This window comes from Leptothoe kymatousa TAU-MAC 1615 (assembly GCF_018739865.1).
GTDB lineage: Bacteria > Cyanobacteriota > Cyanobacteriia > Phormidesmidales > Phormidesmidaceae > Leptothoe > Leptothoe kymatousa.
Map to the genome: position 1 here is coordinate 1108843 of NZ_JADOER010000004.1, position 115343 is coordinate 1224185.

70 protein-coding genes and 1 pseudogene (2 of these 71 only partly in view) are annotated in these 115343 nt (G+C 50.8%); 35 read left to right on the forward strand and 36 right to left on the reverse strand.

Features of this window, described 5'->3' with window-relative positions; genetic code table 11:
* From IXB28_RS07065 to IXB28_RS16745, 4 genes and pseudogenes are all read left to right on the forward strand, one after another.
* Nucleotides 1–688: the 3' portion of a response regulator gene (locus IXB28_RS07065; RefSeq protein ID WP_246559645.1), read on the forward strand. The gene continues 2000 nt to the left of window position 1, outside the view; only the last 688 of its 2688 coding nucleotides appear in the window; its start codon lies off the left edge, out of view; the stop codon is at nucleotides 686–688.
* 648 nt (nucleotides 689–1336) lie between these two features.
* Complete coding sequence (locus tag IXB28_RS07070; protein WP_216862958.1) at nucleotides 1337–4216, forward strand: response regulator; 2880 nt, start codon at nucleotides 1337–1339, stop codon at nucleotides 4214–4216.
* A gap of 39 nt (nucleotides 4217–4255) precedes the next feature.
* Nucleotides 4256–4618: pseudogene (locus IXB28_RS17015) on the forward strand (response regulator); the annotation flags it as partial.
* A 6-nt stretch (nucleotides 4619–4624) separates the two neighbouring features.
* Nucleotides 4625–6418 (forward strand): response regulator, encoded by a 1794-nt coding sequence (locus IXB28_RS16745; RefSeq protein WP_407659179.1) that lies wholly within the window; start codon nucleotides 4625–4627, stop codon nucleotides 6416–6418.
* A gap of 13 nt (nucleotides 6419–6431) precedes the next feature.
* Here the strand turns inward: IXB28_RS16745 and IXB28_RS07080 are convergent, their stop codons facing one another.
* Nucleotides 6432–9080, reverse strand: a complete 2649-nt coding sequence (locus tag IXB28_RS07080; RefSeq protein WP_215617820.1) for a CHAT domain-containing protein — start codon at nucleotides 9078–9080, stop codon at nucleotides 6432–6434.
* 823 nt (nucleotides 9081–9903) lie between these two features.
* Between IXB28_RS07080 and IXB28_RS07085 the strand changes: the two genes are divergently transcribed.
* The 5 genes from IXB28_RS07085 (at nucleotide 9904) to IXB28_RS07105 (ending at nucleotide 15532) form a co-directional block, all read left to right on the forward strand.
* A complete protein-coding gene (locus IXB28_RS07085) occupies nucleotides 9904–10587 on the forward strand; it encodes a sigma-70 family RNA polymerase sigma factor (RefSeq protein WP_215617821.1) in 684 nt (227 codons plus the stop codon).
* A 54-nt stretch (nucleotides 10588–10641) separates the two neighbouring features.
* Complete coding sequence (locus IXB28_RS07090) at nucleotides 10642–11610, forward strand: DUF1822 family protein (RefSeq protein WP_215617822.1); 969 nt, start codon at nucleotides 10642–10644, stop codon at nucleotides 11608–11610.
* A gap of 43 nt (nucleotides 11611–11653) precedes the next feature.
* Complete coding sequence (locus IXB28_RS07095; protein ID WP_215617823.1) at nucleotides 11654–14059, forward strand: CHASE2 domain-containing protein; 2406 nt, start codon at nucleotides 11654–11656, stop codon at nucleotides 14057–14059.
* 24 nt (nucleotides 14060–14083) lie between these two features.
* The gene (locus tag IXB28_RS07100) at nucleotides 14084–14851 is read left to right on the forward strand and encodes a DUF928 domain-containing protein (RefSeq protein WP_215617824.1); all 768 of its coding nucleotides are present in this window, start codon (nucleotides 14084–14086) and stop codon (nucleotides 14849–14851) included.
* Nucleotides 14852–14950: 99 nt separating this feature from the next.
* The gene (locus IXB28_RS07105) at nucleotides 14951–15532 is read left to right on the forward strand and encodes a helix-turn-helix transcriptional regulator (RefSeq protein ID WP_215617825.1); all 582 of its coding nucleotides are present in this window, start codon (nucleotides 14951–14953) and stop codon (nucleotides 15530–15532) included.
* Nucleotides 15533–15730: 198 nt separating this feature from the next.
* Here the strand turns inward: IXB28_RS07105 and IXB28_RS07110 are convergent, their stop codons facing one another.
* The 6 genes from IXB28_RS07110 to trpB form a co-directional block, all read right to left on the reverse strand.
* Nucleotides 15731–17023 (reverse strand): NAD(P)H-dependent oxidoreductase, encoded by a 1293-nt coding sequence (locus tag IXB28_RS07110; protein ID WP_215617826.1) that lies wholly within the window; start codon nucleotides 17021–17023, stop codon nucleotides 15731–15733.
* Entirely contained in the window at nucleotides 17020–17604 is a 585-nt protein-coding gene (rfbC, locus tag IXB28_RS07115; RefSeq protein WP_215617827.1) for a dTDP-4-dehydrorhamnose 3,5-epimerase, read from the reverse strand. The genes IXB28_RS07110 and rfbC overlap by 4 nt, the downstream gene beginning before the upstream one ends.
* Before the next feature lie 180 nt (nucleotides 17605–17784).
* Nucleotides 17785–18861, reverse strand: coding sequence for a CDP-glucose 4,6-dehydratase (rfbG, locus tag IXB28_RS07120; RefSeq protein WP_215617828.1), 1077 nt, complete (start codon nucleotides 18859–18861; stop codon nucleotides 17785–17787).
* 321 nt (nucleotides 18862–19182) lie between these two features.
* The gene (rfbF, locus tag IXB28_RS07125) at nucleotides 19183–19956 is read right to left on the reverse strand and encodes a glucose-1-phosphate cytidylyltransferase (RefSeq protein WP_215617829.1); all 774 of its coding nucleotides are present in this window, start codon (nucleotides 19954–19956) and stop codon (nucleotides 19183–19185) included.
* 430 nt (nucleotides 19957–20386) lie between these two features.
* On the reverse strand, nucleotides 20387–21010 hold the full coding sequence (locus tag IXB28_RS07130; RefSeq protein WP_215617830.1) for a ribonuclease H-like domain-containing protein: 624 nt from the start codon (nucleotides 21008–21010) through the stop codon (nucleotides 20387–20389).
* Between the two features lie 96 nt (nucleotides 21011–21106).
* On the reverse strand, nucleotides 21107–22363 hold the full coding sequence (trpB, locus tag IXB28_RS07135) for a tryptophan synthase subunit beta (protein WP_215617831.1): 1257 nt from the start codon (nucleotides 22361–22363) through the stop codon (nucleotides 21107–21109).
* Nucleotides 22364–22546: 183 nt separating this feature from the next.
* On the opposite strand from trpB, the gene IXB28_RS07140 reads away from it, so the two are divergent.
* The gene (locus tag IXB28_RS07140; RefSeq protein ID WP_215617832.1) at nucleotides 22547–23413 is read left to right on the forward strand and encodes a shikimate dehydrogenase; all 867 of its coding nucleotides are present in this window, start codon (nucleotides 22547–22549) and stop codon (nucleotides 23411–23413) included.
* A gap of 9 nt (nucleotides 23414–23422) precedes the next feature.
* On the opposite strand, the gene IXB28_RS07145 is transcribed toward IXB28_RS07140, so the two are convergent.
* Entirely contained in the window at nucleotides 23423–24532 is a 1110-nt protein-coding gene (locus tag IXB28_RS07145; protein WP_215617833.1) for an ABC transporter ATP-binding protein, read from the reverse strand.
* A gap of 280 nt (nucleotides 24533–24812) precedes the next feature.
* Here IXB28_RS07145 and IXB28_RS07150 point away from each other — a divergent pair, with 280 nt between their 5' ends.
* A complete protein-coding gene (locus IXB28_RS07150; RefSeq protein ID WP_215617834.1) occupies nucleotides 24813–25205 on the forward strand; it encodes a hypothetical protein in 393 nt (130 codons plus the stop codon).
* A 418-nt stretch (nucleotides 25206–25623) separates the two neighbouring features.
* The gene (gene carB, locus IXB28_RS07155) at nucleotides 25624–28875 is read left to right on the forward strand and encodes a carbamoyl-phosphate synthase large subunit (protein WP_215617835.1); all 3252 of its coding nucleotides are present in this window, start codon (nucleotides 25624–25626) and stop codon (nucleotides 28873–28875) included.
* Nucleotides 28876–28979: 104 nt separating this feature from the next.
* On the opposite strand, the gene rpsU is transcribed toward carB, so the two are convergent.
* The gene (gene rpsU, locus IXB28_RS07160) at nucleotides 28980–29192 is read right to left on the reverse strand and encodes a 30S ribosomal protein S21 (protein ID WP_215617836.1); all 213 of its coding nucleotides are present in this window, start codon (nucleotides 29190–29192) and stop codon (nucleotides 28980–28982) included.
* A 130-nt stretch (nucleotides 29193–29322) separates the two neighbouring features.
* Entirely contained in the window at nucleotides 29323–29598 is a 276-nt protein-coding gene (locus IXB28_RS07165; protein WP_215617837.1) for an RNA recognition motif domain-containing protein, read from the reverse strand.
* 207 nt (nucleotides 29599–29805) lie between these two features.
* On the opposite strand from IXB28_RS07165, the gene IXB28_RS16750 reads away from it, so the two are divergent.
* A complete protein-coding gene (locus tag IXB28_RS16750) occupies nucleotides 29806–29928 on the forward strand; it encodes a hypothetical protein (RefSeq protein ID WP_274609662.1) in 123 nt (40 codons plus the stop codon).
* Between the two features lie 36 nt (nucleotides 29929–29964).
* Here IXB28_RS16750 and IXB28_RS07170 read toward each other — a convergent pair whose 3' ends face one another.
* A complete protein-coding gene (locus tag IXB28_RS07170; protein ID WP_215617838.1) occupies nucleotides 29965–30756 on the reverse strand; it encodes a hypothetical protein in 792 nt (263 codons plus the stop codon).
* 430 nt (nucleotides 30757–31186) lie between these two features.
* On the reverse strand, nucleotides 31187–32719 hold the full coding sequence (locus IXB28_RS07175; RefSeq protein ID WP_215617839.1) for a DUF4231 domain-containing protein: 1533 nt from the start codon (nucleotides 32717–32719) through the stop codon (nucleotides 31187–31189).
* 554 nt (nucleotides 32720–33273) lie between these two features.
* On the opposite strand from IXB28_RS07175, the gene IXB28_RS07180 reads away from it, so the two are divergent.
* The 10 genes from IXB28_RS07180 (at nucleotide 33274) to IXB28_RS07225 (ending at nucleotide 56365) form a co-directional block, all read left to right on the forward strand.
* Nucleotides 33274–34458 carry a D-Ala-D-Ala carboxypeptidase family metallohydrolase gene (locus IXB28_RS07180; protein WP_215617840.1) on the forward strand — a complete coding sequence of 395 codons (1185 nt, stop codon included), beginning with the start codon at nucleotides 33274–33276 and terminating at the stop codon, nucleotides 34456–34458.
* Nucleotides 34459–34596: 138 nt separating this feature from the next.
* Nucleotides 34597–39069: a TIR domain-containing protein gene (locus IXB28_RS07185; RefSeq protein WP_215617841.1), complete on the forward strand. Its 4473-nt coding sequence runs from the start codon at nucleotides 34597–34599 to the stop codon at nucleotides 39067–39069.
* Between the two features lie 6 nt (nucleotides 39070–39075).
* Entirely contained in the window at nucleotides 39076–40125 is a 1050-nt protein-coding gene (locus tag IXB28_RS07190) for a tetratricopeptide repeat protein (protein WP_215617842.1), read from the forward strand.
* Between the two features lie 1093 nt (nucleotides 40126–41218).
* A complete protein-coding gene (locus IXB28_RS07195; protein ID WP_215617843.1) occupies nucleotides 41219–46327 on the forward strand; it encodes a PA14 domain-containing protein in 5109 nt (1702 codons plus the stop codon).
* A gap of 1523 nt (nucleotides 46328–47850) precedes the next feature.
* Nucleotides 47851–48768 (forward strand): response regulator, encoded by a 918-nt coding sequence (locus tag IXB28_RS07200; protein WP_215617844.1) that lies wholly within the window; start codon nucleotides 47851–47853, stop codon nucleotides 48766–48768.
* A gap of 77 nt (nucleotides 48769–48845) precedes the next feature.
* Complete coding sequence (locus tag IXB28_RS07205; protein WP_215617845.1) at nucleotides 48846–49217, forward strand: response regulator; 372 nt, start codon at nucleotides 48846–48848, stop codon at nucleotides 49215–49217.
* On the forward strand, nucleotides 49214–49765 hold the full coding sequence (locus IXB28_RS07210) for a chemotaxis protein CheW (RefSeq protein ID WP_215617846.1): 552 nt from the start codon (nucleotides 49214–49216) through the stop codon (nucleotides 49763–49765). Before IXB28_RS07205 ends, IXB28_RS07210 begins: the two co-directional genes overlap by 4 nt.
* Nucleotides 49766–49839: 74 nt before the next feature.
* Nucleotides 49840–52626 carry a GAF domain-containing protein gene (locus tag IXB28_RS07215; protein WP_246559646.1) on the forward strand — a complete coding sequence of 929 codons (2787 nt, stop codon included), beginning with the start codon at nucleotides 49840–49842 and terminating at the stop codon, nucleotides 52624–52626.
* Nucleotides 52627–52701: 75 nt separating this feature from the next.
* Nucleotides 52702–55830: a hybrid sensor histidine kinase/response regulator gene (locus IXB28_RS07220; protein ID WP_215617848.1), complete on the forward strand. Its 3129-nt coding sequence runs from the start codon at nucleotides 52702–52704 to the stop codon at nucleotides 55828–55830.
* The gene (locus IXB28_RS07225; RefSeq protein ID WP_215617849.1) at nucleotides 55820–56365 is read left to right on the forward strand and encodes a chemotaxis protein CheW; all 546 of its coding nucleotides are present in this window, start codon (nucleotides 55820–55822) and stop codon (nucleotides 56363–56365) included. The genes IXB28_RS07220 and IXB28_RS07225 overlap by 11 nt, the downstream gene beginning before the upstream one ends.
* Nucleotides 56366–56429: 64 nt before the next feature.
* Here IXB28_RS07225 and IXB28_RS07230 read toward each other — a convergent pair whose 3' ends face one another.
* Nucleotides 56430–58451, reverse strand: a complete 2022-nt coding sequence (locus IXB28_RS07230; RefSeq protein ID WP_215617850.1) for a dynamin family protein — start codon at nucleotides 58449–58451, stop codon at nucleotides 56430–56432.
* 466 nt (nucleotides 58452–58917) lie between these two features.
* Between IXB28_RS07230 and IXB28_RS07235 the strand changes: the two genes are divergently transcribed.
* Complete coding sequence (locus IXB28_RS07235) at nucleotides 58918–60222, forward strand: DnaJ domain-containing protein (protein ID WP_215617851.1); 1305 nt, start codon at nucleotides 58918–58920, stop codon at nucleotides 60220–60222.
* 7 nt (nucleotides 60223–60229) lie between these two features.
* Here IXB28_RS07235 and IXB28_RS07240 read toward each other — a convergent pair whose 3' ends face one another.
* The 6 genes from IXB28_RS07240 to IXB28_RS07265 form a co-directional block, all read right to left on the reverse strand.
* Entirely contained in the window at nucleotides 60230–61486 is a 1257-nt protein-coding gene (locus IXB28_RS07240; RefSeq protein WP_215617852.1) for a hypothetical protein, read from the reverse strand.
* A gap of 144 nt (nucleotides 61487–61630) precedes the next feature.
* A complete protein-coding gene (locus tag IXB28_RS07245; RefSeq protein WP_215617853.1) occupies nucleotides 61631–62938 on the reverse strand; it encodes a hybrid sensor histidine kinase/response regulator in 1308 nt (435 codons plus the stop codon).
* A gap of 228 nt (nucleotides 62939–63166) precedes the next feature.
* The gene (locus IXB28_RS07250; RefSeq protein ID WP_215617854.1) at nucleotides 63167–65251 is read right to left on the reverse strand and encodes a GAF domain-containing hybrid sensor histidine kinase/response regulator; all 2085 of its coding nucleotides are present in this window, start codon (nucleotides 65249–65251) and stop codon (nucleotides 63167–63169) included.
* A gap of 284 nt (nucleotides 65252–65535) precedes the next feature.
* Nucleotides 65536–66723, reverse strand: a complete 1188-nt coding sequence (locus tag IXB28_RS07255; protein ID WP_215617855.1) for an alpha/beta fold hydrolase — start codon at nucleotides 66721–66723, stop codon at nucleotides 65536–65538.
* Between the two features lie 101 nt (nucleotides 66724–66824).
* Nucleotides 66825–68435 carry a pyridoxal phosphate-dependent decarboxylase family protein gene (locus IXB28_RS07260; protein ID WP_215617856.1) on the reverse strand — a complete coding sequence of 537 codons (1611 nt, stop codon included), beginning with the start codon at nucleotides 68433–68435 and terminating at the stop codon, nucleotides 66825–66827.
* Nucleotides 68436–70083: 1648 nt separating this feature from the next.
* Nucleotides 70084–71535 (reverse strand): alpha-amylase family glycosyl hydrolase, encoded by a 1452-nt coding sequence (locus tag IXB28_RS07265; protein ID WP_215617857.1) that lies wholly within the window; start codon nucleotides 71533–71535, stop codon nucleotides 70084–70086.
* Between the two features lie 227 nt (nucleotides 71536–71762).
* Here IXB28_RS07265 and IXB28_RS07270 point away from each other — a divergent pair, with 227 nt between their 5' ends.
* Nucleotides 71763–73868 carry a serine/threonine-protein kinase gene (locus tag IXB28_RS07270; RefSeq protein ID WP_215617858.1) on the forward strand — a complete coding sequence of 702 codons (2106 nt, stop codon included), beginning with the start codon at nucleotides 71763–71765 and terminating at the stop codon, nucleotides 73866–73868.
* 84 nt (nucleotides 73869–73952) lie between these two features.
* On the opposite strand, the gene IXB28_RS07275 is transcribed toward IXB28_RS07270, so the two are convergent.
* The 5 genes from IXB28_RS07275 to IXB28_RS07295 form a co-directional block, all read right to left on the reverse strand.
* On the reverse strand, nucleotides 73953–74492 hold the full coding sequence (locus IXB28_RS07275; RefSeq protein WP_215617859.1) for a GAF domain-containing protein: 540 nt from the start codon (nucleotides 74490–74492) through the stop codon (nucleotides 73953–73955).
* A 261-nt stretch (nucleotides 74493–74753) separates the two neighbouring features.
* Nucleotides 74754–77063, reverse strand: a complete 2310-nt coding sequence (locus IXB28_RS07280) for a WD40/YVTN/BNR-like repeat-containing protein (RefSeq protein WP_215617860.1) — start codon at nucleotides 77061–77063, stop codon at nucleotides 74754–74756.
* A gap of 508 nt (nucleotides 77064–77571) precedes the next feature.
* Nucleotides 77572–80451: an ATP-binding protein gene (locus IXB28_RS07285; protein WP_215617861.1), complete on the reverse strand. Its 2880-nt coding sequence runs from the start codon at nucleotides 80449–80451 to the stop codon at nucleotides 77572–77574.
* 22 nt (nucleotides 80452–80473) lie between these two features.
* Nucleotides 80474–81562, reverse strand: coding sequence for a sugar ABC transporter substrate-binding protein (locus tag IXB28_RS07290; protein WP_215617862.1), 1089 nt, complete (start codon nucleotides 81560–81562; stop codon nucleotides 80474–80476).
* A 161-nt stretch (nucleotides 81563–81723) separates the two neighbouring features.
* A complete protein-coding gene (locus tag IXB28_RS07295) occupies nucleotides 81724–83634 on the reverse strand; it encodes an EAL domain-containing response regulator (protein ID WP_215617863.1) in 1911 nt (636 codons plus the stop codon).
* Between the two features lie 271 nt (nucleotides 83635–83905).
* Between IXB28_RS07295 and IXB28_RS07300 the strand changes: the two genes are divergently transcribed.
* A complete protein-coding gene (locus tag IXB28_RS07300) occupies nucleotides 83906–85867 on the forward strand; it encodes a glycosyltransferase family 39 protein (RefSeq protein ID WP_215617864.1) in 1962 nt (653 codons plus the stop codon).
* 155 nt (nucleotides 85868–86022) lie between these two features.
* Complete coding sequence (locus IXB28_RS07305) at nucleotides 86023–86811, forward strand: hypothetical protein (RefSeq protein ID WP_215617865.1); 789 nt, start codon at nucleotides 86023–86025, stop codon at nucleotides 86809–86811.
* Between the two features lie 338 nt (nucleotides 86812–87149).
* Here the strand turns inward: IXB28_RS07305 and IXB28_RS07310 are convergent, their stop codons facing one another.
* On the reverse strand, nucleotides 87150–87719 hold the full coding sequence (locus IXB28_RS07310; RefSeq protein WP_215617866.1) for a TetR/AcrR family transcriptional regulator: 570 nt from the start codon (nucleotides 87717–87719) through the stop codon (nucleotides 87150–87152).
* Between the two features lie 109 nt (nucleotides 87720–87828).
* On the opposite strand from IXB28_RS07310, the gene IXB28_RS07315 reads away from it, so the two are divergent.
* Entirely contained in the window at nucleotides 87829–88860 is a 1032-nt protein-coding gene (locus tag IXB28_RS07315; protein WP_215617867.1) for an alpha/beta hydrolase, read from the forward strand.
* A gap of 465 nt (nucleotides 88861–89325) precedes the next feature.
* Here IXB28_RS07315 and IXB28_RS07320 read toward each other — a convergent pair whose 3' ends face one another.
* Nucleotides 89326–90417 (reverse strand): hypothetical protein, encoded by a 1092-nt coding sequence (locus tag IXB28_RS07320; RefSeq protein ID WP_215617868.1) that lies wholly within the window; start codon nucleotides 90415–90417, stop codon nucleotides 89326–89328.
* A gap of 157 nt (nucleotides 90418–90574) precedes the next feature.
* Nucleotides 90575–91504 carry a GxxExxY protein gene (locus tag IXB28_RS07325; protein WP_215617869.1) on the reverse strand — a complete coding sequence of 310 codons (930 nt, stop codon included), beginning with the start codon at nucleotides 91502–91504 and terminating at the stop codon, nucleotides 90575–90577.
* Nucleotides 91505–91991: 487 nt separating this feature from the next.
* Here IXB28_RS07325 and IXB28_RS07330 point away from each other — a divergent pair, with 487 nt between their 5' ends.
* Genes IXB28_RS07330 through IXB28_RS07340 form a run of 3 tightly spaced genes read left to right on the forward strand, consistent with a single transcriptional unit; the run spans nucleotide 91992 to nucleotide 95626 of the window.
* On the forward strand, nucleotides 91992–92975 hold the full coding sequence (locus IXB28_RS07330; protein ID WP_215617870.1) for an ABC transporter ATP-binding protein: 984 nt from the start codon (nucleotides 91992–91994) through the stop codon (nucleotides 92973–92975).
* A gap of 60 nt (nucleotides 92976–93035) precedes the next feature.
* Nucleotides 93036–95174, forward strand: coding sequence for an ABC transporter permease (locus IXB28_RS07335; RefSeq protein ID WP_215617871.1), 2139 nt, complete (start codon nucleotides 93036–93038; stop codon nucleotides 95172–95174).
* 23 nt (nucleotides 95175–95197) lie between these two features.
* Complete coding sequence (locus IXB28_RS07340) at nucleotides 95198–95626, forward strand: hypothetical protein (protein WP_215617872.1); 429 nt, start codon at nucleotides 95198–95200, stop codon at nucleotides 95624–95626.
* 4 nt (nucleotides 95627–95630) lie between these two features.
* On the opposite strand, the gene IXB28_RS07345 is transcribed toward IXB28_RS07340, so the two are convergent.
* The 7 genes from IXB28_RS07345 to IXB28_RS07375 form a co-directional block, all read right to left on the reverse strand.
* On the reverse strand, nucleotides 95631–96482 hold the full coding sequence (locus tag IXB28_RS07345) for a sulfotransferase family protein (RefSeq protein WP_215617873.1): 852 nt from the start codon (nucleotides 96480–96482) through the stop codon (nucleotides 95631–95633).
* Between the two features lie 212 nt (nucleotides 96483–96694).
* Complete coding sequence (locus tag IXB28_RS07350; RefSeq protein WP_215617874.1) at nucleotides 96695–98575, reverse strand: GTPase family protein; 1881 nt, start codon at nucleotides 98573–98575, stop codon at nucleotides 96695–96697.
* Between the two features lie 86 nt (nucleotides 98576–98661).
* A complete protein-coding gene (locus tag IXB28_RS07355) occupies nucleotides 98662–101670 on the reverse strand; it encodes a hybrid sensor histidine kinase/response regulator (RefSeq protein WP_215617875.1) in 3009 nt (1002 codons plus the stop codon).
* A 3-nt stretch (nucleotides 101671–101673) separates the two neighbouring features.
* Nucleotides 101674–104076, reverse strand: coding sequence for a methyl-accepting chemotaxis protein (locus tag IXB28_RS07360; protein WP_215617876.1), 2403 nt, complete (start codon nucleotides 104074–104076; stop codon nucleotides 101674–101676).
* Nucleotides 104077–104218: 142 nt separating this feature from the next.
* A complete protein-coding gene (locus IXB28_RS07365; protein ID WP_215617877.1) occupies nucleotides 104219–104794 on the reverse strand; it encodes a chemotaxis protein CheW in 576 nt (191 codons plus the stop codon).
* A 15-nt stretch (nucleotides 104795–104809) separates the two neighbouring features.
* A complete protein-coding gene (locus IXB28_RS07370) occupies nucleotides 104810–105175 on the reverse strand; it encodes a response regulator (RefSeq protein ID WP_215617878.1) in 366 nt (121 codons plus the stop codon).
* 75 nt (nucleotides 105176–105250) lie between these two features.
* A complete protein-coding gene (locus IXB28_RS07375; protein ID WP_215617879.1) occupies nucleotides 105251–106690 on the reverse strand; it encodes a response regulator in 1440 nt (479 codons plus the stop codon).
* 817 nt (nucleotides 106691–107507) lie between these two features.
* On the opposite strand from IXB28_RS07375, the gene IXB28_RS16915 reads away from it, so the two are divergent.
* The gene (locus tag IXB28_RS16915; protein ID WP_215617880.1) at nucleotides 107508–108542 is read left to right on the forward strand and encodes a GGDEF domain-containing protein; all 1035 of its coding nucleotides are present in this window, start codon (nucleotides 107508–107510) and stop codon (nucleotides 108540–108542) included.
* A 105-nt stretch (nucleotides 108543–108647) separates the two neighbouring features.
* The gene (locus tag IXB28_RS07385) at nucleotides 108648–108872 is read left to right on the forward strand and encodes a hypothetical protein (RefSeq protein ID WP_215617881.1); all 225 of its coding nucleotides are present in this window, start codon (nucleotides 108648–108650) and stop codon (nucleotides 108870–108872) included.
* Between the two features lie 366 nt (nucleotides 108873–109238).
* Here IXB28_RS07385 and IXB28_RS07390 read toward each other — a convergent pair whose 3' ends face one another.
* The gene (locus tag IXB28_RS07390; RefSeq protein WP_215617882.1) at nucleotides 109239–110927 is read right to left on the reverse strand and encodes an ABC-ATPase domain-containing protein; all 1689 of its coding nucleotides are present in this window, start codon (nucleotides 110925–110927) and stop codon (nucleotides 109239–109241) included.
* A 230-nt stretch (nucleotides 110928–111157) separates the two neighbouring features.
* Between IXB28_RS07390 and IXB28_RS07395 the strand changes: the two genes are divergently transcribed.
* Both IXB28_RS07395 and IXB28_RS07400 read left to right on the forward strand, forming a co-directional pair.
* Nucleotides 111158–111640 carry a hypothetical protein gene (locus tag IXB28_RS07395; protein WP_215617883.1) on the forward strand — a complete coding sequence of 161 codons (483 nt, stop codon included), beginning with the start codon at nucleotides 111158–111160 and terminating at the stop codon, nucleotides 111638–111640.
* A gap of 434 nt (nucleotides 111641–112074) precedes the next feature.
* Nucleotides 112075–114537 (forward strand): ATP-dependent Clp protease ATP-binding subunit, encoded by a 2463-nt coding sequence (locus IXB28_RS07400; protein ID WP_215617884.1) that lies wholly within the window; start codon nucleotides 112075–112077, stop codon nucleotides 114535–114537.
* A gap of 210 nt (nucleotides 114538–114747) precedes the next feature.
* Here the strand turns inward: IXB28_RS07400 and IXB28_RS07405 are convergent, their stop codons facing one another.
* Nucleotides 114748–115343: the 3' portion of a GGDEF domain-containing response regulator gene (locus tag IXB28_RS07405; RefSeq protein ID WP_215617885.1), read on the reverse strand. 520 nt of this gene lie beyond the right edge of the window; 596 of the gene's 1116 nt are visible here — the last part of the coding sequence; its start codon lies off the right edge, out of view — the gene reads right to left on this strand; the stop codon is at nucleotides 114748–114750.

Sequence of the window (115343 nt, forward strand, 5' to 3'; positions counted from 1 at the left end):
CGATGCCGGGTATAAAGTCGTCTGCGCTATGGATAAAAAGCAGGCGATTGCCCTTGCCCAAGAACTACTGCCCGACGCCATTTTGCTGGATGGCATGATTCCACAAAAGTCTAGAAACTTGCTGGTGGAGAGATTCAGAGCCAAAGCGCCCCTAGCTCAGATCCCGATAATTTTGCTGTCAACAGCGGAAACGTCGGCTCAAGAGGAGCATTTTGGCATTGATGATTCTCTGGATCGACCGCTTAAGCCCATGGAGGTACTAAATGTACTAGGTGCCCATTTACCCAAACCAGCAGGGCCTAAGGTGCTAGTGGTGGAAGATGATTTGAATGCGCGGGAGATTTTAGGACGATTGTTGCAACAGGCGGACTGGACCGTGGTTCTCGCCGCCAGTGGACCCCAAGCATTTGACTATCTTCAGCACACCATGCCCGATGTGATTGTGCTGGATTTGATGATGCCTGGCATGGATGGATTTGAATTTGTGCGGCTTTTACATCAATCGCCTAGGTGGAGCACTATTCCGATCATTGTTGTAACTGCAAAAACCTTAACGGCCAAAGACCAGCAACGTTTGAAGGGGGTTGTCCGGGTCTATCAGAAGGCTGATTTCAACCGCCAAGAATTACTCAGCGAAGTGAGGTCGATGATAGCTTCTCGGGTAAATAGTACGCCCATGGCTAGCTGAGTTTGGCCTGTGGCCGCCCTTTACTGAGGGTACCGGTGAACGGCTTGGTCAACGGGCCATGACGGTGAAAAAACTCAGGGACCGCGGGCACGCCTGAAATCGTTAATGGCTTGGTAGCATGCTGCGCCTTGTTTGGTGGCCGCAAAAGCACGATATTTATGACCACTATTGACGAATAACAGTCCTATGAATGTATTTAACTATGAACGATTACCTTCCGGAACTAATCCCCCTAGGCGAGCATCTTTATAAAGAAGTTTTGCTGTTTCTGAAATTTAGCAATGGCAAAAATACGATGGCACAACCTTTAAATATCACTAGCTGTTTAAAGGTGTCATTAATTTATGAATATCTCAATATTTTATACCGTTAGCCAGCCAATAGGTTGAATCTTTATTGTAAGGGACAGGATAAGACTTCAGTGTTTGTTTATCAGTATGGCGCTACCACAGTATCTTTTTACTGCGTCTCATGTCGATGGTTTATAGATCAATTCATTTCTCTTTTTGAGGGTGAAGCATCAATGGGGCAGAGGTGGATGTATGGTGACCGCAACTTTACCCATGTGGTTAATCATCAACGCGTTGCCGATAGCTTGTCAGTCAAGTTAATGACCACTCTCCTTATATAGATAAGAATTTAGGAGGAATGTTAGTGAATCGAGACTCTCTACTTCAAGGGACAGGGGTAGCCGTTGCTTTTCTACTTCTAACTGTCTTAGGGATTAAGGGCAAATCCGTTAATGTTAGCCAGTATCAACGGTACGCAGATTTAATATCGAGCCAAGTTGAAAGTGATACTGAAGTTGAGCTGGCCTTGCTCAAAGAGCGCTACACGATTTTGAGAAATGATGAACCGCTTGAGGAAGCTCTGGCGGAAGAGCTAGCTATCCAGGAAGAGCTAGCTAGGGATGTACCTGCTTTTGTTCCTAAAGACGACCAGGTTAAATTGAAAAATTTGATCAGTCGTGATGCCCAATTTCTCCAGGAAAAAACGGAATTGGTAAACCAATTTCAGGAGACCAATGGGGAACTACAAAATGCTCTGGTACAGTTGCCTAGCTTAGTCAATGAATTAAAAAATACCAGTGACGCGGATCTGGAGAAGCTGATTGATGATGTTTTGATTTACATCATGGCCACCGACGAGCAGCTGGTGTCCAGCATTGAAAACGAGCTAAAAGTTGTTAAAGCCAAGCTCAACGCTGGGGAGTTCTCCAGCGCTAAGGATGTCGCTCAGGTGGTTCAGCTCTCCCAGATGGTGCTGGATAATAAACCGGTTACTGATGCGTTAGTCGATCAGGTGCTTAATTTGCCCCTAACTCAAAACATTCGTGAGTTAGAGAATGTTTTTGACCAATCTAGTCGAGCCGCATTTAGGCAAGCTGCCCTATACCGCAACCTTGCCTATTTAGTGGCCTTGTCCCTGATTGGTGTGATTGCCTATACCCTCGTGGCTCGACTGCGGCAGTCCACACAGCGTACCACCAGCGTCCTGGAAAATATTACCGATGCGTTTGTGGCGGTGGATCGTGGCTGGAAGGTCACTTACGTTAATGCCCAGGCGGCTGAAGTTTTGAAGCGTAATATTCAAGGGCTGCTAGAGCAAGACTTTTGGAAGATTTTTCCAGAGTCATTGGGTCTGCGCTATCAGCAGCAATATCGTCGGGCCATGGCTGAGCAGACGGTGGTGAGTTTTGAGACTTACTATGCGCCGACCCAACGGTGGTTGCAAGTGCGAGGCTATCCGGGGCGTGATGGTCTATCTCTGTTTTTGCAGGACGTGACAGAGCGTAAGCAGGCAGAAGAGCAGCTAATGGAATTAAACCGTGACTTGGATAGCCGAGTGCAGGACCGCACCACCAAGTTAATGAAGGCGATGGAGGAGGCCGAGGAAGCCCGGGTTAAGGCGGAAGATGCTAACCGTTCTAAGAGTGAGTTCTTGGCTAATATGAGCCACGAGCTGCGCACGCCCCTAAATGCCATTATTGGTTACAGCGAAATGCTGGAGGAAGAGGCGACGGATGTGGGTGAGGAAGATTTTGTTCCGGATTTGCAAAAAATCCAAGGGGCTGGCAAACACCTGTTAGGGCTGATTAATTCGGTGCTAGATCTCTCCAAGATTGAAGCGGGACGGATGGAGCTATTCCTCGAAGAGTTCTCGATTAAAGGGTTGGTGGATGATATTGCCGGGACGATTACGCCGGTGGCCCATAAAAATAATAATCACCTGTCGGTCTTTTGTCCTGCAGACATTGGTAGTTTGCATGCGGATCAAACGAAGCTGCGCCAAAGCTTGTTTAATCTATTGAGCAATGCCTGTAAGTTCACTGAGAATGGTGACATTACGTTGACTGTGGAAGAGGTCTCTACGGTCGATGAGGAGATCTACGATGGTCCTTGGCTCCGTTTTATTGTCAGTGACACTGGCATTGGCATGAAGGACGATCAGATCGAAAAGATTTTCGATGCGTTTACCCAGGCGGATGCATCGACGACTCGAAAATATGGTGGCACTGGATTGGGGCTAGCGATTACCAAACAGTTTATCAATATGATGGGCGGTGATATTTCGGTCGAAAGTGTTAAGGGGCAGGGAACTACATTTTCTCTGTTGATTCCGCAGACGGTGAAATCGTTGAATCCTAAGGGCAAGACATTTTTTGCCCCTGCGCTTGCGACTGAAGGGGACGCGCCGATAGTGTCCAGTGGTTTGGTGAACCAGTCGAGCCAAAAAACGATTTTGGTGATTGATGATGACCAGGATGCGCGCGAGATTTTGCGTCGTTCCCTTGATGAAGCGGGGTATAACGTAGTCTGCGCCTCTAATGGGGAACAGGGATTGGCCCTGGCGGAAGAATTATTGCCAGATGCGATCACGTTGGATGTGATGATGCCGCAAATGGATGGCTGGTCAGTGCTAAGACAGCTCAAAGAAAAGCCGACTGTTGCGGATATTCCTGTGATTCTGTTGTCGATTGTAGATGATCGGCCCATGGGGCATAGTCTAGGTGCTGCAGACTATTTAACCAAGCCTATCGATCGTCGACGTTTACTGGGGGTATTGGAGGCCCACCTTTCGGATCAGCCATCACCTACGATTTTGGTGGTGGAGGATGATGTTAATGCCCGTGAAATTATGGGGCGGTTTTTGCAACGTCAGGATTGGACAGTGGACTTGGCGTCTAATGGACGCGAAGCCCTGCAATATCTAGATGGAACGACGCCGGATTTGATTGTGTTGGATCTGATGATGCCTGAAATAGATGGGTTTGAATTTATTCAGATGTTGCGGCAAAATCCTGACTGGCAAGATATTCCTGTGATTGTGGTGACAGCCAAGGCTTTAACAGCTACTGATCAGCAGCAATTGGAAGGTGTGGCAAGGGTGTATCAAAAGGCCGATCTCAATCGCCAAGAGTTGCTAAGCGAGCTGCAGGCGGTGGTGTCGGGGAAGACGGTTTCGATTCCTAATAGTGCGACAGATACAGTTTCTAGTACGGATAGGGTGTCCAGTGCATCTGATTAACCCGGTAGTAATTGGAGGCTGAGGTTAATTAAGGGGATTATGGCAAAAATTTTATTGGTTGAAGATAACGAGCTTAATCGGGACATGCTGAGCCGACGCCTTCGTCGCCGTGGCTATGAGCTGTCGATTGCGGTGGATGGTGCTGAAGCAATTGCGATCGCGGCCGCCCAATCCTTTGATCTCATCCTGATGGACATGAGTTTACCAGTGATGGATGGATGGGAGGCGACACGTCGTCTAAAGGCTCAACCCCATACCCAAAAAATTCCCATTATTGCGTTAACCGCCCATGCCATGCGGGGCGATCGCGATCAGGCCCTCGCGGCAGGCTGTGATGACTATGACACCAAGCCCATTGATCTAAAGCGATTACTGGGTAAGATCAAATCATTCTTATCATCAGAGCAGCTGGCGGATGCTTCCGATACGCCAAAGCCCATCGTCAAAGCGCCCCCAGCGTCTACGGCGCCAGTGGTTCCCATCAAACCAGTGACCACAACTCCAGCCGTGGTGCAGCCGGTGAGGTATCCAGAACAACCCATTGCCGCCGAAGCCTGGTTGCCGTTGGATCAACGTTCTCCTGAACCACCCGCTGCCCCAATTCAGGATGACCCCTGGGGGACGCCCGGTCTTTCCGATCAGAACTCTTGGGGACCCCCGGTTCAATCCACCATTGTTGTTTCTGATAATGAATCGGCTACCCCGCTGGCGACGGACGGCGTACAGCGATTGGATCAGCCTGCGGCTAACTCCGTAACCTCGGAAGCAACTACCGCTGATAACCAAGAACCCTTGATCCCAGCTGCGGTTGAAAAAGCAAACAACATTTTCAGCGGTTTGCCTATTCTGGTGGTGGACGACAACGAAGACAACCGCGATATGTTGAGTCGTCGCCTCACGCGTCGGGGCTATGAATCCGTGGTGGTAGACAGCGGTGAAGCGGCCCTGGCTTACATTGCCAGACATCCTGAAGTGGCCCTGGTGCTGCTCGACATTATGATGCCGGGGATTGATGGCATTGAAACCCTTAAGCGTCTGCGTAAGACCTACTCTAGAAACGAGCTGCCGGTGCTGATGGTGACGGCCAAAGCCCAAAGTGATGATATGGTGAGGGCCTTTGAACTAGGGGCCAATGACTACATCACCAAGCCCATCGATTTTGCCGTTACCCTGGCCCGAGTTGAAACCCAGCTAGCGATTGTCAAAGCCACAAAAATACAACAGCCTACCCCAGAGGCTGCTGCGCCCCTGCGTCCTGTGGCGTCTTCTCCCCCCACGGCGCTCAAGCCTCCCTCTTCGTCTTCAGTGGTTGCGCCAGCGGAGCCAGCGGCGGCGGCCAACATTAGCCTGGTGCCTAAAAACAGCTTCTCTCGGTTTGCGGCCGATCGCTATCAGGTCCAGTATTTCCTAAGGCAAGAGCCCCTGGGGCCCCTGTCCATTGCCCTGGATAAACACACGGACTCCTTGGTGCTGTTGCAAACCCTGAAGGCCTATTCCCAAGACACCGCCGATCTCTTACGGCGGGTGATGGAAAAAGAAACAGAAGCTTTTCAGCCCCTCCGTTCTTTGTTCCCAGGGTATACCTATGGCCAGGTAGACAATACGTTTTATATTGTCCATGGGTTGGGTAAAAACTTTAGCCAAGACCAGTTGCTGCAAGCAAAGCTGCAAAAGCCTTGGTCGTTGGAGTCTGTTTTATTGTTGATGGACCGCCTGCTAGAGCAGGTGAGTGTTTTCCATCGCCATAACCAGGTCCATACCGGGCTGCGGGATGATTGTTTTATCCAAACCCAAAACTGGGAAACCATGGGCCAGTCTATGGTGCTGGTGGATAGCGGTTTGGGTAAGCGGGTCATGATTGGCGTCAGTCAGCAGTCCGCTGAATATCGTAAGCAATTGCTGATGCAGCGAGACTATCAGCCCCTAGAGCAGCGCATTGCCCGCCCCGTTATGAGCAGCGACATCTATGCCCTGGGGTTGATTGGTCTCCAGGCGTTGACAGGGCAATCCATTGATCAGTTGACGTTGCCCAGCGTGAGTGGCGAGCTGCAGTGGCGTGGGTTTGCCGCAATTCCAGACCCCATTGCTGACTGGTTTGAACAACTGATTCATCAAAGTCAGAATAAGCGATTTGGCCATGCGATGGCGGCGCGGAACGCCCTCACCCCTCATTTGCAAGCCTATTTGGCAGAGCCCGGCTAAACATCTTTGGGACTCACAACCCATTGCCGATTAACACAAAGGGCGCCCAGTAATAGGGCTCTTCCTGGCCCTGGTCAATTAGCTGACGTTGGGCATTTTGTAGGGCTTCAGCCTTTGTTTTTCCTTGGGTGAGGGCGTCATAAAACAGTGCCATCAGTTGGGATGTGGTGCGATCGTCCACCCACCATAGGGAGGCCAACGCCGCTCGGGCCTCGGTGCGCTGCACTTGAAATCCCATGCCTAAAATTTCCACCCCGTCTGCAATGTAGCTGATCCCCGTTTGGCAGGCGCTGAGCACCACCAGGTCTACGCTGGGTAAGGATAGATGGCGTAGTTCCTTGAGGGTAATGGTGTCCCCGTCTCCCAATAAGATAAAAGAATTTTCTGGCTGTCCTGGAATGAATGCGGCATGGGTGGCTAGATGGAGAATATTTTGTTCTTTTAGCTGGGTTTCCAGGTTATTACGATTAAAGTCTGCATTGAGCAAAATCTGAGTGTCGGGCAACTTGTCTTTTAGGAAAGAGACTTCGCGATCGGCATAGAAAAGGCCGTTAAAGTTAGTGGTTGTTTGGTCAACAAATTTTTCAAAGGTTTGCTCGGTGTCGGTAAACGCGGCTGCCAGAGCATTGAAGGGGCGCTGTGGTGGATTCACCAGATCACTCATCTCGCTGGTGGTGAGATTATAGGAAGAGTACGTTTCCGCTAACCATTGCCCGTCCGCCTGGTTATACAAAACAGACAGGGGAATATAGTGGAGCACTCCGTCGGGAATGTAGATGATATTGTCGATTTTTAGTTTTTGCAGCTCCGTTTGTAGGGGGGCAATAATTGCTTCGTGTAGCGAACCGGCTGTCGCCCTAATGTCTTCGCTGGGGTCTGAGATATTTTTGCGCAGGCGGGTGACCTGTTCTTCTAGCTGATGTTTGGCTAACCAGGTGGTTTTGTGAATGGGATCACCGGTTTTGGGTATCAGCAGCAGTTCCAAACGATCGTTCAAAATTAAAGGGTAGAGAACGGCGGACTCGTGGGGTAAGGTTTTCAGGTCTTTTTGCAGCTGTTTGAGCGAGTCTGGTTTGAGGGTGGCCCCTTCTTGGAGCTGGTCTAGTGCCCTGGCGACGTCGGGATTTTGTAGAAAGTCTGCCAAACTGAGCGCAGTCTCGATGTCTGATGGCCCTTGCAGGAGTAACGCCCGGTGCTGTGTCAGTAAGGTCCGCTCGGGCTCCAGGTAGGGCAGCTTTTCTGAAACAGTTGGCTGGTCTGCGCGCACATCGTGGAAGTAGTCTTCGAGTTCTTGGATTTTGAGCAGGTCTAATACTTGTTGTGCTTCAAATACCCGTTCTTGCTCTAATAGCAGGGCGGCGAGTTCTCGGTAGCTATCGGCGACGGTGTCGGTATAGCGCCGTTGGGTTTCTAGGGGGAGCGATCGCACATTGGCTCGGATTTGTTCAATGTCATTAATGGCCCGCTTGTAGAATGCGATCGCTACAGCAGGTTGTTTCTGCTGAGTTAGCAAATCAGCCAAATTTATCCAGGTGAGAATTTGGCCAATGCGGTCTCCAATATCATGGCTGAGCCGCAGTGATAATGTATAGCTCTCCCATGCCGGTTCATATGTCTGTTCGGCCACATAGAGATCACCGAAGGTATCTAAAATATTGACGTGATAAGCTTTAGCTTGAGGATGATCACTGCGTACTACCTGTGTAAGAGCCTGATCTAAAGTAGCGCGGGCCTGGGCTAGATCTTCAACTTGTAGGTAGGTATAGCCTAAATTGTTTAAAATCAGTGCAGTATCATTGCCAGCCATTTTATTTTCTAGGCTCAGTGCTTGTTCGTAATAATTGATGGCATTGTCATAACGTTGTCGCAATCCCTGGATAAATCCAAGCAACGTTAAGAGGTCAATCTCTTCATCGAGTTCTTGGGCAGTTCGACTTATGACCAGTGCTGTTTTTGCACTTTGATAGGCTTGGTCATAGTTGCCTAAATCGGTGTGTATACCACTGAGTACAGTAGCCGTACGTAGCCTGTTACTTGTGTCATTTAATGTTAAAAAAATATCATAGGCTTCTTGATATAATCCTAGTGCTTTAGCTAAATTGCCGTCACTATCGTTGATACGTCCTAGGGTGTATAACGCATGGCCCAATCTTTGTCTGGATGGCGTATCGTTCTGTGGTTGTTTTCTATATAGGGTGATACTTCTTAATAAAGAAGCTCGTGCCTGATCAAAATTTTCTAAGTTTCGAAAGGTCCAGCCCAGCTGAAACCATAGTTCGGCCTTTCGAGCACTAGATTCAGGAAATGATAGGTTTTCAATGGTTTGAAGAGATTGTTGATATGCCTCTAGTGCTGCCTCAAATTCGTTCTGAGAATCATGCAAATAACCGATTTGAAATAAAATGTCGGCTTTAACAAGTGTCGGTTCACTGGAAGATAGCCCAAGCACTTGCTGATAATGGCGCAGGGCTTGGGCATATCCTTTTTGTTCTAATAAGCCATCAACATCGTCTAGTAGAGCATAAGGCCATGGTAAGATTTCTTGAGCCCAAACCCCCTGGTAGTCGACTATTTCCGGAATAAAGCTCCCGAGTGAAGCACCAACAAGAGACAAACCCAGAATGGGTAAAAAACGCCAGGGTGGGTCTGATATGTTTGCCATACAACTGCCATAGAATCGGTTGGAGAAAGCGATGGTGTAACCATCACTTTCCCAATTCTAGGTGTTAAATAATTTTCCACTCTTGGCTGAGTAAGCTTTTTTAACGGTAGTTTAAAAGACTCACCTGACTGTTCGATTTGACCATTTGCATGTTTCGGGCAATTCAGGTCAGCCTGGGAATCAGGGATTCTAGATTACCTTACTTAATGCCTTTCTGCTGTCGAATTTGCTTGGAAATAGGTCTCCAGCGTTCAATTTCTGGGGTAGGTTTACGAGCTGCTTTAGGTTTAGACATAGCCTGATGAAGAAGTAATGCGAAACAACAAAAGATTTCTTTGAGATTGCCATGGTGGCTTACCAACTGACATCACCCTTCGGGGTACCGTTGGTATCAATTTTGCTGTGTATGTGGATTACTTCATGCAGCCATGATGAATTCCGGATAAGGTTTCAGCCAATTGGCGCTTGTTAGGTTGCCATGACTAATTGAAATAAGTTAAAGAATCGGATTTTGTATTCAGCCATGGGGCTTTAACCTTGGCCATGGGTTGGGTGCCGCTAGTTTTGAGACAGTAGATGGGGCGTGTTTACAGCAAGGCGCCTGAATTAAGCCAGCACATTGCCGTAGCTGGCTTTGTAGCCTAGTGTCTGGTTGACTCACCCAGTTCTGGGCCTGAGGGGCTCAAAACTGTAGTTTTGTAAATATTCCGGATCCTTGCAGAATTTGTAGCGGTTGCCCTGATGAGTGACTAGCCGTATAAATTTGATAGATGGGAAGACGTTAATGCGGACAATTCTCGGACGGAGTAACCCAGGGCAATCAATGAATCAACCCCCAGATGAATTACCTCCAGATGAATTACCCCCAGATGAATTATCTCCAGATGAATTACGTCAGTTAGCTTGTGAAGCCTGTCGTCACTCTTTTGGAAGTCCGGAGCGACAGCGGTCTCTAACCCAGTTAATTCGAGTGGTGAAGCCCCGTCTTTGGTGGGACAACAGCCCTTACTACCAAGATGCGTTACAGCTAACCTGGATTTATTTCTGTCAAAACCTTTGCGAAGGAAAAACAGCCGCGAGTCCCTATAACCCAGACGTTGCTAGCGTTGTGACCTGGTTAAATGCGTACCTCAAATTTCGGTTGTTAGATTTTGCCAAGGCAGCTCAGAAAGATCGTCAACGTTGCGTTTCTACCTATAACGATGAAGGGGAGACTACCCCGGTTGTCGAAACCCTGGCGGCTAAGCCTGACATTCCTCCCATTTTGGAACGAGTTCAGGATTGGCTAGAGCAAAACGCCAACGAACTGCGCCAGATTTATATGGCTGGTCATCCAGAGATTAACTGTTATGAGATGCTGCTCAGACGACTACCGCCGGAAACCCCCTGGCATATTCTCGAAAAAGAGTTTGGAGTGTCTTATAAAACCTTAGAGAGTTTTTATCGTCGCAAATGTAAGCCTCGCCTGAGAGAGTTTGGCCGGACGGAGGGGCATTTAAATTCCTAGTTGATTTATTTTGTTTAGTTTCATTACTGTCACAGCCTTTTGGAGCATTTATTCATGTCTTACTTACAACAGGGGGCCAGTACCATGTTGACCTGGCCGATTACTCAACAAGGAAAACTCATCGCTCAAAAGTTTTCGGAGGATCATTCCCATCCTGCTTTAGCGGAGCGTGTGCGGCGGAATACTTTGGCTGTGTGGGTAATGCATGACTTTTTTGGGGCTTTGGGGATTCCTACGGATTTGTCCGCCAGCGATAGTTGGAACCCGGCCATGCAAGCGTTGGAAGATGTGGCGGATTTGGTTGTTCCTGGGGTGGGACGGCTGGAATGTCGACCGATGTTAGTGGGGACCCAAGGCTACGCTGTGCCAACGGAGGCGGTGGAAGAACGGATTGGTTATATTGCAGTGGTTTTAGATGAAGCCTCAGGGGAGGCTACGTTGTCGGGGTTTGTGGCCGCAGTATCCCCGGCGCATCCCCAGCTACAGCTGTCCCAGTTGCAGCCTATGGAAGCGTTCCCCGCTTATCTCCAGCGGCTGCGCCAGCGTGAGGTTGCCCCAGAATCTTCCCAGTTAACTCAGCTGAGTCAGTGGCTAGCGGGCCAGGTGGAAGGTAGTTGGCAGCTAGCCGAAGATTTGTTGGCTCAATATATGTGGACTCCGGCCTTTCGCCAGGGCGCCCAGGTGCTAGAACAGGAGGCGCCCCGCCAAATTAGGCGGGCCAAACAACTGGATTTGGGGCTGAAGCTGGGGACGGAACAGGTGGCCCTGGTGCTGGAAGTGGGCCAAGATAATGATTCATTTATTAATGTGGGGGTGCGGCTATATCCCCTCGGTGGCGTGATGTATTTACCGGAGGGGCTGTCGGTCAAGATTTTGGATGAGACTGGTAAGGTCTATTTGACGGCCCAGGCGCGCAGTGTGGATAATTATTTGCAGCTTTATTTTCGTGGAAAACCTGGAGAACCCTTTAGTGCCGAGGTTTCTTTGGAAGATACCTGTCTGGTCGAGAATTTTATGATCTGATGCGGTCGATGGGTGACGCGGTCGATCTGTGATAAAAGCAAGTATGGCTAAGCAGTTTGGTAATTCCCTAGACAATATGCGAGAGCTAGGGAAACTGGTGGTGTTGAAGATTGGCCCTGGGAATTTCCAGCAGGGGTTTTCGGTGACCTTGCAGATTGGGGGGGAGACGCAGCGACCGACGGTGGAACTGGTGGGGGCATTGCCCACAGCACCGGATTTGCCGCTGCTATATCAGCAGTGGCAGACGGCCTATCGGCAGTTGCAAGTGCCCCACCGATTGGAATCTGAGCCCAATATGGTCACTAATGTGTCCTGGGTGGGGGACTGTCAGGAAATGGCTGATGCGTTGTGCGATCTCATGAACCATTGGCTGACTCAAGCCGACTTTCAGGCTATCCACAACAAACTGCTCGAGCAGCTTAGCCCCAGCGATAACATTCGGATGGTGGTGCAAACTGAAGACCCCCTATTAAAACGGTTGCCGTGGCATCAGTGGGTGCTGCTACAGCGCTATCCTCGCCTAGAACTGGCTTTGAGTGCTCCGGTGTATGAACAGGTTGAGGCCCCCCATACCCGGAGTAAAACCGTTAGAATTTTGGCGATATTGGGGGAGGCGACCGGGTTAGATTTAGCCACCGATCGGTCGCTTTTACAAAATTTACCCGGCGTAGACCTGCATTTTTTGCCTGCCCCCGATCGGGCCGTGCTCAACCAATATCTATGGCAGCCCCAGGGCTGGGATATTTTGTTTTTTGCCGGCCATAGCAACAGTACGGGCAGCAACGGCCAAATTAGCTTAAATGCCCAGGAGAGTTTGACCATTCCTGAGCTAAAATATGCCTTGTCTAAGGCGGTGCAGCGGGGATTAGCGATCGCGATTTTTAATTCCTGCGATGGCTTGGGGTTGGCCCAGGATTTAGCCGATCTCCATATTCCTCAAATTCTCGTAATGCGTGAGCCCGTGCCCGATCGGGTGGCCCACGAATTTCTCAAGGGGTTTCTCGAGAGTTTTTCCCGTGATACGTCCCTCTATCTCTCCGTGCGAGAAGCACGAGAACGACTGCAGGGGTTAGAAAACGAATTTCCCTGCGCCACCTGGTTACCCATATTGTGCCAAAATCTGGCTCAGCAGCCCCCCACTTGGCAGAGCCTACAGGGGCAGGTGCCATCGCCTAACCTCGGTGCTCCTTGGATGGCTGGGGCCTTGGCCACAGCCGTGACGGCAGCGACCCTGGCCATGCGATTGTTGGGGGGGCTACAGTCTTTGGAACTAGCGGCCTACGATCGGTTTTTGCGCTGGTGGCCGCTTTGGGAAACCCCCGATCATCGCATTGTGGTGATTGAAAATACTGCCACGGATCTGAAGCAGCAGGGCCTGGATAAAACATCCGATGCGTCCATCACCGATGAGACTTTGCTCAAGCTGTTGCAAAAACTAGAAACCTTTGCGCCCAGGGTGATTGGTGTGGACATTTATCACGCCCATCCCATTGCCGATGATTTGCCAGAATTAAAACAGCGCTTAGAGTCTGCGTCCAATGTGGTGTCGTTGTGTAAGCACCCGTCCATGTCGGCGGAAACCGGAGGCATTGGCCCCCCGCCCAATGCGACGTTACCCCACGAATCATTGGGTTTTAGCGATTTATTGGAGGACCGTGACAGTAGAGCACGGCGTATTTTACTGGCGATGGAACCATTGCCGGGATCGGTGTGTACGGCCCATAAGAGTTTTGCCGCCATTGTGGCCGCCCAGTATCTGGCCCCTGGGGCGTTGGACAATAGCCAAAACCCTTGGTTAGAGCATGTGTTTTGGCCAGAAGAGCACGAACAGTTTCAACTTCAGCAGGTTAAGGTTCCCCGGTTAACCCCCAGTTCTGGGGGCTATCGGCTGCCGGCAGAAGCCTTTGGGGGCTATCAACAACTGCTGCGCTATCGGCATTTGCCGGATTTGGAGCACATTGCCCAGTCCTATAGCCTTGGCCAGGTGCTACAGGCGGATTTTAATGGTCAGGATTTGCGCGATCGCATTGTCCTGATTGGGACTACGGCCCTGGAATTTGGCGGTGGAGATATTGAAGAAAGAGACTTTTGGAAAACCCCCTATACCACCAGCGAACGCCCTGAAGATATGATTCCAGGGGTCTTTATCCAGGCCCATATCATCAGTCAGCTAGTGAGCGCAGTGGACGATGACCGGCCCTTCCTCAGCACCTGGAATGACGGGGTGGAAATCGCCTGGATTATGCTATGGGCGTTTGCCGGGGCCGGGCTGGCATGGTACCTGGTGAAGAATCGGTTTTGGCTGATGTTTCTCACCCTAGAAGTCAGTTTGTTTCTCATGTGTTGGAGTTTGCTGGCGGTCCCTGCCATCTGGGTGCCCTATGTTCCTGCTGCTATCGTCTTCACAGGATCGGTTGTCGCCGTTAGTCGCTATCGGTCCTACCAATGAAGTGCATCTACTTGTTCCAAATCTATGTCTGTTTACCTTGTGCCATTGCTCACCGTCAGCCTGGGCCTGAATGCCCCTAGCTTGGCTGATATGCCCACGGACCTAAGGTCTGCCGCATTCTCCTCCCATAGCCTATGGGCAGGTCGCCCCAGTAACTTGGGCTATCCCAGGGATGGGACCCGCCGTGGTGGTGGTAGCCGTGGTGGGGTGTGTGATCTATCGCCAGGCACCTCGCCGTTAACGGCCCTGATGCCAGATACGGCCACCTGGACCGATGAGGTGCAACCCACACTGCCAGATATTGTGTATAGTTTGACCCAGCAACCGGCGCCAGATCTTTGGATTTATCTTCCCTACCGGCTAGAAGAAGCGAGTCAGCTCCGGTTTACCTTGAAAGATGACGCTGGCAATCAGCTCGTGCGGGGCCAGTTAGATCCGGCGGAGCCACTGCCGGCTGCCACCCACATCATGGAGGTGGCCTTGGGGGATTTAGGGGTGAATCTATCCCCCGATCGCGACTACCACTGGTATGTAACCGTGACCTGTGGCCAAGGGCCGCCGGTGGTGGTCGATGGCTGGCTAAAACATCAGCCAGAACGCTCAGACGAGGACCCGAGCCATGGCTTTTTCGTTGACGATCTGTCGTCGTTGGCCCAATCCCAGCAAACCAATCCAGACGACGGGGTGGCTCAATCAGCGTGGCAAGAACTGTTGAATGCTGTTGGGTTGGAGGATATTGCTGCGGCCCCCATTGCCGATTGTTGTCGCTTTATTAAGCTGCCGCAAAACTAATGCAGAATTCCATGGGGCATACCCGATAGATAATTAGAGCCTGAAAATGGGAGATGGCCTTCCCATGGGTTCTGGTTACTTGAGTTTAGGATGCCCCTAATGAATAGCTCTTTTAGTGTTCAGCCCTTCGAGCATGAATCTGTTCTTAGTTCTCTTTTAAAAACAGCCCTGGATAATTTAGTCGATGGTTTATTGATTGTGGCGGCCAGTGGTCGAGTGCTCCAGGCCAATGCCACCGCTGCTCGGGTTTGTGGGTCACTGACCATGTCGGAGATGTCCCTGCCGGAACTCTCCCAAATGCCCGCAGTGCTCTGGCGGCTATGCTCCCCTATTTTTAAGAATATTGCCGGTGGCCTGGAGGCCCATTTGGGCGGTGAGTTTGATATCACTAACGTGCACCATCAGCCGATTCGGGTGCGGATTCAGCCCCTAAATCTTAAGGTGCAAGAAGAAGACTGTTTGATGCTGATTTTAGAGGATCGCCATCAGGCCTATCGCCGTCGTGCGGTGGCAGATGGTCAACGCTATGGCCTCACACCTCGGGAGGTAGATGTGTGGGAACTACGTCTCCAAGAACAGTCCTATGAGACCATTGCCAGCACCCTATTTATCACCGAAAATACGGTCAAAAAGCATGTGAAAAGCATTCTGGCAAAGAAACGACAGCTGGACAGATTTTGAAGATATCCCGACCGCTGAAAAGTCAGCTTAAAGGGCTTTTTCATCCTCCTGAGTCGTTGGGGTTGCCAAGCCAAGAGGTCTAAGGGGGCAGATTCCGCAGTTTATACACTGAGGGCCGGATCAAAAACTTGATCCGGCCCTCAGCATTTGTTGCTAATTTTCCAGTCGTGTCGTGTGATATATTTACACGACGATGACTTAAGCCTCTACAAAGTGAGTATCTTGCTCAGCACGTAGCTGATCACAGATTCGGCCTTCGGGCAAGATCACATCGTCGTAGGTCAATACGGTATCCTTTGCCACTGGGCGCTTTAGCTTACAGCCTTCAGCGAGGCCCATGGGCAGCAGATTGTCCTTGAGTACTACATCAGCATTTTCACATTGACCGTAGGTCATGTAATAGCCGATGCCGTCCAGGGTTTCACCTTCTTTCAGGTCGATTTTGGCAGTCGCGACCACATCCACCATGGGTTTACCCATGGGAGCCATGACGGCATCGTTAAACAGTGCCGCCCGGGCGATGGATAGGGGCACCTCAAAATGGCAAATGTGATAGGGCGTATAGAAGCTATACAGAGGGCCGGCACCCATTTTGTAGTAGCTCAGGTAGTGCTGGTGCTTAGGATCGTCGTTGGTGGCATAGACGAACACACCTGCCGCTGGCTTAGCGCCCACCACATAATCTACGATGCCGCCTAGGGATTTGAGCTGGTCCACGTCATAGAGGTGGGTCATGTCATCCACGTGGCCCTGGAAGTCGTAGCCCAACATGCCGCGCTGGGCTACTTTCATGCCAGTGGCGTTGGCGACAACCGCTTGCTCAAAGGAGATTTTGGTACCGTCGGCAAAGCTGGTTACCATGTAGGCCGCCTGCTTCCACTTGGCGGCAAAACTGGCCTGGGTGGTTGGGTTGCGGTTGCGATCTTGTAGACCTTTGATGTTGCCGCACAGCAGTGGAGTAAAGCCAATACTCTTGACGTAGCGGTAGAGATTCATCTCCACACCAGGCTGGTCGCCGTCGCAGTTAGAGAGCACAACGCCCGCTTTGTCGGCATACACCTTGAGCATGGGGCCAACGGTGCCGTCTAGCTCTGCATTCATCATCACCACATGCTTTTTGTGGTTGATGGCCTGTAGTACGATCTGGGCGCCAAACTCAATGGTGCCAGTTACTTCTACGAGGGCATCGATGTTTTCTGCTTTACACAGCAAAGAGGCATCTTCGGTGACGGCAGGGGTGCCCCGGTTGACGGCATCTTCTAGCTCGGCGACGGTGACCACTTCTTGGATGTGTTCTACCCCCGCTTCCTGGTAAGCGCGTTTAGCACCGTCCAAACTACGGTTGAAAACGGCCACTAGCTTCATGCCGGGGACCGAGTTGATAATTTGGTTAGCAATGCCACGCCCCATAAAGCCAGCACCGATCATGCCAACGCGGACGGGATTGCCCGCTTCTTCACGGGCTTGGAGGGCGGTATCAACGATAATCATGCGGGCGCTCCTGTAGAGATGGGCTGGATAGTGTCTAGTTCGTTAGCTGGATCGCCAATTAGAGGCCAGTTGGCATCTTTGTTGGAAATCACGGCTGCGGTTTCCATGGGCCACTCGATGGCTAGCTTGGGATCGTTGTAACGTAGTCCCCGTTCATAGCCAGGGGTGTAAAATTCCGTTACCTGATAGGCCACTTCCGCACCGTCCGTTAGGGTTTGGTAGCCGTGGGCAAACATTTCGGGTACATAGATGGCCCGTCTATTGTCGGCGGTGAGTTCTACGCCAACGTGGGAAAGGTAAGTGGGAGAGTCTTTCCGCAGGTCAACAATAACGTCATAAACGGCTCCCTGGGTGCAGCGGACCAATTTGGTTTCGGTGGCCGGGGGAATTTGAAAGTGCATGCCCCGCTGGGTTCCTTTTTTGTGGTTAAAGGAGAGATTGCACTGGGCAACAACGGGCTTTAGGCCTCGTTCTTCAAATTCTTGGGCACAGAATGTGCGGGCAAAGAAACCACGATCGTCTTTTAGCAGTTCCAGGTCAACAATATAGACCCCCTGAATGGAGGTTTCATTAAAAATCATAGGTGTTAATGTTTGGTAACAGATCCTAGAAACAACAGAGTGTTACTGTCTATTTTGTCAATAACGGTTAAATGGTAGTGACGTTTCAGGTTGTTATTACCTCTGTCCAAGGTGCAGGGCCATTTTGTCGGACACAGGAGGAGGACAAAATGGCCCGATTGTGGACATATGGTTTAGGCCTTAATTTGCTTTGAGCGACGCGTAGCGTTGAATTTGCGCTAGGGTCATTCCATGCATATCGTCTTCCCTGATGTATCCGCGATACCATTCCACAATCCAATCAAGGGTTGTGGCTAGATCGAGTTTTGGAGACCACTTCAGGCGGCTTTTTGCTTTGGAGCAGTCGAGCTTCAGATAGGTGGCTTCGTGGGGGTTGACCTTGGTGTCTAGCTGCCAGCTGGCGCCGTCTCCCCAAAGTTGGGTAAGCTGCTCTGTGATCCAGGAGACAGGGCGGGCATCGCTGTCGTTGGGGCCAAAGTTCCAGCCTTCGGCTAGATCAGTGCCGGAATCCCACATTTGTTCTGCCAGGGTCATGTAGCCGCCTAGGGGTTCTAGGACGTGCTGCCAGGGGCGGATGGCATTTGGGCTGCGAATCAACACCGACTCTCCGGCGATAATGGCCCGAATAATATCTGGAATTAGACGGTCACCGGCCCAGTCACCACCGCCGATTACATTACCGGCCCGTACGCTGGAAAGGCCTATGCCGTGGTCCTGGTAGCTTTCTTCGTTGAAGTAAGACTTGCGATAGGCCGAGGCAACAAGTTCGGCACAGCCCTTACTGTTGGAGTAGGGGTCGTGGCCACCCATGGCTTCGTTCTCTCGATAGCCCCAGGGCCATTCTCGGTTTTCGTAGCACTTGTCGCTGGTGATATTGACCACTACGCGGGCGCTGCCAGTCTGGCGCACGGCCTCTAGCAGGTGCACCGTACCCATGACGTTGGTGGCGTAGGTCTCTACGGGGTTAGCGTAGGAATAGCGTACCAATGGCTGGGCGGCCATGTGAAAAATAATTTCTGGTTTGTGGGTCGCGATCGCATCTTGCATACTTACCAAGTCGCGCACATCGCCTTCGATGGACATCATGCCATCACCCACTCGAGCCACCTTAAATAGGCTAGGGTCTGTGGGAGGGTTGAGGGCATAGCCAACCACCTCGGCTCCCATGTGCTGTAGCCACAGCGATAGCCAACTGCCCTTAAACCCCGTGTGACCAGTTACAAAAACCCGTTTACCGCGCCAAAACTCCGCGTTCATAAGATCCTTCAATACGATAAAAAACTAAGCGTTACCTAGGTGGCAACTGCAGAATTTGGCAGGTACTGCTGATCGTTAGGATGATGTTCTTCAATGGATACTGATAAATAGCATCGTGTTTCGATCAACCCATTCCCTAAACCAGCACCAGCATTCTGCAAAGGGTCTAAATCTGTGATGGATTTAGACCCTCATATTTTTAAATAGACGTTGCTGATCTGGGGTATGGTTCTATCCAATCTGAACTATGGCAAAGTTTTACAGACTGTGGCACATGCTCTAGATCAGCAACAATATAATGCCTTAGAGTTGTTTTTGGGGTTACCAAACCTTCCAAGGAGCTTCGTTAGCTTGCCACATTTTTTCTAAGTGACGCTTATCTCGCAGGGTGTCCATGGGCTGCCAGAAACCATTGTGCTTATAAGCAGATAGCTCTTCCATATGAGCCAGCTTTTGCAGCGGTTCCTTCTCCCAAGAGACGGAATCGTCGTCGATGTAGTCGATGACCTGGGGATTCAGGACAAAGAAACCACCGTTAATCCAAGCGCCGTCACCTTCGGGCTTTTCTTGGAACTGCTTGATTTTAGTCTGTTCGTTGCCCAAGGCAATCGCACCAAATCGACCGGGAGGCTGTACCGCGGTCAGGGTGGCTAATGTGCCCTGCTGCTTATGGAACTCAAGCAGCTCAGTAACATTTACACTCGCTACGCCATCACCGTAGGTGAAGCAAAAATCTTCGTTGCCCAGGTGTTCTTTCACTCGCTTGAGGCGACCACCTGTCATTGTATTATCTCCGGTGTCCACCAGGGTGACACGCCAGGGCTCTGCTTTACCCGCGTGCACGTTCATCTGGTTAAACCGCATGTCAAAGGTAACATCTGACATGTGGAGGAAATAATTTGCAAAATATTCCTTGATGACGTAGCCCTTGTATCCACAGCAGACGACAAAATCATTAATACCGTGGTGGGAATAAATTTTCATGATGTGCCACAGAATGGGCTTACCACCAATTTCCACCATGGGCTTGGGCTTAATGGAAGTTTCTTCACTCAGGCGAGTGCCTAAACCACCAGCTAGTATGACAGCTTTCATATAGTTAAAAGATTAACGAACACCTTTGATGCCATTAATGGCGTAGGAATATAACAAACACCATCGATGGAAGAGCTTCTTTAAAGAAACTCTATATGGAACCATGCTCCATAAAGGAGCTTTAGAAATATTGCCTGGATACTGTATTATTTAACCCCTTCTTCCATAAGAAGTCCGGAACGTTAGAAAAATCTAGTAGCCTCGGCCGTTGCCAATGGGGGGAGACTTTGTTAATCCACCCATGACAGGCAGATTAATCCATAATTGAACGTTCCTCAATTAGCATGCCCGGAAAATTAAAAGACTCGTCGGGTTTATGAAATTAGGGTGATGTTATTTCCTAAGGACTGGCATTACCTGAGCGACGTGCTAGCCGTGTTGTTGTTGGTTATGATGCTGGGCTTTAGTAGGGGAGCGGCATCCTGTTTAATTAATGCTCAAAAATATTTGAATATTGCAGCAGATCCAAGGTGATGAAGGTGGGCAGACATTGAAAACAGTCTTCGGCTACATGCCAACGACCTTCTCTCTGTAGCATCAAAGTTAGTCTTTTGGATAGGTCGTGCAGGTAGCGTACATCATTGGCGGCATAGGCCAATTGCTCATCGGTTAAATCACGCACGTTGCCCCAATCGGAACTTTGGGCGCTTTTGTCTAGTTCAAGGCCAACAATTTCTTTGACCAGTTCTTTCAGGCCGTGTCTGGGGCTGTAGGTGCGGGCCAGTTTGCTAGCGATTTTGGTACAGAAGACCGGGTTGACCTCAATGGCTAGATGATGGCGCAGGGTGGCTAGATCAAACCGGGCGAAGTGAAAAATTTTGAGGATGCTGACGGTTTCTAATAGTTGTTTTAGGTTAGGGGCGCTGGTCTGTCCCCGTTCAATGCGTACAGCAGAGCTGTAGCCTTCGTTGTCGCATAGCTGGACGAGGCATAGGCGATCTCTGAGGGGATTCAGTCCCATGGTCTCGGTATCCACAGCGATAGCGTCGGATGCTAGATAGCGTTCTAGCAGAGATTGGGAAATGTCGCGATCGCAAACCTCAAAGTTTTCCAAGGTAAAAAGGTTCCTATAGTAAGTCAACAGTGTATAAGACCAAGAGCGGGGAGTGGGGGATGGAGCTCTATCTAATATTCCCTACTCCCCTTGTCCTCAACTATCGAACTTGAGTACCTTTGCAACGGTTTGCACGTCCTTGTCGCCGCGTCCCGAGCAGTTGATCACAAGTTTAGGACTGCCTTCTAGCTGGGGGCAAAGCTTTTCTAAGTAGGCAAAAGCATGGGCCGTTTCCAGGGCAGGAATAATGCCTTCTCGTTGGGATAGCAGCTGGAAGGCATCCAGGGCTTCTTGGTCGGTGACGCCATAATATTCGGCCCGGCCAATCTCCTTTAGGTAGCTGTGCTCTGGACCCACCCCAGGGTAGTCTAAACCGGCACTAATGGAGTGGGGTTCAATCACCTGGCCATCGGCATCCTGGAGCAAAAAGCTCATGGCTCCGTGGAGTACCCCCACTCGACCTGCGGTCAGGGTGGCGGCATGTTTGCCGGTGCTCACCCCTTCCCCAGAAGCTTCCACCCCGATCATTCGCACGGTTGCGTCGTTGATAAACTCATGGAATAGGCCCATGGCATTGGACCCACCCCCCACGCAGGCGACTAAAATATCCGGCAGGCCGCCCCACTTTTCCTGGCACTGGGCCCGAGTTTCCTGACCAATGATGGCGTGGAACTCGCGCACAATCATGGGATAGGGATGGGGACCCGCCACGGAACCCAAAATATAGTGGGTGCTTTCCACATTGGTGACCCAGTCGCGAATGGCTTCGGAGGTGGCGTCCTTGAGGGTGCCGGTGCCTGAGCTAACGGGCTGCACCGTGGCCCCCATCAGCCGCATGCGAAATACGTTTAGGGCCTGGCGCTCCATGTCGTGAACGCCCATGTAGATGACGCAGTCAATGCCAAAGCGGGCACACACCGTGGCCGTGGCCACCCCGTGTTGGCCCGCACCCGTTTCTGCAATTACGCGCTTTTTGCCCATGCGTTTGGCTAGGAGTACCTGGCCCAGGGCGTTGTTGATTTTGTGGGCCCCGGTGTGGTTGAGGTCTTCTCGCTTGAGATAAATTTGAGGACCGCTGCCGTCGGGGCGGGCGTAATATTCGGTCAACCGCTCAGCAAAATATAATGGATTGGCGCGACCCACATAGTCCTTGAGTAATCCATTTAATTCGGCTTTGAACCCAGCTTCTTCTCGATACTGGTAGAACGCGTCCTCTAGCTCTGTGAGCGCAGGCATTAGCGTTTCGGGCACATACTTACCGCCAAAGCGGCCAAAACGACCCAGCTTATCGGGGCGTACTTCGGGGGCTGTGAGATCGGGGGAAACGGAGGAAGAAAGCGGAGTGACAGTCACGGTGGTTTAGATGTGGTGGTTCAGAGGTGGTGGTTGCGGACAATCTTAATGAAAACCTGCTATGGGCGTTCTTGCCAGGCAGCAGGTTTCATTATAGGTAATTAGGAGATATCTAATGTGGGGTATCCCATGGTTGCGGTGCAACTTGTTTCGCAGCTTGCAAACTTTAGCTACTAACCATCGATGATCAAGGGCACAACGCAACTGCTGGGGGTAATTGGCCACCCGGTGAAACATTCTATGTCGCCGGTGATGCACAATGCTGCGATCGCAAACCTGGGATTGGACTATGTGTATCTGCCATTTCCCATTGCCCCAGACCAGCTAAAAACGGCCATTGATGGCTTTGCGGCGGTGGGGGTGCAAGGGTTTAGCATCACCATTCCCCACAAGCAGACCATTATGCCCTTGCTCGCTGGGGTGTCGGATGTTGCCCAGGCGATTGGGGCGGTGAATACCGTGTGGCGTAACGATCGTGGCTGGTGTGGCACCAACACCGATGCCCTGGGGTTTATGGCTCCGCTAAAAGCCATGGATCAAGATTGGCGCCAGGTGCCGGCGCTGGTTTTGGGCAATGGGGGGGCGGCGCGGGCCGTGGTGGCGGCCTGTCACCAACTGGGCTGTCCCGAAATTTGGGTGGTGGGTCGCAGTCCAGAAAAGCTGGCGGCGTTTGCCGATAGCTGGGACGCCTCCCCCCTGCAGCCCAACCTATCGGTCCATGGTTGGGATAGCCTAGACCAGCTGTTGCCCCAGGTGGGCCTGGTGGTCAATTCAACCCCCGTGGGCATGGCCCCCAATGTGGATGCGTCTCCCTTAAGCCCATCGCAAATAGACCATTTACCCCCCCAGGCCATTGCCTACGATCTGATTTATACCCCCCGTCCCACGGTATTTTTGCAACGGGCCAAAGCCTTGGGGCTGGAGACCATTGATGGCTTAGAAATGTTAGTGCAGCAGGGGGCGGCGGCCCTGGAAATATGGACCCAGCAAACGCCCCCTGTGGACGTGATGCGTCAGGCCCTGGAGCATGAGCTGCAGCAGCGGGGGTGATGGGGCCACCTATTGGGCAAATAGGGGCAGGCCGATGGGATTGGGCTGAATCGAAATTTGTACGGTGTCGCCAATGGCAAACCGGGCTCGGGTGCGGGCTTGCAAATTGCCCTGGGTGGGATGGGTCAGAGTGTATTTGTACTCTCGACCGAGAAATTCGCGATCGCAAATAACCAGGGCCGCGTCATCCGAGGCCACCGGCTTCAGGTGGAGCTCCTCCTGGCGCAGCATCAGGGTGCCTGCGCTGGCGGTTGTAGGTTGCACCAGGGCCCCATCCACCAGGCCCAATTCCGTTTGCCAACCCTGTTCTGAGCGATGGGCCTCAATAAAATTTGCCTGGGTGACAAAGTCTGCAATAAATCGGGACGCGGGCTGTTCATAAATCTCCTCTGGGCTGGCCAGTTGTTCAATTTGGCCAGCGCGCATCACGGCTACCCGGTCAGCAATGGCAAGGGCTTCCTGCTGATCGTGGGTGACAAAAATCCCCGATGCCCCCACCCCCTTGAGGATGCTGCGCACTTCCTGACGCAGATATAGACGCACCTGCACATCTAAATTACTAAACGGTTCATCCAGTAAAACCAGAGATGGCCGGGGCGCCAGGGCCCGTGCCAGGGCCACCCGCTGTTGCTGCCCCCCCGATAGGGCATGGGGATAGCGCTGTTCAAATCCCTCCAAGCCCACCAGGCAAATGGCCTCCTGCGCTAAGGTGCGGATTTGCTTTGGGCTGAGACGACGGTGGCGACTGAGGTGCTTTAACCCAAAGCCCACATTGTCAATTACCGATAAATGGGGAAACAGGGCATAGTCCTGAAACACAATGCCCACATCCCGACGTTCCGGTGGGATGGCCGCACCTTGACCACATACGGGCTGTTGCGCCAGGGCGATCCATCCACTTTCTGGGGTTTCAAAGCCCGCAATGGTTCGCAATAGGGTAGTTTTGCCACAGCCCGACGGTCCCAATAACGCTAGCAGTTCTCCCTCGCCGAGCCTTAAACTCACCCGATCAATGGCCGGTACTTTTTGCTGTGGATATTGCTTTGTAACCTGATGAAGCTCAAGAACTGTAGATAAGGATGTGGATTTCGAATCTGAAACCTGGGAAGCCGTCGGCATAGATATTGATGTCAAGGGTGGAGGGAGCGCCTGCAAGATAGCTATTGAGATTAAAGTGCAATAGTGCCTATAGCAATCATATCGTTATACCTGGCAACCCTGGGTGAAAGTTTGGGCCATGCCTAAAAGTGTTCGTAAGTCTGATGCGTAGGTCACACCTAGCTTATTCAAATGCCAGATAACCACAGTTTTTTTTATCAAAGAAATTAAATGCTGAGTTTGTAGGCAGAATAATCAATTGATGGTGAAAACCATTCAATATAAAACGGAGATAATCAAAATGAAGCGCGCAATTCAACTATTTCTAGGTTTAGGTGTAGCGGCGACCGTAGCTGCCTGCGGTGGTGCTCAGGATGCTGTTAAAGATGCTGGCGATGCTGCCGGTGGTGCTGTAGATGCCGCTGGTGAAGCTGCTGGTGGCGCTGTGGATGCCGCTGGCGATGCTGCCGGTGGTGCTGTGGATGCCGCTGGTGACGCTGCTGGTAAAGCTGTAGATGCTGCTGGTGATGCTGTGGAAGCTACTGGCGAAGCCGCTGGTGATGCTGTAGATGCTGCTGGCGAATTGGCTGGTGATGTAAAGGACTCCGCTGAAGGTGCTGTGAAAGACGCGGCGGATGCTGTCACTGGCGAAGGTGGCGAAGGTGGCGAAGGTGGCGAAGGCGGTGAAGGCTAAGGCCTTGGCCACCCTAGTTTAGTAGTTTCCTTTTCATGACATGGAGGCTGTTTGACCTGGTTGGTTGAACAGCCTCCATCTTGTTTGAGGGGCCGGGTCGGGGACAATCATAGAAGACCTGCCGCCCCTGTTTTTATGTGGTTGCCGACCGTTGTGGGGGTTGGCCATGCCATGGCAAAGAGCGCCACGATTACCTAGGGCATGGCTGGGAAAATCCTGACTGGTTGTTGAAAATGAGGGATTGACGCCCTAGGAAAGGGGCATTTGCCGGGGCGGCTGGATGGGCTGGTGTGGAAAACTCCTAAAAAATCTCCGTTCTGTCGGTGAAAGAAAGCCCTACAATAATTTGGATTTATTGATCTGGGCTCCTACTGTAAGAGTTTCAGATTTTGACCTTGTTATTCCCCCTCTGCCGCCTATGCCTCGCCGCAATGACCTCAGCAAAATTCTATTGATTGGATCCGGTCCAATTGTGATTGGTCAGGCTTGTGAGTTTGACTATTCCGGTACGCAGGCATGTAAGGCTTTGCGGGAAGAAGGTTACGAAGTGGTGCTGATCAACTCGAATCCGGCCACCATTATGACCGATCCAGAAACGGCGGATCGGACATACATTGAACCCCTCACCCCAGAGCTGGTGGCCCGGGTGATCGAGCAGGAAAAACCCGATGCCCTATTGCCCACTATGGGGGGCCAAACCGCCCTTAATTTGGCCGTTAGCCTGGCTAAGGACGGCGTGCTAGCCAAGCACAATGTGGAACTGATTGGGGCCAAGTTAGATGCCATTGAAATGGCTGAGGACCGTCGCCTGTTTAAGGAGGCTATGGAGCGCATTGGAGTGGGGGTGTGTCCGTCGGGGTTGGCGGAAACCATGGCCCAAGCTGAGGCCATCGCCAATGAAATTGGCACCTATCCTTTGATTATTCGACCGGCATTTACCTTGGGCGGTACGGGGGGGGGCATTGCCTATAACCAGGAAGAGTTTGAAGTGATTGCTAAATCTGGTATCGATGCCAGTCCGGTGTCCCAGATTTTGATTGAGAAATCCCTGCTGGGCTGGAAAGAGTATGAGCTCGAAGTGATGCGGGATTTAGCAGATAACGTGGTGATTATCTGCTCCATTGAAAACCTGGATCCCATGGGCATCCACACCGGGGATTCGATTACGGTGGCCCCGGCCCAAACCCTAACCGACAAGGAATATCAGCGGCTGCGGGATGCGTCCATCAAGATTATTCGTGAGATTGGGGTGGAAACCGGGGGCTCCAATATTCAGTTTGCGGTGAGCCCAGATACGGGGGATGTGATTGTCATTGAGATGAATCCCCGGGTGTCCCGTAGTTCTGCCCTGGCATCTAAGGCGACGGGGTTCCCCATTGCGAAGTTTGCGGCTAAGTTGGCGGTGGGCTACACCCTGAGCGAAATTTCTAACGATATTACCCAGAAGACCCCGGCAAGTTTTGAGCCCACCATTGACTATGTGGTGACTAAAATCCCTCGGTTTGCGTTTGAAAAGTTTCCTGGCAGCGCGCCGTTGCTGACCACTCAGATGAAGTCGGTGGGGGAGGCCATGGCCATTGGCCGCACCTTCCAAGAGTCGTTTCAAAAGGCGCTGCGTTCTTTGGAGACGGGGCGATCTGGCTGGGGCTGCGATCGCAGCGAAAACCTACCCAACATTTCCAAGGTTCGAGCTAGCCTGCGGTCCCCCAATCCCAACCGGATTTTTTCCCTGCGCCATGCCCTGCAGCTGGGGTTAAGCACCGACGATATTTACGAACTCACTGGCATTGATCCCTGGTTTTTAGACAAGCTCCAGGATCTGCTAGTGACCGAAAAATGGCTAAAACGCACCGCCCTAGATGCCATTACGGTTGAACAAATGATGGCGGTAAAGCAGCAGGGCTTTAGCGATCGCCAAATTGCCTTTGCCACTAAAACCGATGAAGACCAGGTGCGCTCTACGCGCAAAGCGTTGGGGGTGATCCCGGTCTATAAGACCGTTGATACCTGCGCGGCGGAGTTTGAGGCCTACACCCCCTACTACTATTCCACCTACGAAGAGGAAACCGAGGTGAAGCCCTCTGACCGACGTAAGGTGATGATTTTGGGCGGCGGACCCAACCGCATTGGCCAGGGGATTGAGTTTGATTATTGTTGTTGCCATGCGTCCTATGCCTTGCAGGCTAAGGATTTTGAGACGATTATGGTCAACTCCAATCCAGAAACTGTGTCCACCGACTACGACACGAGCGATCGTCTGTATTTTGAGCCCCTCACCAAGGAAGACGTGCTCAATATTATTGAGGCGGAAAATCCAGAGGGCGTGATCATTCAGTTTGGGGGGCAAACGCCGCTGAAGCTGGCGGTGCCACTACAGGCCTATTTGTCCAGTGCGCCTGAGGTCAATGGCCAGCCCATCAAAACCAAAATTTGGGGTACGTCGCCGGATTCCATTGATACGGCTGAAGATCGAGAGCGATTTGAAAAAATTCTGTGGGACCTGGAGATTAAGCAGCCCCCCAATGGCATTGCCCGCAGCTGTCAAGAAGCGCTGGAGGTGGCGCAGAAAATTAACTATCCAGTGGTGGTGCGCCCCAGCTATGTGCTGGGGGGACGGGCCATGGAGGTGGTCTATTCAGACCAGGATCTAGAGCGCTATATGACCACAGCCGTACAGGTGGAGCCCGACCATCCGATTTTGATTGATGGCTTTTTGGAGAACGCCATTGAAGTGGATGTGGATGCCATTTGCGATCGCAACGGCCAGGTGGTGATTGGCGGCATCATGGAGCATATCGAACAGGCCGGGATCCACTCCGGAGATTCCGCTTGTTCACTGCCCACCATCACCCTAAGCGATCAGGCCCTGGGCGTGATTCGCGATTGGACCGTCAAGCTGGCCAAATCCCTCCAGGTGATTGGGCTCATGAATATCCAGTTTGCCGTTAAAGACGACCAGGTATACATCCTAGAAGCCAATCCCCGGGCATCGCGCACAGTGCCCTTTGTCTCAAAAGCCACCGGCGTTCCCCTGGCAAAAACCGCTGTTTTGGTCATGTCTGGGCAGACGCTAGGGGAGGTGGGGGTAACTCAAGAGGTTATTCCCAAGCATATTGCCGTTAAAGAGGCCGTGCTGCCCTTTAGCAAGTTTCCAGGCACCGACACCCTCTTAGGTCCCGAAATGCGGTCCACCGGCGAAGTCATGGGCATAGACATGGACTTTGGCCGTTCGTTTGCCAAGGCAGAACTTGCGGCTAGCCAAACACTGCCGTTGAAAGGGACCACATTCATTTCCATGAACGATCGCGAAAAAGAAGCGGTGGTGTCGATTGCTAAAGAATTAACCGAGTTAGGGTTTCAGCTAATCGCAACCGCAGGCACTCGGAAAGTGCTACAGAGCCATGGCCTAGTGGTGGATTTAGTTTATAAAGTCCATGAGGGCCGCCCCCATGTGATTGATGCCATTAAAAATGAAGAGATTCAGTTGATCATCAACACACCGGTGGGGGCGACCGCCCAGGAAGACGATCGCATGATTCGGCGGACGGCCCTAGATTATAAGATTCCTACAATTACCACCCTGGCTGGGGCCAATGCCACCATTAAAGCGATTCGCTCCATGCAAAAGCAAACGCTGGAGGTGAAGGCTTTACAGGATTATTTGGCCTAGGGGCTGTCGAACTGTAGACAGAAAATTCCACTAAATAAAAAGCCGCGGCCTGTATACAGACCGCGGCTTTTTATTTAAAAATCAAAAGCGATAAAGGTAGACCCTTAATCCTTGTTGTTGTTACGGTTGCTGCGATTACGGCTCCAACGCTTCTGACGATGCTTTGCGATCGCCTTGCGCTTTAATTTTTCAGCCGGTGTTTCAAAGTAGCGGTGCTTTTTCATATCTGAAAAAATACCCGCTTGAACAACCTTACGCTTAAATCGCCGTAGCGCTGATTCAATTCCTTCATCATCCCCAAGGATAACCTGGGCCATAGTAATCTCCTTTAACGACAAAAATGGGGCAGGACGACTGCCCCATGATAAAACAGGCTTAGGTGTAAAACACTAAACCACAACAGACTCCATTTGCAAAGCAGACTGCATCTGCAAAGCAGACTGTATCTTAGAAACGGCCACCGCCGCCGCCGCCACGTTGCTCACGGGGACGGGCCTTGTTGACCCGAAGGTCTCTGCCCATCCATTCTGCTCCATCTAATGCTTCAATGGCAGCAGTTTCTTCGTCTTCTGAAGACATTTCTACAAAGGCAAATCCTCTAGGACGACCAGTTTCCCGATCGGTGGGTAGATGTACACGTTGAACTTTGCCATAATCAGTGAAGACAGCTTCGATGTCATCACGACTAGCATCGTAGGACAAATTGCCAACATAAATAGACATAGAGAGTCTCCTAGGTGTAATTTGCAACGAGTTATACGGAGATCCCTCTAGAATCAAGTCGAAATTAAACTAGTCGAGTTGAACTGTGAGCGTATCGTACCGAAAACTGGACGCTACCGTACTAGATAGCATATTGCTATAAAACTCTAGCATACCTCGCCAACCGCTAAGTTCAATTCTTAAGAATTGCTTTTTTTGCATTTTTAGATGCCCAAATCCCTATTCGACCAAAGTCTAACGGCGGGCATTTTGTTTCTATTTATGGCGCTCAAAGCGTTGCTGATAGGCGATTCCTCCCACAGTGTGCGGCGTCAATTCCCCAAAATTTAAAGCATTGCTAACTAATGTTTCAGTTGGGGGCACTCGTTATTCAACATTGAAATGATGTTTGAGTTGAGTTTGCAGATCATCCAATGAACTGTTCAGCAAATCAAACACAGAAATTTGCTTAGGGTAGTACATCGAAACTAGCTGTTGGATTTGTTCATCCTCGGGGGGCATGGCCCCGCTAATTGTATTCGCTACCTTGTCTGCCAAGCGCCCACTGCCAGCAACAACAGTGACCTTTCTGCCCAACTCCAGGTTGACTCGCATGTCCTTCAGCGATATTTGGCCACCATTAATCAGTAAGGTCATGGTGGGGCTGGATCCCGCCAATGTCTCAGATAGGCCCGCAAGCCACCGGGACTCACTCCCCCAGGTTTTACCAGGAACTAGAAAAAAGTGAGTGTGGTGAGGTTCAAGTTCAGCCGGGGGATCGTCTGGATCTTCTATGGGTTGGGGGAGATCATCGCCGGGAAAAATAACCATATTAAGAGGCGCAACGCCTACCAAGTTAAACCGTCCCTGCACGTGGTTACGCGCGTGCCCCATCATATGAATGACCCCAGCATCAGTACCCCCGTCTAATACTGTGATGTTTTGCCGCTGGGAAAATGCAGCCAGGGGACCATTAAAAAACTGGATTAGCTTAGCTTGGCTTTCAGGGGACATGAGACTGGCACCACCGATCACCAGCAAAGTGGGCGTAGGGCCATTGAGACCTATGCTTGATAGGGCATGGCCATAGGCCGTGTCAGTGTTAACCTTCAGAATTTTAGCCAGTTGCCCATTGGAAAACGTGTGTTCAGTAAGTCCATAGGCGGAAGTTTTGGGCATTGCTGATCCCTCTTGAACAAAGGCGGCTAAGCGACATTTATTTTGTGGTTAACCCTTTGACATCCTTAAAATACCCTTATCATGTCAACCTTGCGTAAGGGTATCGCTGAAATGGCCTATTTTATGTATGAGCTTCCCCTATAAAGGCGCCATGCATTTAAAAACATGCCGGGTTTCAATTCTCTTTATAGCCGCTGCTTTGATGAATGTTTGATGTTAGCACCACTCATCCAAAGACAATAACTTTTACTAGGAGAAAACTCAGGGGTTAACAGGGCCTATGCCAAGTTTGTGCGCAAGCTCGGCATATTTAAGGAACTAACAGAGCCTATGCCAAATTTGTGCGCGCACGCTCGACATATTTAAGGAACTAACAGAGCCTATGCCAAGTTTGTGCGCAAGCTCGACATATTTAAGGAATTAACAGAGCCTATGCCAAATTTGTGCGCGCACGCTCGACATATTTAGAGAACACATCCCAACCATGGTAACCACCATTCACTAGTTTGCGTACCCGTCGCCAATCGCCAGCACGGGCTGCCTCAGCCACCCCCCGCTCCTTAAAATAGCAAGTCAGAACCTGGGCAGAAATTTCTGGATCCATGGCTAGGTCTGGATTGTTTTCTAAATCTACCCCCAGCTTCTTACCGTAGGTTTTGTAGTTAGCTCGGCCAGTGAGTTGAATATATCCGCGACCGTGGTACTTGATGCCATCGCCAGGATTTACGTTGCCCAAGTCGGCCCTGTCTTCATAGCGTTTCCAATAGCTTTCACCGCCCCATTCATGGACAGGTTTAAATCCACCCGTTTCAATGCGAATGGTGGCCAGCAATCCGATCAGTACCGCATTGTCTAAAATGTCGTATTTTTGCATGGCCGCCAAGATGCCAGGTAGATAGACCTTACAGTCATCTAGGGAGCATTCTAGGATGCTGGCAACTTCGTCTGGGGTAATGAGTTGCTTTACCTGGGTGGTGGTGGAAACACTGCTTTTTGCGGTGGCGGCGGTGCTTTTTTGCGCGCTCAAAAGGGTTTTGAGTGCTTTGAAGTCAACTGTTTCTTCCCATTCCAGGGCATGTTGCCCCAAGGGTGGCAGGGAACTGCTGGATGAAATCGTACGACTTGATGTAGCGCGAGATCGGCCAGCCGCTCCTCTGGACGATGGCATTAGGGGTTGGATTTCAGGGACGGGATCAGCTGCAACCCCATCACTAACCGTTGTGGCCCCAGCGTTGACGCCGGTGCCCCCAGGCATGGATATATCGAGTAAAGAGCCGGAATATTCCACATCTTCTGTTTGGGGCTGATAGGTTGCTTGTTGTGCCGCGGCTAGTTCGGCCCTTTCTAACTCCAGACGCTGAGCCCTTGCTTCCAATTCGCTATTGAGGCGCATTAATGCTTTTTCAGCGTTGTCCTTGGCCTCTTCAGCATCTTCCTTACTTTCGTCTTGTTTCTCTTCTAGGCGGGAGACGAAGCCTTCTACGTCTTTTTGGATGTAGGCTTCCACCCGCTGGGCAAATATCTTATACGCGTCGGAGTGTACCTTAAATTTGCGGTAGGGACCTGCCAGCTGCATAAACTGCCAGCCCTCGATCTTCATACTCTCTGCTGTGCTGCGATAGTTGCGATACTTATCTCCATGGCCAAAGAACTCTTCGACGGCGGCAGAAATTGCTACGGCCTGACTAATGCCTAGGGCAATCCAACGAACTCTTGCATCCAGGGTGATGTTTTCACTTTTAAAGCCCACCATGGCGGGCACCAGCACACCGCCAATAATGGTGACCATCCGTAACCGAAAATGTTGGTTGCGTTCCCGCGTGGCCCGTCCCTCTAGCCACATCACCTGATCTAACCAACGATTCTTAAGGAACTCCTTCCGCAACTCTGAAATCTCAAGTTTATCGATTAGCCCCCCTAGAGTTTGCTTGAGATAGTCGTTATAAGCATTTTTCTTGGCCATTTTGTATTTGAATTTAGATGCAGGGTGTATGCGTTTCGACAGGATATTGCGTAGCATAGATGCTACTTGCGATTGGTGGCGCTATATGAAGAAGTATGGAGATGAGGTGGCCTCCGCACAATACATAGAGGTGAGATAAACAGTATGGGTGACTTGGCTCAAGTTTACCCACGGATGCCCCTGTGACTTAAGCCATTGATCGTAAATTACGGACTGTGTATTTCAACCATTTTCGACAATTTATTTAAGGTATTGTCCATATTGCGAAGCACTATACAAACTAGGACCCAATGTGTAGTGCAACTCAAAGGTAAACCGTATAACTTTGGAATCCCCCTGACTGATTTATAAAAATTAACCTATCAGCCAGTGTCCTTGATTGTGTGAGGGGGCCAAGACACTATGGTCTCGCGGTTTTAGGAGCTGCCAAGAAACGACTTCACGGGTTAAGCCTGAGGCGAATACTACAGGCTTGCTGTTTTCCTTAGATATTGACGTGTTTGCAATTAGAGGGCATTTTTCGTTTTGTCAGGTTGTTTCGTCTACCAGCGCTTATGGATGTGACTTTGAAAAAGCTTGAGGCTGACTATAGGTCGGCATTTGATGCTTGTGCTTTGCAGCCAGGGGTGGAGCCTACGGTGAGGGGGATTGTGGGACGCATGGTGCAGCTGAGGTCGCACTATGAAACCGTAGAAAAAGCCACCGGGGTGCCCTGGTGGTTTGTGGGTATTTTGCACTACAGCGAGTGGAATTTTCGGGAGCCTGGGCAGTTTGAGCGTGAGGTGACCAATGTATTAATTGCTAAGAAATATCACCAGGCTAAGACGCGCACCTTGGGCGCATTTTTGTGGGGCTTTGATCTGTGGCATGGTTTTCGCGGCGGTGTTGGTAAGCAGTCCACCTGGGTGTGGAGTGGCACGACTGTGCTGAGTGAACCCACGGTGCGGGTAGGGGCGGCGGCGGTAGTGCTCTATCTCCAGCAGCAGCAGCTGATTGATATTGGCAATCAAAAAGCTGTTGAGCTATTGGTGTTGACAGACACCCTGTTTAAGTTACGTCCAGAACAGAGTGCGCGGCTGTCTGAGCAGGATAAAATCCGAGTTGCTGCTGGGACAACGCTAGAGCTGCTCAGGGATAATTTGGATAAGCATGACCATGTGAAAATTCGTATCCCGGATGGGGTGCTGATTGGCCAGCATGATCGAAGAGATTGGTATGTCTATGCCCAGCACATTTGGTTGCGGGGGACCGAGCCCAATAATCACCCCAAGGATCCACCGGTGGAACCTGAGACAAAAATTGCCGAGAGAGATCGGGGACGTGCCATTGAGGTGCCTAAATTGGGCACGGTTTACCTGGGAGACCCCATTATCCCTAAGGGGAATTTTAGCTGGGCTGAAGCGACTAAAAATGGCGATCGCATTCCGGTGGATGGCACCATCGTTGACGGCATTGTCAAAATTGCCAAGGTGATGGAAGAGGTTCGAGAGTTGTTGGGCAATCGTCCGATTACGGTTACCTCCTGGTACCGTGACCCGGTCACCAATGGCCGCGTGGGGGGCAGTAGTAAGTCCCGCCACATGTCTGGAGATGCGGTAGATTTTTTTGTTAACGGCATTTCCCCATGGGATGTGAACCGTCAATTAGAACCGTGGTGGGGCAATCGAGGTGGTTTGGCCAGTGCCGCAACCTTTACCCACATTGATGCACGGGGGTATGGTGCGCGGTGGGAATACTAGGGGCGTCCAATTTAGTCGATCTAGATGTATCCTGCCCTGTCCGGGGGCTAGGATACGTGGTTGAAACGCTAGTGCGCTCACTATCGTTACTCAGCTAAGCCCTGCAATTTTTGCTTTAAGTAAAGTGGCAACCATCTCATGACGCAGCCTTCCGCATCTTCCCAGGATGTTTTTATTTCCTATGGCAGGGCAGACAGTCGTCCGTTTGCCCGCAAGCTGAAAGATTGTTTGGTCGAGGCGGGGCTAAGGGTATGGTTTGATGTTGAGGCTATTTCCCTGGAAGGAGATTATCAACATCAGATTCAAGAGGGTATTGAAAAAGCTGATAATTTTCTGTTTGTTATTTCTCCCCACGCGGTTAATTCGCCCTATTGCGTACAAGAACTTGCGCTGGCATTGGCTTGGCACAAGCGCATTATTCCGCTGTTGCATATAGAGGAGATTAGTTTTGAAAGCTGGCAGCAGCAGCATCCAGAGGCTAATGAGGGGAGTTGGCGAACGGTTAAAAAGCAGGGTCGCCACAGTAGTTTTCAAAATATGCACCCGGACATTAGCAACGTTAACTGGGTGTATTTTCGAGGGGGGATTGATGATTTTGATGAGGGTTTAGTCGAGCTAACGGCTATTTTGGGGCGACATCAGGGCTATGTGCGTCACCATAGCCAGCTGTTGACCAAAGCGTTGAGATGGCAGCGCCAACAATGTCAGCCCAGTGATTTGCTGCCGGCAGGGGATTTGCCAGAGGCCGAGGCCTGGCTGAGAACACGATTTCAAGCGGAGCGGCAGCCCCCTTGCCTGCCGACGGATCTCCATTGTGCCTATATTACTGAGAGTCTGAAGGCGGCCCAGCACCAGATGACCCAGGTGTTTATCTCCTATGGCGAAGGGGATCGGGCGATGCAGGAGAGGGTGCGCAATCGCCTGATGTTTGAGGGGATTACGGTTTGGGGGAATCCGGTGGCTATGTCGGGGGCAACAGATTGCCAGCAGGCAGTTCATCGGGGCATTGAGAAAGCCGATAATCTGCTGGTGTTGCTATCTCCTGACTATTTGGCATCGCCCCATTGCCAGCAGCAGTTGGCCTATGCCTGCCGGTATAACAAGCGGGTGATTCCGTTGTTGTTGCAGGCTATGGAGGTGGCGACGCTGCCGGCTGATCTGCGGATGGTGCCGTTTATTGACTTTTCATCCCTGGTGTCGGATATTCATTTTGACCGGGCGATGGGTGAGTTGACGCGCACCCTGCGGAGCTCGTCAGACTATGTGGAGCTTCATAAGCGTCTGTTGGTGCAGGCGTTGGCTTGGGAACGACAGGGGCGCGATCGCAAATTTCTGCTCCGCTCCGGTGCCTTTGCCGCTGCCCAGGCATGGCTGTCAGAGCCTAGCCCCACCGGGGGAGAGCCCACCGATTTCCACACCGCTTTTATCCAGGCCAGCCAAGGCATTAACCAGTTTTATGATGCCTTTATTTCCTATGGTCGAGCTGATAGCAAAGCCTTTGCCACTCAACTATGCCAGCAATTGACCGACCAGGGATTTCAGGTTTGGTTTGATCAAAACGATATCCCCTTGGGCGTAGACTTCCAGGCCCAAATCAATGACGGCATTGAGAAAAGCCATAATTTTATCTTTATCATCGCTCCCCATGCCGTGAACTCCCCTTACTGTGCCAAGGAAATTGCCCTGGCACTGAAATATAACAAACGGATTATTCCGATTTTGCACGTGGAAGAGATCGGTTATTCCACCTGGAAAGCACGGAATCCCCAGGGGAGCCCAGACCAGTGGCGCGGCTTTAAGGCGAAGGGGAAACATTCCAGTTTTCCTAACATGCATCCTGAGATTGGCAAAATCAACTGGATCCATGGCCGAGAAAGCTTGGATGACTGGGATGCGATGATCACAGGTTTGGTGGAACTGTGCCACCGCCATGAAGACTACGTGCATCAGCACACGGAGCTGTTGATGCGGGCATTGGCCTGGGAGCGCCACCAAAACCAAAGTTCCTATCTACTCATGGGTGAGGATCGTTTACGGTCACAAAACTGGCTGTTAACAGAGTTTTCTGCCGAGCAACCCCCCTGTATCCCCAGCTTGCTCCAGGCAACCTTTATTGCCGAGAGTGTCAAAATGGCCGACGGGGGCATGACCCAGGTCTTTCTTTCCTATGCCGAAGAAGATTTTGCCACGCGGGAAATTGTGCGCTATCGCCTGCTCCAGGCAGGGGTGACCGTATGGACTAATACGGTGGATATTCGCATGGGGGAAGATTTTGAGTCGGCCATTCAACGGGGCATCGAAGAAGCCGACAACGTGGTTTATTTAATATCGCAAGCATCCCTAGCATCGGACTATTGCCAAATGGAGATCGACCAGGCACTAGATCTCAATAAGCGCATTATCCCCATGCTGGTGGAGGCCATTGATGTCAGCCGTTTGCCCGATACCATTCGAAAAATTCAGTTTATTAACCTGGCGGATAACAGAGATGCCAACGACTTGGATCGAGATTTTGCCGAGCTACTGCGCACCATTCGCCAAGATGCGCCCTACTATAATCAGCATAAACAGCTTTTAGTGCGAGCCCTTAAGTGGGAGCGACAAAAACAAAATCCTAGCTTATTGTTGCAGCGGCGCATGCAGGATACTTATTTTGCCTGGGCTCAAAACGCCAACGGACGATCCGTGGGGGCGGCGCTGCCATTGCAGCTACTGTTCTTAGAAGCCAGCCAGATGCAGTCGCCGGATCAAACCCTGGGGGTATTTTTTGTGCACCATGGTGATGATTTTGACTTCTCTCGTCGGTTGAATGAGACTCTTTTGGTGCAAGGTAAAAGTGCCTGGCTATCCCCCGAAGGGGCCGCTGGGGAAGCCGATCGCTGGGACGATACGCGGCAGCTGATGGACAATGCCGAAAATGTTGTTTTTATCCTCTCCCCCAGCTCCGTGCGATGTCAGGCTTGTTTAGACCAGCTGCACTATGCCCAGTTTCAACAAAAACGCATACTGCCCGTTGTCTATCGGGATGTACTCAAGTCCACGGTGCCAGACAGTATAAAAACTCTGCCTTGGAGTGATTTTCGCCGTCACGGCGGGGATTTTTTGGTGAATTTTGGTGAGTTGTTTCGCACCCTGGAGAGCGACCCTTACCATGTGCGAGCCCATACGCGCTTATTGGTAAAGGCCTCTGAATGGGAAACAGCGCACCGGGATGATAGTTTCTTGCTGCGGGGAAATGACCTGGCGGAGTCCCAACGCTGGCTGCACCAGACAAAGGATAAAAAACCGCCGGTGACGGATCTCCAACGGCGCTATATCAAAGCCAGTCAGGCCTTGCCCTTGAGGAAGCTTAAGGCCCGTGCGGTGGCCATGGCAACGGCGGTGGCCGCCGGTACCGTTTCAGTGGTGAGGCTGTTTGGGGGGCTGCAACCTCTAGAGATTGCAGCCTACGATCAGCTTTTGCGATGGCGCCCCAATGAGGTGGCCCAGGATGAGCGTTTGTTGATTGTGAAAGTTGACGCGGCAAGTGGTGAGTGGTTGCGACAACAAATGGTCGAGGGTCGTTATCAGCCTGGCATTGGCACGATTCCTGAAAATGCGCTGTCAGAGGCGATTCATGTGCTTAACAGCTATGATGCTCGATTGATTGGCCTAGACGTGTTTCGAGATTTTCCGGCCCAGGGAGCCCTGGGGAATGACTTGGCTTGGACGGATAATCTGTTGGGTATCTGTCAGACGGCGAGCGACCAGGTGAGTGATATTGGCAGTGAAATGCCTGTTGAGCGGGTGGGATTTGCCAACTTTTTGCTGGATGGTGGCAATACTGTGCGTCGGCACTATTTAACCCAGTGGCTGGAGCGGGACAGTGCCTGTGTGCCGGAGGAATCTTTTACGTTGTTGTTGGCTAAAAAATACCTTGAGGCGGAGGGGATTGCCTATGGGAATACGGGCAATGAAAATCAGCTGGAAACCATTTCCTTGGGGGATGTGGTGATTCCGGATCTTTATGGTAATGGTACGGCCTATAGCGCCATGACCGAAGGCTGGGGGTGGAGTAGTTTGGTCGATTACCAAACCTTGATTAATTTTAGGACCTATGGCGATCCTCAGACCCAAGCACGAGGGGCTCGGCTGAAGGATTTTGCCCCCCAGGTTTCGTTGGCAGCGGTGATTCGCGATCAGGTGGATCCGGCGCTGATTCGAGATCGTGTTGTTTTGATTGGGTATACCGATTTTAGCGATCGCAACTCCGACGACTTCAACACCCCCTATGGCGATTCAATTCCTGGGGTTTACCTCCACGGCCAAATGCTTAGTCAGTTAATCAACGCCGCCTTAGAGGACCGGCCCCTAATTCGCTGGTGGCCCTTTTGGGGAGAATCCAGTTGGATTCTATTGTGGTCTAGCATTGGCGGTGTAATCTTTTGGCGATTGGTGCAGCCGTTACCGGTGTTAGCAGCTAGCCTTGGATCCCTCGGGCTATTAACCCTAGCCTGCTACGGGTTCATGGTGGGGCCAGTGGTTTGGGTACCCTGGGTACCGACCCTGGTTGGTTGGGGCTTAACTAGCGGTGCAGTGGGCTATATGACCTATCGCTTACGAAAAGGGTGATTTTCCATGTTTCAATGCTTAAGCCTCAGCCAGTCAAGCTGGCCCAAACGCTTTAAATTTCAGCGGCGCTGGCGTTTAATGCTGGCTGTGGCTGTGGGGCTGGGCATCGTCGCCCCCATAGTGCGGCCACCAGCCGCAGAGGCGGCATGTTTCTTTTGGCAGGCCTGTGCGCGGCGGCGGGGCCAAGCGTCCAATACCCGCGCCGGGGGCAAACGGTCCGGGCGTATTGTCGGTGGGAACGACGCGTCTGTGCCCTATGTGATTTCCCCCCGCAATGCCTGGATTCGCAATCCTAACCCCAGCCAGCCCTACACAATCCGCTGGAATCCAGTGGCAGATGCCCACCGCTATACCGTCAGGATTTGGCGTTGGACCTTCGAGCGCGATCGCCCCGAGACGGCCCTATGGGAAACAATAACCGTGGACGATGCGAATGAGCTGCCGTTTCCAGTGCTGGTGCCCTTAGACCCAGGTAACTACTATTCCATTGAGGTGGTTACCGATACGGGGGTATCGTCTGATTTGGATGAAGGATACTACGAGTCGGGCTTTCAACTGTTGTTTGATGAAGACTATGAAGACCTAAGATTTCAGCTCGATCAACTGGCCATCGATTCACCGGATGCGGCGCTTCCCCTAGCGGCACAACAAGATGTAGAAGACCTTGCCCTCGCCCAGGCCGGTGTCTTCTTTTTAAAAGAAATGTACACTGACGCCCTAGATTTGTTGCAGGTACTAGCCGATAGAGAAATCGCCTCAGATTTGGTCTACACCGCCCTGGGCGATACTTACAGCCAAAGTGGTCTCAATCAGCTGGCCATTGAATCCTATGGGCAAGCCTTAGCCCTTGCTGTTCAAAATACAGATAGTCTGAGCGAAGCGATCATCTGCGTGAGTTTGGCCGATGTCTATGCCACGTTAGGTCTTTTTGAGAAAACTCTCCAACATCTGCGTCAGGCACGCGAAGCCTATGCGCAATTGGATGAATCAACCGAGGTTTCCCGGTTAGACCGTCGGATTGAGGTTATTTCTGCACGCTTAGTCAGACAGCGTTAGGAGTCAGTTACATCGTCAGAATAACGAGTGCACTATGGGCATGAACTAAACCATCTTTGGACATGATGCTCAGGACCTAGCGAGCGATCAGGAAACTTTCTGAGATGACACATAAAAGTTGTACTGAGAGATCTGCTTTATCTGAAATTGATGCAATGTTTATTTAATGTGAAGAGAGATGTGCAATACTATCCATGTGTCGTCTGTAGTTGAGTGTATTTACGTTGTATGCACTTGTCCATTAAATAGTTACTTTCTATTTTAGGATTCCGTTAAAAATATCTATATATAAACGATCTCTTGTACCTTTCTCAATAGGTCAACTTTCTTTCAATAGGCTAGATTTCAGAAGATTGAAACACCTATTCTGTCATTGAACCTTGGTTGATTATTTGGTTCATATGGGCTGGTGCAAAAACTGATTATAAGGGTTGCTTCCTAAATGAGTTGAGCTGGAAAGTTCTATTAGTAGGACGTTAATGGGAATTTTGACTGTTTAAAGTGTGTTCTTTATTCTAAATAGTTAAAGTCTGATGCTTGAGTCCCTTGAAAACCTTTGGTCTAGCTATTTTCTAGCTTGAAAGAAGACTGTATAAGCATCCTTGCTGAAGATATCTGTTTTATTTTGTGTTTGGTATGAATAAGGCATTTCTATAGTGCTGATTTGTAATAGAGCAACAAGTTTCTGAAAATTCTCTTTTGGTATGAGGATTTTGATCCCATGTCTGTTAACAGATATGGCTGATTGTTTCTAGTTATATGCTATGCCTGGCAGCAAATTAAATGATGCTCGCGATCATTCAAAGAATGACTGCAGTTTACTGATGTCTTAAAAGTCTTACCTTTCTTGTGAAATAGTTTGTCCACAATTCTTGAAGACCTCAAGTGATATTTTAGTGCTCTATCACTGGTATTTATTTTGCAGCTGAAATCATGTCCATTGTTTGACCTTTAGTCTCTTTCCTTGTCAAACACTTATCAGATATGGGCATGTCGAGTTTGGTGATGCTGAGATTCTTGCTAACTACAGCAGCTGCGGTAGACCGATCTTTTTTGCTTAATTCTGTTCTATTCAATTTTTTGGAGAATTGAGATGCGAATGTTAGACGGCGATGTGACAACAACGACTAATTCAATTGATGTTGTTAATGGCTTAAAGGCTGAGTATTACAACAACAAAGATTTTACGGATCTGATCCTGGCTCGTACAGATGCCATTGTGGACTTCGATTGGGATAATGGTTCTCCTGATGCTGAGATCGTAGCAGACACCTTTTCCGTGCATTGGACAGGACAAATAGAACCGCTGTTTTCTGAAACCTATACCTTTGAAACCAGTTCGGATGATGGTGTTCGTCTATGGGTCAACAATGAGCTGATTATCGACAACTTTTATGAGCAAGCCACAACTGCTCACAGCGGCACCATCACCCTGGAGGCAGGAAAGCGATACGATATCCGCCTTGATTATTATGAAAACTACGGGGGTGCCAACGCTCAACTACGCTGGTCCAGCGCTAGTCAACCCCTGGAAGTCATTCCTCAGTCACAGCTATATAGCTCTGCTGTAGTTATGGCTGAGCCTCCCGTTGAGGGTAGTGGTAATGGCCTTGCGGGAGAGTATTACCACAACAAAAACTTCACTGACCTGGCATTTACGCAAACCGATGCCACAGTGGACTTTAACTGGGATGCGGGTTCCCCTGACCCATCCATTGAAAAAGATACCTATTCCATTCGTTGGACGGGTCGAGTAGAGCCTCGTTACTCAGAAACCTACACCTTTTCCACCAGTTCAGATGATGGTGTTCGTCTATGGGTAAATGATCAACTGATTATCGATAAGTTTGTTGAGCAGGCCGCCACCATTCATAGCGGAACAATTACCCTAGAAGCTGGCCAACAGTACGATATTCGCCTGGACTATTACGAAAATTATGGTGGCGCATCGGCTGAACTTTGGTGGTTAAGTGACAGTCAGTCCCTGGAAATTATTCCCCAGTCTCAGCTCTACAGCACGGCTGTAACAGAGCCTGAACCTCCCGTTGAGCCCGAGCCTCCCGTTGCCCCTGAGCCAGAACCCGAGCCAGAACCTGAGCCTCCCGTTGCCCCAGAGCCAGAACCTGAGCCAGAACCTGAGCCTGAGCCAGAACCACCTGTAGAACCAGAACCACCTGTAGAACCAGAACCTCCTGTAGAACCAGAACCTCCTGTAGAACCAGAACCTCCTGCAGAACCAGAACCACCTGCAGAACCAGAGCCGCCTACCGAACCAGAACCGCCTATGGATGGTGAGGGTAATGGTCTTAAGGCGGAGTACTACAACAACAAAGACTTTACCGATTCGGTATTCACCCGCACCGATGCCACAGTGGATTTTAACTGGGATGCAGGTTCCCCTGACCCATCCATTGAAAAAGATACCTATTCCATCCGTTGGACGGGTCGAGTAGAGCCGCGTTACTCAGAAATCTACACCTTTTCCACCAGTTCAGACGACGGCGTGCGGCTGTGGGTGAATGATGAACTGATTATCGACAAGTTTGTTGAGCAGGCCGCCACCATTCATAGCGGAACAATTACCCTAGAAGCTGGCCAGCAGTACGATATTCGCCTGGACTATTACGAAAATTATGGTGGTGCATCGGCTGAACTTTGGTGGTTAAGTGACAGTCAGCCCTTGGAAATCATTCCCCAGTCTCAGCTCTACAGCACGACTGTAACAGAGCCAGAACCTCCCGTTGAACCAGAACCCCCCGTTGAACCAGAACCTCCCGTTGAACCGGAACCTCCCGTTGAACCGGAACCTCCCGTTGAACCAGAACCTCCCGTTGAACCGGAACCTCCCGTTGAACCCGCGCCGGAACCCGAACCCGCGCCTCCCGTTGAACCAGAACCTCCCGTTGAACCAGAACCTCCCGTTGAACCAGAACCTCCCGTTGAACCGGAACCTCCCGTTGAACCGGAACCTCCCGTTGAACCAGAACCTCCCGTTGAACCTGGGCCTTCAACAGAAGTTAACGGCCTCAAAGGAGAGTATTACAACAACCAGGACTTCACTGAGCTGGCCCTCACTCGTACAGATGAGAATGTGGACTTTAATTGGGGAACCCGGTCTCCCTATGCAACCCTTGAACCCGACTCATTCTCAGTACGCTGGACCGGTGAAATTGAACCTCGCTATTCAGAAACCTATACCTTCCAGACCTTCTCAGATGACGGTGTGCGGCTGTGGATAAACGATGAGCTAATCATTGACCAACTGGTTCCCCAATCTCCCACTCTCCACAATGGCACCATTACCTTAGACGCAGGCCAACGGTATAACATCCGTTTGGACTACATTGAGGTTAATGGTGGGGCCAGTGCTGAATTAATGTGGTCAAGTAACAGTCAGCCCCTGGAAAAAGTTCCTCAGTCCCAACTATTTAGTCAATCCGTACCTGCCCCCGAGCCTCCCCCTCCGGGACCTTTGTTTCCTGATCCTGATCCAGTTGATCCTACAGCTGTAGAGATTGAGCATGTCTTCACCGTGAGTGAAAACGTAGTAGCCCTAAAGATCAACACTGGAGAAATCGCCCGTGGTAAACAGGTTGACTATGTGCCAGCAGCAGATGACATTATCCAGGATGACGGCTGGGTCGTTCGGAACAACGAAACCATCGGCTGGCAGATAGCGGGTGAGCCCAACAAAATTTGGCTGGTGGACGAATATAGCGGTCCTGGGCTAAACACCGCTTGGGCAGACAATGTTAGCAACTACGAGATTGTTGCTGCCGATGGTTCTATCATCAGACCCACCAATGTTTATCGCAAGAGCAAAGTGGACGACATGGCCCAGACTGATATCTGGGAGTTTGAGTGGCCCATGGAGCACACTGTATACGTTGAACTGCCTGATGGTCTCACAGAGGGAGAAAGCTACCAGCTCAACTTTGCCGGTAATTTCTTGGCGGACAGTGAGTTTGTTTATGAACCTGAGGCAACCCGGAGCGATGCAGTGCATGTTTCTCATCTCGGCTTTGACCCCGGTGATGGGTCGAAGGTGGCTTTCCTATCTACCTGGATGGGCAACGGGGGTGGTCTGGACTATGGGGCTGGCCAAACGTTCTGGCTAATTGATGCAGCCACAGGGGAAAAGGTGTACGAAGGGCAAACAACCCTTTCTAAATCGGCCAGCGAGGCGGATGACCACCAAGGGCGAAACCATAGTGGCACCGATGTGTTCATGATGGATTTCAGTGACTTTGATACCCCAGGTCAGTACTCGGTCTATGTGGACGGTGTGGGTACCTCCTACGAGTTTGAAATTGGCGAAAATACCTGGCGTGATGCATTCTATGTGTCGGCCCGAGGTTTGTTCCACCAGCGTAGCGGCATCGAGCTAGAGGCCCCCTACACAGACTACAGTCGCCCCCGGTCGTTCCATCCTCAGGATGGGGTGACGGTATATCAGTCGACGGTGCCATTGATGGACACAAATATGGGCCTGAGTGGCGGGTTGGATGCCTTTGAAGCTTTGCAGGCCACACGCACCGACGAGGTGGTCACTGATGCCTGGGGGGGATGGATGGATGCCGGGGATTGGGATCGCCGCACTCCCCACATGGAGGCCTCTCGTTCATTGTTAGAACTGGTGGAACTCCATGGAGACTATTTTGAGTCTGTTAATCTTGATCTGCCTGAGTCAGGCAACAACTTGCCTGATGTTTTAGATGAGGCCCTGTGGGGACTGGATGTGTTCCGCCGTTTACAAAAAGAAGACGGTGGTATCCCTGGGGGCATTGAATCTGCGGGGCATCCCATCTGGTTTGAGGGTAGCTGGCAGGAGTCTCAAACGGTGATGGCCTATGGTCCTGGTATCTGGTCTAGCTATTTCTATGCGGGGGTGGCGGCCAGGGCGGCCTATGTGCTGAAAGATTACGATACTGACCTAGCCCAAACCTACCAGGACAGTGCTTTGCAGGCGATGGAATGGGCCAATGCTGAACTGACGAAAGACCCCAATGGTCGATATCATCAGATTTATGACCAGCGTAATCTAGCGGCAGCAGAACTCTACCGCTTAACGGGGGATCAACAGTGGCACGATCTGTTTTTGGAAACGACGGTTTATTCAGACCCCAATGCTAGAACCTCTATCTGGCAAAGCCACGACCATCTCCAGGCGGCATTTGTCTATGGTCGAACTGAACGCCCTGTGGATGGGACCATTCAGCAGAATGCGATTAATTCTGTTTCCCGAGAGGCGAATGAACAAATCTCCATTATGGAGAATACGGGCTATAAGTGGAATCTGGATCCCTATTCTCCCATTGGTTGGGGCGATGGTTTCGGTGCTCCCAAAACAGATATTCTTTTGCGGGCCCATGCGCTGACGGGAGATAGTACCTACCTAGATGCAAGTGTTCTGGCCAGCCAGTTTTCGGCAGGTGCGAATCCGGATAATATGGTGTATACCACGGGCATTGGTTACAACAACCCGGACATGCCGTTAATTTTGGATATGCGGACGACGGGGCAGGAGGCGCCGGCAGGGATTACGGTGTATGGTCCCATTGACTTGCAAAATCCCAATGGCTATGGCGGCGACTGGAGCTGGGCGATTGACCTGTTTACCACCGACGATAGTAGTCCGACTCCCTGGGAGTTTCCTACGGCTGAGGCCTATTTTGATTCGTTCTACTATGTGCCAGTGACTGAATTTACGATTAATCAGTCCCTTGGCCCAACGGCCTATACCTGGGGCTATCTGGCTGCTTCGGATGGTGTTGATGGGGAGACGGCTACTGCCCAAGGCAATGCAGGCAACAACACGTTGTCAGGCACTGGAGTGAATAGTGTTATTAATGGTACTCAACCGTTAGATATGACACCGGGACAGGGTGAAGTTGATACTCTCATTGCAAGTAACGGGAATGATCTCTTTGTTCTCGGTAATGTTGGCCGCAGCTTCTATGATGATGGCGATGCCACATTGCCCGGCTTGGATGATTATGCCCTTATCCAAGGGTTTAACTTAGCTCAAGGAGACCGGATTCAACTCCATGGCACCGTTGATGACTACACATTGGGAGCGTCCCCCAATGGAGTACCTGCTGGTACAGCTATTTTCTCTCAGACTGATGATGTATCTGAGTTGATTGCTGTACTAGAGGATACGTCGCCCAATGGCCTGATGGGTGCCCTTGTCTTTGCCTAATGGTGGTTGCTTGAGTTAGTTCTGTAGTTCTCCCCCCATTGAAATGTTCTAATCGTCATGGGGGGAGAACTGAAAGGGTAATGAGGCCCTGTTTGATGTGTTAATGTCGATTCATTTTCATTCCCACAGCCGCATCAGTAAAGAAATCTGAGCTGGATAGTGCTATTAAGTGCGGGGCAGAGAAAAATAGCATGTCCCTTTATCCTTGGGAGAATAGGGGCGTGAGGCCAGGTTTGTTATTCTCTAGCCTTCCTAAAATGGACTACCCTGAGCTGAACGTTGTTTTTTGTGCGCCTCAACCCTATGCGTATTTTTACCCTTGGCTATTTGAATTTTTCTATCGCATATTAATTGGTCTGTGGACTCTAAGGGTGTATCAAGTTCCTGGCAAGGTAGGATACTTGACTGATTATTTACGACACCAAGATGTTTGTGATTGCGGGACGATTATTTTCCTAAATCCAACATTCCCTACCAGAAATATCATTGGAACTTGATTGTAAAACGATTACCCTATAGTTGGTGCAACTGCATAAAACTATTGCCTGATTATTTTTGATGTGTGCCTGAGAATATATACTTATATTCCGCTAATTTATGTCTAGGAAGACGAATAATTTAGGGCTATAAACCAATGGATAACTAATCAATTCAAGTTGATTTAATTCCGGTTAAGGGGAATGCACATAAATAAAATCCCCATCACAGAATATGTCGTAGAACCTCCTCCCCTTACGAAGGGGAGGTGCCGTAGGCGGAGGGGTCTGGACCGATAGCGCTAACTGTCGATAACCCCCTGTAAGTCCCCCTTCGTAAGGGGGACAGCACACCTCGAACATGTCTCAAAGAGGTAGATTATTTTCATGCAGACGCCTAAAAGGGCTGTATCTATAAATATTTCTTGTTTCTCCGTAGTTATATAGATTTAAATTCGCTTTACCTATAAAAAATGAGAAAACTAGAGATTATGGGGTTAAGGAGGATGGATCGAGCCTTTTTTAGCGAAATCCATAGGCTCTATTCAAAAAAAACTTGTGTGAAAGTAGGGGTTAATTTGAACAACTCTTTAAACATTGCTTCTGTAATTTAAATGCTAATGAAGGTATTTATTAACTAATAAAAACTCCATCCTGACTTGGGTGGGGCGATCTGTAGTTTTCAGAAGGAAGTCGTTCTTTTGGGTGCCTGGGCTTGCCAACATATTAGGGAGAAATCTTAAACCCTTAAAGCTGCTAACTTACTGCTCATTAAATGTCGTTATTTTGCTGGTTTTTTGAGTTGATCGCTGCTTTAGACCTATTGAATTAGCCTAAATCTTACTGTTTTGACCTAAATAAGTTAAATATTGGCCTGTTGGTCTTTAAAGAATAGTCTTGCCCGCTGTGCATGATGGTTGTTCACCATGGTTTGTTGCATATGTGGATTTCCTATGTTGCAAGTCAATTGCGGTGCATGCAAGACGAATAAGATGATCAAATCAGTCTGACTGAATTTTTTAGTTTTAGACTTTAAGCTATTTCCCAATGGTTAAAATATTATTGATTGAAAAAAAACAATCTGTCCACCACTCGTTGGGCCAGCAGCTTCGCCCCTATGGATATGAACTGTTGCTATCAACCGAAGGGGGTGACCAAGGGATTTTAATGGCCATTAAAGAGTCTCCAGATCTGATTTTGGTGGATTCAGACCTGTCAGTGATTGATGGTTGGCAGGTAATACAGATTCTTAAGGCCTCTACGGTCACTAAAGATATCCCGGTGATCGCCCTCATGTCGCCGACAGTGCAAGCCGATTGGCAAATGCTCCTAAAGTCAGACTGTGATGATTATTGTCTGAAGCCGGTGACCTTAATGTGTCTTTTGGGTAAATTGCAAAAGATGGCCGGAAACATACTTAAAAATTCGATTGATTTAAGGAGTATGGAAGGGTTGCTGTCTTCTCAGCCCGTTATTGCCCAGTCTGCGGGGGCATCGTCTGCGGCTAATGTGACGCCAGAGCGGCCTCGAAGGCAGATGTCATCAAAATCTTTGGTGGTTTACATTGAAGATCATCAAGCGGACAGTCAAGCCATGGCCCAAATTGTTCAGAGGGCAGGCTATGGCTACGCTAATATTGTCGATCCTCTTCATGCCTTGCCGCAGCTGTTGGAGTTAAAGCCCCAGCTGGTTTTTCTGGATTTGGTCATGCCGTTGGTGAATGGCTATGAGTTGTGTGCTCAAATTCGCCGTATTTCGGCATTCAAAGAAATGCCGATCATAATTGTGACTAATAATGATGGTATTGCCGATCGGGTGCGCTCTAAAGTTGTTGGGGCTTCGGGCTTTCTAGGTAAGCCGATTAGGGAGCATAAGGTTTCAAAGGTGTTGGAGAAATATTTGAGGCCACTGCAAAAAGCTGTCAAGAATGAGGTGTCTCCACCTAAATTCTCACCTTTATTCTAGGTGTGTAAGGTGTAGATTGTTCCCTTTGGCTGAATTCAGTAATTAGATCGATACCGTTTATTTGTATAGGAACTTTTATGGTAACTGCGTTAGTTGTGGAAGATAGCTTGACAGATCGAGAGCATTTAACAACCCATCTGCAAAATCTTAAGATCATGGTGGTTGGTGTGGAAAGTAGCGAGGAGGCGCTCTTTAAAATACAAGCTCTTAGGCCGGATGTCGTTTTTCTAGATGTGGTATTGCCCGGTCAAAGCGGATTTGAGCTTTGTCGCCATTTAAAGAGCGATCAGAAAACCCAGGATATTCCAGTGGTGATTTACTCTACTAAAGATACGGATGCGGATAGATTATGGGGCTCGATGTTGGGGGCAGATGCTTATTTGAGTAAGCCTGTTGATGCTGAGCAGCTGTCTCAAACTATTCAGAAAATCATTGGTGGAGCCCTATGAGTGGTGCGTGGCCAAGGGTAATCGGCGGTCAGTCGCGTTCCGATGAAGTCGTGCTTGAACTAGATCCCCTCGGATTGGAACCTATTCCAGAGGATACGCGCCAACGCTTTCTTCGATTTCAAACCTGTGCTGATGAAGCGACGTTGTTACCGTTAAAGGATATTGCAGCGGTTCTTCAGGTGACAATTGACGAATTGTTGCCGGTTCCCGATATGGCGACCTGGTTGTTGGGGGTGTGTAACTGGCGTGGGGAAATGCTGTGGCTAGTGGATGTGAATAGTCTGTTAGGTAAGGTGCCTTTATGGCATCAAAACCCCAGGTTAGAGACCATGATGGTCATTGTGATCCAGGCGGAGGAACGGTCGGTGGGTTTGGCCGTAGAGCAGGTGGATGATGTGGAACTGATTGATCCTGACAGGATTGTGCAGTCGGAAAAACTTGGTGCTGCGATTACGGATCCTATGGTGGCAGGGCATTTGCCAGAACATGGTGGAATTATTTTGGATGCCTTGCGATTGGTGGATCATTCGTTTCGCACGCTTTCTTAATTGTTATTGATTCTCTTATGTCAGCTTTTTCTACTAATTCTAATAATTTTGACCACAATCAAGGGGGTAACAATATGACTAATCCAGATCTTACGATTCCTGAAAACGACAATAATACGGTCTTGGTGACCGCATCAAACCTGACGCTATCTGCAGAAACAACTCTCGAACACCAGGAATTGCCTGAAGATACGCTGCGGCCCCTTAAGTTGGATTCGATTCCGTTTCCGCCTGGGCCGGGTAAGCGCCCCTTTGCGATCGCAAATCTAATGGCCCAGACCACCCACCTGGAGAACCTGTGCCAAATTACCGTCACCCAGCTACGCAAACATTTGGCGGTCGATCGAGCCCTAATCTATAAATTTACCTCTGAGGAACAAGGGAATATCATTGCCGAGTCCGTTGCCAGTGGCTATACCCCCTATCTGGGGGAATCTGTCGCGGCCCTGGCGTTTGGTGAAAATACCACCCAGGCCTATCAGCAACAGCCTTTTGTCACCATCGCTAACGTTACCGAAGACGCGACCACGCCCTACCAGCTGCAGCTATGTCAGCGTTTTCAAGTGCAGGCCTATGTGAGTTTGCCAATTTTCTTGGATGAGCGGCTGTGGGGGCTGTTGGTGGTGCAAAACTGTGCCGCACCTCGTCAATGGTCTGAGTCTGAAATTGCCTTCCTCTACCAGGTGGGGACTGAGTTTGCCCTAAAGCTCCATATCCATGAGCTGCGGTTGCAAAATCAACAGGAAGTGACGCGCGATCGCATCATTACCAGCGTTGTCAAAAATATTCGCACCCTATCGGATATCCAATCCATCTTCGAGACAACAGTTCAGGCAATTCGTCAATATCTAAACACTGATCGGGTGGCCGTATTTAAATTTTATCCAGGGAGCAACAACGGCAGCGGTGAAATTATTGCCGAAAGCGTGCGTAAAAACTTTGTCTCAGCCAAAGCCGTGCGGGTTGAAGACCACTGCTTTGATGAAGGCGGTAAGACCGATAACGACTATCGCCAGGGGGGCTACTGGGCCGCATCGGACATCTATACCGCCGGGCTGCCCGAATGCCACCTAAATACCCTCACCCAGTTTCAAGTGCGGGCAAATTTAGTGGTTCCCCTCCTCAAGAGTGGCAAGCTTTGGGGCCTATTTTGCATTCACCAGTGCGATGGTCCCCGCACCTGGCAAGATGCAGAGATCGCGTTTATTCGCAGAATCGCCGCCCGGCTTGATGTCGCGTTGCAGCAAACCACCTATCTAGAAGAGCTGCAGGAAAAAAATGACAAACTAAAAAAAATTGCCACCCAAGAGCGATTAATCACCCAAATTACCGAGCGCTTACGTCGCCAGGCCGATCTTCCCAACGCCCTAAAAACAGCAGTGCGAGATATTCGGCAGATGCTCAACGTGGGTCGAGTGGGCCTGTTCCAATTTGATCTAGCCACAAACTACAGCGTTGGTGAATTTGTGATCGAAGACGTGGATGCGGGGGTGGTGTCCGCCATGGCGACAAAGGTGAAGGATCACTGTTTTGCCGACGGCCAGACCGAAAACTACCGCAATGGCCGCAACTGGATTGTCCATGATATTCAAGAGCTCGATTTGCCCGATTGTTTGGTTGATTTACTCTCCCAGTTACAGGTGCGAGCGTCATTGGTCATTCCCTTGCTAAAAGGCGATATTCTTTGGGGGCTGTTCTGCGTCCACGAATGTCAGGGCCCTCGCCACTGGGATGCGGCTGAAATTGACTTTGTCCGACGCATTGGGCTGCAGCTAAATATTGCCCTGCAACAGGCGGACTATTTGAACCAGCTGCAGGAAAAAAATAAAACCCTGGAGGCGGTGGCAACCAAGGAGAAAGAATCCAAGGAGCGCTTGCAAAAGCAAGTTACCCAGCTACTGTCCGATGTATATCCTGCGTTGGAAGGCGATCTGACCGTACGGGCGCCGGTTACCGATACTGAAGTGGGTACCGTTGCCAGTGCCTATAACAACACCCTGCAAAGTCTGCAAAAAATTGTTCTTGAGGTAAAACAGGCCGCTGCGCAGGTGGGGCAAACCTCCAAACAGAGTGGTAATTCCATGACCTCCTTGAATCAGCAGGCTCAACGGCAAGTATTGTCCTTGGAGCAAACCCTGAAACGGGTGCAGGACATGATGAACTTAACTGAAGCCGTGGCCAACGATGCTCAACAGGTGGAAACGGCGGTGCAGCAGGCAAATCAAACGGTGCAGGTGGGGGATGCCGCCATGAATAATACCGTATCCAGTATTATGGCCATTCGGTCCACCGTAGCTGATACGAGCCAACGCATTAAGCGTTTGAGTGAATCGTCCCAGAAAATTTCTAAGGTGGTGAACCTCATTAGCCATTTTACGAACCAAACCCAGCTGTTATCTCTCAATGCGTCCATTGAGGCGACGCGCGCCGGAGAATACGGACGGGGGTTTGCGGTTGTGGCCGATGAAGTACGCTCTCTGGCACGTCAGTCGGCAGAAGCCGCCACTGAAATTGAGCAGCTGGTGCAAGAGATTCAAATGGGCACCGCAGAAGTCTCTACGGCCATGGAGACCGGTATTCAGCAGGTGGCAGAAGGTACGAACCTGGTGACGGATACGCGACAAAATCTGACGGCGATTGTGGAGGCCACAGGTCAAATTAGCTCGTTAATTCAAGGCATTAGCCACATTGCCCATCAACAGGTCTCAGAATTTAAAGATGTGACGGTGACGGTGAATGAAGTGACAGAAATTGCCAATCAAACATCCACCGAGTCTGAACAATTAACTGAGTCAATTCGTCAACTGTTGGCGACGGCCCAGGCCCTCCAGTCTAGTACAGATAAGTTTAAGGTTGCCTAGGGCGACAGCCCATAAACTCCCGACCCAGAGCCCTAACGGCACTCTCTCCTTTAACCATCTGTTTAAGCCTCACCCATGATCTCTGAGCCCGTGCCACCCCAGCCCGTCCCCCCCTATTTTTTACAGGAAGCGTCTGAACTCCTTCAGCAAATGGACAATGAGCTACAAACTCTGCGTCAGGACTTTGATGTGCAAAAAGTTCACACGCTGATGCGCATTGCCCATACCCTTAAGGGGGCGGCGGCCAGCGTTGGTTTAGATGCCATTAAAACCACCACCCACTCCCTTGAAGATGCCTTTAAGGCACTGTGTGTGCCAGGTGCTTCGTTGTCAGTGGTGGTGGAAGGGCTGATTTTTGATGCCTATGCCTGTTTGCAACTGCTGTTGTCAGCACAGTTTACCAATAGTCCCCTGGATGAGTCGGCCATCTTAGATCGGATGGCTGGTATTGTTGCTCAATTCCAGGAAAATTTAGGCGATCAGTTTGGTAATGATGGCTATTTGCCAACGTCAACTGAACTCGGGTTTGACATGACCCAGTCCATTTTTGAAATGGGCGTGGCCGAAAGGCTCGATGATTTAGACAAGCTACTGCAGCACCCCAAACCAGATACGTTGCTACCCTTTCTCCAGGCCCAGGCCGAGATCTTTTTTGGCTTAGCCGAGTCCCTCGGTTTGCCAGGCTTTGGTGACATTGCCCAAGCCACACAAGCGTCCCTAGAGCTTCACCCTGGCCAGGTGGTTGACATTGCCCAGGCGGCCCTGGCGGACTATCGGGCGGGGCAGGCCCAGGTGCTCAAGGGCGATCGCACCCAGGGGGGCGCACCAGGGTCTGTGCTGCAAACACTGCGGCAGGCCGCTGCCCCGCCGGCGGTGAACAAGTCTACCCTGGTTTATCAACAGCCAGAGGATAAACCCAATCGGGTGGGAAAATTATGGCAATTTCTCACTCGACCGATTCCCAGAACCCCCGAACTCCTCCATGGGAAAGAGTCTTCCCCTAGCCCGGGGGAGAGTTTGCCGTCCCCCCCTGCCATTAAGCCGATTTCGGTGCCAGTGCCTCATATTACGGCTGTGCCCCCATCTGTAGCGGCTAATCAGCGAGTCGTTGTGCCGCCTTCGGTGGCGGAGCCTGATGTGACTAAAGCTCAGGTGGAGGTGTCTGAAGCTCAGACTGAGGTGTCTGAATCCCAGGCTGAGGTATCTGAAGCTTACACTGAGGGGGCTGAATCCCAGACGGGAGTTTCCCAAGAACTGCCTCCGGTGGCCGGTCTAGAAACCCTGGGGGGGAACAAAGTTGTTCACCCCCACAATCTTCCCACCCTGCGGGTATCGGTTGAACATCTCGATCAGCTCAACTATATGGTTGGTGAGCTATTGACCCAGCAAAATCGCCAGGCCCTATACCACGATCAGCTGTCCGTGGGCCTCAAGGCGCTATCAGGGCGCCTCCAGCAACAGCAAAAATATTTGTATGAGTTACAGCGACGGACGATTCAAGATGCGCTAGCGCAAACACTCCACGGTCAGCGGTCTGGGGTGTCTGCCTACCAGTTTGACACCCTGGAGTTTGAGCAATACAACGAATTTCAACTGTTGATGCAGCCTGTGTTGGAAAATATGATTCAGCAGCAGGAGAGTTTTGAAGCGGTTGAACTGTTTGTGCGCCACAGTCAACAGCTATTGGCAAAACAACAGCGCTTTGTCGATGGGCTACGACATCGATTGTTGGATATTCGCATGCAACCCCTAGGGCCATTGCTACAACGATTTGAGCCAGTGGTGGCGCGGCTGTCGGGGCAATATAGAAAAGCGGTCGAACTGGCGATTGAGGGGGCTAACGTACGCATTGATAAGGCGATTGCCGACAAGCTTTATGATCCCCTACTACACTTGATGCGCAATGTGTTTTCCCATGGGATTGAGTCTCCTGAAATCCGCCAACAGCGCCATAAACCGGAGGTGGGGGCGATTCGGATTGAGGCCAGCCAGCAGGGGCGCTACTTGGTCATTAAGGTGATAGATGATGGCGGTGGCCTCGATCTGGAAGCGATTGGTAAAACAGCCCTGGAAAATCGTTTGATTTCACCCCAAAAGGCCACGGAATTGTCCATGGAAGAGATGGGCGAGCTGATTTTTGCACCGGGATTTTCCACCGCCGGTCACATTGATGATCTCTCGGGGCGAGGCATGGGGTTAAATGCGGTGCGATCGCAAATAGAAGCTTTAGGGGGGCATGTCAACGTTGCCTCCCAACCTCGTCAGGGCACCTGTTTTACCCTGAAGATCCCGATCAATTTAACGATTTCCAAGTTGCTGCTGTGCCAGTCAGGGGATAAATACTATGGGTTGATGACGGACACGGTGCAGCAGATTTTGATGCCAACGGCCAAGCAAATTAGCACCCGTGAGCGGGTCAAATTTTTGAGTTGGCGGTTTGAAGACCAAGACCGCCTTGTCCCGGTCATCGCCTTAACCGATGTGCTGAACTATCGGGCCAACTATCCCCCGTCCCCCCAGGCTGTTGTCCCTGACAAAACTACAGCCCTAAATCCCATTATTCTGATCCGTAACGAAGGGCAGTTTGTGGGATTGGAAGTCGACTATTTGCACGATGAGCAGGAACTGGCCATTCATCCCCTGGGCAAGGTGGTGGCCATCCCTGCCTATGTGTACGGCTGTAGCACATTGCCAGATGGTAAATTTACCCTGGTTTTAGACGGCACCCTACTAGTCCAGGAGATTTTGTCCAACCTCTCCCAGGCTGTGTTAGATATCTTTAATGTCCCTGGCGATACCATCCAACCGCCAGTGGTGGCCTCAGCCCAGAAGACAATTCTAATTGTTGATGATTCGATTACGGTGCGCAATACCCTGGCGGATACGTTGCAGAAAGCTGAGTATGGGGTGATTCAGGCAAAGGATGGTTCAGAGGCGCTCCAGCAGCTACAAAAAATTCAGGTGGATGCCATTCTGTGCGATCTCGAGATGCCGGGAATGAACGGGTTTGATTTTCTCAAGGTGCGTCAGGGAACGCCTGAACTGAATGCCATCCCAACAATTATGCTCACGTCCCGAGCTGGCGCTAAGCATAAAACCTTGGCTAAGGAACTGGGGGCTACGGACTATTTAACCAAACCCTATTTGGCACCCCAGCTGCTGGCCAAGCTGTCAGCGGCGCTGGGGGGGGCCCATGAACCATAAAACAATTCCGAGGGGCAGCACCGCCGGTCCGGCCTATAGTGAGAGATATGTGAGCATGAAGAGTCAGCGTGAGCCAGAGAAATATATTATTTTCCAGGTTGCCAGCTACTGGTATGTGTTACCAGTGACGGAGATTTTGAAAATTGTAAACTGTCCTTCTCCTAGCCAGGGTGGCATGGTGGATTTAGGCATGGTGCAGTTGGGCCCCCATACGGTGCAGCTGTTGAACCTACATCGGCTCTTGGACATAAATAGCAGTGCGGCGGCCACCTACGGTTTCTTAGTCGTTTTAAGGACTCAATCAGGTCTGTGGGGAATTCCCCTCGAGCAGACCCCTGACCTGATTGAATTGTCTCCGGTGACATTAAAACCAGTTGCCTTAGGCGGAGAACGGTTCCAAAGTTCTGCCATTAGCCATGTGGGGCTGCTGGAGGAACAGGCCGGTCAGCGCACGCTGTTGCGGTTGGATGTGAATGCCCTGGTACAGCAGCAAAATGGAGCGCTTCCAAAACAGGCCGCGCCAATAGAATCCTAGGGCGTGCCGTGGGGCGTGCCGCGGCGGCTGTGCTTGATTCAGCCCCCAGATCACCATTCTGCAATCAGATCATTGTTTGTAAACGGGCTAGACCTGTTTGGATATTTTCTTCTAGGGTCTTAAGCTGTTCGATGCTCTGTTCTCGATTGATTTCGTTTTGCTGTTTCTTTTCTATGAGGCTGCTAAGTTCTAGACGTCGGGCCGCAATATCGCCGCTAATGCGCTCAATCGCGCGTTCTTCGTAGGTGTTGAAACAGTCTTTGACTGCTTTATAAATGGGCTGCCATTGGTCTGCTGCAATTTGGGGCAGATGTTTGGCAAACTCTTTGCGGGTGGCTTTAATAAACTCTTGGCGAACAAATTCTGCTTGGGCTGCTAAAATTCCACCCCCGGCGGCAATGACCCCCACAATATTTAAGAACAAGCTGCTAAACAGCAGGCCTAAAATCTGGAGGGCAATGACGATACACACATAGCTGACGGCCATTTGTAAAACAGACTGCCAAAAATGGTTGAAGGGTTGAACCGCGTCATTGAGGGTGTCGGGAATCTCATCAAAGAGGTCGCGAATGTTGTCGATCCAGGGGCGGGCGTCTTCTGGTGCATCGGTGCTGGGGGCATAGAATTTTCTGCCCATGATTTTTTCGTGGATAACTTCTACCACTTCTGCGTAGGCTACCTGGTATTCGGCGGCACTTTCGTTGAGTTCGTCGAAGGCTTGGCCAATTTTCTGTTTGGCGGTAAATTCCCAGGCGGCCAGCCGATCGTTGATGTAGCGTTCGAAGGCGCGCTTAAACTCTTTGTAAAAATCGTCGCGCTGGTTTTCGTCGAGAAAACTGAGGAAGTCAAGATCGGGTTGGGACGCTACAAAATCGGTTTCGAAGGTGGTTTCTAGGTTGAGGATATAGGTTTTAAACGAATCGGCGATGGCTTTAGCGGTGAGGTCGCAGCGTCCCCGAATTAGTTGTCGATAGTTGTCGCGAATCTTTTCTAGTTTGCCAAATTCACTTTCCACCGATGTTAATCGCTGCTGGAGTTCGCCCAGATCTTCATCTAATAGGGGAATGCGTCGGGCTACGGTTTCTTGCACCGCGCTATAGGCTCGGTGGGCTAGCTGGGCGGCGCGCTTGAGCTCAGCTTGACCCCGCTGCTGGGTGAGGAAGGCGTCCAATGCCCCCATAAATGTGTCCACACCACTGCCTGCGAAAGAGCCCTGTTTGCGCTGTTGACGCAGGGCGGTGAGGGCTGAAATTTCGAACCAGGCGGTATCTGTCGGTAAACTTTGGCTAAATACCTGTCGCTGTCGATTTTCGGCCTGTTGCAGTGCTGTGGCATCGTCTGGATTTACCAGGCTGCCCCGAATTCGATCCCAGCCATTGATGACATAAAAACATTCTAGATCGCGGCTTTGGATGTGGTTGCGCAGGTAGCGCCGCTCATCTAGGGTGATGGGCTGCATGGCATCCATGACAAATACCACGGCCTGGGCCTCGTTCAAATAGGTCAACACCTGTTGATTGCGGGTTTCGGTGTCGTTTAAACCTGGGGTATCAACAATTTCTAGCCCCGATGCCAGTAGGGGCGACGGACATTCAATCACCACGTGGCTAATGTCGGGAAAGGCATTAGTGTCTAGCTGGCGGGCTTCGTCGGGAGAGATGGTGTACTTGGTTTTGAATGTTTCAAAGTCAATGGTCGCAGGGGGGTGGTCGTTGTTGTAATGGAGGGTGACTTGCCGTTCTAGCCCATGGCGAACCAAACTGATCAGGGCGGTGCAGGGATTGACATCACTGGGCAGTAAGGCCTCTCCCAATAGGGCATTAATGAGGGTACTTTTACCCCGTTTCATTTCTCCGAGCACAACGATGCGATAGGTGCCCTGCTCGAGCTGTTGGGCCGTGCTTTGGAGGGTGCGGATATGGCGGGTTAATCCCAGTTGCCCCGATTGCTCATGGGTTTCGGCGCGGTCCATGGCGATCGCAATTTGGCTCAAAACCTGAGCGGCCTGCTGACGGTTTTGGAGAAGATGGTCAAGGCTTGTGGCCGGGTTAGGAAAAGAGCCGTTTGCTGCCGGAGGGGTAACCATAGAATGTAGACTGAAGTTTGCCGTTGTTAAGGTAGAGGTTGAATCTATCAGGTGCGGCTCAAAAGTATTTTGATGAATTTTGAGGACTTGCCACCCTGATCTTTTACTCTCTACAGTCCAGTGTGCCTCAATTCCTTAGAACCGTGATCACTCTGCCGAGGAATACCTCTTGTCCTCATTAATTGGGGGGATATGTCAGGATTTAAAAAAGTAAGCGAATCTACTGACTGATTGGCTTTAAGGTGAATAATGCAACAGAGTTCGCCGTTGCCGGACTCAAGTTTGCTATGAGAAGCGTCCCGATGGTCAGGCGCTCCCATTCTGGGGCTGGCTCTCTAACCAGGCTGATGAGCCATCACCTCTGTGGTGATGGGAGCCCATGGGCATTTTTAGCCCATGGAGAAATGACTACAATAAGGACATTCGTAAGCATAGTTTCTCTACTGTCCTACTGGTTGGGTTGTTTATGGCCACTGCTGATGATTACTATGAGCGGTTACAGGTATCCCCTGATGCGAGTCAAGCAGAAATCAAAGCGGCATTTCGCCGCCTGGCTCGGCGCTATCATCCTGACTTAAATCCCAACGACCCTCGAGCCCTGGAAAAATTTCGAGCGCTGCACGAAGCCTATGAGGTTTTGACCGATCGGGTCCAGCGGCAGCTCTATGACCGTACGGGCACAACCGGCTATAACGAAACCCGTCCCCAAACGGCCCATGACTTTTATTTGCGGGGGATTCAACATGCGCTGGAGCGGCAGTATAAAACGGCCCTGGCAGATTTTGATCGGGCGATTGAACTCCAGCCGGAGTTGGCGGAGGCCTATTTGCGGCGGGCCCAGGTGCGCTATGTGCTCAACGACGATGCTGGGGTGCTGGCGGACTGTCAACGGCTGCTGCACTTTCCTAAAAAATTGTCCCAAACCCACTATTATTTAGGGCTGGCGCGTTATCGCCTGGGCTACACCGAGAGTGCCCTGGCGGCATTTTCGGCAGCCATTGCCCAGGAGCCTGACGATCCCGATGCTTATTTTCAGCGGGGGGTGGCCTATGAGGATGTGCAGGAGTGGAACCAGGCGGCCAATGACTTCCAGACGGCGTCTATGCACTATCAGGCCCAGGGGAATTTAGAGGGCTACCACCGCAGCTGCGATCGCATTCACGCCCTCCGCAAACATCGCCGCTTTAAGCTCAAGACCCGGTCGCGGGTGATGCACCGTTGGCACCTATGGGAGCAGGCCAACCGATTGCTGTTTGGCTTGTTGGGCAACCCCGCCGAGGAACTTACGGCGCTCTACAGTCGGCTCACCCAGCGCCAGGTGCTCCACATGGGCTGCATTTTGGCCGCCTTTGGTCTGGGGGGCTTTACCTTGGGGGGCTATGTGCTGCGATTTGCGGCCAATGCCAGCGATGGCGTTGCCCTGGCCGGGCTGTGGCTATCGGGCTGTGCCGTATTTTTAAGTCTAATTATTACCCTAGCGGCCTCTCGACTGTGGCTACGGCGCCACGGCAGCTGGGCCAGCGACACCTTTATTGCCGGTGCCACCCTGCTGCCCATGGGTATCTTTGTGCTGATCAGCCCTGTGGTGTTAGTGATTCCGTGGCTATGGCTGTTTCTGCTATGTATTGCGATGCACCACACATTTTTAACCCTTTACAGTGGCTGCCACCAGATTCACCACTTTTCTGAGGCCGTCGCCACCTGGCTAACGCCGAGCCTATTGTTTCTTAGCCTCAGCGTCGGCTACGGATTGTGGACCACCTGGCTATAGCCCGGCTCTACGGGGTGGGGGGCACCATCACTTCAAAGTGAATGTGGTTATCGTGGCCAGCGGCTCGACTGCAAAGCCTTTGATTGATTAACACCGGGTCATTAAAGTACAGCGTGCTTTTATTCACCCAGGGCTGAGCCCTTAGGGCTTCCAGCACGGCCTTGGTGGCGGGCCGGTCGTACCGCCGATCGCTCCAGGTAATGCCGCCAAAATCTCCGTCTAGCCTTGGCAGGGCCAGGTCGCCAGCGTTGCCTGTTTCATGGCCAGCATGGTCGATGGTATCGCCGCCTTGGGGCAGACTGACATCGTTCACGGCAATGGGGGCAATGCCCTCGCGATTTTTGCGATAGGCCAGTTCATAGTGAATGCCGGCGGCTTTAATCACATTACTCATCCAGTCGATGCCGTAGTCGTGTTTATCCCAGGGCTGATCGATCACTTCGAGGTTGTAAAATCCCACCCCTCGGCTGGGCATGAGCATCCATTGGGGCGCGTTAGCGGCTTCTAAAAACCGCTGGGTGCGACCGTTCACATCGATGCGGCCATCGACTCCCCTAACGGCGGTTCTACCGGAAATGATGGACTGGAACAGCCGAATAGTCTGAACAAAGGTTTCGTAGTTTTTGTTGGCAAACGTATACCCTAGGGCAATCAAACGTTCCTGTACTTTTCTGACATCGCTGGCGCGGTTGCTCCCTCCGGAACCGACGCTGCCCCCTAGGTTGAGTTTTGTCCCACCGGGATGGTCTTCGATGTAAGGGGTGAGGGTGAGGGTGGCAACATCGCTGGCGTCTCCTGCAACCACTTTGAGGTTACGCACCTGGGGTTTAGGCACCGCAATAAAGACAGACTGGACCAGCCACTGTTGGTTGTCATTGATGGTGGTTTTTGCGGCGGGGCTGGAACTGTTGTCGATGTAAAGTTCTACGGTTTTGCCCACTAGGGATGTACTGGCAGTGCCCGCCACCTGATAGGGCTGGTAAATTTTGACCTGACTGGGGCTTTTGGTGATGGTGATTCCCTGGCTGAGGGGCGGGGCGGGCGGCGGCGGCAGGGGCTGGGGTTCGCTGACCCCTGTGCCTACGGAGACTAGGAAAAATCCTGGGGGTTCTTTGCTATTGAGCCAGGTTTTTAGCTGCCCAGTTCTAAAAAAAGTTTCACCCTCCACCTGGCCCGTGTGGGCCGTTTTATCTATTTTCTGAAGGTAATAGGCACCGTCCATTAGATAAATGGCTTTGTCGGTTTCCTTAATCCAAGTCCCCATGAGTCCTCCAAACGATACGGGTAGATGTGGGCTAACTAGAGCATTGCTGAGATCCTTGCATGGTAGCGGATGTTGATGCTTGCTGGGGGGTAGATATTTATATCTTTTATTCTTCTGGGAGATAGTTTTTTCTTTGGCGTTGCCCTAGTTGAGGGAAAGGGGAATTTCAAGGAAAAATTGGGTGCCCGGTTCGTCTGGATTGGGCTCGCACCAGATCTTGCCTCGGTGGGTTTCGGCAATGATTTTGTAGCAGATGGCCAGCCCCATGCCCGTGCCCTGGCCGACATCCTTGGTGGTGAAAAATGGATCGAAAATGTGCGATCGCACATTTTCCGGAATACCCGTTCCATTATCCATAACCCGCATCATAAAGCGATCGTCCCGCACCGCCGTGGAAATCATGACCATCCCCGGGTCTGCATTGGCCGCAGACAAACTGCGGTGGGTATCTCGCTCGTTAATCGCCTCAATGGCATTGCTCAACAGATGCATAAATACCTGGTTGAGTTGTCCTGGATAACATTCAATCGCGGGGATGGGGCGATAATCTTTCACAACCCGGATGTTGGGATAGTCGTTGTTGCGCTGTAGGCGATTGTCCAAGACATTCAGGGTGCTATCTATTCCTTCATGGATATTCGTCGGTTTGATCTGGGCTTCATCCAGTCGCGAGAAAATCCGCAAATAAGAGACAATCTCACAAATGCGACTGGTGCCAATGCTCATGGACGTTAAAATCTTAACCAGATCTTTCTCAAGATAGGCCAGATCAATGGACTCCATTTTGTCTAAAATCTCTTTTGGCGGGTTGAGAATATGTTTTTGATAGAGCGATACAAGCCCTAATAAATCTTCCACATAGCATTCAGCATGTTGCAGATTGCCATGGATAAAATTAACAGGATTATTGATTTCGTGGGCGATGCCGGCTACCAGTCGACCCAGGCTCGACATTTTCTCATTATGTACCAGTTGAGTTTGGGTTCTCTTTAGCTCATCGAGTGTTTGGGATAATTCGTTCGCTGTTTGTTTTCTCTCAGCAATTTCATTTTGTAATTTCTGCTGTGTTTTTCGTAGTGCCAAATGTACCTTGATACGAGCTAAAACCTCTTCGGTATGAATGGGTTTAGTAATATAGTCAACGGCACCACTGCTGAGACCTTTTACCTTATTAACCTCATCGGTTAGGGCGGTCATAAAGATAATAGGAATATGCTCGGTTCGAGTGTTCTGTTTGAGTATTTCACACACATCAAATCCGTTCATCTCCGGCATCATGATGTCCAACAAAATTAGATCGGGGACAATCTTGTTGAGCTTTTTGAAGGCACTTTTGCCACTTTTGGCAATGGAAACCTTATAGTTTTCGGTCTGTAAAACGTCATGCAGTAGCTTAATATTAGTGGGAATATCATCTACAATTAGAATCTCATTTTTCTGGGTGCTCAACATGATTTAGCGATATCCAGAGATGCCCTGACAATTACCATGGTTATTTGTTTTAAAGGGTACCCAAAAAAATCAGGGTATGCGTAATCTGGACGGTATATGAATAAATATATCAAAATAAGTTGATGGATGTGTTGAATCGCAGCCAATCTAATGATTTCAACTAGGAATGATATGTCCTAAAGGCCGATGGTGGTGTGTGATCAAGCATGTTGATCTCAAAACGCCCCGCTACCTTATATGGGCTTCTAGCAGCTGGATAATGGCTTCATCGTCAAATTCGTCGGCCAGTTCTAGCAGCCGATTAGCAAATAATGTGTACTGCGGATTCCGCTGCTTAAGACGTTCGGCTTCCGCTTGAATATCTGAAATGTAGCCCTTTTCCGCCGATTCATGCAGTGATAGTAGTTCTGTTGGCGATGGCACAACCATCTCGCCAGCTGCATCGGTGGCAAGGGTGTTTTCAGTCTCTGTTTCATAACGCCAGGTGAGGTCTAGGGCTTGCTGAATTAGCTTGAAGAGTTCCTGGGCTTGAACAGGTTTGGGTAAAAAACTAAGAAATCCTGCTGATATACATTCTTGTTGGTCTAAACCTGATATGTGGGCGGATGAGGCAATGACAGGTACTGATTTTAACGCGGTTAACTGGTGTATTTGCTGAAGTAATTCATGGCCATTTACGTTAGGCATCAACAGGTCGGTAATCACCAGATCTGGGCAAAACGCTGTTGCTTTGTTGAACCCATCCTCACCATCTTCGGCTTCTAGCAGTTCGAAGCCCATGGGTTCTAAAAGGTTAACAATGACCGCCCGATTTTCCCAACGGTCGTCGACAACTAAAACTTTTCGACGTTGCCCCTCATATCCACTTAACCGTCCTAGCTGTTGTAAGTCTGTGTGCATCCAGTCCTTTGCCAGGGGACAAGTGATATCAAACTTGAATCGGCTACCTACCTCTGGGGTGCTCTCTACTTGGATCTGGCTTCCCATCAGTTCTAGGATCCTCTGACTGATGGATAATCCTAAACCGGTTCCCTCAATTCTGTGTTTTGTCTTCTCGGCTTGTTCAAAGGGCAGAAATATTTTCTCCAGGTTATCGGGGGCAATCCCAATCCCGGTGTCTATGATCTCAAAATGAAGCGATGTGGCCGCACTCTTATCCTTGGTCAGGGTAGACGTTACCTTTAGGATGACCCTACCGATTTCAGTAAATTTAATGGCGTTGCCAATCAAATTGAGTAAAACCTGGCGTAGCCGCTTTTCATCAGCCACGATCCCCGGGGGTAATGTATCGGGCGTTTCAAATATAAGCTGGAGCTTTTTTTGCTCTGCTCGAATGCGACAAATTTCTACGACGCCCTGGAGGAATGATGGGAAATGAAAGGGCTTAGTATTCAGCTCCAGTTTTCGCGCTTCAATTTTCGAGATGTCTAAAATATCGTTAATGAGTGTTAAGAGGTGCTGGCCGCATTGGGCAATGGTGTTGATGCTTTTGCGATCCTTCTCGGGACGTTCTTTTTGGGCTTGTAAAATTTGGGCGTAGCCCAAAATACCGTTGAGTGGCGTTCTTAGCTCGTGGCTGATATTGGCCAAAAACTCGCTTTTGGCATGGCTAGCACTGTCGGCCCGTTCTTTGGCTAGTTGTAGTTCTTGGGTTCTTGTCTGAATACGCTGCTCAAGCTGTTGGTTGAGTTGTTGTAAGTCGGCTTCGGCTTTGTGTCGGGCAAAGGCACCGCCAATGCTACCGGCAATGGCCCAAAGGCTAGAAATTTCTGTGGCTGTCCACTGGTGATGGGTTTTGCATTGGTCAAATCCGACAAAGCCCCAAAAGTGTTGTCGAATTAGGATAGGGGCAATTAGGATAGATAGGATTCCTTGGGGCTCTAGAATACTGCGTTCTGACTCTGGAAAGTCTTGCACTAACCCAACAACAGGTCTGCCCGCAGAAAGTTCCTCGTACCATCGGGGAAAAAAGTCGCGGTATAGCAAATTCTGCAAGTCTGGATTGTCAATTTCCGGGACGACGCCATCGGCCACCCATTCCCACCGTTGGCTCATGGCCGGGGCACGGGCGGTTGGGTGCTCATGGGTTTCAAAAATATAAATTCGATCAACTTGAGTTGCGGTACCTAATGCGGCGAGGGCCGTATTGATCGACTGTTCGTAATCGCTAACAGTTAATAAATAATTATTGGCGGTTGCAATGCCTTGAAGTAACCGCTCCGATGGACTTAGATGCTGTAGTTCCTCGGTGCTGGGTTGCAAGCTAATGGGGGGATAACCCTGTGTGTCATGAAACTGCGACGAGTTAGTCATCGGTATATTTTCTAAGAGATAGATGGCATATGACCTGTTATGGATATCGTGCGATAACAGGTGAATATGCCTGTTTGTCTCTATTTTCTTAAAATAAAATTTTATGAAGTATCCTAGGTTGCCCTGGACAATCCTTTAAATATTAGCTCTGTTATTTGAAAAGCTTCTGGCAATTTTTGTGAACCACCAAAAATCAGTGCCGCATTTGGTCTAGATACCTAGACCAAATGCGGCACTGATGATATTACACAATGGCGTTTGGGGCCTTGTTTTTTGCCTAGGGCTTATTTGGCAAAGGCATATTTGGGAATGGAAATTGAGGTGGTGGGCTGATTGACCAAAGGCGTTGTTAAGAAGTGTTGCATGGCCGGTTCGTATAGGTCAGGTTCCCGGAGAAAAGAATCGTGTCCTAACCTTGAAGAGAGTTTAATTAGCTGGTTGGGGATGTGGCTGGCTGTGAGTGTGTTGGCTAAGAGGGTTTGTTCTACCGGTGGAAAACAGGCATCGGAATCGATGGAAAAGATGAGCCAGTTTTGGTGCTGACAGTTTTTTAGCGATCGCAACGCAGTTGGATTTTGCAGGTCAATGCCAGGCTTCCAATTTTGCCAGGCGTGGAGCAGTCTTAAATAGCTATGGGCATTAAACCGTTGGGCAAAGCGCTTGCCTTGATAGAGCAACCAGCTTTCCAGCGGTTGATTTAATGGAAATGAACCATTTTTCTTCAGAGACTTATCCACCTTTTGGCTACAGTAGGTATCCACCTCTTCAGTCACAATATATTGCTGCATCGCAATCATCCTGGCGAGCACGAGTCCGTCTCCATCCTCAGTGTCAGCACTGGCGCCATGGGCTTGGGCCGCCAAATGGGATTCGATCGCCGTTGCCTGCTGAAAATTCGCCAACTGCATGGCAGGGGTTACCCTGATCCCGCTAGCAATGGACATCACGTTTTTAACCTGCTGCGGATATCGCAGCGCCATATCAAGGGCCAAATAGCCCCCAAAGGAAGCGCCGATCACCCCATGCAGCTGCGATATGCCCAAACGGTTGAGCAATTCCACCGTGGCATTGACTAAATCAGAAATTTGAGGGAATGGAAAACCCTCGCCCCAAATCTCTCCTGTTTTAGGGTTTGTACAAGCTGGTCCGGTGCTCCCATAGCAGCCGCCTAATAGGCTAGGGCATAGAATCCACCAGCGGTTAGTATCCAACGCCTTATTGGGGCCGATAAACGCATCCCACCAACCATAGTAACAATCTGGGGTCCAGTACTTTACGCCGGGGCCCTCTGCGTCAAAACCAGAGGCATGGTGGCTGGTGGTTAAAACCGGAAATAACAAAATCACATTGTCCCGTTCCGGTGATAGCTTACCCCAGGATTTCCAAGCCATCTTGGCTGTCCCAAGGGTGGAGCCATCCTGAAACTCAAATGGGTGATTGGGGGTGGCGATGGTTGTAAATTGTGTCGTCATAAAATTTCCGTTGGAGGTGAGCGAATACATTAGGTGGCGTTGCTGATTCTGGGGATGGTTGTATGGACCAAGCCCACAGCAGTTTCCGTGGATCGATTTATCTAGGCCTGAGCGGCTTGTCTGCCAATGTCAGCACTTGCCTGTACCGTGGCTTCAATGTCTGTGGCCTGGGTGCGAAAGTTCACTACACAGGCCCTAAGGGCAAGCTTGCCACCATGGAGTTTGGCCTTAGAGAGAAAGGCAATATTCTGTTTTTCTAGCTCTTCTAAAATATGGACCTGTAGATGATTGAGATCTTCTTCATTACCTTGGTATCCCTGGGGCTCCACTCGCCAACAAACAATGGACAGATCGGGCTCGGTCATGAGGACTAAATCGGGGGTGGTCTCAATCAACTTAGCCATATACTTAATCAGCCTAATATCTTGACCAATTTGGGTCCGAAACCCCTCTATGCCATGGGCCATTAACCCCAGCCACACCTTAAATGCCCTGGCCGGTCGAGAATTTTCAGGGGTGAAATCCACCAGGTCTACACCACAGGTATCTAGGAGATTTTGGTCCAGATAGGAGACCTGAAACCCAAAGGTTTGTCGGAGTGCGTGGGGATGTCTCACCAGCGTTACCCCCGCATCGAGGGGGCTGTACAACCACTTGTGGGGATCAAACGAGATAGAATCCGCATGGCGCATGGCCGCCATTTGGAAAGAAACCTCTGGCACCAGATAGGCGGGTAACCCATAGGCCCCATCAATGTGTAGCCAAATTTTCTCATCCTGGTTTTGGATCCATTCCACTAGGTCATCGAGGGGATCAATGGCGCCGGTGCCCACTGTGCCAGCGGTGGCAATCACCGCGACAGGAATGTGCCCCTGGGCCCGATCTTCTGCCACCATTTCAGCCAGGCGGTCTAGGCGCATGCGATAGAAGCTATCACTGGGGACCACCCGAATCGCTTCAGACCCCATTCCTAGGAGCTCAACGGCTTGGTGATGGCAGTAATGGGCCTGGTCGCTGGTGTAAAACTTTAAGCGCCCACTGCCCTCTGGACCTGCCACACCGTGACGTCTGACATCCCATGGACATTGCAAGTGTCGGGCCGTGGCACAGGCGATAATATTAGCCAACTGGCCACCGCTGGAGAAGATCCCCTCCCAGTCGGCCCCTAGATCAAACATTTCCTTGAACCATTCGATGCATTGGAGTTCAATGCTGGTGGCCCCTGGGGCAATGCGCCATAAATTATTATTTTGGTTAATGGCGGCTGTGAAAAATGCGCCTAAAACCCCCACAGGATCGGGGGATGAGGTGATGTAGGCCAACCACCTAGGATGGCCGTTATAGCCAGAATAATCAACAACCTTGTGTAGATGCCCTAACAGGGTATTAAACTCAACAGCTTTGACAGGGAGAGGCTGTTGAAAGACATTGCGAATGTGTTTTGCGTCATCATGGGGAACACACGGACGATTATCCCAGTTAGTGGAAGCCTTTTGCACTAGAAGATTAATTTCCGATGCAACTCGATCCCAAATTTCAGAGTTCCAGTCAAACCCTCGACAGATATGCTCTGTTGCTAAATTTATTTGGTTAGTTGAATTTGAGAGTTTAGGGGCAGGAAGATTAATAACGCTATTGGGGGCAAGGGTGCTGAATGATTTGCTATCCATGGGTAAATCGTTAATACGCTGGGGAATAAAATCGTGGGTCAATAAAATCTGGTATTGCCGATTTTCAGGACTAAACCTGTTTGTCGAGCCGTTGCACAGATTGTTTTATCCTCTAAATCAGCAGTGGTAAAACCTGCTATCCAACTGCTAAAACAGTTCGTCGCCTGGTATATGCATTTTTTAAGGACCTAACTGGCACTGCTGTCGATTTAGCGGCATTGACCAATTACGTCTTTGGGGTTAAACCTGATGTGCAATAAAGGTATTGTTGCTAATTCTCAGTACGGGTTTAATGGGTCTCTAGCTCCCTTAAACCCGACGGATAAAACGATCCTGAGAAGCTGAAAAGCTTCATTTTGCAAAGACTTTCCATGGTTTAATCTAGAAACTTTTGAGCTGTTGTTTCAGGGATTTCAAAAGAAGGTAGTTAAAAATTGAGTGAGATAAACCCATTGATATTGAGTCTTTAGGGGAATGCACATAAATAAAATCCCCATCACAGAATATGTCGTAGAACCTCCTCCCCTTACGAAGGGGAGGTGCCGTAGGCGGAGGGGTCTGGACCGATAGCGCTAACTGTCGATAACCCCCTGTAAGTCCCCCTAAGCCCAAAGGGCAGGCTTTGCCAACGTAAGGGGGACAGCACACCTCGAACATGTCTCAAAGAGGTAGATTATTTTCATGCAGACGCCTTAGTCGTTGACTGAGGAGCTGTTAAGAAACTAATTCACGGCTTAATCCGAAAAGGCTTGTTAAGCCATGCTTTTAAGGAAAAAGACCATGATTTTGATTTTTAACCAGCCCTTACCAAGGAATGGTGAAAGAAGAGATGATTGTAATGCTCATGCTTCCATAGCCCCTTGGCGGCCAGAGAAGGGAACTACTTCTTGGCGGTGGCAACGACCTGGTGCCAGAATCCAGATGATTTAGATATTTGGCCTGAGTAGACAGGGTCTTTCGATAATGGCGATTTGAGTAGCAATAACCACTGCAAAAAGTGCCTTTCGATAATGGCGATTTGAGTAGCAATAACCACTGCAAAAAGTGCCTTTCAAAAATGGCGATTTGAGTAGCAATAACTACCGTAAAAAGTGCCTTTTGAAGACGGTGAATTGGGTAGAAATGACCGCTGTACACGGGGTCTTGTGAAGACGGTGATTTGAGTAGAAATAACCGCTTAGGACGATGAAATATACAGGAAACGGAAGAAAAATTGTCCTTGTCTTCACAAGAACTGTTTTACACTTTGTCTTTACTACATAAAAACCGTAGGTACTGATTTAAGGCGTAGCAAAAAACACATTGATCCTGTTGAGAAATACCTGTATTTTATCCGGATGATGACAATGTATTGGGTTTATAAGGGCTTTGATAGCATTGATAATGCGTTGAATTACTGAGGTGTTTCCCTATTAGCCATTCGTCGAGTTTTGCCAAAGCAGCTTGTGGTCAGCGGGCGGGCGGGCGCCACATTATTGATAAATAGATAGCTAGATTGGGTGGCTTTGTAAAATGAGCTACATTTAAGAGCTCAGACCATTGGCTAGTTTTGTTGCCATTTGGCGTTTTGGTGTTATTTTCACGGTCTCTACGAAGAAATTACGGTCTACTTGTCTAGGTATTTTCCTGTTGGTGGAGATCGCTGATGAGATTCTTATATTCGTCCCAGGATTGTTTCAGGCCAATGGCTTTATTCGCTGGTCCAAAGGTGGGCACTGCGCGGGGCCAGGGTTAGGGTCAGGGATGGGGCGCTAATTTGGATTGGGGGATCTTCTGTTAACAGATCCCTGTAGGGATGAAACCACTTAAATCGTGATTGGGTGTCGACCCTGATGGTTTTGGGGCTGTTGCATTTGTTGATGGCCGCAATGCCAATGTTGTCCCGTCGCCATAGCAGGGTGCAGCTATCGGTGTAGAGAACGTCCATGGATGTGCCCTGCATTTGGTTATGGAAGCTAATCATTTGGGTGATGCGATCTCTATTCCAAACATTGTGCCAACGCCCCTGATCGATCTGACCAAAGGGCGGGGGTGCCGTGGTGCCATCGTCAAACACCATGGGGGTGCCCCCATCTCGCCCCAAAATATAGGCATAGGCCAGTTCTTCATCAACGGGATCCAAAATCCAAGAGCGAAAGGGATCGTTATAGGGAATATCGTGGGTGGTAACCACGGTTACAGCGCGGGAGGGCTCTAAGGCGTTGCCCGTTTGGTCGGGATGGGCAATGGCCGATAGGGGTTGCCCAGGGCTAAACGCCGTTTTAATCGCATTGAGTAAAGGAAAGTCATAGGCGGCAAATTCCCCTGGCAGCGTTTGTAAATAGGGGGCTAAAAATAGGCCGTAGTCATGGGTGCCCACACCGCCGCTGGTGATAATCTCTGCAAAAACATAGGCATTTTTGATCACCTCATCCGGCATAAAGGACCGAATGGCCTCCGTCGGCATATGCTTGGCGGCATCGATGCGAAATCCACGTACCCCCAGGTCATATAGCGATCGCACATATTGTTGTCGCTGGTGTAGCACCCAAGGATGGTCGGCGCTAGTGTCCTTTAAGTCGGGCAGCCCCGGATCGTCCCCGCCGCCACAAATGCGCCCATGGGTCACTTCATGGTGATTGTCGTAGTCGCGAATACATTGGGGGGGATGGAAGTCCTGGGGGCTAAACAGCCCTTGATTTAAGTTTCCATATAGTCGCTGTTGTTCCCAATAGTCGGGATCCTGGCGATATTGTCGCAGGGTGTCAGGCCCCGGAAAGGTGGTAGTGCCATTGCGTTCATTGGCCATGTGGTTGACCACCACGTCGGCATAGGTGAGCACGCCCGTGGCTTTCAGGGCCTCGACCATGGCCACAAAACTCTCCTTGTTGCCATCGCAGTTGTCAATGACCCGCAGATCCTGGGGCTGATAGCGCTGATACCAGCGACACTGGGCCGTGATGGGAGATTTCACCGGTGGGGTGACCAGTACGGCCCCATATCCAGCGGTGGCAATGGCTGCGGCTCGGGCTGCCACCGTATCGTAGCTCCAGTCAAAAGCATGGAGGATGACGTCGTTTTTAGGGCCAGCCTGGGGGGCCGAAGCCAGGGGAATCAGTGCGGTCAGTAACGCGAGGCAGAAGACAGCCAAAGAGCGGAGCATACGGGACACATGGACATGGGCTAAACCATGCTAGGCCATGGCCGATTTTAGGGTCGCCATCGTGAATAAACTCTTCAAATTCCAGGATCCTAAAGAACGGATGGTACATTATCAAAGTTGAGCAATCCCCTAACGCTTGCTGTGGTTAGCTGTAGGGGGTGTATGCGTTCCTTGTGATCCTGGGGGGCACCCTCCCAAATTACCAAGGTCGTTTTTCAGGGTAGCTAATGAGTTTATGCATTAATCCCAGTTGTTCTCGGCCCGATCATCCGAACAATAACGAATCGAGTAGCTGTCAAGCCTGTGGGACAACTCTGATTTTGATGGGGCGCTATCGTGTTATGCGGCTGCTTAGCGACCAAACTGGCTTTGGTACGGTATATGAGGCCTACGAGCGGGATTCACCCAAAATTCTAAAGGTTTTGCGGCCAGAGCATGGCAATAATACAAAGGTTTTGGCCATGTTTCACCATGAGGCCTCGGTGCTCAGCCGTCTGCGCCATCCAGGGGTGCCGTTTGTGGAACCCGACGGATATTTTCAGGTTTTGCCCACCACCGCAACGGTGCCCCTGCACTGCATTGTGATGGAAAAAATTGATGGCCTCAATTTGACCCAATGGATGCAGCAGCAAGGCAATCATCCCATTCAAGCGCAGCAGGCGATCAAGTGGTTGACCCAGCTGGTGAAAATTTTGGACCAGCTGCACCAAAATAGCTATTTCCATCGAGATATTAAGCCCCAGAACGTGATGATTCGCACCAGCGGGCAGCTGGCCCTGGTGGATTTTGGGGCGGCTCGGGAAGTGACCCAAACCTATTTGGCCCAGGTGAGCCGCGGTGGGGTGGCCACGGCCATTAGTTCTGCGGGCTACACCCCCCCCGAACAGGAACATGGCCAGGCGGTGCCCCAGTCTGATTTTTATGCCCTGGGGCGCACCCTAATTTACTTGCTAACCGCCAAGGCCCCGACGGATACAGCCTTGTACGATGCGTTGCACAACCGGTTTGATTGGCGACCCCATGCGCCTCAAATTTCGCCGGGGTTGGCCAATTTATTGGATAGCATGACGGCTGCACGGGTGGTGGACCGGCCAGTTAATGCCCAGGTGATTTTGGCGCAACTAGAGCAGTTGGGCCCCCAGGAGCCGTCCGTGGTGGCGACTGTGCCAGAAACCTCCCTGCCCATTAATAGTTTTTTCTCGGCCCAGACCCCACCGGGCCCAGATGCAATGGCGGCCCCGGATGCGACATCTGTGCAAAGGGGAATTACCACCCCCTCCTGGCAAACGTTGCCCAAAACCGCACCTAAGCGGCGGCGGCCTAAACGGGCGCTCCTGGTGGTGGGACTTTTGCTAATGGTCCTGGGCGCGATCGCAATTCGCCGCTACCCCAGGGAACCGGCCACTTTCTCCCCCAATCCCCAAGTTGCCATTGCCCAGCGGGGGGTGCAGCTACAGCGCACCTTGCCCAACCACAGCAGCACCATTAACGATCTGCTGTTATTTGTCGATGGGTTGCGCATGGTCAGTGCCGGGGCCGATAACTCGATTCGTCTATGGGATTTAACCAATGGCAAGCAGCTGGAGGCTTGGGATCAGCAAACCAGCTTTGTCAATACGATTTTGCTGAGCCCGGATGAAACCCGGCTCTACAGTGGCAATGCCGACGGGACCTTACAGGGGTGGGTGGTCGCCAATGGTAATTTACTGTGGCAAAATTCGGCCGCCCACCAGGGTCCGGTTAATGTCATTACCCGGACCCCCGATGGGCAAAAGTTGGTCAGCGCCGGGGCCGATGGGTATGTCCATGTTTGGCAGGCCAGCACCGGCAAGTTGATGACGTCTGTAAAAGCGGAACAAGGACCGATTAACAGCCTGGTGGTGACCTCAGACAGTCGATACATTATTACCGCCGGCAGCGATCGCACCATTAACTTCTGGAATTTCGACACCGGAAAATCAGAGCGCACCCTGACCGGTCACGAAAGTTTTATCAATGCCCTGGCCATTAGTCCCGACGGTCGTTTTTTATTTAGCGCCAGTGCCGATGGCACCATCCGCCAGTGGAAAGTCAAAACGGGCAAACTGCTCCGCACCTTAGTGGGGCACACCAGCTATGTAAATGACATGATCTTCAGCCGCGATGGCCAAACATTAAGCACCGGCAGTGCTGACAAAACCGTACGCATTTGGAATGTGGAAACAGGGACCCCCGAGCAGGTGCTGACCGGATTTGGCATGTTTATTGACCACTTGCTGATTTTGCCGTCCCAGCAAATGATCACCGCCAGCCGTGCCGAAAACGCGATTAAAATCTGGCAAGAGATGCAGTAGTCAACCCGCATCAAAGGCGGGCCTAGTCGCCTTTGCGACAGGCCTCGTCGCCTTTGCGACACCTAGTCGCCTTGTTGGCGACACCTAGTCGCCCCTAATGGAAGACGCCGAGGACAGCGTAACGGCCCCGGCCCGCATTTGTTCAATATCAGCCTCGGACCATGCCTTGGGGCTCCGACAGTTGTGGGCAACGAGCAAGCCCCATAGTCCCTTGTCCGTTAACACCGGCACCACTAAGTTGGCCCGCACCCGCAAATGACGCAGAAAATCGCGATGGCAGGGTTCAATAGATGCGGTTTCCACATCTTCAATCGCCCGGATCCGTCCGTCTAGATAAAGGTCTGCATATTCATCGTTAAAACATTGGTCGGGGCCGGTGGAACCATAAATCGAAAAGTCATTGTCACTCAACGATTCAAAGGTGACCTGGCCTTCCCATTGGTTATAAAAGTAATAGATGGCCACTCGGTCGACCTGGAGCGATGAACGGATGGTATCAGTCGTTTTTTGTACCAACTGATCGCGCTGCATACTATCGCTCAGGCGTTGCAGAATCGATTGCATCGCACCGGCTTCCGAATTGCGCCGTTGCATATGAATCTCGGGGTCAAATTGTATCGACATATATCGACAAAGTAAAAGCAGCACTTCTCAGCATTAATTTTGTTGTACCACCTACTGTAGGAATACAGACATTTGTTTATAGAGTCTTAAGCCTGCACCAGTTTTCAAGGGTTCTTTTTTTATTACTTCTTAAGATTTGATGGCTGCGGGGGTTGCTTTAAGGGGCGTTTAGCTATCCCCGGTGGATGAAGTCGGAGTTCGCAGGTCGGAGGTCCTTAGCTGGATTTTTCGGCTTAATGCTAATAGCGGTGAGGGGCGTGGTTAAACAAATAGGACTGCGATCGCAAGTCCGGTGACCACCGTGGCTGCCCCCATGCGCATGGGTCGGCGTAGCCAGGTTGTTTTCTGAATAAACTGGGTGATGGTACTCAAAAAGCCGTAGCATATCAGTCCGGCGATGCAGGCTAGGCCCATCTTTAGCAATGCCTTTTGGTAAATGTGCACAAAGAACTGAGCCTGGTTGAGGGTGGAATATTGGTAGTTGCTATGGTCGGCAAAAATCTTCGCATCGGGTAGCCGGGTTGTTGTCCAACGCTCACCGCCATCGATGGACTTAAAAATCTCTCCAGTCACCGCGCCAAAGCCAAACAGGGTTTGATCTTGACCATAGTTGGGCGATAGCACCAGGGGCATGGCCCCATATTCAAAGTTGTTCACAATCGCCAGGGGCACCGTGGCATCACCCAAGGGGGTAAAGGTGCGACCCCCGTCTGTGCTTTTTACCAGCCCGGTGCCCCGCGCGCTAACAAACAGGGTTTGATCGTCACCATAGCTAGGGGAAACGGCAACAGCTTCAATATAGGGATGGTCACCGTAGATGGTGCTCGCAACTAAATTCCAGGTGTCGCCGCCGTCTCGGGTTTCGAAGAGGCCATCGTCGGAGCCCAGCCACAGGGTTTGATCTGCCCCATAGTTAGGGGAAATGGCCAGCTTTAGCTTTAGCCGACTTTGGAATTGGTCTGGGGCCATCATCGCTGTCCAAGACCGGCCCCCATCCGTGGTTTTGTACACCCCTTCAGCACCGGTCATAAAGACGGTTTTGTCTTGGCCATAGTTGGGGGAGACCACCATAAAGGGGGACTCATTACCCACATGGCGGCCCAACTCACTCATTTTCTTAAAGGATTTGCCCCCATTGTCGGAGCGGTAAACCCGGCCGGCCTGGGTGCCCACAAACACTGTTTTATCCTGGCCATAGTTGGGCGACGGTGCGATCGCCAGCGCCCGTTCCCAACCTTCAAACCGCTGGAGCTTCCAGCCTTTATTTTGGGTATATCGCAATACGCCATTATTCAAAATGGTGGCAAACAGGGTTTTGTCCTGGCCATAGTTGGGCGAAAACGCCAAGGACTGAAACCGGCGGGGGTCGTCGTTGCGCTCAATGGGTTCAAATTGATCGGTAAAGAACGGCAGCTCTAGGCCCTGAGCCATGGGGGTCCAACTATCGCCGCCATTGGCGCTCATATAGGCTTCGCCCACGTAGGTTACCGCCACCAGGGTGTTGTCGGTGGCATAGTCGGGTGATAGGGCTAGGGCCATGGGAATATCCCCGGGCAAGGTGTCCAGCTGGGTCCAATCGTCCCCCTGGTTGGTGGTCTTAAACAACCCGTTAAAGCCGCTGGCTAGGACCGTTCCATCTTGGTTAAAGCTGGGGGAAATGGCCAGGTCGGTAAAGTGGGCGTAGCCCATTTTGTCGGCTTGGGGGGTTTTGGTCAGTCCCCGGTCGACGGGCTGCCAGCTATCGCCGCTGAAGTAAAACACCCCTTCATTGGCGGTTGACCCGTAGAGGGTGAAGTCACGGCTGCCAGGGGTGTTGGCGCTAACCAGGTCCTGAATATTGGTTTCGGGCAATCCCTGGTTTAGGGCCGTGAGGGTTTGGCCACCGTCGGTGGTGGTGAGTACCCCCTGGCCCTCGGTGCCCACCCAGAAGGTGTTGGGGTCTGGCGCAAGGCTGATGCTGGTGATGGCGCTGTCGGTGCTACCTAGGGTAGACCAGGTTTTGCCCCCATCTTTAGACTGGTAGAGCTGTCCCTGCTGGTCCCCGACAATAATATGAGTCGCGGCAGTTGCGATCGCGCCCACCGGCTGTTCTGTTGCCAAAGCCAAGGTCCAGCTATCGCCATCGCGGCGATAGACATTGCCATCATGGCCCGTGACAAACACCTGGTCGGCATCCGTCGTCGAAACCGCCACCCGGTCTAGGGCGAGTTCTGGCAACCCTTGGTTAATCCGCTGCCAACCCTCTCCCCCATTTTCCGATTCGTATACGCCATCGCCCTCGGTGGTTAAATAGAGGTGTTGCGGCTCTGTGGCCCCAATGGCAAAGGCCGTCATCGGCCCTCGGTGGTCTAACCCCTGCACCTGGCGCTGCCAAGTGGTGCCACCGTCCCTAGACTTCAAAAAATTTCCTCGAACCAGCAGGTACATGGTTTGATCCTGTTGGTAGCTAGGGGATAGTTCCACCTGTTGCACCACATCGTGGGGATCGTGGGCTTGGGCCTGCCCGAGGCTAAAGCAGCCCACTAGCAATGCCGTAACAACACCGAGAAAAAAATGCTTTTTATAGTCCATAATGCCGCATGGGATCAAGAAGCCGCCTAGCTTGATGCGCTTTGCCTAGTGATTGACTTGGGAGAAATACGTAAAGCTTCAAAGGGAGAACAATCCTTCAAGCTGTTCTAAATCCAATGAATCAAAGACTTCAATATTGCTGTTCTTTCGGATGGTTTTATCTTCCCAATGCAAAAGCTTAGGAGCTGTTAAGAAACTACTTCACGGTTTAGTCCCGAAAGGCTTGTTAAGTCATAATTTAAATGGAAAAGACCATGATTTTATTTCTAAACAAGCCCTTAGTCAGTAAAACTGATTGGTTTACGTTCTTAAATCAGTAATGGCAATAATCTAGCTAAGGCGGACTCATTGTTCCCTGGGGACACTGAAAATAAACGTGATCAGGGTAGCATGTAACAACAAAAATAGTTGTTGTTTGACGGGGCTTTATTGATAAAAAGAACAATATGTGTTGATTGTTGTCTGTCTAGTTGTCTTTGGGCGTTTCCCTACATCGTTCGAGGGAAATCTACACTTCGTCCGCTAGCATTTGGAGGATTAAGTCATAGCGAAAATCATGGGTATACCCTTCCAGGGTGGCTACCAATGATGATTTGTCAGCAGGTGCCTGAGCCAGCAAGTCCAGAATCATGGGGCTACTGAGATGTTTGGCTGCTGTTTTCAAATCTTGTTTCCAACTGGCTGGCATGGCCTGTAGCTGTTGGTGTATTTGAGTTGCGTCTGTGGTATTTGCAGGGCCAGGTGTCGGATGTGGGCTGGCCTCATCTTCGTATAGATAGGTTACCTGTAGGTGTTGGGCAAGTTTGTCCCATAGCTCCTGTTCCATAAAGGGTTTACTCACAAAATCGTCACAGCCTGCTGCATAGGCCTGCTGCTGTTGTTCTTCCAGGACCTGGGCCGTGAGGGCAATAATCACTGGGGGGGAAGGCTGTGCTTTGATGCGGCGAGTGGCTTCTAATCCATGCATGCCGGGTAAACACATATCCATCCAAATTAATTGGGGCTGCCATTGTTGTGTAACCTCAATGGCAGCTTGGCCATCGCCAACGGTCTGTACGTCGAAGCCCAGGTGAGACAGCAAACGGACCATGAGCTGCTGGGTGTCGGGCTGATCTTCAACCACTAATATTTTGAGCGTACTTTGACCTGGGGCTAGACCGACAATCCGTCGGGTGGCTTGGGCCGCAGCGTTGGTTGGGGGCTGCTGTGTTGCAATTTTTATGGGGATGGTAAAGGCAAAGGTTGTGCCTTGGCCCAGGGCACTGTCGACGCTGATGTGTCCCCCCATTAGCGATACAAATGTCTCACTAATGGGTAACCCTAACCCGGTTCCCTGCCCATGCTTTTGACCCAATGTGGCTTGGGTAAAGGGTTCAAACAGGTTGGGGATATCGGCGGCGGCGATGCCGGGGCCGGTGTCGGTTACCAAAAAGGTGAGCTGATGGTGGCTATGGTCCCATTGGACGGTGAGTGCAACACTACCCTGGTCGGTAAATTTAATCCCATTGCCCACCAGGTTGATTAAAATTTGTCGTAATTTGCGTTCATCATTGTAGATATGGTGGGGCAGGTCTGGCGGAAATTCTAAGGAAAAGTCAATTCCTTTTTTATATGCTTTATGACCCAACATCTCCTTGAGGGTGATGAGTAAGTGATGCAGATTAAAGTTGCCGTAGGTGAGGGTGCTTTGACCTGCTTCGATTTTGGACATTTCTAGAATGTCGTTGATCAGGGTGAGTAAATGTTCTCCGCTACGATTAATGATGGCTAGTGTCTGTTGTTGCTCGTTATTTAAGTTTTGGTCGCGGGTCAGCAGCTGACTAAAACCTAAAATTGAGTTGAGGGGTGTTCTCAGTTCATGGCTCATGTGGGCTAAAAATTTGCTCTTTGCCTGGTTGGCCAATTCGGCATCTTCCTTGGCTTGGGAAACCTTGTTTTCAGCCCGTTTGCGGGCCGTAATATCTTTTGCGCAGATCAATGCGCAGTGTTGCTGGTTTAGCAACATCAGTTCGGCGGAGATTAAATACGTTTGTCGCGGCTTGTTGGGTTTATCGATTTCGATTTCCCAGTCGTGGATAGCGCCCTGGTGTTGCAGGGCCTGGGGAAAGAGTTTGGGGTGTTTGGGGTGTTTGAATTGAAAAACTGCTGACGGTGTACCAATTACCTCAGATCGATCGCGATCGCAAATGGCAACCATGGCCTCGTTTACTTCGATATACACCCCGTCTGGAAAGGTGGTGATGGCCATGGGGTCTGTGTTTGAATAGAACGCTTTGGAAAATTTTTCTTGCGATCGCTGTAGTTCCAAGGTGCGTTGATTGACCTGTTCTTCAAGAGAGGCATATAAGCTGGCATTCTCTTGGGAAATGGTGCTCAGCAATGACGATAGCTGGGCGAGTTCATCGTGGTGTGGAAAATTGAGGGGCGCGATGGGCTGCCCTTGGCGAGTGTCTTGCACCGCTAAGCTAAGCTGCCGCAGAGGTTTTACCAGCCGTTGTCGAGTAAATCTAAAGGTGCTCCAGACAATGTAAAGAATAACGCTGCTGATAAACAGCAGGATCACTAGGGGAAAAATCAGATCCGCTAGGACTTCTTGGAGGGGTTGTTCGACCATGGCATACCAGGGAACGCTGTCCATGGGATGGGCACTGGCTAAGACCCATTGCTTTCTTAAGCCTGGATAAATTGATAAATCAGCTGCATAAATAGACTCTGGGGTTTTACCCTCAAGGTGATTGAGTCTAGGGGCCTCGTTGGCTATTTGGGGCGCACGGTAGCTAATAATTTCACCATTTTCAGTGGCCAGGTAGCTATAGCCGGTGCGCCCCACCTCAATATCAAGGGTGGTATCCCAGAGTTCTGTAAGATCTAAACGGGCCAGCAACATGCCCTGGGGTAGGCCAATATCGTCTAAGACGGGGACAACAATTTCGATATAGGGTTGGGTATCTGCATATTGCAGATGGCTCACCCTCACCTGGCCCACTTCAGGGGGCTGTTTTAGCCAGGGGATAGAATAGTTCGTTTTTTGTTGAGGTTGGCCAAAGGCTTGTACCTGATTAATAATTTTCTGTTGATTGTCGAGATAGATGATTTCTTGCAGAGACGGGTAGCGGGTTAAGAAATAGCGCAGGTTAGTAGTCTCGACCTGGCTGGTGTGCAGCGTTGACCCTGTAAGCAACAAACTACTTTCCAAATCTAGCAGCAAGATATCGAAGGTTTCGGCGGCACCTTGGGTAAGTTGCTGCAAACTATGGTGGACGCGATTGATTTGGCGACGTCCCCCCTCGATTAAGGTGCTGCCTAAACCCATAAAGGCAATCAAGCTGAGTAGGAGAACTCGCCAGTTGATTTGTTGATTTAGGAACTGGTTTTGGTTAGGCAACATCAGTCAAGACCATGGATGGCGGTTAAAATCTGCAGCTGGGGGAGATGTTTAAAGGAGAGTTTACCGAGTGATCGGAGAGGTTAGCCTGGGAAAGCAACTGGGGGGTGGGTAGGTAAACCACCTCAGGAAAGGTTTCATTGTTTTCCAAGTGTCTCACCATCAGTTGTATCGCTGTTGGTGTAGTGGTTAATTGCATGGCGGTGGCGGCCAGGGTGCCATGGGCGATGGCCGCTCTGGCGACGGGAATGGCGTCATAGCCCGTAATCAAGATATCTGGACGTTGGGCTGTTTGGGTTGCGATCGCAGCGCCGAGGGCCATGTGGTCACTGGCTGCAATAATGGCATCTACCTTGGGAAACTTGGTTAACCATTGTTCTGTAATAGTCTGAGCGGTTTGACAGCTCCACAGGGCCGTTTCCGTATCCAAAATGGTGATATTTTGGCCCTGCAGCCCGGCCACAAAGCCGTGGCGACGGTCCAAGGCGTTTTTTTGATATTTAGGACCTTCGATAATTAGCACATTGCCTGTGCCCTTGAGCCGCTCGGCCACCCACTGACCCATGGCCTTGCCCCCCTCAAAATCATTAAAGGTCACTAGGGTTAGCACCTGGGCGGAATTAATCGGGGTACCCACGGCCATAATGGCGATGTTTTTTGCGATCGCTTTTTCCACCACGGGGACCAGCTGGTTCGAGTCCCTCGGCCCAATCACAATGCCGTCAATGTCATCCCGCATAATCAGCTCATTCAGCAGCTGTATTTGCTGTCGGATACATTCCTGTTCCTGGCTACAGTCTTCCCCCACGTAGGCCAGTTCAGTGTCCACTCCCAGTTCCTGGGCTGTTTCCTGGGCCGTTTGCCACATATGGCACCACACAATTTCTGGACAGTCCTGGTCCGATATATTTTCATGCCCCTTAGGACCATCTTGACTGACAAAGATAATTTTCCAGGGTTGGGTGGCAGGTACCACAGTCTCCAAATCAGCGCTTGTGGCCGCTGGGGGGAGATCAATGTTGGAAGATTGTTGAGCTGCGGGTGCAGACGTTTGCGGCACCTCAATTTTCTCCGCTGGGCAACTCCCCAACAACCCGCTGAGACAAATGACCATTGCCCATCGGCCTAAACGGCTTGGCACAACGCTTTCTATAAACGGTTGATAGTTCACCATGCCGTCCAAATGTCCCTCTGATGCCGTTCAGGGTATAAGTATTCCCCGTGATTCTACCGAAACTATCCCTGGGCAGTCGTTGTGTAGAGAAAAAGGCTGCTTTAGATTGCCTGGGTCTGAATAAATGTAGCAGCTTTTTGACTATCCACCGGTTTGCCAAACCGGTAACCTTGACCATAAACACAGCCCAGGTTAGCTAATGTCTGAGCTTGGTCACAGGTTTCGATTCCTTCCGCAATAGTCTCTAGCTGTAACGCCTGGGTCAGATTGAGAATGGCTTGTAAAATATTGAGACTATCCCGGCTAGACTCCATATCCTGGATGAAGGTACGATCTATTTTGACCGTATCGATGGGCAGATGTTTCAGGTAGCTTAAGGATGAGTAACCGGTGCCAAAATCATCAATGCTGACCTTTACTCCCTGTTTCCTAAGGGATGTCAGGGTATCTAGCACAGGCTGAGGGGTTTTCATAAAGATACTTTCAGTCACCTCTAATTTAATCCAGCTTGGATTCACCTGGGTGTGTTGGAACACGGCCAAAATCTTGTTAAGACAGTCTGGGCAGGTTAACTGATCGATGGAGACGTTAATACTCAAAAACAGGGGCCGTTTGCCCTGTTGATTCCATTGGGTAATTTGTTGACAGGCGGTTGCCAATACCCAATCTCCTAGGGCTTCTATCAGCCCTGTTTTTTCAGCTAAGGGGATAAAGACGCTGGGGGGAATAAAATCAGCATCGAGGGCTGGCTGCCAGCGGGCTAAGGCCTCATAGCCCACAATGGTGGAGTCTGTCGGATCGGGGGATAGGGCAACAATGGGTTGGTAGTAAACCTGTAGCTGTTGTTGTTCAATGGCCTGGCGGAGTTGCCCTTCGAGTTCGAGTTCATAGAGTGCCTGCTGATGCATTTCAGGTTTAAAGAGCTGACAGCTACCCTGCTGTTGTTTTTTTGCCTGAACCATAGCGAGTTCCGCATCTCGCAACAAATATTCAGCGTTGGCCCCCTCCGTATCGGCTAGCACCATACCAATGGTGGCGTTAATGTTAATGTTTAGATTGTTGAAGCGGATGGGCACAGCTAGCTGGCGTTGCAGGTTGTTCACAATCGTGTCGGTGCTGTCGTTGACTGTGGTGATGGTGAGGGCAATGGCAAATTCATCGCCCCCCAGCCTAGCCACCAAGCTGTGTGTGGGAACTGTTGCCGTAATGCGTTTGGCGATCTCTCTCAGTAGCCGATCGCCCTGGTGGTGGCCGAGGGTATTGCTAATGGATTTAAAGCGATCGCAATCCACCAGCACCAGTAAACACTGAACCGTTTCAGATTGGGAAGATTGTTGAATCATCTGCAGGGTTGTTTCTAAATGCTTAAGCAACAGGGTACGATTGGCCAACCCCGTTAACGAATCGTACTGAGCCATATACAGTAGCTGTTCCTGGGTGTGTTGCCGCTCCTGCATTTCCCGTTGCAGTTGTTGGTTCGCCGTTTCTAATTGTTGGGTGCGGTCTACAACCCGTTGCTCCAACTCTTGGTTTAGCTGACGAATTTGCTCTTCCACTTTCCTTTGGGCTAGCAAGGTGGCCTGTAATTGTTGATTTTGTTGTTTGAGTTGATCTTTTAGCCCATGCAGTTCTAATTGCAAATTTACCCGAGCCAGCACCTCCGGGAGATGAAACGGTTTGGTAATATAATCTGCCCCGCCTAGCTCCAAGCCTTTTACTTTATCGGTAACCTCGCCCAGGGCGGTAATAAAAACAATGGGAATATCCGCTGTTTTAAGATTTGTTTTGAGCCGATGACAAACTTCAAAGCCATCCATCTCCGGCATGGTGATATCCAATAAAATCAAATCGGGCGGGTCCGTTTCTGCCCCCATAATTGCCAGGGGGCCATTAATGGCACTGCGGACGTCAAATCCCTCTTGTTTCAATGTCTTTGATAAAAGACGAAGATTGTCCGGTAGATCATCCACAATTAAAATTTTTGCTGGGATGGGGGATCTCACCTGGATCATGGGTAGTATCACCTGTGAAAATGCTAACCGCTTTAGACGTGCCGTAAAATCAGCCCCATTACTATAATTCGATGGTGCCGATCCTCAAGATGATTTTTACCTATGTCATTATGGGATAGTGCATTTGCCTATTTGTTGTTGCTATTTGTTAAATCAGTAGCGGCCCGTTGTCAAACGGTCCGTTGTCAAACGGCCCGTTGCCAAACGCCCGTTGCCAAACGGCCCGTTGCCAGTATTATTAGCGGGCATATTCGTTTTTATTAGCTGCAAAATGGCGGTCATTTTACCCATTGTGAGCCTTATGCTCCTGGTGCTGCTTGGCACTAGGCTGTTTCACCACAAGCGAGAAGCCTTGTTAGCTGGGCTGATGGCCTGGGCGGTCCTGGTGACGGCGCTGACCGAGGGGCTTAGTGTGGTCAATGGTTTGAATGGCTGGCTGCTAACGGTGGCCTGGTTGCTGGTGACGGTGGGGCTGGCCTTTTTTGGGTGGCAGGCCCATGGTTTGCGATGGGGTGGCCCCCGCCGGTGGCTGATGCCGTTTCTAGACTTGCCCTGGACCCTCAAGCTATCGACGGTGGGTATGGGGCTGGCGTTGTTTGCCATTGGCCTGACGGCGCTGGTGGCGGCCCCCAACCACTCGGACTCCATGGAATATCACCTCAGTCGGGTGATGCATTGGATCCAAAATGGTTCGGTGGCCCACTACCCCAGCCACAATGTATTTCAGCTCTATCAAAATCCCTGGTCCGAGTTTGCGATCGCGCATCTGCAAATCCTCAGCCATTGCGATCTCTTTAGCGGCTCTGTCCAGTGGGTTAGCCTGATCGGTGCCATGGTTGGCGTCTCCCTAATTGCCAAGGAGCTAGGCGCTAACCGCAACGGTCAAATACTAGCCGCGATTTTTACCGGCACCATGCCCATGGCGGTGCTACAAGGGTCGAGCACCAATAACGACCATGTGGTGGCCCTATGGATGGTGTGCTTTGTCTACTTTGCCCTGCTAACCATGCGCCAAGGGGTGCGGGCTTTGCCCCTAGTGTGTCTCGGCACCAGTCTGGGGCTAGCCATTTTATCCAAAGGCACCGCCTACATCTATGCCTTTCCCTTTTGCCTATGGTTGCTAATTTGGGGCGTTCGGCATTTGGGCTGGCGCATGGTGCAACCCCTGGCGGCGGTGGCGGCCATCGTCATCGCCATTAACGGCGGCCACTACCTACGAAATTTTTTCCTCTTCAGTTCCCCCCTGGGGGTGCCCGACGAAACCGGTGCGGCCTTTGGCATCCGGTATTTAATATCCAATGTGTCTAGAAATCTGGCCCTCCATGCCGACATTGTCAGAAATCTGCACCTGGAAGGTTTTATCACCCCCATCACGGGCATTGTCGAAAAGCTCGTAAACATTCTCCACGAAATTATTGGGGTGGACATCAATGAACCCCTAATTACCAGCGCGAAGGACCCTCGATTTTATGTGCCAGGTCTGTCTTTTAATGAAGATAAGGCCGGTAATCCCCTGCATCTGGTCATTATCCTGCTCTCGTCCGGGTTGCTATTGCTCAACGGTCGTCTGCAACAGCGGCGGCGGTTGTTTATCTACTGGCTAACAACAACCGGCACGTTTCTCCTATTTTGTCAGTTGCTCACCTGGTCTACGCCCCGCTGTCGTTTGCACCTGCCCATTTTTATCTTATTTGCAGCCTTGGTGGGCACTGTCCTCGGCAATAGCCTCAATCGCAGAATTGTTAATCTGGTCACCCTTGGTTTAGTGCTGTTGTCGTTCCAATGGGTGTTTTACAACCAGATACGACCCCTGGCGGGGGACGGCAATATTTTTGTTAATCCTCGGCCCGCCCAATATTTTAAGACCCAGCCCGCCCTAGAAAAGATTTATACCGGCGCTGCGGAACAGATTACCAATCAAAGCTGTGGCAATGTGGGCATGGTGTTTGAAAATATCTCCTTCGAATATCCCTACTGGATGTTGCTGGATGCTCCACGGCGCGGGTTGCGGGCGCAGCATGTGGCGGTGGCCAATGAGTCTGCACCGTTGCAAAATAAGGGGCGCTATGGTCAGTTTGAACCCTGTTTGGTAATGCTAACGGCATCTCGGGATATTGATGCAACCTTGGATCCGGAGCTGACGGTGGATGGTCAGGTGTATCGGGAGATATGGCAGCAAACAGAAGATACGAAAACAGCGCAAAAGTCGGTGCAGTTGTTTGTTGCTCAGTAGTAGTTTTTTGATGAGATAAACAACTGTCTCCATATCGCCTGTAGGGGCATTGCATGCAATGCCCCTACAGGCATGCCTTTACCTGGATTTTTTGGATCGTTCCGTATCCCTGCTAGAAACGGGTACCCTAGGAAAACTGGACTATGGGTTAACGCATGAAGCGGAGTTTGCTAACGGCTGGGATATCGTTATTGTTGCTGGGGTTGGGTAGCGAGGCAGGTGCTCAAACTGAGCTGCTGTCTGCTACTCAATTTGTAGACCAGTTGAAAACCTGTACCCCCGCCAGTGCTTCTTTGTGGTTGCATGAGCAGATTGTGGGTTGGGACGATGGCCGCTGTGAGGTGAAAACCTATTTCACCGCTGATGATGTGGCGGCTGATAATCCGTTACTGCACTGTCGCTATAGTTCCGAGACCCTGGCTCTCCATACCGATACATTAGCCTATGGGCAGGCCCAATTTTGGGACCAAGGAGATATCCATGCGGTGCTAACCAATGTGGATGCAGATGCTGCTAGATTGACCAGATTTGAGACTGCTTTAGGCTCAGACTGTGAGCCTTTGGTGACTAGCTACCGGGTGCCGAACCTTCCTTTGAGTAGCCCTGTGGCGTATTTAGATGCTTTGAAGGATTGTGTTGTTTCTACCCACGTTACGATCGCGGACCAGATGACTTTGATGTTTCTGGGGCCTACGGTGTTGCGGTCTGAGATTATGGGCTGGAACCAGGGTCTGTGTGAGGTGAATAGCGATTTGCGCCATGCTGCATTTGATGCGGCGATTCCGTTTTCGGTATGTGCGTTGCGACCTGGTACGCTTGCTCTGCTGACGGATGAGAAATCCTATGAGGAGGCACGCACTAATAGTTTGTCTTTTAGTAGTAAGAATCCTAGGGATGTGGCGTTGTCGGAGGGAGTGAATCAGGATTGTGATATGAATCCGTAACGTTGCCCATCACCCGCCGCAGAGAACCTCCGTATCATACACTGTCCACTTTCGGCGGTTGGTGTGTATGGGCGTTGTTAGGCTGCAACCGCTTGCTTCAAGGAATTTATCAGCATGGTGCGTTCCCAACAATCTATCGGTGGGCTAGTAGGAGTTGCAGTAGGGAACACACCCTACAAGATCGGAGATCGCCTGCTGACGATCTCCAGCACGACTTTTGCCTTGAATTCGTTACTGTAGTTCCGATGTTTACTTGACATATCCCTTCCCCTTATTGGACTTTAGCTTACGCTCTTTCAGCTCTGTCCTAATTTTTGAGGTCACTACAGATTATTTCATCAACCGTTATCGAGAAGTAGTGCGAGCAGGTTTTCTTCGAGCAATTGCTTTAAATGATTCTGATCGGCTTTAGAAATATATAGGTTAGACATTACTCTAAATCGCAATATCAGGCCGGCTAGCTGAGTGGCAATCAAGGTCGCTCTCGCTCGTTTGTTTGAACCTTCAAGAATATTCATTAGGGGCTTTAATGCGCGTTCCTCTATTCGGGCCATTAGGAGTGGTCCAACCTCCGGGCTGGTAATGGAGCGAGTTAAAACTACAAAGGCATCAAATTCATCCTTTGGACCGGTGTCTACATACAGTATTGCCAGACGATGGGCGATTTCCTCTTTCTTGCCACCCAGCAGGGGCACCAGATCAAGATGTGGAAGGACTGCCTCTTTAAACAATCCTAATTTCGAACCGAAGTACCGATGGATTAGATTGATGTTTACATCAGCACGAACTGCTATTTCGCGCGTGGTTGAGGCATCGTAGCCTTTTTCATGAAAGATGTGTTGGGCAGCCGAAATGATGCGATTAGCTGTTGCTTCGGCATCTCTGTTTTTTTTAGGTGTATGGCTCACAGGGAAAACTTCACAATAGGTTGACTTTCATTTGTTTATTTGTTTATTTGTAATCACGTGATTACATCGTCTATTAGTATTTAGTGTCATTTCGCGGAGAAACGTCACCATGGCCACGAAACTAACCCGAAGACAATTAATTGTATACGGTACAACGATGGCGACGGCTGCAACAAGCCTATTCACAAACAGATCCAACGCCGATGAGGTCAGTATGAGCGAACTTAGACCTGGAAAAAATACAGTGTCTTTTTCGAGCCAGAATGAAAAGGTTGCTGCCGATGTATTCCTACCGGACGACTACAAAGAAGGTGAATCGCGACCCGCCGTCATTATCAATCCACCAGCATCGGGGGTAAAGGAACAAACCGCGGGTGTCTACGCCAAAGCTATGGCTAAGCGAGGATTTGCTGCAATGGCCATCGACCCAAGAGGGTTTGGTAAAAGTGAAGGTATACGCCAGTTACAGGATGGGTTTCGGGTGGCTGATGATATTCGAAATGGCATCAGTTTTCTCGGCACACTGGAGGCAGTCGACAAAGACAAAATTTTCGCTATAGGTATTTGTGCAGGAGCGGGGTACGCCGCCTATGCAACGGCATTTGACGCAAGGGTGAAAGCGCTGGGACTTGTTAGCCCTTACCTGACAAGTCAGGAAGAATTTTTACAACTGGTCGGGGGATCTGGACCACTGAGGACTACTTTACTGGCGGCGGCAGCAGCGGCTGAACAGAAATTTTATGAAACCGGCGAAAACACCATGACACGCGTTGTTCCGATAACGGATGATGAGATTGCTCGAGGGCGTGGTATAGCACTAGAGATGAGGGACTATTATCTTGATGGGCTACCCGGTGACGTGCCTGGCTGGAGAAATGAGTTAAGCCTACTCTCTACGAGACCCGTCCTGGCGTTCAACATTTTTAACTATACGCATATGTTCGACGGCGTACCTATCTATATGTCCATGGGTGAAGAAGCCGTTAGCGCAGAAGGTGCAATGCGTTTTTATAAAGAGATCGCTGGGAAGAAGGAGATGCTAAAGCTAGCCAAGGCGGGTCACTTTGATCTTTACTATAAATCACGCGAGGTCGAGCCTTCTGCCGATGGAATGGCAGCATGGTTTGATCAGCATGCCTAAGTATGATCCATTAGGGAAGACATTATGAAGGATACTAAACAAAATCCTACGTATTCCCGTCGATCAGTCTGTAGTCAGCGGCTAAACTTTCCGTTAATGCTTCGTGCTACACTGTTGTATTCTTTGCCTTAGGGAATACAGAGCTTCACTGGCAATATACCGGTATAAGAAAGCTTACTGAATACAAAGCAGACATTCTAACGTCAGAACTGTTTGTCTGATCTTGACCGATTGCTACCAGTACCTCTGCACCGTGCAACCCAATTCTTGTACAGTGTATCCCAGCAACATAAGGTGAAGCTGAGCGGCTGACAGAATGCTTGCGATTCAAGTTAATTATTTGAGTTCAGTCCGCTCCTGCATGAAGTTAGACGCTCATAGTTTACTGGTACATTTTGAACACTATATGCAACATTCAAAGATAAGATTCTATTTGACTTTGTAGCTCAACTTTATTTAGCCGTATCATATCTGTTGAAGATCAATAAATGTACGTTTCATCTGTTTCAGGGATTTTTCATCCTTCCATGGTTCTTTAGTCAATGGCACAGATGTTTTAAAGTATCTGCATCTAGCATCAAACTCTGTAAGGATATCTAGTTGAACGAGCCCTATTATAGATTCTGGACTTGGAACAGTAGATTGTTGCTCATAGCTAAAGTTTCCTGCTTTTAAGCAACTAAGACAGGACTGGAGTTCATTTCGATCACTGATTTGTGTGCTAATTGCGCTAAATCCGTAAGTTAAGTAAGGTTCGGTGTCCTTAATATCTATTCTAGGTTTCTTGGCGCTTTTAGGCGTAACCGGACTATGGATAACCTGTTTATCTCTCACTTGACGATCAATACACCATACAAAGCCAGGTGGATGGGTATCGTGATAGTTAAATTTCACATCTAAAGGTGAAACAACCTTAAGATACACGTTAGGCAAGCCTCGATGAGTGGAAATACTTGAGAGGAAGTCAATATTAACGTCTGAACCAAGACTACTAATCAATTTAGGGCTAAACAGAGGAATTTCTCCAAAGCAAAGAATAGCTTCTACTTCCCCTGCAACTGCATTCCCTTCTATGCGGCGGGATAGAAAAGAATCATAGACAGAAGATGAAACTATGACAGGGATACCTAGATCACAATGCCATGAATCAACTGTAGTAAGTGATAGGGCAGCATAGCTCTCGTTAGAGTCTCCAAATGGTAGACGTATAACCCCCAGAGGCGCTATAGCATTGCTAATTAAAGACGAAAGTGCAATAGGATGGCCCTTGCGTAAAGCATCTAACTCCAAGCCAAATTGCTTTAAATTATCGAGCCATAACTCTCCTGGTGAGCGTGGAAGCCATTCCATTATAAATGCTTCCTTGAATCTTATTCGATCTCCAATATAGAGTGTTTCTTCAAATATTTGTTTCCAAAAATCTTCTACTGACTCAAAAGTTCGAACGCTCTTGCCGGAGAATACAGACGTTAGTCTTTGATTTACCCACTCACTTAAATGTAAATAATTGAGGAAGGATCGAGATATAGGTTTTGCTAACTCTGTGATGATTTTCATAGCCTTTCCTGTTACTCTACTTGGTCTTACTTACCAATTTTTCTGAGACAATGAAGTCTAACGTCTAGGCTCACCGAGCCCGGACGGAAATCGTTGCTTCAAAACACGCGTGCAAGCCGGGCTTCGCGTGCATCCGTTTGTTATTCGCTGATTGGGCCTATATGTTTTTGCCACGCAATACGGTGACAGTTGCGCCGAGTGGTTCAACAAAGTGGCGTTCCATTTTCAGTGGGCCTCCGCCGGGTGGAAATGCGAACAATACGCCCTGTTTCAGTCCGGTAAGGGCCAGATAACGCGTTAGTTGTGCGACACCATCAACAACGTTTTTCATTTTGTTGGTTCGTTTCAATTCAATCAAAACCCGATCATTGGGATTGGCAATTAGCAAATCACCTCGTTCATTTGATGCGTGAGACAATCGGTAGTCCAAAGTTGTTTCTAAATTTGGCATTACGGTTGTGATGAATCCCGTCAATGCACCCATCAGTTGCAGTTCAGTCTGTACAGATGACGGATCGGTATTAATTTTCGAGAATTCCTCGCAAAGGTTCGTCACGATTGTGGGAAGATCCTCATTGCTCGTTGAGTCGATTTCGATTTCATTCTTCTTAGTGTCTGTAGATTTGACGGCATTCGCAAAAGCAAGCTGTCGAGCAATTTGGTCGATCAAAACACAGGCAAACGCTGAAACTGAAACAATCGCGAGGAAGGATTCACTATCATCGAAGTCCAATTTGTAGTCGTGGGTTGAAGGGTTTCGCCATTCCGTTCGGTAGTTGTTGAATTGGGACAAAACTCGTTCGCGAAAAATGTCATTATCCTCTAGGTAGCCCTCAATTTTGTGCAGTGTTTTCTTATTTGGGTCCTTAGAAGCGAGGACTCGATACGCCTCCTTGATGCTCCCCTCGAACGCTTGGTTGCACCTATAGATCACATCGGTAAATGCGGTTTCGTCATTTTGGTCTTGCCCGCGTCTAAGGTGTGCGAATGCAGTTTCGATGTGCGCAAGAACCGCGCGAAGCCCAGCAGTGTATTCACCATCTGCAAGGGTGTCGATCTTCGATCTAAGTGTGTCAACGAGATCCATGTGTACTTAAGGCGAATAACTATCGTTTATCCAGACTTTGTCTGGATAAATACTCCCCAGCCGGAATTATCCAGAAAGTTTCTGGATAAACCTCTTATAAGCGGATATCCCAGAAAGTTTCTGGATAATACCCTTAATCTCGGAGTTATCCAGAAAGCTTTAATGTAATTTTTAGTAGCTCAAATGTGCCATTTTGGGTGCTAGCTACAGCGCAACTGCAAAAAGTTTAGACTGCGACTACGGCAGTAATAGTTGTCGCCAAACCACTGAAATCGCCCATATATTAACACTTCTACAATTCTGTATCGTTTTCCGAAACGGGGCTGACTGCCCTTGTAGACAATTGCTAGATTAAGTTCATCAGGGTGCATTCAAACAATTCAACCCCCTTGTGCTATTGCCTTCACGATGATTAAGTAGGCCACCCATAGGCCAGTATCATCCCAGCAATAGCAAACCCATTCGGCTATCCGTAACTGTGGTCCCTATGACACAAACCTTGACCTCCCCGGCCGGTACTTCCACTGGCCTAGCCATTCGGACTCAGCATTTAACCAAACGCTTTGATCGCCATACCGCCCTGCGGGAAGTCGATTTAGAAATCCAATCCGGCGCCGTATTTGGCCTAATCGGACCCAACGGGGCCGGAAAAACCACCCTGATCCGGCTGCTGGCCATGGCGGAGTCGCCCACCCTGGGCGAAGTCTTTTTCCATGGAGAAAAATTAGACTACACCCGGCCCCAGTTTGATCTAAAACGACAAATCGGCTACTTGCCCGACGATTTTCCCCTCTACGAAGACTTAAACGTTTGGGACTATTTAGACTATTTTGCTCGTTTGTATGGTCTCCAGGATAAACAGCGCAGCCGCAGCATCCACCAGGTTTTGGATCTGGTAAACCTGGGCCACAAGCGAAAAAGCGTCATTACTAGCCTGTCTCGTGGGATGAAGCAACGGCTGGGGCTGGCCCGCAGCGTCATCCATACCCCGTCTATTTTGTTGTTGGATGAGCCTGTGTCCGGTCTGGACCCGGTGGCCCGCCAAGAATTTCGCCAGGTAATTCGCAACCTGCACGGCCTGGGCATTACGGTTTTAATCTCGTCCCATGTGCTCAGTGACCTAGCCGAGCTGTGCACCGCCATTGGCATTTTAGAATTTGGCTACCTGGTGGAAAATGCACCCCTGGAAACGCTATACCAGCGGCTGAGCCAGCAGCATATTGTGATTGGCACCCGTGGCGATCTTAAAGACCTGCAAACGGAGCTACGACAGTTTGATGCTGCCGTTCTGGTGCTGGAGGCTAAACCCCAGACGGGGCAAGTAAAAATTCGGTTTTCTGGCGACCCGGATGAAGCGGCGGATCTGCTGCGATCGCTAGTCGAAGCCAAAATCCCCCTCTATGAATTCCACTGCGAACAAGAAAGTTTAGAAGATATCTTCTTTAAGATTGGCCATCTACAGCCCACATAGCCACTGGTCTAATCTAGTTCTGTTTCCTGAGTCCTTTCCATCGTCCCACCTGAGAACACCATGCTTGGTACCAATTTGTTCACAACCCTGGCCGCCCACCACCTAGATCGCCTGGGCGATCGCAACCCCCAGCTGCTGCGAGAACTCAAGGGGCGTCTCAAACGATTTCCGGTGGTGACCGCCATTGTCCTATCCCTACTGTGTCAGATAGTGATGATGATTGGTTTTTGGGCCGCCTTGCCCGGACCTGTGCGGCTAGACGATATGGAGCTATCCACCTATCCCAGGCTGGAATGGCACGGCAAGACCTATCTTAATTCTGAACCGTTACAAGACTTGTTGCCCCAGGATATGGTCAACCGCGATCGGGCCGCCACGTCGGGGGTGGTTGTCAGTCGCATCCACGACACCATACCCGTCATGGGCGATGAAAGGTTGGGGGCTAATGCGCTCAAAGCCATTCAGCAGGGCGATCGTTTAGTGAAAATTGATGGCCAGCTGATCATGCCAAGTGAGTCCGAACTAAATGGGACTGGCTGGAAACAAAAGGTGGAAGATTTGGCCAGAACGGTGGACGGTAGACTTGTGCCCAATTACTATGACCCACTAACCCCTGAGCGCCAAAAGCTAATTAATACCACCATTGAGCTGGAGCTTCATAACCCCGAACGCGGCTACTATTCGGTAACAGTGCCCCGGGTGGCCGTCGCCCGTCAGTACAGTAGCTATTGTGTCCTGGTCAACAGTTTTCATGGTGAAAGCTGTGCCGTTAGCCAAGACAAGCAGTCGTATCAGCTAAACTGGTCTCGCTGGTACAGCGATATTTACACCGGCCTCAGCGCGTTGATTATCTTTCCGCTGATGGGGTTGGGGGTGTTTATGTTAGCCAACAACCTGGCCCAAGAAAAGCGCCGGGGTACGCTGAACTTTCTCCAACTTAGCCCCCGATCCGCATTTACCATTTTGAGTGGCAAACTGTTGGGGGTGCCGGTTTGTCTCTATTTGGCCATTGGGTTGTTGTTTCCCCTACATTGGATGATTGGCTTCAATGCAGGCTACACCGTTGGCCATTTGCTAGGGTTTGACCTCACATTGATGGGCCAAACCTTGATTTTTTATCTGGCGACATTGCTGATCGGTTTGTCGATCTCCCAGCCGATGGTGTTGGGCTTAATGCCCTGGCTGCTGGCGGCGGGGGTGATGGGCTTTAACTGGATTATGATTTTCTATGTGGGGTCTGGGGAATTTGCTCGCAATACTGAGGCCCATGTGCTGTTGTGGTCCGTGTTGTTTTCGCCGTTCTCCAGCCTGGCCTATTTTAACTTTGCCCAAGCGGCCGTAAAGTCCAATGTCAATTTGGTTTTTGGCGATTTTCGGCTTAATTTTGTCGAGTATGTTGCCCTGGCGCTGGTCCATGGCATGGGCTGGTGTGCCCTGTTGGGCCATGGCCTAGAACGGCGCTTTAGCAACGCTGATATGACCTTGCTCAAACGCCGCTTTAGCTATCCGCTAACCTTGGTTTTTGCGGTTCTGATGGTGGGCCTAACGGGTACGCGCGTTAGCAATGCCGATGTGCCTTTTCATCTGGTGCTGATTGGCTTTTTTAGCCTGGTTTACTGTATTGCGTTGATGGTGGCCCTGTCTCCAGCCCGTCAAACTTTGAAGGACTGGACCCGGTTTCGCCATGCTAAACCTGCCCATGAAAGACTGTCGCTGCCTACTGATTTGGTGCTGGGGGAGACCAGTTCTCCGGTGGTTGCGATCGCGCTTAACCTATTGCTGTTAACCAGCCTGGTGGTCATAGCCTTTGTCGGCATTTACCCCCATTTTCTTCCCACTACATTGGAGGCGCTGATGTTTTTCGGCTGCATCTTAATGTTTGTCGGCTCGATTTTGTTTTCCACCCTGGTGAGCCAAACCTTCCTCATGTTTCCCCGCAAGAAAAACTGGATGTGGCTGAGCGCAGTGGGCAGCATTAGCTGTTTAACCTTTCCCTCCATCTCCATGATCATGGTCATTGTTGTCCATGCCCCCTCCCCCGCCCACACCCACCTGCTGGGTCTGCCAGCCCCCGTGGCCATATTAGCGCTGCCCCTCAGCCTGTTAAGCACACTGACGATGATCCTCGGCGTTGTCCACACCCGACAGCTCATGCGCTCCGGGCGTTCCGAATCGCAACAACTGCTGAGTCAGGCGTAGTCGGCGGCGCTGTGGTGAAGCGAATGCGTCTGCTCTGGTTTGTGCGCTCATTAGCCGCAGTCAGTGTGCTCTCGTTCGCGCTGTCAGGCAAAGCCGGAGTCATCGCCTATTTGTTGTTTATAGTCCTACCCGTTTCTGTCATGGTGGGTCTGTTGCTAGCCCTGATGGCTGCGCCCATGGTGGGGATTGTGCGCCGGTCCTTTGCAGCCGGGTTTTGCACGATCCGCACCATGGTAGAAGGGGGCCTGCTGGCGGGGCTGTTGGTTGCCGTTATTTGCTGCCATCTCATTGGTGAACCATTGGTAGAGGAATTGGCACATCCAGACCGAGCCGGAGACGGCATGTTGGGCATTACCTATCAAGGCATGGTGTTAGTGTATGGGGTAGTACCCACCAGTTTTATCGGCAGTATTCTGGGAGGAGTTTTTAGTTTGGCTAAAAGAAAAAGCTAGTTGCTCAATTCGTCTCAACTGTCTGGCAGAGTTCCATTAGGACGGTTTTGCTGTGGCTGTGGACCTGTTTGGCCCGCTCAACAATGTCTGGCGAAAACTCTTGGGATAGCTGCCGCTGCGATCGCACAATTTTCCCGGCCTTAATCTTCCCCTTAGAGTCCCCCACCCCTTTCATACCGGTGGTTTTTGTCACATTATATTCTTCGGTAAATGGAGCCTGGGTTTGTAAAAACTGTTGCAGCGTCGTCAGTACCTGGGGCGTATTGTCCAACAGTTGTTCATAGGTCACCACCAGCATCCGCTGCGGATCGTTGATCAGCCGCGCATACTCTACTAGCATGGCCATGCGTTCAGCATAATACTCAATGGTATCCTGCTGATTCCAATGGGGTTTTAGGTCGGCAATGCTGGCCAAACTGCGCTCCGGTTCCCGCAACAAAAAGAGACCGTAGATCTGGTCCGACGTGAGAAAATCGTGATCCAAAAACTTTTTGTTGTGTAACACCTTGTCCATCACATACCGATGGTCCATTTTCAGGTTTTGGATATCTTGTAGGGTGCGAAACTCCTGGGCCTGCCAATAGACCTTTTTCAACAGCACCTTAAAATCATGGGCGTCGGTGTAGTTGGTGTGGGTTTCTCCGTAGCCAATTACCTCTGGGTTGGTGGTTAACAAATGGGTGAGCAACGATGAGCCGGAGCGCATATGGCTCAACAGCAGTAGAAACCGATAGGGACTAGAACGAAAGGCAACACTGTAGGGGCGCTTAGCGGCATCAATACGATAGCCAAAATAGTTTTGCACCCAATCGTTTTTCGATTCACGAATTTGCTGTCGCCACTGTGCTAGTGCCATCGGTTTGCTTGAAAAGGGGAAGTTAACTATACGGTACCCAACCAGACTGTCTAGATTCCTAAAATTAGAAGTGTCCCTTGAGCGGAGTCGAAAGGGCGCATCGGTTGGGGTATAGCTTCGACTCCGCTCAGCTAGCACGGGGACAGTGCCTAACATCGGGCCGTTAGGTTGGATGTCGGCCTAAGGCGGAGCGATTTTTTGGGAATTGGGAATTAGGAATTTTCGCGGTCTTGCTGCTGCAAATATCGTTCAAAGGTTTTATCCAATTGTTTGGTTTCCCCTAGCCAATAGGCCAGCAGGGCATGGCCAAAGGCCCAGGCATTTTGCTCGGGCAACGTATCGTTGTTGAGCAGCGTGGGCCATAGGGCGGCGAGGTCAAAACTGTGGTTTTCGGGCTGGATCAGGTTAAACAGGTCGTAGGCCAGCTGTAGTTTGCCGATGACCACGGGGGCCTGCTCTACGGGAATGGTCTCCATTAAGGCGTTGGCCAACAGTTGCGAGCCGGTCATCATTTGGGAGATGTACCGCAAAATTGGGCTTTTGAGCAGCTCTGTCACCCCGCGGGTGGTGGCCATTTGCAGGGTGTACTGGTCGATTAGTTTGGCGGCGGCTCGGGCCAGGGCGGTTTGGTTGGTTAAAAATCGCGCTAGCCGGTATTGCTTGGCATCGCCTAGGGTCTCTACTAGCTTTAGGGCCAGGGCATCATCATTCCAGGCGCTGCGGCTGGCATCGTAGGTGACTAGGGGAATAACGTTGTCGTGTTTGAGGGTGTCCATGCGATAGGCAACGGCATCGCGAATGGAGGCTTCCTTGGGCCGCTGGCCGGTTTCCCATTGGTAGGGGGGCTGCCATTCGCGTATTGGCCGCAGCCGATCTACCTGGGTGAGGGCCACGACGGTGGGTGGGTTTTGTTCGGTGGCTTTGAGGTCGTGTAAAAAGGTTTTGTCGCTCTGTAGGGCTGGATCCAGGGCGGGGGTTACTAAAACAAGTAGGTCTGCGATCGCAGCCTGGTCCAGCACCAACTCGCGAAAATCCTCCCGCTCAATTTGTTCATACCCCGGCGAATCAATCAGATTTAGCACCTCCCCCGTTTCCAGCTGCCAGCGATATTGCTGGATTTTATCGGTGCTGGGCAGCACGTCCACCGCCGCCAGCTCCGTCTTAAACAGGGTATTGATCAAGCTGCTTTTGCCCGCCCCGGTGCGCCCCACCAACATTAAGGAGACCGGCTTTTTTTCAACGGTGTCAGCCGGTGTGGCCGTTTCCAAAATGGACTTTAGCGTGGCTGTTTTTGCCTCTAACCGGGGCGCTGCTGGCTGGTCTGCGGCAAAGATGGCCGGCAGTGTTTCCCCGCCATATAGGTTGGCCGCCTGCTGGGCCAGGTTGCGCAGGGCCGTTTCCCGCAGCAGCTGACTCAGGTTTACCAACAGCTGCTGGTTGGCCTGGGTGGTACTTTGCTGGCTGGCCGCTCTGGCAGCGGCAGCGGCGGGGTTTATCAACCATTGGGCCCAGCTCCAGGCCCGCCACAGTTTGCCCATGGAGGGTTCCAGTCGGCGGTAAATTTCATAGGCTTCGTAGGCCTGGCCGACGGTCACTTGGTTTAATACCGGAGCCAGCTGGGTCATGGCCCGGTCCATATCGTCCACGGTGCCCCGAATCAGCCCATAGGCCTGGGGCACATAGATATTGAGCAGGGGATATTTCACCGCCGGGTGGTAGTGGTTCGAAACGGTGGCCACCACGGTTTGGCACCGTTGCCAAAAGGCAGGCCAATCGTCCCACACCGGCGGGTCTTCTCGGGCCGCTAGCAAAATTGGCTGCAGCGATTGTTCTAGCGCCTGGTTATGGCCATTTTTGGCCGTTACCGAGGTGAGCTCTGCCTGCACCGCGTTGACAATGCGCTCAATTTCTTTGGGTTTGGTCCAGTGCACCAGCAGCCAGCGCCAGCCGACAAACATTAGCAAAATAACGGCCCAAATCCAGGTTAATCCCCAGGCCCGTAGTTGGATGCCGGCGGTGATCATCACAAAGGCAACCACAATGACCACCGGCAGAACCAGCACTATCAACTGCCATCGCTTGAGTTGAACCATTGCCACGTACCTGAGGATTTTTCCCAGTGTAAGTAGGTATTTAAGTTAATGAAAGGGCAAACATCCGAACCTAAGAGTTTGGGAAATTAGACCGTGACCGTTTTCTGCGCCTCTGTAAGCTGCTTTAGCTCCTGTAGCAGCGTTTGTTCGTTGTAGGGTTTCGAATAATAGCCCGTGGCCCCTAAATTCATGGCCAGCTTGCGATGCTTTTCACTACTGCGGGAGGTCAACATCAAAATCGGCAGTTCGCTAAATTCGTCCCTATCCCTGAGTTCTTCCAACACACCGTACCCATCCAGGCGGGGCATTTCCACATCACAGATCACGGCTTCAACCGTAAGGCCGTTGGTCAGTCTGTCTACGGCATCTCGACCATCTTTTGCCTGTTCCACCAGGTAGCCCGAGCGTTCTAACGTGGTGGCTAAATAGCGACGGGCATGGATAGAATCGTCGACGACTAAAATTCTGGCTGTTTTGGCGACTGCGACGGGCTGCGTGGGTTCGATCAGGGCTGGTTTGGGGCCGTCTACGATCCACTCGATTAGCTGCACGGGTTCAATTACGGGAATGACGCGACCATCGCCTAGGACGGTAACTCCGCTGAAGCCAGGGGGAAGGGGTATGGGGCTAGCCACCGAACGGAGGGCGACTTCTTGTTCTTGCCAAAAACGGTCGATGGTTAATCCGTAGGAGATTTTGCCTTCGCCCACAACAACAACAATGGGGCGGTTAATGACGGGTTCCCCACTCATTTCTAACTGGCGGGCACCGGGGGGATTGTGCCAATGTTCCCCCAGGTGTATCAGGGGAATCGTGCTGTTGTTCCAGCTAATGGCGGACTGTTCCATTTCGGCTTGGGGGAGCCGAATAATTTCTTGCACCATATCGACGGGTAGGGCGAATATGGTGCCGCTACGCTCTAGCAGCATCACCCGCAAAATTGATAGGGATAGGGGAATGCGAATGGTGAAGGTGGTGCCCTGACCGACCGCTGTGGAGACTTGGATATTGCCCTTTAGGGTTTTGAGGTTGTTGCGTACCACATCCATGCCCACACCCCGACCCGATAGCTCAGTGACGGTACTGCTGGTGCTAAAGCCGGGTTCAAAGATGAAGGACAATAGCTGTTGGCGATCCATGGCTGCAACCTGGTCCGTGGGTAGGTTGTATTGGTGAATGCGATCGCGCACCTGGTCTAAATTGATGCCTTTGCCGTCGTCCTTGAGGGTAATCTCCACCTGATTCCCCCGATTGATTGCCCGGAGGGTGATGTTGCCCACTTCAGGTTTTTGCTGGGCCTGCCGTTCATGGGGCTTTTCAATGCCATGGTCAAAGGCATTGCGCAACAGGTGCATCAGCGGATCGCTTAGCTGATCCAGGGCAAATTGTTCAATTAGGGTGGTGGTACCCTCTAGGGTGAGGGTGACCGGTTTGTTGTATTGCACCGACCAGTCGCGCACTACCCGAGGAAACCGACGCACAATGTCTTCAAACGGGCGCATCTGGGTTTGGGTGATGCGATTTTTTAGGGTGCGGCTCGTATAGTTGAGGCTGCCGACCGCCTGGTCAATTTCGTTTAAACCCAGCTCAATATCTCGGCTTACCTCCTCCAGTTTCACGATGGTTTCCATGTGGTCCTGGGTCAACAAATGGAGTTGGGAGTAGCGGTCAAATTCTAGGGCATCTAGGTCTTCGACGGTGGCAATGGAGCTGCCGTTTGCGCCATTTGCGCCGTTTGCGCCGTTTGCGCCATTTGCGCCATTGCCCAGGGCGGGGACATTGTTTGCGCCGTTGGCTTTGGCGGTGGGCCCTTCGCTGGACGCCTGGTCATACCACTGACGCAGTTCTTTGCTAAAGGATGACAGGTCCATCATCCGCCGCTGCATCAGCTCACTGTAGGTTTGGAGCTGCTCGAGCTTGAGGTTAATGGCATTACGGTCCAGAATTAAGGCTTCGAAGGTGCTGTTAATTTGTCTGAGCTGGTCCACAGACACCCGAACGGTGTCGGTATTGTTGGCGCTAGGTGCTGCGGCCTGGGGGGGCGCGTTCAAGGTCACCAGCGGAGTTGTTGTTGCGTCTGCAACGGCTGGGGCGGTCTCTGGGGTTGCCCCTGGCGTTTCTAGGGTGGCAAACTCTCCTCGAATGGCGTCTAGGTCCAAAGCCCCGTTGGCCAGTAGCTCATCCCCAGGCAGCTCGGCCAAGGCCTGGGGCGCTGTGGCGGAGAGGTCGGTTTCTGCTGGAACCAGCTCAGCAATATCCAGGGGTAGTGGGTCTAAGCCACCGGGAAGTTCTTCGGGTAAATCGAGCGCGGCTGGCTGGGCGCTGTTCGTGTCGGATTTTAATGCGGTCGGTAGGCCCTCTGTGCGCCCTAGGGTCACGAGGGAATGGCTGCGGCGCCAGGCTTTTACCGCCTGCATTGCGATCGCAGCCACTGTGGCTGGCTGGGCCAAAAGACTTTGCTGCTGCACCGATTCACACAGGGCGACAAACGGGTCTAGCTGGGCCATGAGCCCAAATTCTGTCATCTGCTGGGCGACGCTTACCAACGACTGCCTAAGCTCTTCCCCCTGCAACTGGGTGCATTGTTGTTCAAAGGCCTCCAGGGTATCTTCAACGCTGGTGGTGAAAATTATAAAGTCAAGGTTGACTTCATTTTCTGCCGACAGCAGACGCGCTTCATCTTCGGGGGTAAGCCCCCCCAGACGTCGATTGAGCTGTTCGAAAACAGGGGTAACATCATCGGCTAGCCACTGGGGGGCCACCGGTTTTTTATCCTGGTAATGTTGTCGCACGTGGCGGAGGCAGTCTACCCCTTTCAACAACAATGTTTCCAGTTCCGTATCCACCGGTAGCTGTCGGGCCCGCAGAATTTTAAATGCGTCTTCTAGATGGTGGGCGGCCTGGCTGAGTTCCACAAAGCCCATCATCCCGGCTGTTCCCTTCACAGAGTGGGCCGCCCGCATGGCAATATCAATTTGACCCGGTAGATTGTCCGCTATTTTTAGCCCTAGCAAAACGCCTTCAATGTCCCCAAAATAGGTTTCAGCTTCTGCTAGAAAAGTCAGACGAGCCTGCTGCTCTTTGTCTAGTGCCATGGCTTACTTTTCAACCTTAAATTGCTCAACGGATGCCTGGAGTTTCTGAGCGACCTGGGCGGTCTCTTGAATGGCCTGGGCCACCTGATTAGAAGATTGGGACTGTTTTTCGGAGGTCTTGGTGGCCTTCTGCATCAGCTCGGTTACGGCCTTGGATACCAGGGTTTGGTTGGTGGTAGACGCCGAAATCTCTTGCATCAGCTGGTTAATTTTATCTGACTTGGCCAATACCTCTTCTAGCTGCTTCTGGGTCGCTTCCACCTGTTGGCTACTGTCTACCACCTGGGCCGTACCGGTTTCAATGGCGGCGACTACTTCCTGGGTTTCTGTTTGAATTTCGGCCACAATTTGGGCAATGGTTTTGGTGGCACCGGCAGATTGTTCTGCCAGGGAGCCCACCTGCTCTGCAACCGCCGTAAAGCCTTGCCCCAGTTCGCCCGCGCGGGAGGCCTCAACGCTGGCGTTTACCGCTAGCAAGTTGGTTTTTAGGGCAATTTCATCAATCAGGCTGACCGACTGGGCAATCTTCTGGGCTGATTCCCCCAATCGCTTAATCTTTTTCGCAGTTTCACCCACCGTGGAACGCAGTTCTAGGATACTGTGGGCGGTTTCTTCCATGGACTGGGTTCCAGCCTGGGCCGTGGCGTAGGTGTCATTGGTGAGGGTGGAGGCCTGGGTGGCGTTGTCCGCAACGGTTTGAATGGAGCTGTCCATTTCCTGTACGGCGTCCATGGCCTCTCGTAGGGATTGCACCTCTGCAATGGCCTGGTCTGCTAGGGTCCGAATTTGTTGTTCGTTATCTAGCAAAGACTGGCTTACATCTCCACTGGATTGTTTTACGGTGACGGCGATGTCTCGCAGGTTCTCAATTACGGCGTTGAACAAGTCAGCCACAATGCCCACGTCACCGGGGACTAGCTTGGCCCGCACGGACAGATCTCCGTCGGCGGCATCCCCCACTTCTTCCATTAGTTCGGTAATCTCATTTTCGAGGGTTTCCCGTTCTTTACGCTGTTCTTCGGTTAAGGCTTTCTGGCTGTTGAGCAGTTCTTGAATCTGTTCTAGCAGGGTGTTAAAACTTTGTCCCAAAATTTGGGTTTCGCGGGTGCCTTCTAGGGCGGCGCGGGTTTCTAAGTTACCAGATGTGGCTGTTTGAGCGGTTTCCGTCAGGGTTTGTAGGGGGGCCGCCAGCTGTCCCGCCAGTAGTCTGAGGATGGCGGCAATACCCAAGCCCAATATCAAGGCCGTACCGGCGAAAACAATCAGCAGTTTGCTGCCAGCGGAGTTAATCTCCGCCAGGTTTACCGATGCGATCGCAACCCAGGCCGTTCCTGGCACCGTCGTTAAACTATATTCCCTATCCTGGTAGGTGACGACCGCCTCTAAAAACGGTTTTCCTGCTTCAACCTCGAACCGTTCCAAGCTTAGAAGCTTACCCTGAATCTGGTCATCAAAACTTTGCTTGAGGCCCTTCATATCTGTATCTGCCCCCGTATTCGCCAGCTCAGCGATCAATGCCTGGGAGGTTTGAACAATGGCATTCCCCCCCAAAACCTCCACTAAACCGTCTTGAATACCATCGACCGTAATTGAAGAAAATGCCACCCCATTGCGGGTATCCACGATCTGCACTTGCTGGGTACCACTCAAGGCTGTTGCGGTATAGGTGGCAATCCGCTGACTCATCACCGTGGTGGGAATTATCGCTTCCATCACCCCGAGAAATTCACTGGAGTCAACGGGGCTAATCGCCTCGGCAATGGCAATACTGGCAACACCCGTGGATTCGTCAACCTTAATCGGTTCAACGAACTTTGTGTTGGCTTTGGCCTCTGTCCACCATTCTTCATCCCGTTGGACAAAATCCTCCGGTGGTTTACTAAAGGCCACATTAAACCCGTGGCTTTCAGTTACCGAAAGCTGGGTCATGCCCTCAATCTTAACCACGTCCGATAGGTATTTATTGAGGACACTGTTGCGGGCAATTAGTTTATTTTGGCCAAATTCTTGTTCTAAGGCTTCAATCGGCTTTTTGGCGATACCCTTGGTTTCGACTTGCTGATCAATCTGGCGTAGCGTTGCCTGAATTGAGGGGTTTACCAGTACACTTTCAATGATTTTGAAGTTATCTTCCACAAATACACTAGCGGCCTCACTGGCCAGGAACGATTCTTCCGTCAGCAAGAATAAGGCCTGATTTTGCTCACTGCGGCGGGTTACCGCAATTCCTAGACCACTGGCCACCGCTAGGGGGAGCAATGCAACCGGCAATAGGGTTTGTAGCAATCGCTGGTTCAGAGGCTGCCCTTTGCCCAACCCCAGCTTTGCCAACGACGCTGACCTAAGGGAAGGCTTCCCAGGTTTGGCTGAAGATTTTTTGTTGATGGGGTACTGCTGTGCGGTCATAGGGCTTTTCAGGCTGCTTGAGTTTTCAAAAAAAGTGAACGTTGCTGACGTTTGGGCCGTAAATGATTGCACTAGGTCGATTAGCGGGGGTGGCCAATCGATTGATCGCTTAAATCAGCAACCGAAGGTAATGTCAGCACAATTAATCGAGGGTCGGTCGCTGAGAATTGCCAATTGCCTCGGCACTGAGAACAAGAATAGTTTTCCCGTTTATGACAACCTGTCCACTTAAATAGGGCTGCAAGTTAGGATCTACCTCAGTCTCAGGAGAAACAATGGTTTCTAATGGCAACCGGATAGAGCCCAAAATTTTGGGTACAACCAACCCTAGGAAAAGGACGTCATTGGCGCTGTCCTCAGTCGTGGTTCCAGGTAATGTGCGAATAACAACCACCTCATGGGTTTGAGACGGTTCTAAAGCAATTGGCAGCTTTAACAACTGGGCTAGATTCACACCCCAAAAAACCTGTCCCTTAGAACTCATTAACCCCATCACATGGGGAGCCATGGCGGGCATGGACGTAATCCACTGGGGAGAAATTAGCAGCGTTTCTTCAACCCAGCTAAGGGGAATGGCAATAATTAAATCCGAGGTCAGCTGAATGCGCAGAAACTGCTCCCCCACAACGGGCTGGGGGTTAAATAAATCGGGCAACAGTTGCTGTAGCCGATCCACGGGTTTTAGTTCCTGGGACGTTTGCTGAGAAGCGGTTTCCATGGCATCTACCTCAGACTACATAGTGGCGCTACGGACGGCATCCACTAATTGTTCAGCGGTGCAGGGTTTTACCACATAGCCCACCACACCTTGTTTTTTAGCCCAGCTTTTATCCATTTTCCGATCTTTTGTCGTGCAGGCCACAATGGGAATATCGGCGGTGCTGGGTTCTTTTTTTAGCTTGCGGCACAGTTCTAATCCGGTGATGTCGGGCATGACTAAATCAGTCACAATCACGTCGGGGCGATCGGATTGGATTTTGTCAATGGCCTCTAAACCATTCAAAATACCAGTGACTACATAACCGGCTTCTTCTAGGTAGTGGCTGATTAGGTCTAGTTCAGACTTGACATCATCAATGACTAAAATCTTTTTGACCATTAGTTTGAATAACTCAAAGCTACAACAATTTTTTTAGGCGAGAAATATAGGTGGTTTAGGTCTATATTCTTATGTCTATGAGACTTGGATTTCTAAATAGGTTTCCATGACTTTCATCAGCTGGGCCTTAGAAAAGGGTTTCTCCAAATAGTCAGTGGCGCCAGAGGATTCAGCAGTGGCTTTATTTAGGGGGCTAGCATTGCTGCTAATCATGATGATGGGCACATCTTTAAACACGTAGCTGCGCTTTAAGATTTGGCACAGAGAATTGCCATTTATACTCGGCATAGACACATCCATCAGGACCAGGTCTGGACTCATGGCGCAGATTTTAGCCACTGATGCCACTGGGTCAATAATGGTTTTGAGTTCAAATTGATTGGGATCTAAATAGCTATCGATTTGTTCCAACATGGCCTGACTATCGTCAATGCAGACAATCAGGTGGCGGCGAGAACCGGGGCTGTTCTCGGGCTCACTGGGGGATTTTTCTGCAACAACAGTATTCCCCGAGGAATGATTATTCCCTGAGGAATACTCATTCCCGGAATGGGCATTCCCGGAATGGGCCTGAGGATTATTCTCTGGCGAGTATGGGTGCTGCGCCGCGATCGGTTCGACCGGTGGTGGGGCAACCAATACGTTGCCGTGGGTACTGTGTTCACCCACGTGGCGCCCTTGGGGCATAACAACAGTGGCCGTGGCTGCTGCTGTCGCGTGGGCTAGCTGGTGGGGCGTGGGCAATGCGGGCAGACGATCTAGGGGAGAGACCGGTGGCCACAGCTTGATAGCGCGATCACAAATATAGGGATATAGCAGCTCGGCTAAAGTGGCTTCGTCTTGGTTAATGGTGTGGGCCAGTTGGCGAATGCTGGCACCTTGCATTAAGCGTTCCAGGGCCTTTAGCATTTGTGCAGACAGGCGGCCTTGGGGAACAGACTGGTAAAGATCGTCCGGTGTATCGCAGTAGGGCCGCTGGTGAGGAGAAATAATGCGATCGCATACAGGTTGCCATGCCTGTTGGCGTTCGGACAAAAACTGCATGATGGACTCAATGGGCGCACCATGGAAGCTGGCATACCACGTATCTGTGGGGAGAGGGTGCCATACAACATCGGCTGTGTCTAAGCCCAAAAGAGACTCAATCGCATCCTCAGTTAGCTTAGTTAGAGTGTGTTTCGCCTGCTCTACACCCAGTGCTTCATAGCGAATTAGACCCCGCACAATATCACTGGTCCAGCCAAGGGCCTCCAGGCTAGGGGCATCATGCTTCCATTTATAGGTTTCCGACCGAATCAGCCGCCAATAAATAGATAGGGCGGACTCATACCCCAACCTAGGTAAAATAGCTTCTAGGGCCATCAAATATTGCAATGAGTGGGCTGCAAACAGCACTTGACCATTGCGAATATCCAGGCACCAGCTTACGTTTTCGCCCGTAATTTGGACTCGACCATCACGGGAAGAATCCAAAACGCTCTTAAAAAACGACGTTATTTCAAACTGACCATTCATAGAGTAGTCCTAAGAATATATTTGAAAGCACTCGGAACTGGGGAGCCTTTTAAGAAAGTTGGCTAAGAGCAAGTAGGGTGGACCCTAGCGTTCCCCCAAAGTGCTGTTGAATCACTAAATGTTCTCTAACAGCGTTTGTTTAGACAGTGCCTGCGGCATGCCTAGCTAAGGCAATATTCATAATTGATGCCCCATTTCCCCTAAAACTGGCTAGTTAGGAGCTGTTAAAAAACTAATTCACAGATTAAGAATAAATGTGCCACTCCATTTCTGTGTGACGTAAAGGCGATAGGACTAACCTTAGAGATTGGAAATTAGAAAAGCACCGAAATAAGTATTTAACCCTAATGAAGTTAACCGAACAACATAAACAAACTCAGCAAATATCTGCCTTTACGGACAAAAAACTGCGTTTGTTCCAATATGTTCAAGTTTAAGTAGAGATGTACCCATATGGGTATGTTCCCATATTTACAAATTTAGTTTAGAGAATCAGCTTAGTTGTTTGTGTATTGTTTAGTTCAAGAGTGCTACATCAAAGTTAAATTTTCATGAAAATATCCGTCGATTATCCTAGCTATAGGTTGTATACCCTTACAACGCATCGCTTTGCCCAAGGGATCACGTTAGCGACCGTGTCGATCTGAGGATATGAACCATCCACAGCGCATCCCATCCATCTGTATTTTGCCTGCAAACCTAGGGTCAAGGTCAGCAATGTTCTGTAATGCATACAGCCGTCCTCTGCTTTAGTTGTACGTGCCCATGGAGTGTCCTAGTTGACCCCAAAAACCTTTGGTATAAACTTTGACCAGAGGTGAAAATCCTCTTCACTTACTACCGCAATGCTTTATTTTTCAGCATGGATCTTTATCCAGAGCAGCTTCAGGCCACGTCTGACTTTTTGCGTACATCGTTTCTGAGGCTTGCCCTGGTAGCCATTGTTTTTATTACGCCATTTGCCATCTACAACTTTTTAGTCGCCCAATATCTTATTAGCATCATCTGCTGGGCCATTCTGATTGCTTTTACGGTCAATGCCGGGCTCATTGTGTGGCACAACCGTTACCGCATTGTGCTGACGCAGTTTGGTCTGGTACCTATTATTTTACTTTTGCTAGTGGTCTTGCTCGGCCAGCAAGAGACGATTGGCATTTTTTGGTGTTATCCGGCGGCGGGCTCGTTTCACTTTATGTTGCCACGGCGCCATGCATGGCTGTCTACAGCGGTTTTGTTTGGGGTGTCGATTCCTCTGGTGTCGGCGTTTGTTCCGCCAAATTTAGCCATTCGCATTGTTGTTACCCTGGCCCTAGTGAGCATTGCCGCTGCAGTTTTTGTTCGCGTAATTACAGAGCAACAACATCAGCTACGGGTGCAGGCGATGACAGATCCGCTCACTGGGTTGTTAAATCGAACGTTGTTACATGAGACCCTGGACTGGGCCATCGAACAATCGAAGCGATCAGAATTGCCCATGAGCCTGGTGGCGTTCGATATTGATCACTTTAAAAGTGTGAACGATACCTATGGGCACGATGTGGGCGATGATGTCCTCTGCCGTGTGAGTACTTTGGTGAAAGAACGTGTACGTCGGGTGGATAAGGTATTTCGCCTGGGCGGGGAAGAGTTTTTGATTTTGCTCCATGGTACGGGCAAAGACGCTGCGCAGCGGGTGGCGGAAGATTTGCGCGAACGTATTGCGTTGTTGGAGCTGTTGCCGGAACGTTCGGTGACGGTAAGTGTGGGGTTAGCGACGCTGCAGCCAAATGAGGATTGGACTGCTTGGATGAAGCGTAGTGATAACAATTTATATCGAGCGAAGACGGGCGGACGAAATCGGGTGGAAGTTTGATGCAGGGAGATAATCGTCAGGGATTGCCTGAGCATACGTTTCCCTATCTCCACCGCTGGTGAATGGCCCTACGGTGAATATTCTCCCTCTGCTTTTTGTCACCTCGTGACTGAATTAGGGATTGTTGGTCGAGTCAGGGATCTAAATGAGAAAACCGGCTATGTTGAGGCGGATTTTGAATATAGCATGGAGCAACGGTTGACCCTGTCGATGACTGACACATGTGTTATTCATCCGATGTTTTATCGAAAGCTGAATATTGTTCTTGATCAGAAACTTCGCGTTCTTCCATTTCCTGATCGAGATGAGTTTAAGCCTGTGAGTTATTAACTTTTCCACTCGGTTAACTCTGTTCGGTAAAACGGTGGCATATGCCGTGTCGCTACAGCACTGGGCTATGGCAGCCAAGGAATACAGTAAAACCATGATTTTGGTCATACCAGTGGACACCTTAGGCCATGGCATGGATCCGGCATAGCCATGGCCAGAACCTTGATACATTTGCAAATATTGCGTGCCGGGACTACCTGGCACGATGCCAGGGCATCTACTACGACCTTTTCTGCACCTGCTACGACCAGGTGCCGTTCCCGGTAGACTTTGCTTTGGGGAACGCCAACGACCGCTTTCCCCAAAGCCCGCACAAATTTACTGAAACAAGATTCCGCCTCCGTTGTAGAAAATCGGTCAGCGCTACTACAGCCGCTGTAGCCCCCGCAGTCGATTAATGATGGCCGCTAGCTCATACCGTCGAAATTCGCTTAGGTCTGCCATGGGAAACGGCGTTAACCCATCCAAGTCTCGTCGCTCTACCCAGGACATCACATCATCTAAAAGCTCGCCTAGGGCATGGGAGCGCCTTTGCTGCTGCCAGGTCAAAATCGCATGGGCAATGGCCCGCACCTGGTTCGGCTCTAGCAGTTGTTCAATGCCCCGTAGGTCAATGTCTTCTTTGCCGATGGTCACTGTGGTTAATTTTTGGGTTTTTACTTTGGCGGGTTTACGTCCGAAATCAAAGCTGGGTAGCTGAATCTGCCGCTGGGTGATGGTGCCAAATTGCTGGCCCCCTTCTCCTTGGCGGTTGCTTGGGTACTGGGTGGCGATCCCATGGGCCTGCTCCGTCACATCGTGGGCCCTATAGCTGTCTAGGGCAATCACCTGGTCCGCCACCTCAAAGTAGTCGCCGCTGCCCCCCATCACCAGGATGGTGGAAATGCCGTGGTCGGTGTATAGCTGTCGTACTTTGTCGATAAAGGGGGTGATGGGTTCTTTTTCTTTGGCAATCAGGGATTGCATATTGCGATCGCGAATCATCAAATTTGTTGCCGCCGTATCTTCATCGATCAGCAACACCTGGGCCCCCGCTTCGATGGCTTCTAAAATATTGGCCGCCTGGGACGTACTACCGCTGGCGTTGGTGGTGCTGAAGTGGGTTGTCGATATGCCCTGGGGCAGCCGATCGATAAAGGGGGAAATATCCACCCCGGTGACGCTGCGCCCATCCTCCGCCCGAATTTTTACCGTGGCGCCATGGGCCACCACCCGTTCGCGACCATCCCCTGGAATGTGGTTATAGGCGCCCTCGGCGATGGCTTTGAGCACCGTGGATTTGCCGTGGTAGCCGCCACCGACAATTAGGGTGACGCCCTGGGGAATGCCCAAACCTGCGATCGCTCCTCCGTGGGGCATGGGCAAGGTCACCTCTAAAGCAACCGGTGATTGAAAGGGAATTGCGTTGGGCAAGGGGCGTGGGTCTACACCACTGCGCCGGGGCAGCACCGCCCCATTGGCGATAAAGGCCACCAGACCCTGGGCCTTTAGCTGCTGTCGCAGGGCGTTGGCATTTTCTACGGTGGCCATATGTTGATCAAGGTCATCCTGCCACCCAGGCTGGTAATGCAGCGTTTTGTGCACCAGGTCTGGTAAATCGTCTAGCAGCAATGCTTGGGCCGCCTGCCCGGCAATGCGTCGACCATGGGCGGGTAAGCCCACCCCCAACCGTAACTCGATACCCGCTGCGGTTACCTGTACCGCCGTTCGAGCCAGCATTACCTGGCTAGCCGCCGCCACCACCAGGCAGCCGCTTTTGCCCGAACCTCGCCGCTGTTGTATTTGGGGAATCGTCTGAATAATTTGTCGGTGTAAAAAGTCCCCCAGGGCCACCTGCCGCATAGAATCTTGCCAATAGGTTTGGGGCCACTGACCCTGGCCATGGGGGACCCACAGGCTGACTCGACTGGGGGCAGCAAAGGGATCTCCTTGGATGTGGGCCAGGGTGAGGTTGAACGTGGGAAATTGATACTCTCCTTTTAGCCTTTTGTAGCCAGAGTAGCTCTGGCCATTGAGTCGATCTAGCTGCTGTTCTAGAACGCTGGGGGAGGTCATAGACTAAGAAATGTTACGGGTAAAGTGACAATCAACACTGATTTTATGCTCAAAAGAGCTTTTTCCTTGGCGAACAAGATTTTGAACCTCCCTTGGAATCAGGGTTTCAGCCTATTGTGATTGGAATCACGCGCCGGGGTGCTAAGTGTCATCGGTGAGGTCTTGGAGTATCACTTAGGCCCGGTGGAAATTCATGAATACTGAAGCCATACGAGGTAATCATGTGTCCCATGGCTTATTTGTCCCGCCCCCGCCTATCCACGTTGATCAAGTCCGCCGCTGTTTTACTGAGTACTACACTGCTCACCAGTTTGGGCCCCGTTGCTGCCCTTGCTAATGCGGTTTCGAATTCTCCCTTGGTGGATGGCATTTATGTTTACGGTGAACAAGAAACCCCAGACCAGTTGGGCTCAGTTTATATGGTGTTCGAAGTGACGGCGGGACACGCCGTTGGTGCATTTTATATGCCCAGTTCTTCCTTTGACTGTTTTTCTGGGGATGTATCTGCCAACCGCTTAGATTTGACCGTCATCGATAGCTACTCCCAAACCAGCCATCCCTACTCCATGGCCGCTCAGACCCAGCCGACCCTGACCGCAGGCCCAGCGGCTTCAGACTATGCCATCGATGGGTTTACGGCGTTGCCCAATGTATCTGACTTAGATCAGCAGTTGTTAGAGACCTGCCAAACGGTTCAGCCCAACCTTAGCTAGTGGTCTGTGGTTGATCGGCGGACGGCTCTGCCGAGGGAATTTTTTATCCCCATCACTTCGTATCAGTCTAAATAGGCTTTGGAAAATCGCTTTCTCGTTGCCCATGGGGAAAACTTGGGGAGAAGGCGATTTCTTTATGATTTTTTTATGCAGCCGTGGGTAGATGTGGAGATTCGCCTATCATTTATTCATATTCGTATAAATTCCTTTATCCTTCGGGCAAACTGAAACCATAACCGTTGTCCATAGGGCTATACGGTTTACCCCCCTTACTCAACTTCGGCTCTCCAGCCTGTCGCGATCCCGCGATCATGGGTATATTTTTATTACGTAGTTAAAAAACTTAATGTCTAAAGCAATCTAAGTTAACACCCATTTATTCAACGTTTACTTATTAGGTTTCGACTCCATATCCTGGCAGAGGTCCATAAAACATGTTTGAACATTTCACCAATGCGGCTATTGCGGTGATCATGCAGGCCCAGGAAGAGGCAAGGCGCCTGGGACATAATTTTGTCGGTAGCGAGCAGCTGCTCCTCGGGATTGTGAAAGAAGGCTCTAGTATTGCCGCCCGAGTGCTGAGCGATTTTGGAGTCAACCTGGCGAATTCCCGTGCTGAAGTGGAATCTATTATTGGTCGCGGCTCGGGCAATGGCCCCACTGAAATTCCATTTACGCCTAAGGTCAAGCAGGTATTTGAGCAGGCGTTTCAAGAGGCTCGCAAGCTCGACCATCCCTATATTGAGCCGGAGCATCTGCTGCTGAGCCTGACTCAAAATGTGGAAAGCGTCGCTTACCGGGTGCTGAATAATTTGGGCGTGGACCCAAACCAGGTGCGTACCCAATTGATTCGCACCATTGGCGAGGTGTCTGCGGTGGCGGCTGGCGGCGGTCGTCGTCGCGACGATGAGAAGTCGGGCCAGGCCCCGAAACGTGACGGTGTTTTAGCTGAATTTAGTACGGACCTGACGGAGCTAGCGGCTTCAGGCAAGCTGGACCCGGTGATTGGCCGCGCCGATGAAATTGAGCGGGTGGTGCAAATTTTGGGTCGCCGTACTAAGAATAATCCGGTGCTGGTAGGTGAACCGGGGGTGGGTAAAACTGCGATCGCAGAAGGCTTAGCCCAGCGCATCGTCAACCAGGATGTGCCCGAAGCCCTGTTCGACCGTCGTGTCATTAGCCTGGATTTGGCCATGCTAGTGTCCGGCACCCGCTTCCGCGGCGACTTCGAAGAACGCCTCAACCAGGTGATGAGCGAAGTGCGCGAAGCCCAAAACATCATCCTAGTCATCGACGAAATCCATACCCTAGTGGGTGCGGGCTCCCTCGAAGGCAGCATGGACGCGGCTAACCTGCTCAAGCCTGCCCTAGCTCGCGGCGAGCTCCAGTGCATCGGTGCTACCACATTGGAAGAGTACCGCAAGTACATCGAAAAGGATGCCGCCCTAGAGCGTCGTTTCCAGCGCGTGACCGTAGCTCCACCGTCCGTGGAAGATACCCTAGAAATTCTCGGCGGTCTGCGCGGTCGGTACGAGCAGTTCCACCGCCTCACCATCACCGACGAGGCCCTAACCGCCGCTGCCACCCTGGCCGACCGCTACATCAACGACCGTCACCTGCCCGATAAGGCCATTGACCTAATTGACGAAGCCGGGTCCCGCGTACGTTTGCGATATTCCCAAAATATTCCCGCTGGGGATAAGCGCACCGAACTGCGCCAGGTACAGACTCAAATCATGGAACTGATGGAAAGTCAGTCCTTTGGCGATATTCCTGAGCTGCGCACCAAGGAGCAGGGCCTACTGGCAGAACTACTGCCCAACGGTACCCCCCACCCCGAAGTGACCGACGAAGACATCGCCGATATCGTCGCAGCATGGACTGGCGTACCCGTGAGTCGCCTCACCGAGTCTGAATCGGCCATGATTCTGCACTTAGAAGATACGCTCCATAAGCGCGTCATCGGCCAAAACGAAGCCGTAGAGGCCGTTTCCAAAGCGGTACGTCGTTCCCGCGTAGGCATGCGCAATCCCAACCGTCCCATTGCCAGCCTGATTTTCTCTGGCCCTACCGGCGTGGGTAAAACTGAGCTAGCGAAGGCCCTAGCCGCAGCGGTCTTTGGCTCCGAAGATTCCATGATCCGCATCGACATGTCGGAATTTATGGAACCCCAGTCCGTCTCCAAGATGATTGGGTCTCCTCCGGGATATGTGGGCTACGACGAAGGTGGTCAGCTCACCGAAGCCGTACGCCGTCAGCCCTACACCGTGATTTTGCTAGACGAAATCGAGAAGGCCCACCCCGATGTCTTCAACATTTTGCTGCAGCTACTAGACGACGGTCACCTCAGCGATGCCAAGGGTCGCAAGGTGAGCTTCAAGAACACATTGATCATCATGACCTCCAACATTGGGTCTAAGGTGATCGAAAAAGGCGGCGGCGGTCTGGGCTTTGAGCTCAGCTTGGATGACGAGATGACCTCTCGATATAACAACATCCGCAACCTAGTGAACGAAGAAATGAAGCAGTTCTTCCGCCCTGAGTTGCTAAACCGCATCGACGAAATTATCGTCTTCCGTCAGTTGATCAAGACTGAAGTTGCTCAGATTGCCGACATTCTGCTGCGTCAGGTCACTGGCCGTTTGGCAGAGCGCAATATCACCCTAGAGCTCACCGATGCCTTTAAACAGCACCTGGTGAACGCAGGCTATGACCAGGCCTACGGTGCTCGACCTATGCGTCGGGCCATCTCTCGCCTAGTGGAAGACCCCCTAGCCGAAGCGCTGCTAGCAGGCTCCATCGATGATGGTGATACGGCTGTCTTTGGCCTGGATGACGATGCCAAGGTCACGGTTAAGTCCGCTAAAGAGCCCGCCCTGGTGGGTGCTAGAAGTTAGCGATAGACCTGCAAGGATCCAGTCAGGGTAAATAAAAAATAATGGCTATGCTCGGACAATGATGCGGGCATAGCCATTTTATTGCCTATGTTGGATTGCCTATGTTGGCGCGTCACCTTGGCGTTGGATCGTAACGCTTTAACGCAGCATCGGCCCTCTGCTACGCAAAGCAGAGGGCCGACAGATCAAACTACAAATTTTTAGGCCCCATTAGCCACAAATAGCCGGAGCCGTGCACCGACTATCCGCCATTAAAGGCGTCCAGGAACTAGCGCTTTCCATCGGCGTTTTTGCCAACACAATACAATTTCGTCCCTGGCGTTTAGCCTGGTAAAGGGCTCGATCCGCAGATTCGATCAAATCTCCCACCCCATGGTGATGGTCGGGGTCGGCCATCGCAATGCCCATGCTGAGCGTTACTCGGTCCAGGTGAGAACCGCGATGGGGAATCGCCGCTTTATTAATCGCCGCATGCAAGTATCGGGCCACTTGGCAGCCCCCTTTATGATCTGTTGCCTTCAGCATCACCACAAACTCTTCCCCCCCATACCGTGCAATAATGTCTGACGAACGTTGCGCGGTTTGGCGAATTATTTGGGCCACTTGTTGTAGGCATTGGTCCCCCGCCGGATGACCATAAATGTCGTTGTACTGCTTGAAATAATCAATGTCACATAAAATCAAAGAAAGTGACTGTTCGGAACAGCGGCGTTGTTCTCCCCATGCATTTTCCAGTCGTTGATCAAAACTTCGACGATTGTTGATTTGGGTAAGGCCATCCAAATATGCGAGCTTTTCCAGTTCTT

Coding starts and splice junctions, on each gene's coding strand:
- IXB28_RS07070 (WP_216862958.1), top strand. CDS start 1,337: ATGTTAGTGAATCGAGACTCTCTACTTCAAGGGACAGGGGTAGCCGTT.
- IXB28_RS07080 (WP_215617820.1), bottom strand. CDS start 9,080: ATGGCAAACATATCAGACCCACCCTGGCGTTTTTTACCCATTCTGGGT.
- IXB28_RS07085 (WP_215617821.1), top strand. CDS start 9,904: ATGAATCAACCCCCAGATGAATTACCTCCAGATGAATTACCCCCAGAT.
- IXB28_RS07090 (WP_215617822.1), top strand. CDS start 10,642: ATGTCTTACTTACAACAGGGGGCCAGTACCATGTTGACCTGGCCGATT.
- IXB28_RS07095 (WP_215617823.1), top strand. CDS start 11,654: ATGGCTAAGCAGTTTGGTAATTCCCTAGACAATATGCGAGAGCTAGGG.
- IXB28_RS07100 (WP_215617824.1), top strand. CDS start 14,084: ATGTCTGTTTACCTTGTGCCATTGCTCACCGTCAGCCTGGGCCTGAAT.
- IXB28_RS07105 (WP_215617825.1), top strand. CDS start 14,951: ATGAATAGCTCTTTTAGTGTTCAGCCCTTCGAGCATGAATCTGTTCTT.
- IXB28_RS07110 (WP_215617826.1), bottom strand. CDS start 17,023: ATGATTATCGTTGATACCGCCCTCCAAGCCCGTGAAGAAGCGGGCAAT.
- rfbC (WP_215617827.1), bottom strand. CDS start 17,604: ATGATTTTTAATGAAACCTCCATTCAGGGGGTCTATATTGTTGACCTG.
- rfbG (WP_215617828.1), bottom strand. CDS start 18,861: ATGAACGCGGAGTTTTGGCGCGGTAAACGGGTTTTTGTAACTGGTCAC.
- rfbF (WP_215617829.1), bottom strand. CDS start 19,956: ATGAAAGCTGTCATACTAGCTGGTGGTTTAGGCACTCGCCTGAGTGAA.
- IXB28_RS07140 (WP_215617832.1), top strand. CDS start 22,547: ATGATCAAGGGCACAACGCAACTGCTGGGGGTAATTGGCCACCCGGTG.
- IXB28_RS07145 (WP_215617833.1), bottom strand. CDS start 24,532: ATGCCGACGGCTTCCCAGGTTTCAGATTCGAAATCCACATCCTTATCT.
- IXB28_RS07150 (WP_215617834.1), top strand. CDS start 24,813: ATGAAGCGCGCAATTCAACTATTTCTAGGTTTAGGTGTAGCGGCGACC.
- carB (WP_215617835.1), top strand. CDS start 25,624: ATGCCTCGCCGCAATGACCTCAGCAAAATTCTATTGATTGGATCCGGT.
- rpsU (WP_215617836.1), bottom strand. CDS start 29,192: ATGGCCCAGGTTATCCTTGGGGATGATGAAGGAATTGAATCAGCGCTA.
- IXB28_RS07165 (WP_215617837.1), bottom strand. CDS start 29,598: ATGTCTATTTATGTTGGCAATTTGTCCTACGATGCTAGTCGTGATGAC.
- IXB28_RS16750 (WP_274609662.1), top strand. CDS start 29,806: ATGCCCAAATCCCTATTCGACCAAAGTCTAACGGCGGGCATTTTGTTT.
- IXB28_RS07170 (WP_215617838.1), bottom strand. CDS start 30,756: ATGCCCAAAACTTCCGCCTATGGACTTACTGAACACACGTTTTCCAAT.
- IXB28_RS07175 (WP_215617839.1), bottom strand. CDS start 32,719: ATGGCCAAGAAAAATGCTTATAACGACTATCTCAAGCAAACTCTAGGG.
- IXB28_RS07180 (WP_215617840.1), top strand. CDS start 33,274: ATGGATGTGACTTTGAAAAAGCTTGAGGCTGACTATAGGTCGGCATTT.
- IXB28_RS07185 (WP_215617841.1), top strand. CDS start 34,597: ATGACGCAGCCTTCCGCATCTTCCCAGGATGTTTTTATTTCCTATGGC.
- IXB28_RS07190 (WP_215617842.1), top strand. CDS start 39,076: ATGTTTCAATGCTTAAGCCTCAGCCAGTCAAGCTGGCCCAAACGCTTT.
- IXB28_RS07195 (WP_215617843.1), top strand. CDS start 41,219: ATGCGAATGTTAGACGGCGATGTGACAACAACGACTAATTCAATTGAT.
- IXB28_RS07200 (WP_215617844.1), top strand. CDS start 47,851: ATGGTTAAAATATTATTGATTGAAAAAAAACAATCTGTCCACCACTCG.
- IXB28_RS07205 (WP_215617845.1), top strand. CDS start 48,846: ATGGTAACTGCGTTAGTTGTGGAAGATAGCTTGACAGATCGAGAGCAT.
- IXB28_RS07210 (WP_215617846.1), top strand. CDS start 49,214: ATGAGTGGTGCGTGGCCAAGGGTAATCGGCGGTCAGTCGCGTTCCGAT.
- IXB28_RS07215 (WP_246559646.1), top strand. CDS start 49,840: ATGACTAATCCAGATCTTACGATTCCTGAAAACGACAATAATACGGTC.
- IXB28_RS07220 (WP_215617848.1), top strand. CDS start 52,702: ATGATCTCTGAGCCCGTGCCACCCCAGCCCGTCCCCCCCTATTTTTTA.
- IXB28_RS07225 (WP_215617849.1), top strand. CDS start 55,820: ATGAACCATAAAACAATTCCGAGGGGCAGCACCGCCGGTCCGGCCTAT.
- IXB28_RS07230 (WP_215617850.1), bottom strand. CDS start 58,451: ATGGTTACCCCTCCGGCAGCAAACGGCTCTTTTCCTAACCCGGCCACA.
- IXB28_RS07235 (WP_215617851.1), top strand. CDS start 58,918: ATGGCCACTGCTGATGATTACTATGAGCGGTTACAGGTATCCCCTGAT.
- IXB28_RS07240 (WP_215617852.1), bottom strand. CDS start 61,486: ATGGGGACTTGGATTAAGGAAACCGACAAAGCCATTTATCTAATGGAC.
- IXB28_RS07245 (WP_215617853.1), bottom strand. CDS start 62,938: ATGTTGAGCACCCAGAAAAATGAGATTCTAATTGTAGATGATATTCCC.
- IXB28_RS07250 (WP_215617854.1), bottom strand. CDS start 65,251: ATGACTAACTCGTCGCAGTTTCATGACACACAGGGTTATCCCCCCATT.
- IXB28_RS07255 (WP_215617855.1), bottom strand. CDS start 66,723: ATGACGACACAATTTACAACCATCGCCACCCCCAATCACCCATTTGAG.
- IXB28_RS07265 (WP_215617857.1), bottom strand. CDS start 71,535: ATGCTCCGCTCTTTGGCTGTCTTCTGCCTCGCGTTACTGACCGCACTG.
- IXB28_RS07270 (WP_215617858.1), top strand. CDS start 71,763: ATGAGTTTATGCATTAATCCCAGTTGTTCTCGGCCCGATCATCCGAAC.
- IXB28_RS07275 (WP_215617859.1), bottom strand. CDS start 74,492: ATGTCGATACAATTTGACCCCGAGATTCATATGCAACGGCGCAATTCG.
- IXB28_RS07280 (WP_215617860.1), bottom strand. CDS start 77,063: ATGGACTATAAAAAGCATTTTTTTCTCGGTGTTGTTACGGCATTGCTA.
- IXB28_RS07285 (WP_215617861.1), bottom strand. CDS start 80,451: ATGTTGCCTAACCAAAACCAGTTCCTAAATCAACAAATCAACTGGCGA.
- IXB28_RS07290 (WP_215617862.1), bottom strand. CDS start 81,562: ATGGTCATTTGTCTCAGCGGGTTGTTGGGGAGTTGCCCAGCGGAGAAA.
- IXB28_RS07295 (WP_215617863.1), bottom strand. CDS start 83,634: ATGATCCAGGTGAGATCCCCCATCCCAGCAAAAATTTTAATTGTGGAT.
- IXB28_RS07300 (WP_215617864.1), top strand. CDS start 83,906: ATGGCGGTCATTTTACCCATTGTGAGCCTTATGCTCCTGGTGCTGCTT.
- IXB28_RS07305 (WP_215617865.1), top strand. CDS start 86,023: ATGAAGCGGAGTTTGCTAACGGCTGGGATATCGTTATTGTTGCTGGGG.
- IXB28_RS07315 (WP_215617867.1), top strand. CDS start 87,829: ATGGCCACGAAACTAACCCGAAGACAATTAATTGTATACGGTACAACG.
- IXB28_RS07320 (WP_215617868.1), bottom strand. CDS start 90,417: ATGAAAATCATCACAGAGTTAGCAAAACCTATATCTCGATCCTTCCTC.
- IXB28_RS07325 (WP_215617869.1), bottom strand. CDS start 91,504: ATGGATCTCGTTGACACACTTAGATCGAAGATCGACACCCTTGCAGAT.
- IXB28_RS07330 (WP_215617870.1), top strand. CDS start 91,992: ATGACACAAACCTTGACCTCCCCGGCCGGTACTTCCACTGGCCTAGCC.
- IXB28_RS07335 (WP_215617871.1), top strand. CDS start 93,036: ATGCTTGGTACCAATTTGTTCACAACCCTGGCCGCCCACCACCTAGAT.
- IXB28_RS07340 (WP_215617872.1), top strand. CDS start 95,198: ATGCGTCTGCTCTGGTTTGTGCGCTCATTAGCCGCAGTCAGTGTGCTC.
- IXB28_RS07345 (WP_215617873.1), bottom strand. CDS start 96,482: ATGGCACTAGCACAGTGGCGACAGCAAATTCGTGAATCGAAAAACGAT.
- IXB28_RS07350 (WP_215617874.1), bottom strand. CDS start 98,575: ATGGTTCAACTCAAGCGATGGCAGTTGATAGTGCTGGTTCTGCCGGTG.
- IXB28_RS07355 (WP_215617875.1), bottom strand. CDS start 101,670: ATGGCACTAGACAAAGAGCAGCAGGCTCGTCTGACTTTTCTAGCAGAA.
- IXB28_RS07360 (WP_215617876.1), bottom strand. CDS start 104,076: ATGACCGCACAGCAGTACCCCATCAACAAAAAATCTTCAGCCAAACCT.
- IXB28_RS07365 (WP_215617877.1), bottom strand. CDS start 104,794: ATGGAAACCGCTTCTCAGCAAACGTCCCAGGAACTAAAACCCGTGGAT.
- IXB28_RS07370 (WP_215617878.1), bottom strand. CDS start 105,175: ATGGTCAAAAAGATTTTAGTCATTGATGATGTCAAGTCTGAACTAGAC.
- IXB28_RS07375 (WP_215617879.1), bottom strand. CDS start 106,690: ATGAATGGTCAGTTTGAAATAACGTCGTTTTTTAAGAGCGTTTTGGAT.
- IXB28_RS07390 (WP_215617882.1), bottom strand. CDS start 110,927: ATGACCTCCCCCAGCGTTCTAGAACAGCAGCTAGATCGACTCAATGGC.
- IXB28_RS07395 (WP_215617883.1), top strand. CDS start 111,158: ATGGCTTATTTGTCCCGCCCCCGCCTATCCACGTTGATCAAGTCCGCC.
- IXB28_RS07400 (WP_215617884.1), top strand. CDS start 112,075: ATGTTTGAACATTTCACCAATGCGGCTATTGCGGTGATCATGCAGGCC.